Source organism: Allobosea thiooxidans (assembly GCF_900168195.1).
Taxonomy (GTDB): Bacteria; Pseudomonadota; Alphaproteobacteria; order Rhizobiales; family Beijerinckiaceae; genus Allobosea; species Allobosea thiooxidans.
The window spans coordinates 1-95,419 of the sequence record NZ_FUYX01000017.1 but is presented as its reverse complement, the minus strand read 5'-3'; the positions used below and the strand labels follow the sequence as shown (position 1 = coordinate 95,419).

General features: G+C 67.9%; 82 protein-coding genes, 1 tRNA gene and 1 pseudogene. 39 read left to right on the top strand and 45 right to left on the bottom strand.

The window, feature by feature from the left end:
- The 6 genes from tuf to B5Y19_RS22765 form a co-directional block, all read right to left on the bottom strand.
- The coding region (gene tuf, locus B5Y19_RS22790) for an elongation factor Tu (RefSeq protein WP_079592157.1) at window positions 1–1,187 on the bottom strand (1,187 nt) is incomplete at its 3' end.
- 108 nt (window positions 1,188–1,295) lie between these two features.
- Complete coding sequence (gene fhuF, locus B5Y19_RS22785) at window positions 1,296–2,024, bottom strand: siderophore-iron reductase FhuF (protein WP_055730147.1); 729 nt, start codon at window positions 2,022–2,024, stop codon at window positions 1,296–1,298.
- A complete protein-coding gene (locus tag B5Y19_RS22780; RefSeq protein ID WP_055730148.1) occupies window positions 2,021–3,259 on the bottom strand; it encodes an MFS transporter in 1,239 nt (412 codons plus the stop codon). Before B5Y19_RS22780 ends, fhuF begins: the two co-directional genes overlap by 4 nt.
- Window positions 3,256–5,250, bottom strand: a complete 1,995-nt coding sequence (locus tag B5Y19_RS22775; RefSeq protein ID WP_176168700.1) for a TonB-dependent siderophore receptor — start codon at window positions 5,248–5,250, stop codon at window positions 3,256–3,258. The genes B5Y19_RS22780 and B5Y19_RS22775 overlap by 4 nt, the downstream gene beginning before the upstream one ends.
- A gap of 302 nt (window positions 5,251–5,552) precedes the next feature.
- Entirely contained in the window at window positions 5,553–6,827 is a 1,275-nt protein-coding gene (pncB, locus tag B5Y19_RS22770) for a nicotinate phosphoribosyltransferase (RefSeq protein ID WP_055730150.1), read from the bottom strand.
- A 75-nt stretch (window positions 6,828–6,902) separates the two neighbouring features.
- Window positions 6,903–8,750, bottom strand: coding sequence for a TRAP transporter large permease (locus tag B5Y19_RS22765; protein ID WP_055730151.1), 1,848 nt, complete (start codon window positions 8,748–8,750; stop codon window positions 6,903–6,905).
- 173 nt (window positions 8,751–8,923) lie between these two features.
- Here B5Y19_RS22765 and glpD point away from each other — a divergent pair, with 173 nt between their 5' ends.
- The gene (gene glpD / locus B5Y19_RS22760) at window positions 8,924–10,459 is read left to right on the top strand and encodes a glycerol-3-phosphate dehydrogenase (protein ID WP_055730175.1); all 1,536 of its coding nucleotides are present in this window, start codon (window positions 8,924–8,926) and stop codon (window positions 10,457–10,459) included.
- A 168-nt stretch (window positions 10,460–10,627) separates the two neighbouring features.
- Here the strand turns inward: glpD and tssH are convergent, their stop codons facing one another.
- The 9 genes from tssH to B5Y19_RS22715 all read right to left on the bottom strand — a co-directional run bounded on the left by tssH (window position 10,628) and on the right by B5Y19_RS22715 (window position 22,037).
- Window positions 10,628–13,363, bottom strand: a complete 2,736-nt coding sequence (gene tssH, locus B5Y19_RS22755) for a type VI secretion system ATPase TssH (protein WP_055730152.1) — start codon at window positions 13,361–13,363, stop codon at window positions 10,628–10,630.
- Between the two features lie 11 nt (window positions 13,364–13,374).
- Window positions 13,375–14,364, bottom strand: coding sequence for a type VI secretion system baseplate subunit TssG (gene tssG / locus B5Y19_RS22750; RefSeq protein ID WP_139384524.1), 990 nt, complete (start codon window positions 14,362–14,364; stop codon window positions 13,375–13,377).
- An 89-nt stretch (window positions 14,365–14,453) separates the two neighbouring features.
- Window positions 14,454–16,415: a type VI secretion system baseplate subunit TssF gene (tssF, locus tag B5Y19_RS22745; RefSeq protein ID WP_055730153.1), complete on the bottom strand. Its 1,962-nt coding sequence runs from the start codon at window positions 16,413–16,415 to the stop codon at window positions 14,454–14,456.
- Between the two features lie 4 nt (window positions 16,416–16,419).
- Window positions 16,420–16,968 carry a type VI secretion system baseplate subunit TssE gene (locus B5Y19_RS22740; protein ID WP_244555694.1) on the bottom strand — a complete coding sequence of 183 codons (549 nt, stop codon included), beginning with the start codon at window positions 16,966–16,968 and terminating at the stop codon, window positions 16,420–16,422.
- A 58-nt stretch (window positions 16,969–17,026) separates the two neighbouring features.
- Window positions 17,027–17,512: an Hcp family type VI secretion system effector gene (locus B5Y19_RS22735; RefSeq protein ID WP_055730154.1), complete on the bottom strand. Its 486-nt coding sequence runs from the start codon at window positions 17,510–17,512 to the stop codon at window positions 17,027–17,029.
- 136 nt (window positions 17,513–17,648) lie between these two features.
- Window positions 17,649–19,154 (bottom strand): type VI secretion system contractile sheath large subunit, encoded by a 1,506-nt coding sequence (gene tssC, locus B5Y19_RS22730; protein ID WP_055730155.1) that lies wholly within the window; start codon window positions 19,152–19,154, stop codon window positions 17,649–17,651.
- Window positions 19,155–19,325: 171 nt separating this feature from the next.
- Window positions 19,326–19,853 carry a type VI secretion system contractile sheath small subunit gene (gene tssB, locus B5Y19_RS22725; protein WP_055730156.1) on the bottom strand — a complete coding sequence of 176 codons (528 nt, stop codon included), beginning with the start codon at window positions 19,851–19,853 and terminating at the stop codon, window positions 19,326–19,328.
- Between the two features lie 122 nt (window positions 19,854–19,975).
- Window positions 19,976–21,412 carry a type VI secretion system protein TssA gene (locus B5Y19_RS22720; RefSeq protein WP_055730157.1) on the bottom strand — a complete coding sequence of 479 codons (1,437 nt, stop codon included), beginning with the start codon at window positions 21,410–21,412 and terminating at the stop codon, window positions 19,976–19,978.
- Between the two features lie 67 nt (window positions 21,413–21,479).
- Complete coding sequence (locus B5Y19_RS22715) at window positions 21,480–22,037, bottom strand: OmpA family protein (RefSeq protein ID WP_055730158.1); 558 nt, start codon at window positions 22,035–22,037, stop codon at window positions 21,480–21,482.
- A 119-nt stretch (window positions 22,038–22,156) separates the two neighbouring features.
- On the opposite strand from B5Y19_RS22715, the gene B5Y19_RS22710 reads away from it, so the two are divergent.
- Genes B5Y19_RS22710 through tagH form a run of 3 tightly spaced genes read left to right on the top strand, consistent with a single transcriptional unit; the run spans window position 22,157 to window position 25,944 of the window.
- Window positions 22,157–24,016: a type VI secretion system Vgr family protein gene (locus B5Y19_RS22710; RefSeq protein ID WP_079592152.1), complete on the top strand. Its 1,860-nt coding sequence runs from the start codon at window positions 22,157–22,159 to the stop codon at window positions 24,014–24,016.
- A gap of 13 nt (window positions 24,017–24,029) precedes the next feature.
- Window positions 24,030–24,578 carry a DUF6931 family protein gene (locus B5Y19_RS22705; RefSeq protein ID WP_055730160.1) on the top strand — a complete coding sequence of 183 codons (549 nt, stop codon included), beginning with the start codon at window positions 24,030–24,032 and terminating at the stop codon, window positions 24,576–24,578.
- A 19-nt stretch (window positions 24,579–24,597) separates the two neighbouring features.
- The gene (tagH, locus tag B5Y19_RS22700) at window positions 24,598–25,944 is read left to right on the top strand and encodes a type VI secretion system-associated FHA domain protein TagH (protein WP_055730161.1); all 1,347 of its coding nucleotides are present in this window, start codon (window positions 24,598–24,600) and stop codon (window positions 25,942–25,944) included.
- Between the two features lie 128 nt (window positions 25,945–26,072).
- On the opposite strand, the gene B5Y19_RS22695 is transcribed toward tagH, so the two are convergent.
- The 3 genes from B5Y19_RS22695 to B5Y19_RS22685 all read right to left on the bottom strand — a co-directional run bounded on the left by B5Y19_RS22695 (window position 26,073) and on the right by B5Y19_RS22685 (window position 27,843).
- Window positions 26,073–26,426, bottom strand: coding sequence for a RidA family protein (locus tag B5Y19_RS22695; protein ID WP_055730162.1), 354 nt, complete (start codon window positions 26,424–26,426; stop codon window positions 26,073–26,075).
- Window positions 26,427–26,483: 57 nt separating this feature from the next.
- A complete protein-coding gene (locus tag B5Y19_RS22690; RefSeq protein ID WP_079592151.1) occupies window positions 26,484–27,275 on the bottom strand; it encodes a hypothetical protein in 792 nt (263 codons plus the stop codon).
- Window positions 27,276–27,342: 67 nt separating this feature from the next.
- The gene (locus tag B5Y19_RS22685) at window positions 27,343–27,843 is read right to left on the bottom strand and encodes a PAAR domain-containing protein (RefSeq protein ID WP_055730164.1); all 501 of its coding nucleotides are present in this window, start codon (window positions 27,841–27,843) and stop codon (window positions 27,343–27,345) included.
- Window positions 27,844–28,021: 178 nt separating this feature from the next.
- Here B5Y19_RS22685 and tssK point away from each other — a divergent pair, with 178 nt between their 5' ends.
- Genes tssK through B5Y19_RS25895 form a run of 6 tightly spaced genes read left to right on the top strand, consistent with a single transcriptional unit; the run spans window position 28,022 to window position 38,006 of the window.
- Window positions 28,022–29,359 (top strand): type VI secretion system baseplate subunit TssK, encoded by a 1,338-nt coding sequence (tssK, locus tag B5Y19_RS22680; protein WP_055730165.1) that lies wholly within the window; start codon window positions 28,022–28,024, stop codon window positions 29,357–29,359.
- The gene (gene tssL / locus B5Y19_RS22675) at window positions 29,356–30,771 is read left to right on the top strand and encodes a type VI secretion system protein TssL, long form (RefSeq protein WP_055730166.1); all 1,416 of its coding nucleotides are present in this window, start codon (window positions 29,356–29,358) and stop codon (window positions 30,769–30,771) included. The genes tssK and tssL overlap by 4 nt, the downstream gene beginning before the upstream one ends.
- Before the next feature lie 10 nt (window positions 30,772–30,781).
- The gene (gene tssM / locus B5Y19_RS22670; protein WP_055730167.1) at window positions 30,782–34,405 is read left to right on the top strand and encodes a type VI secretion system membrane subunit TssM; all 3,624 of its coding nucleotides are present in this window, start codon (window positions 30,782–30,784) and stop codon (window positions 34,403–34,405) included.
- A 3-nt stretch (window positions 34,406–34,408) separates the two neighbouring features.
- Window positions 34,409–35,134, top strand: a complete 726-nt coding sequence (gene tagF, locus B5Y19_RS22665) for a type VI secretion system-associated protein TagF (RefSeq protein ID WP_055730168.1) — start codon at window positions 34,409–34,411, stop codon at window positions 35,132–35,134.
- Window positions 35,131–35,952 (top strand): PP2C family protein-serine/threonine phosphatase, encoded by an 822-nt coding sequence (locus B5Y19_RS22660; RefSeq protein ID WP_079592150.1) that lies wholly within the window; start codon window positions 35,131–35,133, stop codon window positions 35,950–35,952. Before tagF ends, B5Y19_RS22660 begins: the two co-directional genes overlap by 4 nt.
- Window positions 35,949–38,006, top strand: coding sequence for a serine/threonine-protein kinase (locus tag B5Y19_RS25895; RefSeq protein WP_055730170.1), 2,058 nt, complete (start codon window positions 35,949–35,951; stop codon window positions 38,004–38,006). Before B5Y19_RS22660 ends, B5Y19_RS25895 begins: the two co-directional genes overlap by 4 nt.
- A gap of 39 nt (window positions 38,007–38,045) precedes the next feature.
- On the opposite strand, the gene B5Y19_RS22650 is transcribed toward B5Y19_RS25895, so the two are convergent.
- From B5Y19_RS22650 to B5Y19_RS22640, 3 genes are all read right to left on the bottom strand, one after another.
- On the bottom strand, window positions 38,046–38,324 hold the full coding sequence (locus B5Y19_RS22650; RefSeq protein ID WP_055730171.1) for a hypothetical protein: 279 nt from the start codon (window positions 38,322–38,324) through the stop codon (window positions 38,046–38,048).
- 68 nt (window positions 38,325–38,392) lie between these two features.
- Window positions 38,393–40,105, bottom strand: coding sequence for a transglycosylase SLT domain-containing protein (locus B5Y19_RS22645; RefSeq protein ID WP_055730172.1), 1,713 nt, complete (start codon window positions 40,103–40,105; stop codon window positions 38,393–38,395).
- A gap of 63 nt (window positions 40,106–40,168) precedes the next feature.
- Window positions 40,169–41,725 (bottom strand): methyltransferase regulatory domain-containing protein, encoded by a 1,557-nt coding sequence (locus B5Y19_RS22640; RefSeq protein ID WP_176168699.1) that lies wholly within the window; start codon window positions 41,723–41,725, stop codon window positions 40,169–40,171.
- A gap of 378 nt (window positions 41,726–42,103) precedes the next feature.
- Here B5Y19_RS22640 and B5Y19_RS22635 point away from each other — a divergent pair, with 378 nt between their 5' ends.
- From B5Y19_RS22635 to B5Y19_RS22625, 3 genes are all read left to right on the top strand, one after another.
- Complete coding sequence (locus B5Y19_RS22635) at window positions 42,104–44,293, top strand: caspase family protein (RefSeq protein WP_079592149.1); 2,190 nt, start codon at window positions 42,104–42,106, stop codon at window positions 44,291–44,293.
- Between the two features lie 55 nt (window positions 44,294–44,348).
- Window positions 44,349–45,377: a trans-3-hydroxy-L-proline dehydratase gene (locus B5Y19_RS22630; protein ID WP_055730378.1), complete on the top strand. Its 1,029-nt coding sequence runs from the start codon at window positions 44,349–44,351 to the stop codon at window positions 45,375–45,377.
- Between the two features lie 77 nt (window positions 45,378–45,454).
- Window positions 45,455–45,528: transfer RNA gene (locus B5Y19_RS22625), tRNA-Gly, on the top strand.
- A 12-nt stretch (window positions 45,529–45,540) separates the two neighbouring features.
- Here B5Y19_RS22625 and B5Y19_RS22620 read toward each other — a convergent pair.
- Complete coding sequence (locus B5Y19_RS22620) at window positions 45,541–47,199, bottom strand: adenylate cyclase (protein WP_139384523.1); 1,659 nt, start codon at window positions 47,197–47,199, stop codon at window positions 45,541–45,543.
- 515 nt (window positions 47,200–47,714) lie between these two features.
- Between B5Y19_RS22620 and B5Y19_RS22615 the strand changes: the two genes are divergently transcribed.
- Both B5Y19_RS22615 and B5Y19_RS22610 read left to right on the top strand, forming a co-directional pair.
- Window positions 47,715–48,137, top strand: a complete 423-nt coding sequence (locus B5Y19_RS22615) for a hypothetical protein (protein ID WP_139384522.1) — start codon at window positions 47,715–47,717, stop codon at window positions 48,135–48,137.
- 45 nt (window positions 48,138–48,182) lie between these two features.
- Window positions 48,183–48,833, top strand: coding sequence for a response regulator transcription factor (locus B5Y19_RS22610; RefSeq protein ID WP_079592148.1), 651 nt, complete (start codon window positions 48,183–48,185; stop codon window positions 48,831–48,833).
- Between the two features lie 10 nt (window positions 48,834–48,843).
- Here B5Y19_RS22610 and B5Y19_RS22605 read toward each other — a convergent pair whose 3' ends face one another.
- From B5Y19_RS22605 to B5Y19_RS25890, 9 genes are all read right to left on the bottom strand, one after another.
- Window positions 48,844–50,526, bottom strand: a complete 1,683-nt coding sequence (locus tag B5Y19_RS22605; protein WP_139384521.1) for a SulP family inorganic anion transporter — start codon at window positions 50,524–50,526, stop codon at window positions 48,844–48,846.
- A gap of 77 nt (window positions 50,527–50,603) precedes the next feature.
- Window positions 50,604–51,836, bottom strand: a complete 1,233-nt coding sequence (locus tag B5Y19_RS22600; RefSeq protein ID WP_055730373.1) for an HlyD family secretion protein — start codon at window positions 51,834–51,836, stop codon at window positions 50,604–50,606.
- Complete coding sequence (locus tag B5Y19_RS22595; RefSeq protein ID WP_055730372.1) at window positions 51,829–52,275, bottom strand: hypothetical protein; 447 nt, start codon at window positions 52,273–52,275, stop codon at window positions 51,829–51,831. The genes B5Y19_RS22600 and B5Y19_RS22595 overlap by 8 nt, the downstream gene beginning before the upstream one ends.
- 68 nt (window positions 52,276–52,343) lie before the next feature.
- Window positions 52,344–53,126 carry a polyphosphate kinase 2 gene (gene ppk2 / locus B5Y19_RS22590; protein WP_055730371.1) on the bottom strand — a complete coding sequence of 261 codons (783 nt, stop codon included), beginning with the start codon at window positions 53,124–53,126 and terminating at the stop codon, window positions 52,344–52,346.
- 15 nt (window positions 53,127–53,141) lie between these two features.
- Complete coding sequence (locus B5Y19_RS22585; protein WP_055730370.1) at window positions 53,142–53,630, bottom strand: hypothetical protein; 489 nt, start codon at window positions 53,628–53,630, stop codon at window positions 53,142–53,144.
- 38 nt (window positions 53,631–53,668) lie between these two features.
- On the bottom strand, window positions 53,669–53,938 hold the full coding sequence (locus B5Y19_RS22580) for a hypothetical protein (RefSeq protein ID WP_055730369.1): 270 nt from the start codon (window positions 53,936–53,938) through the stop codon (window positions 53,669–53,671).
- Between the two features lie 79 nt (window positions 53,939–54,017).
- Window positions 54,018–54,983: a DUF2950 domain-containing protein gene (locus tag B5Y19_RS22575; protein WP_244555692.1), complete on the bottom strand. Its 966-nt coding sequence runs from the start codon at window positions 54,981–54,983 to the stop codon at window positions 54,018–54,020.
- Window positions 54,984–55,004: 21 nt separating this feature from the next.
- Entirely contained in the window at window positions 55,005–56,582 is a 1,578-nt protein-coding gene (locus B5Y19_RS22570) for a DUF3300 domain-containing protein (protein ID WP_244555691.1), read from the bottom strand.
- A gap of 182 nt (window positions 56,583–56,764) precedes the next feature.
- Window positions 56,765–57,025, bottom strand: coding sequence for a hypothetical protein (locus tag B5Y19_RS25890; RefSeq protein WP_139384520.1), 261 nt, complete (start codon window positions 57,023–57,025; stop codon window positions 56,765–56,767).
- A 378-nt stretch (window positions 57,026–57,403) separates the two neighbouring features.
- Between B5Y19_RS25890 and B5Y19_RS22565 the strand changes: the two genes are divergently transcribed.
- A complete protein-coding gene (locus B5Y19_RS22565; protein ID WP_055726817.1) occupies window positions 57,404–58,153 on the top strand; it encodes an SDR family NAD(P)-dependent oxidoreductase in 750 nt (249 codons plus the stop codon).
- 62 nt (window positions 58,154–58,215) lie between these two features.
- Window positions 58,216–58,440 (top strand): hypothetical protein, encoded by a 225-nt coding sequence (locus tag B5Y19_RS22560; RefSeq protein ID WP_079592146.1) that lies wholly within the window; start codon window positions 58,216–58,218, stop codon window positions 58,438–58,440.
- 78 nt (window positions 58,441–58,518) lie between these two features.
- On the opposite strand, the gene B5Y19_RS22555 is transcribed toward B5Y19_RS22560, so the two are convergent.
- The gene (locus B5Y19_RS22555; RefSeq protein ID WP_079592145.1) at window positions 58,519–59,196 is read right to left on the bottom strand and encodes a protein-L-isoaspartate(D-aspartate) O-methyltransferase; all 678 of its coding nucleotides are present in this window, start codon (window positions 59,194–59,196) and stop codon (window positions 58,519–58,521) included.
- Window positions 59,197–59,491: 295 nt separating this feature from the next.
- Here B5Y19_RS22555 and B5Y19_RS22550 point away from each other — a divergent pair, with 295 nt between their 5' ends.
- From B5Y19_RS22550 to B5Y19_RS22520, 7 genes are all read left to right on the top strand, one after another.
- On the top strand, window positions 59,492–59,722 hold the full coding sequence (locus B5Y19_RS22550; protein WP_055726819.1) for a hypothetical protein: 231 nt from the start codon (window positions 59,492–59,494) through the stop codon (window positions 59,720–59,722).
- Window positions 59,719–59,964: a hypothetical protein gene (locus tag B5Y19_RS22545; protein ID WP_055726820.1), complete on the top strand. Its 246-nt coding sequence runs from the start codon at window positions 59,719–59,721 to the stop codon at window positions 59,962–59,964. The genes B5Y19_RS22550 and B5Y19_RS22545 overlap by 4 nt, the downstream gene beginning before the upstream one ends.
- Before the next feature lie 25 nt (window positions 59,965–59,989).
- The gene (locus B5Y19_RS22540; protein ID WP_055726821.1) at window positions 59,990–60,631 is read left to right on the top strand and encodes a CinA family protein; all 642 of its coding nucleotides are present in this window, start codon (window positions 59,990–59,992) and stop codon (window positions 60,629–60,631) included.
- A 336-nt stretch (window positions 60,632–60,967) separates the two neighbouring features.
- Window positions 60,968–61,879, top strand: a complete 912-nt coding sequence (gene osmF / locus B5Y19_RS22535; protein WP_055726822.1) for a glycine betaine ABC transporter substrate-binding protein OsmF — start codon at window positions 60,968–60,970, stop codon at window positions 61,877–61,879.
- 32 nt (window positions 61,880–61,911) lie between these two features.
- A complete protein-coding gene (locus B5Y19_RS22530; protein ID WP_055726823.1) occupies window positions 61,912–63,069 on the top strand; it encodes an ABC transporter permease in 1,158 nt (385 codons plus the stop codon).
- Window positions 63,066–64,004 carry an ABC transporter ATP-binding protein gene (locus tag B5Y19_RS22525; protein ID WP_055726824.1) on the top strand — a complete coding sequence of 313 codons (939 nt, stop codon included), beginning with the start codon at window positions 63,066–63,068 and terminating at the stop codon, window positions 64,002–64,004. The genes B5Y19_RS22530 and B5Y19_RS22525 overlap by 4 nt, the downstream gene beginning before the upstream one ends.
- Window positions 64,001–64,726 (top strand): ABC transporter permease, encoded by a 726-nt coding sequence (locus B5Y19_RS22520; protein WP_244555690.1) that lies wholly within the window; start codon window positions 64,001–64,003, stop codon window positions 64,724–64,726. Before B5Y19_RS22525 ends, B5Y19_RS22520 begins: the two co-directional genes overlap by 4 nt.
- Window positions 64,727–64,740: 14 nt before the next feature.
- Here the strand turns inward: B5Y19_RS22520 and B5Y19_RS22515 are convergent.
- Window positions 64,741–65,756, bottom strand: a pseudogene (locus tag B5Y19_RS22515) (DUF2891 domain-containing protein).
- Between the two features lie 321 nt (window positions 65,757–66,077).
- On the opposite strand from B5Y19_RS22515, the gene B5Y19_RS22510 reads away from it, so the two are divergent.
- From B5Y19_RS22510 to B5Y19_RS22495, 4 genes are all read left to right on the top strand, one after another.
- Window positions 66,078–66,779 carry a GntR family transcriptional regulator gene (locus tag B5Y19_RS22510; protein WP_055726851.1) on the top strand — a complete coding sequence of 234 codons (702 nt, stop codon included), beginning with the start codon at window positions 66,078–66,080 and terminating at the stop codon, window positions 66,777–66,779.
- Entirely contained in the window at window positions 66,769–67,686 is a 918-nt protein-coding gene (locus B5Y19_RS22505; protein WP_055726826.1) for a dihydrodipicolinate synthase family protein, read from the top strand. The genes B5Y19_RS22510 and B5Y19_RS22505 overlap by 11 nt, the downstream gene beginning before the upstream one ends.
- Before the next feature lie 174 nt (window positions 67,687–67,860).
- Complete coding sequence (gene araD / locus B5Y19_RS22500) at window positions 67,861–69,594, top strand: L-arabinonate dehydratase (protein ID WP_055726827.1); 1,734 nt, start codon at window positions 67,861–67,863, stop codon at window positions 69,592–69,594.
- Window positions 69,595–69,997: 403 nt separating this feature from the next.
- Entirely contained in the window at window positions 69,998–71,440 is a 1,443-nt protein-coding gene (locus tag B5Y19_RS22495; RefSeq protein WP_055726828.1) for an undecaprenyl-phosphate glucose phosphotransferase, read from the top strand.
- Between the two features lie 52 nt (window positions 71,441–71,492).
- On the opposite strand, the gene B5Y19_RS22490 is transcribed toward B5Y19_RS22495, so the two are convergent.
- The 5 genes from B5Y19_RS22490 to rfbB all read right to left on the bottom strand — a co-directional run bounded on the left by B5Y19_RS22490 (window position 71,493) and on the right by rfbB (window position 75,221).
- On the bottom strand, window positions 71,493–71,681 hold the full coding sequence (locus tag B5Y19_RS22490; protein ID WP_055726829.1) for a hypothetical protein: 189 nt from the start codon (window positions 71,679–71,681) through the stop codon (window positions 71,493–71,495).
- 112 nt (window positions 71,682–71,793) lie between these two features.
- Window positions 71,794–72,687: a glucose-1-phosphate thymidylyltransferase RfbA gene (gene rfbA / locus B5Y19_RS22485; protein ID WP_055726830.1), complete on the bottom strand. Its 894-nt coding sequence runs from the start codon at window positions 72,685–72,687 to the stop codon at window positions 71,794–71,796.
- On the bottom strand, window positions 72,684–73,583 hold the full coding sequence (gene rfbD, locus B5Y19_RS22480) for a dTDP-4-dehydrorhamnose reductase (RefSeq protein ID WP_055726831.1): 900 nt from the start codon (window positions 73,581–73,583) through the stop codon (window positions 72,684–72,686). Before rfbD ends, rfbA begins: the two co-directional genes overlap by 4 nt.
- Before the next feature lie 5 nt (window positions 73,584–73,588).
- Entirely contained in the window at window positions 73,589–74,146 is a 558-nt protein-coding gene (gene rfbC / locus B5Y19_RS22475) for a dTDP-4-dehydrorhamnose 3,5-epimerase (protein WP_055726832.1), read from the bottom strand.
- A gap of 19 nt (window positions 74,147–74,165) precedes the next feature.
- Window positions 74,166–75,221 (bottom strand): dTDP-glucose 4,6-dehydratase, encoded by a 1,056-nt coding sequence (gene rfbB / locus B5Y19_RS22470; RefSeq protein ID WP_055726833.1) that lies wholly within the window; start codon window positions 75,219–75,221, stop codon window positions 74,166–74,168.
- A gap of 213 nt (window positions 75,222–75,434) precedes the next feature.
- Here rfbB and B5Y19_RS22465 point away from each other — a divergent pair, with 213 nt between their 5' ends.
- Together B5Y19_RS22465 and B5Y19_RS22460 are read left to right on the top strand one after the other, a co-directional pair.
- Complete coding sequence (locus tag B5Y19_RS22465) at window positions 75,435–77,141, top strand: alpha/beta hydrolase (RefSeq protein WP_055726852.1); 1,707 nt, start codon at window positions 75,435–75,437, stop codon at window positions 77,139–77,141.
- 265 nt (window positions 77,142–77,406) lie between these two features.
- Window positions 77,407–77,715 carry a hypothetical protein gene (locus tag B5Y19_RS22460; protein WP_055726834.1) on the top strand — a complete coding sequence of 103 codons (309 nt, stop codon included), beginning with the start codon at window positions 77,407–77,409 and terminating at the stop codon, window positions 77,713–77,715.
- A 240-nt stretch (window positions 77,716–77,955) separates the two neighbouring features.
- Here B5Y19_RS22460 and B5Y19_RS22455 read toward each other — a convergent pair whose 3' ends face one another.
- A complete protein-coding gene (locus B5Y19_RS22455) occupies window positions 77,956–78,957 on the bottom strand; it encodes a helix-turn-helix transcriptional regulator (RefSeq protein ID WP_055726835.1) in 1,002 nt (333 codons plus the stop codon).
- A 187-nt stretch (window positions 78,958–79,144) separates the two neighbouring features.
- Between B5Y19_RS22455 and B5Y19_RS22450 the strand changes: the two genes are divergently transcribed.
- The 5 genes from B5Y19_RS22450 to B5Y19_RS22430 all read left to right on the top strand — a co-directional run bounded on the left by B5Y19_RS22450 (window position 79,145) and on the right by B5Y19_RS22430 (window position 82,808).
- A complete protein-coding gene (locus B5Y19_RS22450; protein ID WP_244555688.1) occupies window positions 79,145–79,519 on the top strand; it encodes a helix-turn-helix domain-containing protein in 375 nt (124 codons plus the stop codon).
- A gap of 235 nt (window positions 79,520–79,754) precedes the next feature.
- Window positions 79,755–81,185 carry a DUF1254 domain-containing protein gene (locus B5Y19_RS22445; RefSeq protein ID WP_055726837.1) on the top strand — a complete coding sequence of 477 codons (1,431 nt, stop codon included), beginning with the start codon at window positions 79,755–79,757 and terminating at the stop codon, window positions 81,183–81,185.
- A 74-nt stretch (window positions 81,186–81,259) separates the two neighbouring features.
- On the top strand, window positions 81,260–81,601 hold the full coding sequence (locus B5Y19_RS22440) for an HdeA/HdeB family chaperone (RefSeq protein ID WP_411914166.1): 342 nt from the start codon (window positions 81,260–81,262) through the stop codon (window positions 81,599–81,601).
- Window positions 81,602–81,684: 83 nt separating this feature from the next.
- Window positions 81,685–81,906, top strand: a complete 222-nt coding sequence (locus B5Y19_RS22435) for a hypothetical protein (RefSeq protein ID WP_055726838.1) — start codon at window positions 81,685–81,687, stop codon at window positions 81,904–81,906.
- A 125-nt stretch (window positions 81,907–82,031) separates the two neighbouring features.
- Window positions 82,032–82,808 (top strand): hypothetical protein, encoded by a 777-nt coding sequence (locus B5Y19_RS22430; protein WP_055726839.1) that lies wholly within the window; start codon window positions 82,032–82,034, stop codon window positions 82,806–82,808.
- A 21-nt stretch (window positions 82,809–82,829) separates the two neighbouring features.
- Here B5Y19_RS22430 and B5Y19_RS22425 read toward each other — a convergent pair whose 3' ends face one another.
- The 4 genes from B5Y19_RS22425 to B5Y19_RS22410 form a co-directional block, all read right to left on the bottom strand.
- Complete coding sequence (locus B5Y19_RS22425) at window positions 82,830–83,612, bottom strand: helix-turn-helix domain-containing protein (RefSeq protein WP_055726840.1); 783 nt, start codon at window positions 83,610–83,612, stop codon at window positions 82,830–82,832.
- Window positions 83,613–83,701: 89 nt separating this feature from the next.
- Entirely contained in the window at window positions 83,702–86,398 is a 2,697-nt protein-coding gene (locus tag B5Y19_RS22420; protein WP_055726841.1) for a 2-oxoglutarate dehydrogenase E1 component, read from the bottom strand.
- A 45-nt stretch (window positions 86,399–86,443) separates the two neighbouring features.
- On the bottom strand, window positions 86,444–87,349 hold the full coding sequence (locus tag B5Y19_RS22415) for an NAD(P)-dependent oxidoreductase (protein WP_055726842.1): 906 nt from the start codon (window positions 87,347–87,349) through the stop codon (window positions 86,444–86,446).
- Between the two features lie 30 nt (window positions 87,350–87,379).
- Window positions 87,380–88,807, bottom strand: coding sequence for an aldehyde dehydrogenase family protein (locus B5Y19_RS22410; RefSeq protein ID WP_055726843.1), 1,428 nt, complete (start codon window positions 88,805–88,807; stop codon window positions 87,380–87,382).
- 162 nt (window positions 88,808–88,969) lie between these two features.
- Between B5Y19_RS22410 and B5Y19_RS22405 the strand changes: the two genes are divergently transcribed.
- Window positions 88,970–90,058 carry a TRAP transporter substrate-binding protein gene (locus tag B5Y19_RS22405; protein ID WP_055726844.1) on the top strand — a complete coding sequence of 363 codons (1,089 nt, stop codon included), beginning with the start codon at window positions 88,970–88,972 and terminating at the stop codon, window positions 90,056–90,058.
- A 249-nt stretch (window positions 90,059–90,307) separates the two neighbouring features.
- Here the strand turns inward: B5Y19_RS22405 and B5Y19_RS22400 are convergent, their stop codons facing one another.
- Together B5Y19_RS22400 and B5Y19_RS22395 are read right to left on the bottom strand one after the other, a co-directional pair.
- Entirely contained in the window at window positions 90,308–91,969 is a 1,662-nt protein-coding gene (locus B5Y19_RS22400) for an acyl-CoA dehydrogenase family protein (RefSeq protein ID WP_055726845.1), read from the bottom strand.
- A gap of 8 nt (window positions 91,970–91,977) precedes the next feature.
- Window positions 91,978–93,201: a CoA transferase gene (locus tag B5Y19_RS22395; protein ID WP_055726846.1), complete on the bottom strand. Its 1,224-nt coding sequence runs from the start codon at window positions 93,199–93,201 to the stop codon at window positions 91,978–91,980.
- A gap of 233 nt (window positions 93,202–93,434) precedes the next feature.
- Here B5Y19_RS22395 and B5Y19_RS22390 point away from each other — a divergent pair, with 233 nt between their 5' ends.
- The 3 genes from B5Y19_RS22390 to B5Y19_RS22380 form a co-directional block, all read left to right on the top strand.
- Window positions 93,435–94,421, top strand: coding sequence for a LysR family transcriptional regulator (locus B5Y19_RS22390; RefSeq protein ID WP_055726847.1), 987 nt, complete (start codon window positions 93,435–93,437; stop codon window positions 94,419–94,421).
- Between the two features lie 183 nt (window positions 94,422–94,604).
- On the top strand, window positions 94,605–95,012 hold the full coding sequence (locus B5Y19_RS22385) for an FAD-binding oxidoreductase (protein ID WP_055726848.1): 408 nt from the start codon (window positions 94,605–94,607) through the stop codon (window positions 95,010–95,012).
- Window positions 95,009–95,419, top strand: a 411-nt coding sequence (locus B5Y19_RS22380) for a TRAP transporter small permease subunit (RefSeq protein WP_079592155.1), incomplete at its 3' end; no start/stop codon positions are given. The genes B5Y19_RS22385 and B5Y19_RS22380, both read left to right, overlap by 4 nt.

The window sequence follows — 95,419 nt, the reverse complement described above, 5'->3', positions numbered from 1 at the left end:
GCGATGATCGAGGCGACGACGCCGGCGCCGACGGTGCGGCCGCCTTCGCGGATGGCGAAGCGCAGCTTCTCTTCCATCGCGATCGGGGCGATCAGCGTCACCTCCATCGAGATGTTGTCGCCCGGCATCACCATCTCCGTGCCCTCGGGCAGGGTCACCACGCCGGTCACGTCCGTCGTGCGGAAGTAGAACTGCGGGCGGTAGTTGGTGAAGAACGGCGTGTGACGGCCACCCTCTTCCTTCGTCAGGATGTAGGCCTCGGCCTTGAACTTCGTGTGCGGCTTCACCGAGCCCGGCTTGCACAGCACCTGGCCGCGCTCGACGTCCTCGCGCTTCGTGCCGCGCAGCAGCGCGCCGATGTTGTCGCCAGCCTGGCCCTGGTCCAGCAGCTTGCGGAACATCTCGACGCCCGTCACCGTCGTCTTCACGGTGTCCTTCAGGCCGACGATCTCGATTTCCTCGCCGACCTTGACGATGCCGCGCTCGACGCGGCCGGTCACCACCGTGCCACGGCCCGAGATCGAGAACACGTCCTCGACCGGCATCAGGAACGGCTGGTCGATCGGGCGCTCCGGCTGCGGGATGTACTCGTCGACCGTCTTCATCAGCGCGATCACCGCGTCATGGCCGATTTCCGGCGTGACGTTGTCGAGAGCGGCCTTGGCCGAGCCCTTGGTGATCGGGATGTCGTCGCCGGGGAAGTCGTACTTCGACAGCAGCTCGCGGATCTCCATCTCGACCAGCTCGAGCAGCTCGGCGTCGTCGACGAGATCGACCTTGTTCATGAACACCACCAGCGCGGGAACGCCGACCTGGCGCGCCAGCAGGATGTGCTCGCGGGTCTGCGGCATCGGGCCGTCGGCGGCCGAAACCACCAGGATCGCGCCGTCCATCTGCGCCGCGCCCGTGATCATGTTCTTCACGTAGTCGGCGTGGCCGGGGCAGTCGACATGCGCATAGTGACGGTTCGGCGTCTCGTACTCGACGTGCGCCGTCGAGATCGTGATGCCGCGGGCCTTCTCTTCCGGCGCCTTGTCGATCTGGTCATACGCCGTGAACGACGCGCCGCCAGACTCCGCCAGAACCTTCGTGATCGCAGCCGTCAACGACGTCTTGCCATGGTCAACGTGACCAATCGTTCCAATGTTGCAGTGCGGCTTCGTCCGCGAAAACTTCTCTTTGGCCATGACACCCTTGTCCTCGAAGGCGGCCCTCCGGGGCCTTGAAACGGGGTCGCATTAGGGGTTTTTGAAGCGGGATGCAAGGTTCCCTGCTCGAGCGGCCGCAGGGGGCCGTCAACCCCGGGCACGCCGTGCCGGAGGCAGCGGGCAGAGCGAACCGCAATCGGCCACGCCGGGCAGCAGGTAGCGCAGGCAGCAGACCCGGCGCTGGCACGCTTCGATGGCGACGAGCGGAGAAGGCCGCAGCGCGTCGTGCAGCGGGTTGCGCGCCCCGGCCGGCGTCAAGGCCGTCGTCAGCAGTTCTTCCGCCTCGGCGACCCCGTCGCGATCGGCCTCGGGCCGCGCGGCGCATTGTTGCACGGCCCAGGCGAAGCGCACGGCGGCATTGGCCCAGATCAATCTTGGGGAAACCGGGAAATGGGTGGCGAGCAGCCGGATCAGGGGAACGAGGTGGCCCTGAACCAGCGTATCGAACCGGCCCCGACGGTCTGCCTGGGCGAGTTCCAGGCCAGGGCTCAGCAGGATCGCGGCGGTGCGGCCGTCGTCATGCAGTGCGAAGCGCGCCTCCGGCAACGCGACCGGCAGCTCTCGTCGGGCAAGCAGGATTGCCGCGACGGCCGGGATCACCACGGCGGCGAAATGCCATTGGCTCCACATCGAAACGAGCGCCCGGTGCTCTCCGCCCGGATACCGCTCGGCAAAGCGCAGGAGCAATCCGTCCAGCATCGCCCCGTCCAACAGCCTCGCGCCGGCAAGCCCCTCCGCTTCGTCGCAGCGTCGCACAGCCCCGGCCAGATAGGCGAAGGTGCCGGTGAAGCAGCCTTCCAGCTCCGGCGGATTCATTCCTCGCCCCGATCGGAGACGGTCAACCAGGCCGCCAGCGGCGCTGCGAGCAGGGCAAGCCCTGCCGCGCCCGCAAGATAGGGCGTGTAGCCGAAATGTTGCGCCACCCAGCCGGCGCCGAGCCCGCCAACCATGCTGACGATCGAATCCGTGCCCTGCAGCAGCGTGAAGTCGACGCCTGCCTGGCGGGGATCGGCAATCGCCATGAAGCGCGCATAGAGCGCGACGAAGCCGAGCGCCATGATCCCGGAGGAGCTCGCCAAAGCGAGGCCTGCGAGCAGCAGCGGCGAGCTCCCGCCCTGCCCGATCGCCGTGGCCAGCAGCGCGAGCGCGCCGGCCTGCAACAGCAGCGCGGCCACCATGACGGTCCGCGCGCCCCACAGCCTCACCGCGCCGCCGCCAAGCAGGGCGAAGCCGAGACCGACGGCGAGCCCGCCGAGCCCGTTGATCGCGCCGAGCGTCTCGAGGTCGAGCCCGGCATCGACCAGCATCGGCGGCAACATCCCGACGCCCCATTTCTGCGCGGCGACATAGAGTGCCGCGAGCCAGAGCCCACTCCGCAGGCGCGGCCGGGCGAAGGCAGCCTTCAGCGAAGGCTGATGCGTCCGCAGTCCCGGCGACGGCGCCGGCTTCGACACCAGGAACGGCAGCATCAACAGGCCGAACAGCCCCGCCGCTGCCAAGGTCGCGCCGGCCCAGTCGATTCGCGCAACCAGGACGAGGAAAAGCCCCGAGCCCAATGCCGAACCAAGATAGGCACCGCCGACCTGGGCCGCATTGCCCCAGCCATGATGGGCTTTGGCAAGCGTTTCGACCGCATGGCCGTCGCAGGCGATATCCGCGGTCGCGGCGGCGAAGGCGACCGCGATGAAGATCGCCAGCACCAGATGCCATCTCTCCGGCCCGGCGATCGCGACCGCAACCAGCCCCGCCAGCGTGAACAGGCCACAGGCGAAGACGATCAGGCGCGAACGCGTCGGCCCCGTCGGCGGCAGGCGGTAGCGTTCCACGGCGGCGGACCAGGCGATCTTCAGCGCCCAGGGTAGGCTGATCAGATAGATCAAGCCGATGGCGTCGAGCGGCAGCCCGCGTTCGCGCAGGACGCTCGGCAGCGCCAGGAAGGCGATGCCGCCCAGGATGCTCTGACCGGTGTAGAGACCGGCCAGCGCCGCGATGGTCAGCCAGGCGGAATTTCGCCGCGACAGAGCCGGCCGTCCGGCTGCTGCCTCGCTCACCAGCGATAGCGCAGGCTGGCGATGACCTTGCGCCCCTCGTCGAAGTAGCAGAAGCCGGCCGTGCAGGTCTGCTCGACCTTGTCGAGCAGGTTCGTCGCATTGACCTGGACGCGCATGCCCTTCAGCCGCGGATCGAGTTTCTCGAGATCGTAGCGCAGCGCGGCATCGACCAGGGTACGCGGCTTGTTGTCGAGGATCGAACGATTGAGGTTGTCGCCGAGGCTGGCTCCGACATAGCGGACGCCGCCGCCGATGCCGAGGCCATGCATCGGGCCGCCCTGGACCGCATAGTCGAGCCAGAGCGAAGCCGTGTGATAGGGAATGCTGGTCAGCCGGTTGCCTTCGGTTTCCGGCGTCAGCTTGAGGATGCGCGCGTCGTTGTACGAATAAGATGCCTGGATGCTCAGGCCATTCGCCAGCGAAGCGACGCCTTCGATCTCGAAGCCGCGCGAGCGCATGTCGAGCTGGACCTGTCGGTTGAAGCCGTTGATCACCTCGTAGACGACGGCATTGTTCTGGCGCAGCTCGTACGCGGCGGCGCGCAGCGAGGCATTTTGGCCGGGCAGGTCGTATTTGACGCCCGCCTCGACCTGCTCGCCGGTCGTCGGCACCGCGACCGCACCCGACAACACCGTGCCGGAGTTCGGCACGAAGGACGTCGCATAGCTGACATAGGGCGCAAGACCGAAGCTGGTGACGTAGCTCAGCGCGACACGGCCGGTCGAATGGGCGTCCTTCTGCTTGGTTTCGGTGGGTAAGGCCCCGGCGGCCCCGGCCTCGAAGCGGCTGGAGAACCAGTCGTGGCGGCCGCCGAGCGTCAGGCGCCAATTCTGCCAGCTGATCTGGTCCTGCGCATAGATGCCGAACAGCGTCTGGCTTTGCGCCGTGCGATAGCCGAGCGTCGCGTTGTAGCCCAGCGGCACCCCGCCGAAGCCTTCCTTTCCGCGATAGTGCAGCCAGCTGAAATCGACGCCTGCCAGCATCCGGTGCGAGACCGGGCCGGTGTCGAACTTCGCCTCTATGTTGGTATCGACCGAAAGCCCCTGCGTGCGCTCGCGCGTCAACCCAGGATCGGCGAGATAGACATATTGCTGGTTGGTCGCCAGCGCCGAGTAGCGAACCCGCTGGCGCAGCGTGAAGATCTCGCTGAAGGCGTGTTCGAATTCGTAGCCGATCCGCCCCTGCTGCTGGCGGAAATCATTGTAGCGCTTGTCGCCACCGAAGACCTTGGTCGCGCCGATCGACTTGTAGAGCAGGTTGCCGCTGCGATCGATATAGGGCCCGTATTCGTTGACATAGGCCGCAGTGCCGCCGGTCGTCGAATCCATGTACTCGGCCAGCAGCGTCAGTTTGGTCGCCTCGTTCGGCTTCCAGGTGATGGCCGGAGCGATGAAGACCCGGTCGTCCTTGATGGCGCTGATCTGGTTGTCGGCATCGCGCACCAGGCCGGTCAGCCGATAGAACAGGGTCTTCTCGGGATTGGCCGGACCGGAGAGGTCGAAATTGAACTGCTTGCGGCCGAAGGAGCCTCCCTGGATCTCGATCTCGCGGAACGGGGTTTCGGCCGGCCGCTTCGAGATCAGATCGACGATGCCGGCCGAGGTGCTTGCGCCGTAGATCGCGCTCGACGGTCCGCGCAGTACGTTGATCGCCTCCAGCCCGTAGGGCTCCAGCCGAAACAGGCCGTTCGGGCTGTTGATCTGGCGCAGGCCGTCGCGGAAGACGGCATTCTGGGTCACGTCGACGCCGCGGATGGTGAAGGCGTCGTAGCGCGGATCGAAACCGTAGGTGCCGACGCGGGCACCGGGCGTATAGGACAATGCGTCGAGCAGATTCTGTGGTTTGCGCTGTTCGAGCTGCGCCTGCGTCACCGTCGAGATCGACTGGGGAATCTCCAGGATCGGCGTATTGGTCTTGGTGCCACTGGTCGTGGCGGTGGCGACATAGCCATTGGCGGTGATCGGACCGCCGCCGCCTGCTCCCTCGACCACGATTTCATCAAGCTGGACGGAGCGAGGTGTCTCCACCTGGGCCCAAGCAGACGAAGGCAGGATCGCCAGCGCGGCGGATGCGAGCAAAGCAGATCGGCAAAACACGAAACGTCCCCAAGTCGAATGACGTCACGTGCAGTAGCAAACAACAATTCCCGAAAACAACCCGCAAGCAACAATAGACAATTACTTCAATGCAAAACTAAATTTCAGATTGCAATAAATCAAAATCACGGAGCAACTGCTGACTTAACGTCAGATTCACTCACCAGACAGAATCGGCGTCGGCAACACCGTCGCGGCTATCCCCCGAAGACCCGCCGATAACGCTCGACCGCCTTCGGATCCCCGGAGACCTTCTCGGGATTGTCGGAGAGCTTCACCGCCGGCCGGCCATTCGCCTTGGTGACCTTGCAGACCAGCGACATCGGATCGAGCGCGCGCGAGCCATCCGGCGAGCAGCCGACGAGATCGTTGGTCAGGTCCGTGCCCCAGCCGAAGGCCATGCGGACCTTGCCGTCGAAATGGCGGTAGACGCGCTCGATCGCATCGACATCCAGCCCGTCGGAGAAGACCAGCATCTTCTCGCGCGGGTCCTGCCCGCGCTCGCGCCACCACGCCATGATGGTCTCGCCGGCCGGAATCGGCGGAGCGCTGTCGGGGCGGAAGCCGGTCCAGTCGGCGACCCAGTCCGGCGCATGGCGCAGGAAGCTCTGCGAACCGAAGGCGTCCGGCAGCGCGATCAAGAGGTTGCCGCCATAGACCTGGCGCCATTCGTCGAGCACCCGGTAGGGCGCGCGCAGCAGCTCCTCATCCGAATCGGCAAGCGCCGCCAGCACCATCGGCAGCTCATGCGCATTCGTCCCGATCGCCTCGAGATCGGCATCCATGGCGAGCAGCACGTTGGAGGTGCCGGTGAAGGCCGGCCCTAAACCCTCCTTCAACGCCTCGACGCACCAGCGCTGCCAGAGATGGCCGTGGCGCCGGCGCGTGCCGAAATCGGAAAGCTTGAGATTGGGCAGCTTCTGCAGCCGCTCGACCTTGCCCCACATCTTGGCCTTGGCGCGGGCATAGAGCACGTCGAGCGAGAAGCGCTTCTGGCCGAGCATGACCCGGCGGGCGCGCAGCTCGTTGATGATGGCGAGCGCCGGCACCTCCCACATCGTCGTGTGGGTCCAGGGTCCTTCGAAATGCAGCTCGTACTGCCCGTCGACCCGGCGCAGATCGTATTCGGGCAGCTGGAAATCGGCGAGCCAGCCCATGAAATCCGGCGAGAACATCTGCGTCTTGCCGTAGAAGCTGTTGCCCGCCAGCCAGATCAGCTCGTTCTTGGTGAAGCGCAGCGAGCGGGCATGGTCGAGCTGCGCCCTGAGCTCGCCCTCGTCGACGATGTCGGCGAGGCGGATGTGCTTCGAGCGGTTGATCAGCGAGAAGGTGACCTGGACGTCCGGATGGAAGGCCCGGATCATCTGCAGCATCAGCAGCTTGTAGAAATCGGTATCGAGCAGGCTGCGGATGATCGGGTCGAGCCGCCAGCCATGGTTGTAGGTCCGCGTCGCGATGTCGGTGAAGATCATGACGGCATTCAGGTCCGGGGCAGGCTCACGACGGAGGCGACGAGACGGCGCGGGCGCCGGGCGAAGAAGCGCGCATCAGAACAGCGCCTTGAGCGCCGGCGCAAGCGCGGGCCACGCAGCCATGCCCAGCGACAGGACCATGAGGGCGGCGAGCAGCACGCCGAGCAGCGGCAGCACTGCCCGGAAAACTGCGCCCGCCGGCACGCGCATGATGCCGCTGACGACATAGACGAGGATGCCGAGCGGCGGCGTCAGCCCGTGGATCATCAGGTTGACGACGAGCACGACGCCGAACTGGATCGGATCGAGCCCCGCCGCCACCGCCACCGGCAGCAGTAGCGGCGCGAGCAGCAGGATCGCCGCGCCGATATCGAGGAAGAGTCCGGCCACCAGCAGCACGAGGTTGGCCAGCAGCATCACCGCATAGGGCCCGGCGCCGAACAGGGTGACGAGCCCGGCCATCTGCTCGGAGACCCGATCGACCGCGAGCAGGAAGGCGAAGGGCGCGGAGGCGCCGATCAGCAGGCCGATCGCCGCCGCCTCCGCTGCCGATTTGCGCAAGGCCGCCAACACGCCGCGCCCGTTCAGGCTGCGCAGCGCGAGGCAGGCAATGACGGCATAGGCGACAGCGAGCGCCGAGGCTTCCGTTACCGTCACCACGCCGAAGCGGATGCCGACGACCACGACGATGCCGAGCCCGATCGCAGGGATGGCGCCGACCAGCGCCCTGCCCCGCTCGGCCGCGCTCGCCTTCGGCGCCGCGTCGACGACGCCGCGCACGCTCAGATGGATTCCGATGGCGAGCGCCAGCGCCAGCACGCCGCCGGCGACAAAACCGCCGACCAGCAGCGAGCCGACCGAGAGATTGGTCGCGCTCGCCAGGATCAGGAAGGCGATCGAGGGCGGGATGATGTTGTCCAGCATCGAGACGCCGGCAACGATCGCCGCCGCGTTCGCCGGCGGATAGCCACGTGACACCAGGGTCGGCGCCATCACCTTGGCGCCGAACGCCGCGTTCGCGACCGAAGAGCCGGACGCGCCCGAGAACAGCACGCTGGCGACGAGCGCCGTCTGCGCCAACCCGGCCCGCCAATGCCCGACCAGCGTCGCGGCGAAGCGGATCAGCCGCTCCGCCAACCCGCCCTCCGTCAACAACTCTCCGGCGAGCAGGAAGAAGGGAATGGCCAGCAGCAGGAATTTGCCGACGCCACCGACCATGGTTTGCACGATCGCTGGTTCCGGCAGCAATCCGCCGAAGGGCCCGGTCAGCGAAACCCCGGCCAGCAACGCGAAGGGCAGCGGCGCGCCGAGCAGCAGCCCCGCTCCGGCGACCAGCGCCGCGACGAGGCTCGGCGTCGGGAAGAAATCGACGGAGAGCTGCGCCAGTCCGTAAAGGGCCGCTCCCAGTACCAGCGAGGCGCCCGCGCCGGCCCAGCCGCGTTCGCGGCCGGCGCGCAGGAGCAGCGCCAGGGCCGTCAGCCCGCCGCCGCAGGCGAAGACCGCGAAGCGCAACGCCTCGGGCAAACCGAGCACGGTCGATTGACCGCCGACGAGCAGCGCGACATTCAGGCCGCCACCGGCCAGCACGAATGCGCCATGGAACGCGATCGCGTCGGCGAGAAGCTCTGCCGCCTTCCGGAGCGGCGCGGGCAGCAGCCTGACCAGCACGTCGAGCCGCATCGCCAGCGTGCCGGTCACCGCCAGCGGCGCGCCGACGGCGATCAGCGCCAGATGCAGCCAGATCGCGAGTTCGTCCGACCAGACGAAGCCGCCGCCGAACAGGTAGCGCCGCAGCACCGCGGCCATCACCACGGCGAAGAGCAGCGACAGGATGGCGGCGCCGACCAGCTCCAGCCCGTTGCGCAAGGCGGCTTCCGCCCGTGCCACCGCCCGCCCGGCGCGGTTTTTCTCTGTCTCGGTCATCCTGCCGCTACGCTCAGCCTCGCAGCCCAGTTCCGGCTTCGGACGCCCGGCGTCAAGCGGCCGGAATTGACATCACCCATGAATTGCCGACAGGAGCGGGCTTGTGGTGCCGACGCGGCCAGTCTTGGATGGCGCCATTGCCGATCAGCGCCCAGGCTTCCCAGAAGACGAGCATGGCTTCCGAAACCACTTCGCCTACCGCCGGCTTCGGCGTGGATCCCGGTTCCGCCTACGACCTCGCCGTCATCGGCGGCGGCATCAATGGCTGCGGCATCGCCCGCGACGCCGCCGGGCGCGGTGCCTCCGTCGTCCTGTTCGAGAAGGACGACCTCGCCAGCGCCACCTCCTCGCGCTCGACCAAGCTGATCCATGGCGGGCTGCGCTATCTCGAATATTACGAGTTCCGGCTGGTGCGCGAGGCGCTGATGGAGCGCGAGCGGCTTTGGGCCATCGCACCGCACATCATCCGGCCGCTGCGCTTCGTGCTGCCGCATCACAAGGGCCTGCGCCCGGCCTGGCTGCTGCGGCTGGGCCTGTTCCTCTACGACCATATCGGCGGCCGCAAGCTGCTTCCCGCCACGCGCACGCTCGATCTGGCGCATGATGCTGCGGGCAAACCACTCAAGGACAACCAGGCCAAGGCGTTCGAATACTCCGACTGCTGGGTCGAGGACGCCCGGCTCGTCGTGCTCAACGCCATGGACGCCGCCGTGCGCGGCACCGCGATCCACACCCGCACCCGCGTCGCCGCGGCGCATCGCGAGAACGGCCTCTGGCGTCTCGAGACGGAGGGGCCGGAGGGCAGGCGCACGGTCTGGGCGAAGGCGCTGGTCAACGCTGCCGGCCCCTGGGTCGGCGAGGTGCTGAGCGGGGTGATCCACACCAATGCCCGGGCCGGCGTCCGCATGGTCCAGGGCAGCCACATCGTCGTGCCCAGGCTCTACGAGCACGACCGCTGCTACATCTTCCAGAATGCGGACGGCCGCATCGTCTTCGCCATCCCCTACGAACAGGATTTCACCCTGATCGGCACCACCGACCGCGACTATCACGGCGACCCGGCCGAGGTGGCGGCGACGCCCGAGGAGATCGCCTATCTCTGCGCCGCGGCGAGCGAATATTTCCGCCAGCCGGTGACGCCGGAATCCGTGGTCTGGACCTATTCCGGCGTGCGCCCGCTCTATGACGACGGCGCTTCGAAGGCGCAGGAGGCGACCCGCGACTACGTGCTGACGCTCGATGCGCCGGAGGGCTCGGCGCCGCTGCTCTCCGTCTTCGGCGGCAAGATCACCACCTATCGCCGCCTCGCCGAGTCCGCCCTCGCCAAGCTCGCGCCGCATGCGCCCTGGGCGGCCCGCGCCGCCTGGACGATGACCGGCGCCCTGCCCGGCGGCGATTTCCCGGTCGGTGGCTTCGACAGGCTCGTCGATGAGATCACCGCCACCTGCCCCTGGCTGGAACGCCGGGCCGCGACACGGCTCGCGCGCAGCTACGGCACACGCGCCCACGACATCCTCGCCGGGGCAAGGAGCCCCACCGATCTCGGCCGTCATTTCGGCGCCGACCTCTACGAAAGCGAGGTCCGTTACCTCATGCGCAACGAATGGGCGCGCCGGGCCGAGGATGTGCTCTGGCGGCGCAGCAAGCTCGGCCTGCGGCTGACGCCGCAGGAACGCGAGGCACTCGACGACTTCATGCAGCAGGCCTGAGCGCTACCCCGAAGAACTGCGAAGCAACAGGCTTGGGACCGGCAAGGACCCGTATGTCCGTCATCGTCGGGCTTGTCCCGGCCAGCCACGTCTTTCCCGGTGCCTGTGGCGTTCAAGCCGTGGATGCTCGCCACAAGGGCGAGCATGACGACTTGGCTGTAACGCCCCTCACGCCACCCGGTAGGCGAAGCCCCCGTCCTCGACCGAGACCTTGGCCTCGGTCAGTGGCTTCTTCTCCAGCTGCAGGTTGAGGATCGCGCGCGAGAGCGCCGGCAGCATCGAATTGGTGATGATGTTGTCGATCATGCGCCCGCCCGAATCCGGGTCGTTGCACTGGCCGACGATGTGCTCGACCACCGCGTCGTCATAGACGAAGGCGGCCTTGTGGTTCTCCGCCAACCGCTTGCCGATGCGCCCGAGCTGGAGTCGCACGATGCCGCCGAGCATGTCGGGCGAGAGCGGGTAGTAGGGAATCGTCACCAGCCGGCCGATCAGCGCGGGCGGGAAGACCTTGAGCAGCGCCGGGCGCAGCGCCACCGCCATCTTCTCCGGATCGGGCTTGGCCGCACCGTTCGCGGACATACTCATGATCTCGTCGGTGCCGACATTCGAAGTCAGGATGATCAGCGTGTTCTTGAAGTCGATGCGCCGGCCCGTGCCGTCCTCCATCTGGCCCTTGTCGAAGACCTGGAAGAACAGCTCGTGCACGTCGGGATGGGCCTTCTCGACCTCGTCGAGCAGCACCACCGAATAGGGCTTGCGCCTGACCGCCTCGGTCAGGCGCCCGCCCTCGCCATAGCCGACATAGCCGGGAGGCGCGCCCTTCAGCGTCGAGACGGTGTGCGCCTCCTGGAACTCATTCATGTTGATGGTGATGACGTTCTGCTCGCCGCCATAGAGCGCCTCCGCCAGCGCCAGTGCCGTCTCGGTCTTGCCGACGCCGGACGGGCCGCAGAGCATGAACACACCGATCGGCTTGTTCGGATTGTCGAGCCTGGCGCGGTTGGTCTCGATGCGTTTGGCGATCATGCCGATGCCGTGCCCCTGCCCGACCACGCGCTTGTTCAGCGTCTCGGCGAGGTTGAGCACCGTCTCGATCTCGTCCTTGACCATCCGGCCGACCGGGATGCCGGTCCAGTCCGAGACGACCGAAGCCACCGACTGCTCGTCGACATGGGCATAGATCATCCGGCTGGCGGGATCGATCTCGCCAAGTGCCGCGAATTTGGCGTTGAGCGCGGCGCGAGCCTCTTCGGGATCGATGCTGGGTTCGGCAGCAGGCGCGCCCGCTTCAGCCGGCGCAGGCGCGACATTCTCGTTCGCCTCCTGCTTGGCGGCTTCCTTTTTCGCCTCCCCGCCCGGCGCCTTCTCGCCGAGCTTGGCGCGCAGTGCCTTGATCTCCTCGACGATGGCGAGTTCGCCCGCCCAGGCGCTTTCGAGCGCAGCAAGCTTCTCCTGCCGCTCAGTAATCTCGGCCTCGATCTCGCCGAGACGCTTGGCGCTGTCGGTGCCGAGATCGGCATCCGCCGTCAGCGCCGCCTTCTCCTGCTCCAGCGCCGCGATCGCGACGCGCGCATCCTCGATCGCGGCCGGGATCGCGCTCTGGCTGATGGCGACGCGGGCGCAGGCCGTGTCGAGCAGGCTCACCGCCTTGTCGGGAAGCTGCCGCGCCGGGATGTAGCGATGCGAAAGCGAGACCGCCGCGACGATCGCCGCGTCCGAGATGCGGACCTTGTGGTGCTTCTCCATCGGGCCGATCAGCCCGCGCAGCATGGTGCAGCAGCGCGCGACGTCGGGCTCGTCGACCTGCACCGGCTGGAAGCGCCGGGTCAGCGCCGGGTCCTTCTCGAAATACTGCCGGTATTCCGACCATGTCGTCGCCGCGATGGTGCGTAAGGTGCCGCGTGCCAGCGCCGGCTTCAGCAGATTGGCGGCATCGCCCGTGCCGGCCTGCCCACCGGCGCCGATCAGCGTATGCGCCTCGTCGATGAACAGGATCACCGGCGTCGGCGAGGATTGCACCTCGTCGATGACAGAACGCAGCCGCTGCTCGAATTCACCCTTCATCGAGGCGCCGGCCTGCATCAGGCCGATATCGAGCGCGCAGACCCTGACACCCTTGAGCGGAGGCGGCACGTCGCCCGCCGCGACACGCTGGGCGAAGCCCTCCGCGATGGCGGTCTTGCCGACGCCGGCCTCGCCGGTGAGGATCGGGTTGTTCTGGCGCCGGCGCATCAGCACGTCGATGACCTGGCGGATCTCCTCGTCGCGACCGAGGATCGGGTCCATCGTGCCTGAGCGCGCCTTGACCGTCAGGTCCTGCGAGAAGCGGTCGAGCGCGGTCGTGCCCTTCGGCCCTTCGGCCTGCTCCGCGCCCGGCGTGCCGGTGGCGCGCAGCCCCGAGCCGTCCATCGGCCGCAGATTGTCCTCTTCCGAGCCCTGCCAGATCTTGCCGTAGCCGGCGGCGAGTTCGTCGACCGGGATCCTGACGAGCTCCTTGGACAGCCCCGCCAGCGCCCGACGCAGATCGTTCGACTTCAGCGCAGCGACCAGCAGGTGGCCGGTCCTGATCTGCGTCTCGCCGAAGAACAGCGTCGCATAGTGCCAGCCACGGTCGAGGATATCGACGATAGGGTTGGCGATGCCCGGCATCTCCGTCTCGTTCTTGCGGAAGCCCTCGACGACGCCGCCGAGATCCATCAGCAGCCTGGCCCGGTCGAGCTTGAAATAGTCGGCGGTCAGGGTCAGGTCGTTGGCGCCGCCCTGCAGGATCTGCAGGAGCCAATGGGCCAGTTCGACATTACGGTTGCCTGCCCCCTTGGCCTGCCTGAGCGCTTGAAGGAAGCTGTCGTAACCGACCCGGTTGAGCTTGCCCGTGACGGCTTCGAGGCTGATGTCGGGCATGGTCGTCCCCTTCACTGTCCGGATGCGCGCGGCCCGGCCGCCGCAGCGGCGCGGCTCCGCTTCAGGCGCAGGCTCTCGGCGGGATGGAAGCGGGCGTCGCGGCGCAGCGCGCCAGGCTCGACATTCCAGTTCGGCGCCATCCAGCTCGTCCAGCCGAGATGGCCGGACTGGCCGAGCCGGACCGGCCTGACCTCGCCGACCGGCAGCGCGAGCTCGACCTCCCATTCGAACTGCGCGCCGAGATGGAAGAATACCGCATCGGCCAGCGGCTCGCAGCGATCGCCATCCGGCAGGAAGCGCTCGAATTCGCCGAGGTCGCCAGCCACGATCTTCACCCGGAACTTGTCCTCGACGCTGTAGACGCTGGCGCCGAGCAGCGCGTCGCCGCCGAGCCTGCAATGCGCCGCCCCGAGCCGCGTCCGGTCGGCCGGATCGAAGACGAGGCGCATGCCGACGAACTGCTCGATCTCGACCTCGGCCTCGAACAACCCGGCGAGGAAGCGCCCGAGCCGCGAGGCCGATTTCGCCTGTGCACCGATCAGCCCAGCATAAGCGAGCTTCTCGGCATCGGGCACGCTGTCGCGGTCGAGATAGGGCCGGGAACCGACCCCGATCATGCTGCCGAGATAGGCGGCGAAGCGATCGCGCTCCGGCCGGTCATGCTGGACGATAGGCCGGGAATCCGCCCAGGCCCGGTAGAACAGCTGCAGGAAGCGGTGGTTGAAGATGTCGAGGAAGCGCGGAAAGGCATCGTCGCGCGCGAGCTGCCAATGGTAGCTCTCCTCGGTCGTCGCCAGCGGCAGCGCGCCTTGCGGCCCGAGCAGGCCGAGGAACTTGACGAGGAGCCTGAGACGCCCCTGCCCGTCCCGGTCCGCTGCGGCGATGGTCGATGCGGGAAAGTCGAGGAAGGCGGGTTCGCCCAGCGCGACATATTCCTCCTGCCGCGAGGCCACGTCGCCGATGCGCGGCCGCTCGGGGAAGCTACGCTCCAGCCGGCGCATCACCGCGTAGAAATCGAAGCGCCAGGGCTCGGCTTCGAGCTGCGCCTGGTAGCTCGGGGGCTTCTCCAGCGGCGTGGCGGCGTCGTCCGTCACAGGATTCGCCTCGCTCCGGCGCGCGGCGGAAAGCGCATCACCTCGCCGCGCTCCACCGTGCGGATCACGGTCTGGGTGAAATGGTTCATCGCCGCGTATTCGGCGAAGAAACGGTCGAGCACCGCTCCGAGCAGGAAGACCCCGGAGCCTTCGAACGCCTTCTCGTCGAGCAGCACGGTGATCTCCAGGCCGCGCGCAGCGCCCGTGCCGGCCCGCTGCGGAAAGCGGCGCACCACCACACGGCTGTCGACATCCTTGATGCCGCGGATGCGCCGTTCGGTGGCGCTGTCGGCGAGATCGGCGAAGAGCGAGAGCAATTCGCGCAGCGCCTCGCCGTTCCGCCCGGCTCCGCGCTGGACGAGGCCGAGCTGGTTGAGGCTCAGCAGGTTGATCAGCCGCCAGGTGACGACGCCGGTCGCGGCCGTCTCGGCCCGGAGCCTGAGCTGGGAAACGATCGGCTCGCGCGGCGGCGTCGGCCCGGCGAGGCAGGCGACGTCGAGCGAGACATTGTCGATCAGCTTGAAGTCGGCACCGCCGATCCCGGTCGGCAGATGCTCGGGCAGATGCCGGTTGGAGCAGAGCGCGCGCACGCTGAGCTCGGCCACCGACGCCGAATCCGACACGCCCGCCGGCTCGACCAGCGACAGGAACATCTCCGTGCCGGTGTAGTCTGAGGCGCGGCCCTGCCGCCGCTCCGCCGAGGAGCGCCGGCGCGGCAGCCGGCGCTGCGTGTAGTGCAGCCCCTGCACCGGCGAGGCGCCCTCGGGCGAGGAATAGAGCGGGTGCACCGGCTGCTTCTCGCGCCCGCCGACATAATGCGCATGGACGGAGAGGATGCTGTGCGGCTCGTAGTCGAGCGCGCGGCTGCGATCGGGCACGACATGGAATTCGTGCTGGTTCGTCCTCACCGGGATGCGGTCGGCGGTCTTCTCGAACAGGTTGATGGCGGGCGCCGCATAGAGCGCGAACATCTCCTTGCGCACCGCGCCCGGCAGCCGGGCATTGACCTCGTCGAAGACGAAGACGACCTCGACCGTCCTGGCGGTGAGCTTCGGCATGACCGCAGCCAGCCCCTCCAGCCGGAAGCCGAGGAACTTGCGCGGGAACCAGAACAGTTCCCGCAGCAGCTCGAAGCCGCGGAACACGCGCGGATCGGCCGGCAGCAGCGCCTCGTCCTCGTCGAAGCCGATCTGTTCCAATCGGCAGCCCTCGGCCGGCGTCACCACCGGGTCGCCGAACGCGTCGAGATGGCGGAAATGGATGCCGATGCAGTTGGCGAAGAGTTGCTCGTAGAGCGCGACCGCATCGCCCTCATTACCCAGCAGATGGACGCTCAGCTCCCGGGTGCGGCAGCCGGCGAACCAGCTCGCCGGGTTCTTGAGCGCCTCGGCCGACGAAGGTTCCTGCGCAGGATCGGCCATGACGCGATGCGTCAGAGTCAGGCGCAGGCCAGCCAGCGCGCGGCCCCCGGCCCTGATGCCGAGCGCCTGCAGCCCGCCCGGCGCCGGAATGTACTCGGCCGCCGCGATCTCGAAGGGCCAGAGCGTGATGTCGGCGCCCAGCCGATAGCGACAAGCGATGCGCCGGTCCCGCTCGAGATAGGTGGCGTCGATATAGGAGCCGCGCGGAATCCGGACGCCTTCGCGCAAGCCTGGGTCGGAGTAAGGCGGCGTCAGCCCCGCCAGCAGCGCCGACGGCGTCGGCGCGAGATAGTTCGGCAGGAGCTGCTCGAGGAGGTTGTTCGTGAATTCGGGGAACTCGTGCTTGAGCTTGAGCTGTACCCGGGCGGCGAGGAAGGCAGCGCCCTCCAGCAGGCCGCCGACCATCGGGTCCATGCGCTCGCCGACGAGCCCGCCGAGCCGTTCCGCGATGCCCGGATATTCCTCGGCGAACTCCTTGCTGTGCTCCATGAAGAGCCGGAGTTCCTGATTGTAGAGATCGAGAAACTCCTGGTTCATCGCCTCACCGCCCCCTGATCGCGATCTTGCCGGTATCGAGCTCCAGATCGGCGACGAACTGGATCGGCACGTTGAGCGGCTCGCAGTTCAGGTCCGCCCGCACGAGGAAGCGCACCTTGAGCTCGGCGGCGTCGAGCGTGTCGTCGCGCACCACCGCGATCGTGTCGCGGATCAGGCGCGGCTCGTAGCCGCTCAGCACCTCGGCCAGGTCGCTGCGGATGGCGTCGACGCGGTGCTCGTCGATCGACAGCCGCGTCATGTCCGGGAAGCCATGGTTGAGGATCGAGCGCCGGACATGCTCCATCCCGGAGAGGTCCATCGCCGAGGCGAGATTGACCGTGTTGACCAGCGCCTCGAGATCGATCGCGATCTCGCGCCTGAGCTTCGGCTCGGAGATGGCCGCGCGCGGCGCGGAGCGGCGCTGGGCGATCACCCTCTCGCCGCCCTCGTCCCTGAGGTCGAGCGCGGTCTTCGCATCCTTCTCCAGATGCGCCTCGCGGAAGGCGAACATCAAAGGCGGCCGCAACCGCTTCTTCGCGACGGGATCGACCATGGCACGGCGTCCGAAGGTAGGGCGCCCCGGCTCCATCCCGGGGCCGGGGCGCGCGGTTTCAGGCCTTCGAGGTGCCCTTGACGTCCCACTTCATCTCGACGGCCGAGTCGAGCGACTGATCGTCCTTCTGCGGCCGGTACTTGAACTCGATCTTGGCGTAGTTCAGCGAGAACTGGTCCGTCGGGATGCTGGGGCCGCCCGCCGCGTCGCCGGACTGATAGCTCGACACCAGCAGGTCCTCGAGCGTCACCGTGTAGTATTCCTGCGGCGTGTCGCCCTGCTTGCGGACGTAGAGCACCGCCTTCTTGATGTACTTGCCGCTGGCGCAGAACATCGCGAGGTTCGGCGAGGCCTTGCTCACCGGCGCGGTGAAGTGGATGTCCTGGAAGCTCGCTTTGCCCGCGCCGCCGCCGGAATTGGAGGCGTAGGAGCCGGCATTGGCGATGCCCCAGGAAAAGGAATCGACCGCGATCGTGTCCTTGTGGGTCTTGTCCTTGGTTTCGCCCTTGATCTCGTCGATCTTGAGCAGGAAGTCGTTAGCCATGTTTCCCTCCAGGGTGGGGTTGCAGGACCGCCCGCCGCAGCGCGCGGGTTGCGGGCACACGTCTCCTGTCGCGCCGGTTCGAGCGGCCGGCGTCGCGGATCCTCGTCGTCGCCGTCACCTGCGGATCAGGTGACGGTCACTGCTTGGGAGCCGGCAGTCGCGAGACCAGGCTCAGGCCGATATCCATGCCTTCGAGCTGGAAGTGCGGCCGCAGATAGAACTTGGCCGAATAGTAGCCAGGGTTCTCCTCGTCGTCGAAGACGTCGATGCGCGCATCGGAGAGCGGGCGCCGCGCCTTCGTCTCCTCGCTGGAATTGATCGGATCGCCGTCGACATATTCGGTGATCCACTCCTGCAGCCAGCGTCGCAGCGGCTCCTTTTCCTTGTAGGAACCGATCTTGTCGCGAACCATGCACTTCAGGTAGTGCGCGAAGCGCGAGACCGCGAACATGTAGGGCAGCCGGGCCGAGAGGTTGTCGGAGGCGGTCGCCGCCACGCCGTCCGGCCCGGAATAGGCCTTGGGCTTGTAGAGCGACTGCGCGCCGATGAAGGCCGCCTTGTCGGTGTTCTTGCGGTGGATCAGCGGGATCAGGCCGGATTTCGCCAGCTCCGCCTCGCGCCGGTCGCTGATCGCGATCTCGGTCGGGCATTTCAGATCGACGCCGCCATCATCGGTCGGGAAGGTATGGGTCGGCAGGTTGAGCACCTCGCCGCCCGACTGGACGCCGCGGATGCGCGTGCACCAGCCATATTCCTTGAAGGCGCGGTTGATGTTGACCGCCATCGCATAGGCGGCATTCATCCAGGCGTATTTCTCGCCCCGGTGGCCGTCCGTGTCCTCCTCGAAGGCGAATTCCTCGACCGGTTCGGACTTGGCGCCGTAGGGCACGCGCGACAGCACGCGCGGCAGGCACAGGCCGACGAAGCGGGAATCCGCGGCGTCGCGCAGGCCCTTCCAGGCGGCGTAGTCCGGCGTATCGAAGACCTTGCCGAGATCGCGCGGGTTCGACAGCTCTGTCCAGCTGTCCATGCCCATCAGCATCGGGTCCGCCCCGGTGAAGAAGGGGGCATGGGCCGCGGCCGCGACCTTCGAGAGGTCGCGCAGCAATTGCACATCCGTCGGCACATGGCTGAAGTGATAGTCGCCGACCAGGCAGCCAAAGGGCTGGCCGCCGAGCTGCCCGAACTCCTGCTCATAGACCTGCTTGAACAGCGGGCTCTGGTCCCAGCGCGCACCGGGGAAGGTCTTGAGGTTTCGGTAGAGCTCGTTCTTGGAGACGTTCATCACCTTGATCTTCAACTGCGAGTCCGTCTCGGAGTTGAAGACGAGGTAGTTGAGCCCGCGCCAAGCGCTCTCGATCTTCTGGTATTCGGGCGCGTGCAGCACCTCGTTCATCTGCTCGGAGAGCTTGGCATCGAGCCGGGCGATCATCTCCTCGATCGTGTCGATGACGTCGGTCTTGATCAGGCTCTGATCCGCCAGCGCCTGGTTGACCAGGGTCGCGACCGCATTCTCGACCTCGGTCGCCGCCCGCTCCGTCTTGGGCTTGAAGCTCTGCTTCAGGATCGCCGAGAAGTCGTCGACCTCGCGGGTCTCTACAGCCGCTGTCCCGGGCTGCTGGGTCTGTGCTTCCGCTGCCATTGCCGCCTCGCTCGCTTAACCGCCCAGCGGACCCGCGATCGCCTCGCCTTCAGCCGGAACCGCCCGAATGCGAAGAACCCGATCGTTTCGACACCGTGAGAGGCTGACTCCTGCGGGAAACCGGTTCCCGCCTTTCGCACAACGCTCTCGCGGCGGGCCCGCGCCCTGCCCTCAGTTCGCCTTGTCCCCGGACGGTTCGGCCTTGCCGAGCCTGTCCTTGAGCGCCGCCATCAGCTGCGGATCGGCGAGAAGCGCCTTGATCTGGTCGCTGGCGGCCATCTTGCCGTCCATGTAGCGCAGCAGGTTGGCGAGCTGCTCGCGCGCCTCCAGGAGCTTGGCCGTCGCCGGGATCTGGCGGGCGACGGCAGCCGGGCCGAAATCCTCGAACTTCGAGAATTTGAGCGCCACCGAGAGCTTCTCGTCGCCGTTCCCGCCCAGCTTGTTGGGCACGTTGAAGGCGACGGCGGGCTCGATCGCAGCCATGCGCTGATCGAAATTGTCCATGTCGAAATCGAGGAACTTGCGCTGGCTGATATCCGGCTTTTCGACCGCGGAGGCGTTGCCGGACAGGTCCGCCAGCACGCCCATCACGAAGGGCAGCTCGATCTTCTGCTCGGCGTTGTAGGGGTCCTCGTAGGTGATATGCACCCGAGGCGGTCGGTTGCGGCGGATGAACTTCTGTCCTGAATCCCCGGCCATGTGACGTGCCCCTCTGCATTCGTGCCACGCCGACGTAACGTGACATCCTATCCGTTTTCGTCCGTCATCGATATAGTTTCCCGGGCGTCGCGGGAGGTTCAAAGCAACGGCGAAAAATTTCCCTAGCTGTCATCCCCTGGAACCTGCGCGACATCTGGCAGGATATTGCCGAGAAGCGACATGAAATCATGCTGCGCCAGGGCGCAGGCCTTGTCCATCAGGAGCGGCGTCGGATGCGAGGGCTCTGCCAGGCGATAGAAGCTAGCGACCGCCCGCATCGCGTTCACCGCGTCGGCGCGGCTGGCGATCATCGCCCCGCCGGAGCCCGCTTCCACAGCGGATACCGCCTCGGCCTCCGCAACATCGCCGCCGCCCTCGGCGGCCTCCGTCGCACCGGCCTCGCCACTCTCTTCGTCGAGAGCCACGCCGTCATCGGCGTCGCCGGCTTCCGCCGCGTAGCTCTCGGCATCGAGGCCGTCGGGCGCCGGCAGCCGCTCGAGCGGCAGCCGGAACCGGCGGGCCTCGCCGATCTCGATGACGGCCTTGTCGACATGTTCGGGGAACATGATCTGGATCACCTCGATCAACGACTTGCCGATCAGCTGCTGCGCCTGCCCGATAAGCAGGACGGCCGGGCTCGAAGGCTCGGTTTTGCGAAAGTAGCCGAGGCAGGCAGCCAGCGTATCCTTCACTTGGAGGATGTTCGAAACGCTGCCCGGACCGAAGCTGGCGGAGCCCGCTGCCGGCGCCGGCGCACCGCTCGCCGCAGCCTGGGCTCCGGAGGCCTGATGACCCGGAACGCGCCGTGCCACCGCAGCGTCGAGGAAGGTGGCGATCTGGTCGAGCAGTGTCGCCAGGCGCGGAAAGCCGAGCGGATGATCGGCACCGACCTTCTCGCGCCAGATCGCACCCAGCCGGGCGAGCGCGTCGCGCGCCGCGTTGACATGGCCGAGCGTCGCGACCAGCTCCTCGACCTCGACCTCGCCCAGCGCCGCCTGGATCGCGCCGGCATCGGGATGCTGCTCACCCTCGACGAGCCTCGTCTCGCCGCTGGCGACGAGCTGGCTGCGGAACGCGAACGGCCCGATCCGGCGGCTGACGAAGAGCGGCGCATGCTGCAGCGGCAGCACCACCGTCGCCAGCTCATCGAGCCCCTGGAGCGCCACTTCGCGCATGACGACGTCGCCATCCGCCGCGCGCGGATGCACCTCGCCCCAGCGCTCGCCGAGGAGGTCCGCCATGGCTGAGAGGCCGGCCGCGAACCCCGGGACGTCGCGGTTGAGAATGGCCAGCTTCGCCGCGAGCACGAGGAGCCGCAGGTCGCGCGAGCGCTCGAGCAGCCCACCCAGATCGGCGAAGGCCGCCGGAAACTCGATGGTCGAGCGATCGAAGGCGACCTGCCTCCCGTCATCATCGCGGCGGAAATACGATGCCGGCAGCGCGACCTCGAGCCGCGCCGTGACGTTCATGAAGTCGTTGTCGTCCTCGAGATCCGGCCCGCAGGGCTCGGCGGCCGAAACGGGCTTCGTCAGCTCGGCGAAATTCAGGCCCGCCATCATCCACCCCGCTCACAGGACAGGCGGCCCGGGCACGGGCCGCTTCGCCGCATCGGTCAGGCCGCGCCGTTCACTCGGCGCGCAGCCGGGTCTCGACCCGGCGATTGTCGCCGGAGAGCGGATCGGGGGCGATCGGCCGGCTCTGGCCGTAGCCCTTCGCGATCAGCCGCGACGCTTCCACCCCATGCTGGCCGAGATAGCGGACCACGGCCTGGGCGCGGCGCTGCGACAGGTTGAGATTGTAGCCGGGCGCGCCAGCCGCGTCGGTATGGCCCTCGACCATGAAGGTCTGGGCCGAGAGCTGCGGCGCCTTCAGCGCCTTGGCGAACTCGTCGAGATTGAGCTTGGCCTCGGGCTCCAGCACGTCGGAATCGTATTTGAATTTCACCACGAGGTCGAAGGCGCTCGGCGGCTTGACGATCTCGACGGCATGTCCCGCCCGGGCGCATTCGGCCTCGGTGCCGACGCACAGGCCGCGCGTGACACCCGGCTTGGGCGCGGCCGCCGGCCCGAAATGCTTGACGATGTCCTCGGCCTTGTAGGTCTGCGCCGCGGCCGGCCCGGCCACAGAGAGAACCGCAGCGCCGGTCAGTGCGACAAAGGCGATGAAACCGGACCGCTTGCGCATGGGAACCCTCCCGATCACTGGCGCCTCTTCGGCGGGTCAAGACTTAAGAATTCGACGATGACTCTCACTGTTTGTTGCGTCAAGGCGAAAACAGGTTCAAGCGACGAAAGGTTTTATTGATGTCTGCCAGTCTAGGGCAAGGTCAAAGAACCGCGTCATTCACGACGCCGTCTGGCCAAGATCAATTCGCGCTCATCAAGTTCGAAGCCAGCGAAGCTTTGAGCGAATTGTTTACCTATAATATCGAAGCGGCGAGCAACACCGAGAATGCCGACCTGCAAGGGATGATGAGCGAGAAATGCTCGGTCAAGTTCACGCTCAAGAACGGGAGCGAACGCGTCCTGAACGGTACGCTGGTCGACGCGCAATGGCTCGGCAAGCAGGACGATCTCCACATCTACCGCTTCACGCTCAAGCCCTGGCTCTGGCTGCTGTCGCAGCGGGCCGACTGCCGGATCTTCAAGAACAAGACCGCCCTCGACATCATCAAGGAGATATTCCGGAAGGAGGGCTCGGCGAGCTTCGACGATCGCACCAGCGAGACGCTGCAGCCGATCGACTATTGCGTGCAGTATCGCGAGACCGATCTCGACTTCGTGCTGCGTCTGATGGAGCAATACGGGATCTACTACTATTTCAAGCACGGCGACGGCGACCACAAGCTGGTGCTCTGCGACTCCCGTTCGGCCCATGACCTCGTGACCGCCAGCGCCGAGGCCAGCTTCGCCGGCGACAGCTCGACCTTCGCCTTGGTCCCGCCGGGCAGCCGCTTCCCGCGCACCCAGGTCGAGCACCTCACCCAATGGGCGACGATCCGGCGCCTGCGCACCGGCAAGTTCGAGCTCAAGGACTATGATTTCGAGAAGTCGGAATCGGATCTCACCGCCCGCGCCGAGGAAGGCTTCGCCAAGGCCAAGTCCTACGAGGCCTATGACTATCCGGCCGCCTACGTGAAGCGCGACCAGGGCGAGCATTTCGCCCGCGTCATGGCCCAGGCCGAGCAGGCGCAGGACGACCGCCGCCATGCCGCCGGCGAGGCGCCGAGCCTCTACCCCGGCGCGCTGATGAAGGTCAGCGAGCATTCCTGCGGCGACGAGAACGCCGAATATGTCGTCGTCCGCGCGACCCACGCCTTCGGCATCCAGAGCTACCGCTCCTCCGGCCAGCCAGATGAGGGGCTCTATCACGGCTCCTACGAGCTCCAGAAGAGCGACCGGCGCTTCCGGACGCCGCTCCTGACCCCGCGCCCCATGGTCTACGGACCGCACACCGCCAAGATCGCGGGCGAACGCAACGAGGGCGAGGAAGGCGACATCGACGTCGACGAATACGGTCGCGTCTGGCTGCGCTTCCACTGGGACCGCGAGGACGGCTCGACCTCCTGCCGCACCCGCGTCGCGCAGGTCTGGGCCGGCAAGGGCTGGGGCGGCCAGGTGATCCCGCGCATCGGCCAGGAGGTGATCGTCGAGTATATCGAGGGCAATCCCGACCTGCCGATCGTGGTCGGCGCCGTCGTCAACGACCAGCACAAGCCGCCCTACGAGCTGCCGGCGAACAAGACCCAGTCCGGCCTCAAATCGGAATCGAGCGACGGCGTCGGCTTTGCCGACTGCTACAACGAGATCAAGTTCGAGGACCTGAAGGGCCGGGAGGTCCTCGGCATGCGCGCCGAAAAGGACCATGAGGTCGTGGTCAACAACATCGAGACGCGCGAGATCGGCGAGAATTTCCAGGGCGGCGGCTATTCGCGCAAGACCACGCTGAAGAAGGGCGACGACAAGCTCGATGTCGAGAACGGCAAGCTCGACGTCGAGACGCTGACCGAGATCAACCTCAAGGTCGGCGAGAGCAAGATCAGGATGACGCCCGGCAGCATCGAGATCTCCTCGCCCAGCATCACCATCAGGAGCGTCGGCCTGACCCAGGTGAGCAGCGACGGCTCCGTCGTGGTCAAGGGCAGCATCGTGACGATCAACTGAGGAGCCGACCGGCATGTCACGCCTGCGCTTCAGCACCGCCCGCGAAGTGTTCGAGAGCTTTCCCTCGGCGCATGAGGCGGTGACGATGCCGCCGACCGCCGAGCACCCGCTGGCCTTCCTCGCCCGGCTCGCCAAGGGGCCGGCCCCGGCGGAGGCCATCGGCTTCTGCGCCTTCCTGCTGCCGCGGCGCGAGGCCGTCTGGTGGGCGCTCCAGGCCGTGCGCGCGATGCAGCCGCAGGGCACGCAGGACCCCGGCCTCGCCGCCGCCGAAGCCTGGGTGCGCGAGCCCGGCGACGGCACGCGCTTCGCAGCGCTGAAGCTCGCCCAGGCCGGCGACCGCGCCAGCCCCGGCACCTGGGTCGCCTGGGCAGCCGGCTATTCCGGCGGCAGCATGGTCGAAAGCCATGCCGTGCCCTGCCCGCCGGACCTCACCGCCAAGCTGGCGCGCATCGCCGTGCTCAACGCGATCAACCGCCTGCCGTCGCGCGAGCGCGGCAACGCGTTGCGCAACTGTATCGAAGCATGCATTCGTTTGACCGAGGACGAGACCGGCAAGCGCTGAACCGGGGCTGCAAGAAGCCATGCCGCTGACGCTGACCATCGAGAACGAGACGGCGCTGCCCGATGGCGGCCCGCTCAGCGTGACGACCGCCGGTGGACGCGGACTCGACATCGGCCGCGACCAGCATCTCGACTGGGCCCTGCCCGATCCGTCCCGCGCCATTTCCGGCCGTCATTGCGAGATCCGCTTCCGCGACGGAGGCTGGTGGCTGCGCGACATCTCGACCAACGGCACCTTCGTCAATGGCGGCGAGCATCGCGTGCAATCGCCCTACCGGCTTCAGAACGGCGACAGGCTGGAGATCGGCCACTACATCATCGCCGTGACCATTGCGGAGGAGGCCGGACAAGCCGCCGCCCCACCGCCTTCGGCATCCCCGTCCCATGCCCCCGGCGCGCTGTGGGAGGCGAGCGAGGAAGCCGCGCCACCCATCCCCCGCCGCGACCTGATGCCGCCGGGCCATGCCAAACCGGTCCATGCCAGCTTCATCGACTGGGCCGCCGACATCCCCACCGCACCGGCAACGCCCGCACCGGACTCGCCTACCCCCGCGGCGCAGGGGGAGGATTTCGCCTGGGCGCCGCTGCAAAGGCCGCTGCCCTCCGCCGCAGAGCCGGCCGTACCGATCCCGACACCGCGCCGCCCGCTTGCGAACGCCCCGGCGACAAGCCCCTGGGACGAGACCGCGGCGGAGCCGGCTCCGGCCGGAACATCGCCGCAGCAGCCGCCGGTAGTCGATTTCGCGCCTGTGCCCGATACCGCACCGCTGCCGCCGCCGTCATCGATCTCTCCCGCCGATTTCATGCAGCGCTTCGCCAAAGGAGCGGGCGTCGCGCCGCAATCCCTGTCGGCGCAGGATCCGGGCGCCTTCGCCGAGCAGCTCGGCGGGCTCATGCGGCTGATCGCCGAGGAGCTGAAGGCGCTGCTCGCCGCCCGGGCCGAGACCAAGCGCATCGCCCGCAGCGCCAGCCAAACGATGATCCAGGCGCAGGATAACAACCCGCTGAAGTTCTCGCCGACCGTGGACGACGCCCTGCAGCTGATCTTCGGCCAGCCGCGCAGCGGCTATCTCGACGCCAGGCGCGCCTTCGACGAGAGCTTCCGCGACCTCAAGGCGCACCAGATCAAGACCTATTCGGCCATGCAGCACGCCTTGAAGATGCTGGTGGAGGATCTCGATCCCCAGGCGATCGCCGAGGGCACCGCGCCGGAGGGCGGCATCGGCGGGCTGATCGGCTCGCGCAAGGCGAAGATGTGGGACGCCTATGTCGCCCGCTGGGAGGCCAAGACCGCCCCTTACGAAAACGGCCTGCTCGACGCCTTCATGATCTATTTCGCCGAATGCTACGACCGCGGCGGAAAATAAGGGGCGCTTGCACCGTCATGCTCGCCCCTGTGGCGAGCATCCCTGTCTTGGACGCGCCTTTGACCCGGCAAAGACATGGATGGTCGGGACAGGCCCGACCATGATGCCGCTGGGCCGCGCGCCGGAATCTACCGCTTCGCCGCGACCGCGGTGATCTCGATGCCGTAGCCGGGCGAGGCCAGCTTCGCCTCGACCGTGGCGCGGGCCGGTGCGTGGCCCTTCGCCACCCACTTGTCCCAGACCGCGTTCATCTCGCCGATCTTGGCGATGTCGGTCAGGAAGATCTGGACGCTGAGGATGCGCTCCTTGCTGCTGCCGGCCTGCGCGAGCGTGTCCTCCAGCAGCGCCAGAACCTCCTCGGTCTGCTCGGTCAGCGAAGCGCCTTCGGTCTTCTCCGGGACATGGCCGGCGAGGAAGACGATGCCGTTGAAGATGGCGGCGTCGCAGTAGCGGGCAGCCAGCCCGATGCGTTCGATGGTCATGGCGGATCCTGTCGACTTGGGGAGGAAGCCCCCGCTTCACCCGCCCGTCGCCCCAGGTCAAGCCGGCGGCAGCGCTAGGATCTCGCGGATCGCGCGCGGCTGCAGCTGCCGTGGCTCCTTCGCCATCGCCGCCCGATAATAGCCGAGAATGCTGAGCTGCTCATGGGTCGCCCAGATCGACTCGTCGGCACAGGCCTCCTGACTCTCGTCGAAATTCAGGATCATGCCGTATTCCAGGCCCACCCCGCGGATGACCGGAGGCGGCGTCGGCTTGCTGCGCTTCTGCTCGTCCGCCGCCCGGAAGGCCGCGAGCGCGCCGGGCCGCCAGACCCGGTCATAGGCCGCGACGATGTCCGCTTCCGCCGCGCCCCGGCCGGTCAGGACCCGGCTGCAGGCATCGGCGAAGGCATCGGTGAGCCCGTTCGCCTCGGCCGCGGAATCGGCCTTGTTGTAGTCGGCGCGCAGCGGCTCGACATAGGCGAAGAGGTTTTCGAGCTTGCGCGCGGCGGGGCCCGCGAGGAACAGCCAGGGAAAGATGCCGTCGATCGAGAGCTGGCCCGGCAGCAGATGCGCCGCCTGCTCGCCGCCGTCGGCCCGGAAGAATTGGCGCACGGCGGCAGTGCAGCCGACATTCGGCACCGGCAGCATCGGCCGCCTGCGCCGGGCCGGGTCGCGGATCAGCGCCATGAAGCAGAGCGCTTCCGCCACGCGCCCGTTGCGGGCGAGCCCGTGCTCCAGCGCCCGGTCCGGGTCCGAAGAGAAGCGCTCGATGAGCTTGTGGCGGAAGCGCTCGATCCTCGCCTCGTCCCGGTCCGGCACCGTCCGACTTTGCCTGCGGCTTTTGGCCATCGCAGCTCCAGAGAAAGAAGAGATTCAGGATCAACGGCTTGCACCGCGTCCTTGAATCAATTCGGCATCAGCCACCGATCACGACCGTCGGCAAACCCATAACGATCTTGTTGGGCGGCCCGAGCGCCTCGACGATGGTGTCGCCCATCCGGCAAGCCGGCAGGTTGTTGATCAGCACGGTCTGCGAGCCGTCGACGACGACGCCGGGTCCATGCGGCTGCGGGGGCATCAGCGTCAGGCAGTTGTGGATGTCGGCACCGCCCGAGGCTCCGGCGATGGTCGAGCTCATGGCCGAGAGTGCCGCCGTCTTGGCCGCCTCCTCGGCCGCCTTGGCGCCCGGCCCGGCCGGCGTCCCGGCCGCTGCCAGCGTCGCCGCCGCAGCCGTCTGCAACGCCGTGTCCGAGGCCTGCTTGGCGGCCTGGATGCCGGCTGCCGCGGCAGCCGGCACCCCCCGCCAGGCCGGCAGGCCGCCGATCAGCACGGTCGGGCTGCCCGGACCCGGCTGCAGGATGCCCGGCAGCGGGTGCAGCACCGGGTCGAGAATGCGCGCGGCCGGCCCCTTCGGCATCGTCCCTGCTCCTGCTCGATCACGATCGCCGCCACAGGACTGCGCTGAATTTCCGGTTGCCGCATCCTTCAAGTCAATGACGGCAGCTCGCGCAGGGGGGCGCTAGCATTGCTTTAATGACGCTTGGTCAGCAGCCATGTAAGCTCGCCGAGCCTGCCTTCGAGTGAGCGAGACCCGCATGTCGTGGTACAGCAAGGTCGTCTGGTCGGAAGGGCTTTTCCTCAGGCCGCATCACTTTCAGCAGAACGATCGCTATCTCGAGAACCTGCTGGAAGCCCGCGTCAGGAGCGTCACGCCCTATCCCTGGGGCTTCTCGGTTCTGGAGATCGACCGCGACCTCGCCCAGCAGAGCCGCATCGGCCTGCGCCGCGCCGTCGGTGTGATGCCCGACGGAACGCCCTTCGCCCTGCCCGACAACAGCCCCCTGCCGGCCGCGATCGAGGTGCCGGAGAACGCCGCCGGCCAGATCGTCTGGCTATCGCTGCCGCTCGCCGCCGCCAATACCCGCGAGGTCGAGGATGCGCTGGACGGCTCTGCCAGCCGCTATGTCCCGGCGAACGAGATGCTGATCGATTCCACCGCCGCGCTGCGGACCGAGGAGGAGATCGACGTCGCCCATCCACGCCTGACGCTGGAACTGCGCAAATCGTCGAAGGCCGGCTATGTCGGCCTGGCGCTGGGCCGCATCCTCGAGGTGCGCGACCGCGCCGTGCTCTTCGACGAGAAATTCGCCCCGCCGGTACTGGTCTGCTCGGCTTATCCCGTCATCGAAGGCTGGCTCGACCGCGTCATCGGCTGGATCGACAACAAGCTGGAGGAGCTCGCCCGCTACGCCGCCGACCCCACCGCCGGCGGCGGCCTGCAGAGCGCCGACTACTTCGTGCTCCAGCTGCTCAACCGCAACATCCCCGTGCTGAAGCACATGCGCCGCTCGCGCTTCGTCCATCCCGAGCGGCTGTTCTCGACCTTCCTCGCGCTGGCCGGTGAGCTCGCCACCTTCACCACCGCCGAGCGCCGCGCCCGCGACTATCCCGCCTATGATCACGACGATCTGGAGAACTGCTTTGCGCCGGTGGTGCGCGACATCCAGGACTTCCTCTCGGCCAATCTCGGCCGCCGCGCCATCCGGCTGGAGATCGTCGAGCGGGCGCCCAACGCCTTCATGTCGACGATCCGCGACCGCAGCCTCGTGCGCAACGCGACGCTGGTGCTGGAAGTCGCGGCGCGCCGGCCGCTGACCGAGATCCAGGCGCAGTTCCCGCAGCTCTTCAAGGTCGGCCCCAACACCAAGATGAACGAGATCGTCCATGCCCATCTGCCGGGCATCAGCCTCGTCCATCTGCCGACGCCGCCGCCGCAGATCCGCGCGCTCACGGATCATGTATACTTCTACCTCGACCGCACCTCGCCGCTCTGGCCGGAGTTCAGCACGGCGAGCTCGATCGGCATGCATTTTTCCGGTGACTGGCCCGATCTCGAGCTCGAGCTCTGGGCGGTTCTGGAGGGCAGGCGATGAGCGACCAGGGTTCGTCCGATCCGTTCGGGCGTTCCGAACGGACCATCATCCGGCCGAACCCCGGCGGGCGTCGCGCAGCCCTGCCGTCCGCTCCAGCCGCGCCCGCGGCAACTCCCTCTTCCCAGCCGCAAGCGCCCTCGCCCGGCGTCCCCGGCACCGGCGACGAGTGGATGTCGAGCCCGCCGCCGGTGCCGCAGGCCTCCCCGCCCGTGGCCGACGGCGTGCCACTGCCCCGACGCGAACAGCTGCTGACGCCGAACGCCAACCCGCTGCTGCGTGCCGCCGGCCCGCTCCTGTTGCTGCTCGGCCGGATGCGCGCCGGCCTCTCCAACGCGCCCTTCGTGCAGCTTCTCGGCCAGGTCGGCGATTCCATCGAGGCTTTCGAGCATGAGGTCCGCGCCGCCGGCGTCTCGGCCGAGACTGCCCGCACGGCCAAATACGTCCTCGCCGCCACCGCCGACGACATCGTCCAGAACATTCCCGGCGACGACCGTCATGTCTGGACGCAGTACAGCATGCTTTCGCGCTTCTTCGGCGAACGCACCGGCGGCATCCGCTTCTTCGAGGAGCTGGACCGAGCCAAGGCCGACCCCTCGGTCAATTACGACCTGCTGGAATTGATGCATGCCTGTCTGGCGCTGGGCTTCCAGGGCATCCACAGGACCTCGGCCGGCGGCGCCGCCAATCTCCAGATGATCCAGCGCAACCTGTTCGAGACGCTGCGCCGGGTGAAGCAGCCCGATCCCGAGCTGTCGCCGCGCTGGCGCGGGCAGGCCATCGTCGCTGCCGTCGCCGGTTTCAAGGTGCCGGTCTGGTCGGTGGCCGCGATCGCGGCGGTTGCCCTGCTCGGTGTCTACTTCGTCTTCCGCGCCCTGCTGTCCGGCAATGCGGAGGCGGCCGCGACTGCCCTGCTCTCGGTCCATCCCAAGGGCGAGATCGGCATCATGCGCAAGGTCTTCTCGGCCCCGCCGCCACCGCCGCCTCCCCCGGCACAGCCGCCGAAAGTCTGCGCCGCCGTTCAGCCGCCGATCGTCTGCCTGGTGACGCCGAACGTCATCGTCGTCCGCCTCGTCGGCATCAACCTGTTCGAGCCGGCGCAAGCCGCGGTGCGCGCCGAGTTCCAGCCGCTGATCGAGCGCATCGCCAGCGTGCTGGAAAAGGAGGGCGGGGCCATCAAGGTCGTCGGCCATACCGACAGCGTGCCGATCCGCACCGCCCGCTTCCCGTCCAATGTCGAGCTGTCGCAGGCCCGCGCCAAGGCGGTGGGCGACGTGCTGAAGACCAGGCTGAGCCAGCCCGACCGGATCGGCACCGAGGGCAAGGGCGCCGACACGCCGATCGCGCCCAATAGCACCGCCGACGGACGCGCACAGAACCGGCGCGTCGAGATCCTGATCCAGCGTCAGAGTTAGGGAGGCAGGCATGAATCTCGCCACCTGGCTCCGCATCGCCGCCATCCTGATCGGCGCGCTCGCGCTGGCGGCGCTGATCTGGTTCGGCGGCCCCTTCCTCGCCCTCGGCGAGATCAGGCCCTTCGAATCCGCCTGGGTACGCCTGCCCGTCGTCGCGCTACTCTTGCTCGCAGCACTCGGCTGGATCGCCCTCATCGTCATCCGCCGCCGCAAGGCGACAGCGGCGCTGACCGAAGCGCTGGAAAAGGAGGAGTCGACCGGCGACGGCGCAGCCCTCTCCAGCGCGATGAAGGATGCGCTGGCGACGCTGAAGAGCGCCCGCGGCAAGGGTAGCGATTATCTCTACGACCTGCCGTGGTATGTCATTATCGGTCCGCCCGGCGCCGGCAAGACGACGGCTCTGGTCAATTCCGGCCTGAAATTTCCGCTGGCACGCGGCGCAACGCCGGCCGCCGTCGCCGGCTCCGGCGGCACCCGCTATTGCGACTGGTGGTTCGCCGAGGATGCGGTGCTGATCGACACCGCCGGCCGCTACACCACGCAGGACACCGATACCAAGGCCGAAAAGGCGAGCTGGCTTTCCTTCCTCGACCTGCTCAAGGCCAACCGGCCGCGCCAGCCGATCAACGGTGTGCTCGTCGCGATCAGCGTCGAGGATCTGCTGACCTCCTCGCCCGAGGAGATCGCCGCCCATGCCGACGCGATCCGCGCCCGCCTGCTCGAACTGCACGAGCGGCTGAAGGTCGATTTCCCGGTCTATGCCGTCTTCACCAAGGCTGACCTGATCGCCGGCTTCAACGAGTTCTTCGGATCGCTGACCGAGCCGCAGCGGCGCATGGTCTGGGGCCATACCTTCCAGACCGCCGACAAGACCCGCAACATGATCGGCGACGTGCCGCCTGAATACGATGCGCTGATCGCGCGGCTGAACGAGCGCCTGCCCGACCGGCTGCAGGACGAGCCCAATCCCACCGCACGTGCGCAGATCTTCGGCTTCCCGAGCCAGATGGCGACGCTGAAGCGTGCGATCGTCGACTTCCTGACCCGCGTCTTCGAGCCGACGCGCTATCACGCCAATGCGACGCTGCGCGGCTTCTACTTCACCTCCGGCACGCAGGAAGGCACGCCGATCGACCAACTGATCGGCGCGCTCTCGCGCAATTTCGGTTCCGATCACGCCGGGGTGGCTTCCTTCTCCGGCAAGGGCAAGAGCTATTTCCTGACCGAGCTGATCCAGAAGGTGGTGATCGGCGAATCCGGCTGGGTCTCGACCGATCTCGGCGCCGCCCGGCGCAGCACCGCGTTGCGCGTTGCCGGCTTCGCCACCGTCGCGCTCCTCACGCTCGCCGCGCTCGGGCTGTGGTGGACGAGTTTTTCGCGGAACAGCGACCTCGTCACCGCGACGAATTACGGCCTCGCCGATTATCGCAGCGCCGCCGCGCCCGTATTGCAGGAGACCACGGTTTCGGACCGCAATTTCAGCCGCATCCTGCCGCTGCTGCACAAGCTCCGGAACATGCCGGCCGGCTATGCCACCCGCGAGGAGCCGACGCCGACGCTCGCCACCTTCGGGCTGAGCCAGCGGGAGCGCCTGCAGAACGCGACCGAGATCACCTACCGGCAGGCGCTCGAGCGGATGCTGCGCTCGCGCATCATCTTCCGGCTGGAGGAGCAGCTCGAGGCCAACGCCAACAACCCCGGCTTCGTCTACGAGGCGCTCAAGGTCTACATGATGGTCGGCGGCCAGGCGAAGCTGGACCGCGACCTCGTCACCTCCTGGATGCGGCTCGACTGGGCCGAGAACCTCTTCCCCGGCCCGGCCAACGCCAAGGGCCGCGAGGCGCTGGAGGAGCATCTCACCGCCATGCTCGACCTCGACGAGGGCGACGCCGAGCCGATCGTCAAGCTCAACCAGTCGCTGATCGAGCAGAGCCAGCGCACGCTGCGCCGCCTCAGCATCGCCGAGCGAGCCTATGAGCTCCTGCGGACGCAGTCCCGCAGCGAGAGCCAGAAGGATTGGGTGGTCTCGCAGCGCGGCGGCTCGGATGTGCGCCTGGTCTTCGAGGGACTCAGCGGCGAGGATCTCGACCAGATCCGCGTGCCCTATTTCTACACCAATGACGGCTTCCAGAACGCCTTCATCGGCCGGCTCGGCGATATCGGCGACCAGATCGAGCGCGAGCGCTGGGTGCTTGGCGAGAATCTCGACCAGCAGGCGATCACCACCCAGTACGCCACGCTCTTCCCCGACCTGATGAAGCTCTACAGCCGCGACTATGTCGCGAATTGGCAGAAGGCGCTGAAGCGGCTGAAGCTCAGGCCCCTCAACGCCGACAAGCCGCGCTATGTCGCCTTGAGCGCCATCGCCGCACCGACCTCCCCCTTCAAGCAGGTGCTGGAATCGCTGCGCGACGAGACGCAGCTCACCAAGGAACGCCCGAACGCGAAGAAGGCAGCCGCGCAGGCCACCGCTCAGGCCGCTGCCGACACGCTGGCGCAGCGCGCCAGCAATGCGCTGGGACGGCTCGGCGCCAACCTTCCCCTTGCCGCCCCCGGCGTCGAACGCCTGCTCGCGGGCGGCACCGACACGACCCTCGGCGCCGATATCGAGGCGCAGTTCAAATCCTTCCACGTCCTCGTCGACGGCGATCTCGGCCGCCGGCCGGTGGACCAGCTCCTCCAGACCTTCGCGGAGATCAACCAGAACCTCGCCACGGCGGCGACGAACCCCGCGCAGTCGGCCGCGGCCAACGCAGCGCTCGTGCCGCTGATAGCGACGCTGCGCGCCAATTCCTCGCGCTATCCGGCGCCTTTCGACGGCATGGTCATCCAGGCGGTCAACGATTTCGAGGGCGACGCCACCGGCGCGACCGTCGCCCTGCTCCGGCAGGCGCTGGCCGAGCAGGTCACGCGCATCTGCACCGAGGTGATGAACAACCGCTATCCCTTCACCAAGGCGAGCGCACGCGACGTGCCGCTCGCCGATTTCGCCCGGCTCTTCGCGCCGGGCCAGATCATGGACAAGTTCTACAAGGAGCGGCTGGAACCCTTCGTCGACACCTCGAAGGCACAGTGGAGCTGGCGAGTCGACAGCCGCGTCGCCCGCGCGCTCTCGCCGACGACGCTCCGCGAATTCCAGCGCGCCGGAGAGATCAGGGACGCCTTCTTCCCGACCGGCGGCAATCTGCCCTCCTTCCAGATGGTGGTCACGCCGACCGCGCTCTCGGCCGATGCCGCCAACGCCAAGCTCGAGATCAACGGCATCACCGTGACCAGCCAGCAGGGCGTCAACACGCCGACCCCGGTGATGTGGCCGGGCGGCGGCGTCGGCAAGACCGCGATCACGCTGACGCTCGGCGGCAGCAGCGGCAATTCCGGCGGCATGTTCGGCGGCGGCTTCTTCTCCTCCGGAGCGCAGCAGCCGCAGGGCGAGGTCAAGCTCTTCGAGAAGGAGGGCACCTGGTCCTTCTTTCGCCTGCTCGATTCAGGCTCGGTGCTGAAGCAGGGCGACAATGTCGGCTTCACGCTGAATGCCGGCGGCCGCCAGGTCGGCTATTCCTTCGGCGTCGGTTCGCTGAAAAACCCGCTGATCCTGCCGGCGCTGCGGGAAATCCGCTGCCCTTCGGGGATCTGAACCTTGAACTGCGGCCTCTTCGGCAAGCTCCCCGCCAAGCGCGATTTCATCGCGCTCAACGCCCCTAGCGCCTTCCTCGCGATCTATGAGAAATGGCTGCAGGGCGGGCTGACCGCCAGCCGCCTCGAACTCGGGCCGCGCTGGCAGGGGGCTTATCTCAACGCGCCGATCTGGCGCTTCTGGCTGGGCAGCGCCCATGCTGGGCAGACGGTCGCGGGCGCCTTCATGCCCTCGGTCGACGGCGTCGGCCGCTATTTCCCGCTCACCGTCTTCGCCGCCACCGGCACCGCGATCCCGCCGCCGGAGCTAGACCCGCAGGATGGATGGTTCGAGGCGGTCGAGGCTTTCCTGCTGCGGGCGCTGGAGCCGGAAGCCAGCTTCGAAGCCGTGGCTGGGCGCCTTGCCGCCCTGCCGCTTCCCAATGACCAGCATCTCGCCGCCCCGCCTGCCGACATGGTCCGCCTTTCCGACGGCACGATCGCAAGCGCGGCGATCTCCTCCGGCTTCCCCGAACGGCTCGCCGCCCTGCGCATCGAGGATCATGCCCGCGCCTATGCCCATGCCTGCTATCTCTGGACCATCGGCGGCCCGAATTTCGAGCCGCTGGCGCTCACCGGGCAGGCCCTGCCCGATCCTTATCTGTTTGCCGGCCTGCTCACCGGCCGCTTCGATGCCCATATTCCGAACACGCCAGGACATGAGGGCGATGTCATGAGGGCGAAGCCATGAACGATGCCCCGCAGGCCGCCTGCGACTTCGAAACCGGCTGGATCAGCCATACCGGCAAGGTCCGCGCGGCGAACGAGGACAATTTCCTGCTGCGCCCCGAATTCGGCCTCTGGGCGGTAGCGGACGGCATGGGCGGGCACGAGAACGGCGCTCTCGCGAGCGCCACCGTCGTCGCGGCGCTGGAAAGCGTCGGCGCCGCAGCCTCGGCCTCGGAACTGCTCGCCATGCTCGAGACCAGCGTAATCGAGGCCAATGCGACGCTGCGCGCAGAAATCCGCCGGCGCGGCGCCACCATGGGGGCCACCCTCGTCGCTCTGCTCATCCACCGGCAGCATTTCGCCTGCCTCTGGTCCGGCGACAGCCGCGTCTATCTGGTCCGAGCCGGGCGCATCGCCCAGCTCTCGCGCGACCACACCGAAGTCCAGGACATGGTCGATAGCGGCCTGCTGAGCGCCGAGGAGGCGTGCCGCTCGCCGCGGCGCCACGTCATCACCCACGCCATCGGCGTGCATGAAAGGCCCGAGCTCGACCTCGAGAACGGCGAGATCGCCGATGGCGACGCCTTCGTCCTCTGCTCCGACGGGCTTACCGAGCATGTCGGCGACGCCGAGATCCTGCAGGCGGTCGAGGCCGGCGGCGCGCAGGCCGCCTGCGACGCGCTACTGGCCCTGACCCTGGCCCGTGGCGCGCATGACAACGTCACGGTCGTCGTGGTCCGTTGCCGCAGGGGCGCGGAAAGGACACGCTGGATGCCGAACCGGCCGGCGCGGAAGGGCGTGGCGCCGGCTGACGACACGCCTAGGAGCGCCACGTCATGAGCGACGACTCCGAACGCACCGTCTTCGCCCCGCGCAGCAATGCCCGCATCGGCACGAAGCTCAACGGCATCTACGAGATCGAGAGCCTGATCGGCGTCGGCGGCATGGGCGAGGTCTATAAGGGCCGCGCCATCCAGACCGGCGACGCCGTGGCGATCAAGATGATCCGCCCCGACATGGCGCGCGACGAGGCCGTGCTCGCCCTGTTCCGGCGCGAGGCCGCCGCCCTGCACAACCTCTACAACGAGGCCATCGTCCGCTACTACGTCTTCGCCATCGACCCGGTCACCGAGACGCCCTATCTGGCGATGGAGTTCGTCGACGGCCAGTCGCTCTCGGAACGCATCAGGGAGCGACCGCTCACGCTGGCCGAGGCCGACATCCTGCGCCAGCGCGTCGCGCCGGGGCTGCATGCCGCCCACCGGCTCGGCATCGTCCACCGCGACATCTCGCCGGACAACATCATCCTGCCGGGTGGCGATCCCGCCCGCGCCAAGATCATCGATTTCGGCATCGCCCGTTCGAGCCTGCTCGGCGAAGGCACGGTGATCGGCTCCGGCTTCGCCGGGAAGTACAACTATGTCTCGCCCGAGCAGCTTGGCCTCTATGGTGGCGAGGTCACCGGCCGCTCGGACATGTATTCCTTCGCCCTGGTGCTGGCCGAGGCGGTCACAGGCCGCCCGCTCGACATGGGCGGCACTCAGGTCGAGATCCTCGACAAGCGCCGCCGCCTGCCCGACCTCTCCGCCGTCGATGCGAGGCTGCGCCCCCTGCTCGCGCGGATGCTCGCTCCCGATCCGAAGGACCGGCCGGCGGATATGGCGGAGGTCGCCGCCTGGCAACCCGCAACCACCGGGCAGGCGGCACGCGGAACGACCGGTACGGGGCAATCGCGCCGCTCCCCCCTGCCTCTCGTCGCCGGCATCGCGGCACTGGCGCTTCTGGCGGGCGGCGGCCTCTACGCCTGGACGGCGTTCGGCCCCGACCGGAGCGGACAGAGCGCGCGCTTGTCGAAAGCCGAGGCTCCGGCCCTGTCAGAGCCACCGCCCGCCGCGCCCGCCGGCAACGCCCCTGTCCTGACGGATGCACCGGCGCAGGCCCCGGCGGCGCCCGCCGCCACTGCTCCACCGGCCCCGCCGGCTCTGTCCCAGCCTTCGGCTGCGCCGCTTCCGGCCGGCCCCCAGGCAACGCCTTCGGCCCCGGTCCCGGCATCGCCACCATCGCAGTCGCAGGCGAGCATGAGCGCCGAACGCCCCACCGAACCGGCGCCCCGCCCTCCAACGACCGAGCCGGCCCCCAAGCCTTCACCGCCCGCGAATGTCGGAGGAAGCGGCAAGTTGCCCGTTCCCGTCGCACTGCCGGCGCCCCCCGAACCGGTCAAGGCACCGGCTCCGGCACCGGGCCAGCAGGCCGCCGCGCCGGGCCCGGAGCCACGCACTCCGGCCGAGCGGGTCGAGCGCTATGTCCGGACCTATGACGGCGGTCCCTGCTTCTTCCTCTGGCCGCAGGAGATCGGTGATCGCAAGGCGACGCTGGAGGGCTTCGGCAGCGCCACCGCGCCCTTCGTCACCTTCGACAACGCCTTCAAGGCGGCGCAGGGCTTCGAGGCCCAGATCCATCTGCGCCCGGTCACCGCCGCGCAATGTCCGATGGTCGAGTTCCTGCGCCAGCCCGGCATCGCCATCGACCGCAGCCCGCGGCTGCAGATCGGCGCCTTCAACATGAAGAGCGGCGAGATCCTCAACGGTTCGGTCGAGGCCGGCGGCGGCCTCAATCTCGACGTCGTGCTGATCGGCGATGACGGCCTCGTCTACAACCTCGGCAGCTTCATGAAACGCGAGGGCGACAAGGCGATCTTCAACCTCAAGCTCGAATCGACCGGCGCCGCCGCGCGCCCGCAGACCGTGCTGGCGCTCGTCAGCCCCGAGCCGCTGCCGGCCCTCTCCGGCCCGAATCCCGCCCCTGCTGCCGAGTTCTTCGCCAATCTCAAGCTCGATCTCGCCCGGCAGAGCGGCAAGCTCGGTCTCGGCATCAAATATTTCCGGATCGAGTGATCGCGCAGGCGGCGCCGTCACGCGACGGGCGGCGCCCGCTCACATCTCGCGGTAGAGCACGCCCCATTCCTCCTGCCAGACGCCGGCCGCGTCCTCGACCACGATCGGCGCACGCAGTTCGTTGGCGAGGCGGATCGCCGTGCGGAAGGCGTCCTTCGCCGCCAGCTCATCGCTGACGAAATCATTGACCAGATGCCCGCCGGCGAGATCCGCGGGGCAGAGCACCCGGCCGAACGCCTCGCCGCCGCGCTCGCTCAGGCTGAGGGTGATCGCGTCGGCCTGTGGCTCGTCGACCTGCTCGAAACGGTTGGCCGGCATGGCTCTCTCCTTTCGCGCCCCCGAAGCGGGAGCGGTTTCCGCGGGTGGGATCGCGCGCGGCGAAACGGTCACTTCTTCGGCTGCGGGCGCGTCAGGCCCGGCCCCATGGTCGGCCTCACCGCGGCATAGCGCTCCAGCCTGAGCTTGATCATGTCGTTGAACTTCCGGTGGACCTCCGAGACCGAAAGCACCTTCGTCTCGCCTCCGGCATCGGCATAGAAGATCGGCCGATTGGCCTGGGCCGGCCGCGGCAGCAGCTCGGCCGCCTTGACGCCGGGCGTCTCCTCCATCGTCTCGATGAAGGTCTGCGCCGCGTCCGGCCCGAGGAAGTGGATGAGGTAGATCTCGCCGCCGGTGAGATGGCGCCCCATGGCGCGCTCCAGCCTCAGCGTGTCGCGCTTCAGCATCTCCGCCGCCAGCAGCGCCGAGACATAGGGTTCGCGCCGCATGTCGAGGATGCGCTGGCGCTCGCCGGCATCGCCGATGACGAACTGCCGGCCGGAACGGCCGATCAGCTTCGCCTCCGCAGCGAGCCCGTGGCGGGCCCCGAACTCGTAGATCACGCCGAGCCAGGTCTGCTCGATGAACTGGTAGAGCCCGGTGGCAGAGGAGGTCTTCGCCTTCACCCCGGTCGAGAACGAGGATTCCTTGTCCGCCACCGCCATCAGCAGCGTCGGATCGGCGCCGACGACGCGGCTCGCACGCACGATCAGGTCGACCAGATGCCGGCGGATCCGGATCGGGCCGAAGGTCAGGACCTGATCGGGATCGCCGCTGGAGATCTGCGGCGGCGGCTGCGGCGCGCCGCCCGGCGAGGCCGGGACGCCCGGCGCCCCCTGGACCTTTGGCGGCACCAGCAGGATGTTGGAAGGCAGCTGCAGCTGATTGACCGGCACCTGCTGCGCCGGCGTCTCGGCCTGCGGCTCGATCGCGGCCAGCGAGGGATCGTTGTCGAGCGCGAACTGCGCCGCCTGCCGCGCGCCCTCCAGATCCCGCTCGACCGAGGACAGGATCAGGGAAGGCCGCGCCGGCGCATCCTTCAGGGCCGGAGCCGCGCTGTCGGCGCTCGTCTCCACCAGGGCCGGTCGCGGCCGGTCCTGCTGCTGGAGCCTGGCGTAGGCAAGCCCGAGCACCGCCGCCGCAATGCCGCAGGCGACGACCGCGACCCCGACGATGGCGCCCCGGCCGCTCATCCGCCTGTTTGGCGGAGCGCTGCGGACCACTCCCACGTCTGCGCCGGTCGAGGCCGAAGGCCGTGGCGGAGTGCTGCCCCGCGCAGCCGGCCGCCCCTGCGCCTGACGGGAGCGCTTCGCCTCGGCGATCGGCACCTGGGCGGCCGAAGCTTCAGCGGGCACAGCCTTCGCGGCAGGTGTTCCGGCGCTCACGAGGCGGCGGAGCTCGACGAACCAGCCCTCGCCATGCCTATCGAGCGCTGTCAGGTCGGTGACGAGCCGTTGCGCCGCGAGCAGCGGCACGCCCGCTTCCCGCGCGATGGCGGCGCTGGCGCCCCGTCCCGGCTGCTCGGCCAGCATCCGCAGGGCGAAGAACCAGAGCTGAAGCGACGTGCGCCGGCTTTCGAAGGCCGTACCGTCCGCCGGATGGATCATGTAGCTGCAATGATTGCAGGCGAAGCCCCTGAGCTTGGGGCGCGGCTGGAAGGATGCGGCGCGCCCGCAGGCCGGGCAGGCCATGATCGTCCCGCCATGGCGCAGGCGCATCAGCGCGGCGAGGCACGCCTCCTCCGGAAACAGCGCCTGAAACTGCCGGAAGCGTTCGCTCATCCTGCCGGCCCGGCTCCATTGCCCTTCCGCAAGGGTACGCCCCGCCCGGCGGGGCTACAATCGTCAGGCCCGCAGCAGCGCGAGCCGGGCGACATCCTTGAGATGCATCGCCACCTCCGCCGCCGTCGCCCGCTCCGGCAGGTTCGGCTCGGCGATGCCGGCCGCGCGCGTCTCGGCGAGGAAGGCGTTCATCGCGTCGAGCAGCATGGCCTGGTCGCGCGAGCCGTCGAGCAGGCTGACGAATTTCCGCACGACGATGCTGTCGAGCTGGACCATGCGATGGCGCTGGTCGGTGACCTCGAAGGAGGTCGAAGCCTGCCAGCGTGCGACCGCGCTCGCGGCCGGCCGCTCGCTGACCTCGGTCGTCAGCGGCGGCGGCTCCAGCCTGATGTCGAGCAATCCCGCCTTGAAGATCGCGATCAGCGCTTCCTCCAGCCGCGCGACCTCTCGGGCCCATGCGGGCCCAGCCGCGATGCCCGCGCCCCGGCAGGACCGCTCCACCAGCTCGGGCCAACTCACGCTGGCGGGCCAGATCTCGCCGAGGACGGCAAGCGCCGCCTTGCACTGTGGCAGGTCGACCGAGAGCCCGACCCCTTCGTGGAACTCGAAGCGTTCGGCGCCGGGCCTTTCCGGCTCCGGCTGGCGCAAGGCAGGCCGGACATCGGCTGAAAGATAATAGGGCCGGAGCGCATCCGGCCGGATGCCGCGCCGCAGGGGCACCGCCTCGCGGCAGAGCAGGGTCTCGCGAAAGGCCCGGCCGATCAGCATGTCGAGCGTCTGCTCGCGCCGCGCCACCTGTTCGACCGGGATCTGCGCCAGCATCTGCCGCGCGGCCTCCTTCGCCCCGCCATGGACATTGGGGAACGAGGCTTCGGCCAGGAACTGCAGGCCGTGCCGCTCGGCCACCGCCAGCACCTCGTGCAGCGCGAAGGCCCGGGCGCCGGGGTTCAGATCGTCATGGTAGAGGACATTGTCGGGCAGTTCGTCGATCTGCTTGCAGCGCTCGCGCAACACCACGCCATGGAAGCTTTCGGGGTCGCTCGCCTCCGCCACGGCCTTCAGCGTCGCCCGGGCCACGCGGACCCGTTCCTGCGGATCGTCGATGTCGCGGACCGCATGGAGCATGACGTCGCGCGCCAGGTCGCGCAGCCGGCAGCCGGGCAGCGCATTGTAGCTGACATAGGCCACGCCCTGCGGAGCCAGCAGCATGCCGAACAGCGCGATGATCCGCTCGCGCACCGCCTCCGGCACCCAGGAATAGACGCCGTGGACGATGATGTAGTCGAAGCGGCCGAGATCGGCCTCCAGCGTCAGGATGTCCTGCTGCCGGAATGCGAGGTTCCTCAGCCCGAAGGCGGCTGCGGTCTCGCTCGCCTGCCGGATGGAATCGGCGCTGAGGTCGATGCCGAGGAAGTCGCTCTGCGGAAACTGCGCGGCCATGGGCACGAGATTGCCGCCACGGCCGCAGCCCAGCTCCAGCACCCGCATGGCCGAAGGCAGGGCCGGGCTCATCCCGTGGAAATGGGCGATGGTCGCCAGCCGCGCCGGATGGGTCTGGGCGAAGGAGTGCCCTGGATAGGCTACCGCGTCATAGGGATTGATCGCTGAAGCGCTGGTCATGGCAGCCTGCCCGGCCTGGTTGCAGCCATTCCACCCCAGCACGCGCCGCAGCGCCTCATCCATTTGAAGGAGCGCGGGCCGCGTGGGCGCTTTCAAGCCGCGAGCATCGCTGAGCGGTGCGGGCAGAGGCTGGCAGTTTGGCCACACTGGCCGAAATGCTCTTCGCCCTGAAAATCCGGAAACAACGGCAAGTGCCCGCAAGGAATCGAAAATATCCTCGCAGGCCGGCTTTCGGGACGATCCGATGCAGCTGTCGCTTTTGCGTTGCGCCGACGGCCGGGCTTCTGGGAACCTCCGTCATATGGCGGACGCCGTTTCGAGTCGCGCCCGCCAGACAGGTCCAGCGAGCGGATTCGCTCGCATCGCGGGGGAAGCGTCATGCCGACAACAGCCCGGGCCTATGCGTATCTCGCCGCCGCGCTGATCGCGGTCCTTCTCGCCGCGGGCCTGTCGGCAACGCCCGCCTTCGCCCAGAAGCGCCTCGCCTTCGTCATCGGCAACGGCGCCTATGCCAATGTCACCAAGCTGCCGAATGCGCTGAACGATGCCAATGCGACGCGCAGCATGCTGCAGGAGGCCGGCTTCGACGTCACCCCGGCGCTCGATCTTTCGCTCGCCGGGCTGCGCGGCGCGCTCGACGTCTTCGTCGAGAAGGCCCGTCAGGGCGGGCCGGACGCCACGGCGCTGGTCTATTATGCCGGCCATGCCGTGCAGCTCGACGGTGCGAACTACATCCTGCCGACCGATGTGCGCCCGCAAGGGTCGGCCAACATCCCGAACCAGTCGCTGTCGCTGAGCGAGATCCTGCGCCGCCTCGATTCCGCCGGGGTGAAGGCCAAGATCGCGATCCTCGACGCCTGTCGCGACAACCCCTTCGCCGCACAGGAGCTGTCGCGCGGGCTCGCCCTGCAGATCGTCGACGGCGCCAGCGAGGGCATCCGCAGCGAGGCCGGCCTCGCCCGCGTCGATTCCGGCAGCGGCACCTTCGTCGCCTTCGCCACCTCGCCGGGCTCGACCGCGGCCGATGGCAGCGGCCCGAACAGCCCCTTCACCACCGCCTTCCTGCGCGAGGCGCGCGAGCCCGGCCTGCCGGTCGAGCAGCTCTTCCGCCGCATCCGGTTGGCGGTCTACGACTCGACGAACGGCGTCCAGATCCCCTGGGACACCTCCTCGCTGATCAACGATTTCAGCTTCTTCCAGCGGCCGGAGGGCGTTCCCCAGGCCCAGCCACAGCCTATGGCCGGCACCATCGCGATCGCCGCCCGCCCGACCCCCGCCATGCTGCGGACACTGTCTCCGGCCGACGCCTACCGCACCGCCATCGCCTGGGACCGGCGCGATATCTATCGCAGCCTCCTCGACGCCAATCCCGACGACCAGACCGCCTTGCGCCTGCACCGTATCCTGTCGCAGCGCACCGAGGAAACCGCCTGGACCGAGACCGTGCTCGCCGGGGACGCCGAATCCTTCAAGCTCTTCGCCCGGCTCTATCCCGGCTCGCAGCATATGAACGAGGCGCTGCGCCTTGCAGCGAGCGCGCCGAGCCGCAACCGCGTCGTCCAGGTCGCGCAGACCTGCCCGGTCTGCCCGGCCGTGCCGCCCGGACCGCGCACCCGGCGCGCCGACCACACGCCGCGCGCCGTCTCGCCCGCCCATGCCGGCGCGCCGCGCCGCGCCCCGGTAACGTCGCCTCCGACGATGGCCGCCCCGGCCGAACACGCGCCGGCGCCCGTGCTGCCGGTCCTGCTGCCCGAGCGGCCGCGCTGGACCGGCTTCTATGTCGGCGGCTCGCTCGGTGGCGGCAGCCAGTCCGGGCGGACGAGCGTCGCCGGCCCGTTCGGCGGCCCGACCGTCGTGCCCACCACCGTCACGACGACCACGACCAACACCACGACGACGACAAACACGCAGACGACGCCCCTGCCCGTCACCACGACCGTCGTCACCACCACGACGGCAACGACCAGCGTCACCGGACCAGCGAGCCTCGCCGCGACGGCCATCAACCCGCTGGCCGTGCCGCGCAGCCTGACGCCGGACGGCGGCGGCATGGCCGGCGGCGCGCAGTTCGGCTTCAACTACCAGATCGGCGCCGTCGTCGTCGGCGCCGAGACCGACCTGTCCGTGACCCGCCTCGGCGGCAGCCAGACCGTTTCGCTCGATCCCGGCACCCGCTTCACCACCCGCGCCGAGAACGAGCTCTCGATGCTGGGGACGGTGCGGGCCCGGGCCGGCGTCGCGCTCGGCGATTTCCTGATCTACGGCACCGGCGGCTTCGCCTATGGGCTGCTCGACCAGAAGGGCTCGATCGCGCCCGACGACCCGCTCGCGACCTCCGGCGCCGCGGCCTCCCATTCCGGCATTGCCAGTGGCTGGGCCGTCGGCGGCGGCGTCGAGTATGCGATCCTGCCGAGCATGACGATCCGGCTCGACTATACGCATTACGATCTGGGCAGCCGGCGCCTGACCTTGCAGGATTATACCGGCCTCGCCCCCTCGCAATACGCGACGATGCGCGCCCGGACATCCGGGGATATCGTCAAGGCCGGATTCAACTTCGGCTTCTGACGCGGCGGCGCGCGGGCTAGGCTGTACCCGGTTTCCTCGTCACCGGGACGGACCGATGCGCAGCAGCAGGATCATCCATGTCGTCGGCTGCCATGCAGCCGGCGAGGTCGGCGACGTAATCGTCGGGGGCATATCGCCGCCGCCGGGCGAGACCCTCTGGGAGCAGTCGCGCTTCATCGCCGCCGACGAGACGCTACGGAACTTCGTCCTCAACGAGCCGCGCGGCGGCGTCTTCCGCCATGTGAACCTGCTCGTCCCGCCAAAGGACCCGCGCGCGCAGATGGGCTGGATCATCATGGAGCCGGCCGACACGCCGCCCATGTCCGGCTCCAATGCGATCTGCGTCGCGACCGTGCTGCTCGACACCGGCATCCTGCCGATGCGGGAGCCGCTGACCGAGATCGTGCTGGAGGCGCCGGCCGGCCTGATCGCGATCACGGCCGCCTGCCGCGCCGGCAAGGCCGAGGCGATCACGCTGCGCAACGTCCCCTCCTTCGCGACGCGGCTCGGCGCGCCGCTCGAGGTCGCCGGCCTCGGCACGCTGAGCGTCGACATCGCCTATGGCGGCGACAGCTTCGTCATCGTCGACGCGACGAGGCTAGGCTTCGCGATCAGCCCCGACGAGGCGCGCGAACTCGCCGAGACCGGCATGAAGATCACCCGCGCCGCCGATGAGCAGCTCGGCTTCGCCCATCCCGGCGGTACCGCCTGGGACCATATCTCCTTCTGCCAGCTCGCCGCGCCGGTCGAACGGGTCGACGGCGTGCTGACCGGCCGCAGCGCCGTCGCGATCCGTCCCGGCAAGATCGACCGTTCGCCGACTGGGACCGGCTGTTCCGCCCGCATGGCCGTGCTCCATGCACGCGGCCAGCTCGCCGTCGGCGAACGCTTCGTCGGGCTGTCGATCATCGGCTCGCGTTTCGACTGCGCGATCGAAAGCCTCGCCGAGATCGGCGGGACGCCGGCGATCATCCCGCGAATCACCGGCAGTGCCTGGATCACCGGCACGCATCAGCTGATGCTCGATCCGGAGGACCCCTACCCGGCGGGCTATCGCCTCTCCGATACCTGGCCGAAACTGTGAAGCAATCGCCCGCCGCCATGCGCTTGCGCGGCCGGCCCTTGACACTGGCTACCGCGATGGGGAATTTGGCGCCCGGCGCGGGTGTAGCTCAATGGTAGAGCAGCAGCCTTCCAAGCTGAATACGAGGGTTCGATTCCCTTCACCCGCTCCAGCGCCCTCTGTCTCAGCGGCTCAGCGTCCCGACAGGGAACCCTGCCCGCCTTGCGCCCTCGATCAGGACAAGCCGATCCTTCGCGTTGAAATTCCTCATCGCGAGCTCCGCATCGAAATCGTGGAAGAAAAGCGGCCGCATCTTCAGAAACGCGACGACACTGCCCCTGGCTTCCTGCTCCAGGCCCGCGCGAGAAAAAATCAGTGCGGCGACAAGGTGATAGAGCGAGAACCGCTTCTGATCAGCGCGCCTGATCGATTCGACCGCGCGCGCATCGTCCCCCAGCATGTAGTACGCTAGGGCAGCAAGACCGTGATACCCCGCCAGATTGGGGTTTCTCGCCAAGGCCTCGTCGATCATCGTCGCGCCACGCTTCCAGTCGCCCGCCTGAGCGACCCGGCTGCCCAGCTCGGCGAGGACCTCTGTGTCGTTGGGGTTGAGAGCCAGCGCTTTCTCGCCGATCTCCAAGGCAGCTTCGGGCTGCCGGCTGAAGAACAGGACCGTCATGAGCGCCTGCAAACCCCGAACATTGGACGGATCGAGCGCAACCGCACGCTCCGCGGCCTCGCGCGCACGCAGAAATCCGGATGGAGCCTGGGTTCGACGGTTCAGATCGTATCGATCCTCATCGAGATAGAGATAGGCCAACATCGCCCAGCCGGTCGAATAGCTTGGGTGCCCTTCGGTCAGTCTTTCCAGGCAATCCCGCGTCGGCCGATGCTCGTCACGATCGAGCACGCGTCGATAGTGGTAGAAGCGCAGGACACAGAGATAGGAGTCGGTATTTCCCGGTGCTTGCGCAGCGGAATCACGAGAGACCGGCGTGAATATCGCGCCATAGGGCTGTGCCACCGCGGCTGCGACCTTGGCGGCTATATCGGATTCGATCTCGAAATTTCCTGCCCCCCGCAGATCCCGTTCGTAGATCTGGCTCCAGAGGATCTCCCCGGTTCGGCCGCTGAGCAGCCTGCTGGTCACGCGCAGGCGGTGGTCGGCGGTACGGACGCTTCCGCCGAGCAAATATTGCACGCCCGATGGTTGCTGCCCTCCTTGCTCCTGCTGGATGAGCCTGGCGGTATCGCGGCCGAGGACTTTCAGTTCTCTGAAGCGCGCCAGCTGGCTGAGAAGCTCCTCGGAGATGCCGGCCGAGTAGATCTCGCCCCCCTGCCCGGACAGGTTGACGAATGGCGTGACGACCAGGGTGACTTCGGGCCCCGCGGTCTCCGTGGGCCAGCTGCGTTCGGCCAGGCCCCAACGCAAGGCGATCGCGAGAAGGAGCACAGCGCCCATAGCTATCGCAACAATTCGAAATCCGTAGTTCCAAGTCCGATCCTGCGTGTGATGGACGGCCGGCAGCTCCGGAATCGGTTCCGCCGGGACAACAGGCGTGGGCTCTGCACCGCGGTCTCGCCGCCTGATCTCGGGTGCATAACCTCCTTTTGGAATGTCGATCACGACCGGATCGGTGCGCCCGCCCGTCAGGTAGTAGCGTTCAAGGGCACGGCGTAGCCGACCCGCTTCGATGCGCACCACGGGGTCGTTCTGGACGTCGAAATCCTGGGCTCGCCCGAAGACGTGGGTGGCGATCGAATAGGCCTTGATGCGATCGCCGCGCCCGGCCAGGAACTCCTCGACCACGAACGTCAGAAAGCCGCGCAGGCGCTCCGGCACGCTGAAGTCCGGACTTGTGAGGATTCGCGCCAGCTCGCCCCGAACCTCCTGTGGCTCAGGGTGCTGCCAATGATCTCCAGGCGATCCTGTTTCCTGCATGAGGCCGCCACCAGCAGAAACCGGAAGACTAGATTCGCTTCGATCGGCGCGCGACTGGCGCCGAAAACCTCAGATGACGAAACGTTAATCCAGTAAGGAAGTTTGTCCAGCACAGGATTGACGCACACGCACGACCCGCGCAGCGCCGACGATCAGCATCGTGCGGCCCTCCCCCTCGGCCGAACCGGAGCGAAACCGCCCACGTAGCCAACCGTAACCTACTGTTCCAGAGCGCCTGGGCGGCGTTCAATCGCGACCGGGGGAAGCAAGGCAATCGGCAAGGCAGCCGCCTCATGCGGTCTTCGATGGGAGAGGCTGCCGCCAGGATCTTCCAGCGTCGATGCGCCCCGAAGGAAGCACTGCCGCGTCCGGCGCCTGACGGCCTGGTCGCCCCGCCTGGAGGCTCGATGATCGCCATGGCTGCTCGCTCGCTGTTCCTCGCCTTCGCCTTTGCCGGGCTCATTGCACAGGGCGCTTGGGCCCGGGCCGGGAGCTTTCAGGGAGCCTGGCTCGAAGAGGGGCAGGTCTGCGCCAATGTCTTCGTCGCGGCGGGGAAGACACTCGTCTTCAGGCGACCGGCGAACGCCTTTGCCGCAGCCTTCATCATAAGGGGGCAGCGACTGTCCACGCCCCTGGCGACATGCCGGGTCAGCCGCACCAGCCCGCATGGCGAACGACGGGTGCTGGATCTCAGCTGCACGACATCCATCGCGACGAACACGGCCCGCGCCGTATTCGGCCCGGCCGAGGACGGCGGTCTCCATCGCTACAGCGCGGCCGAAGGCGGCACCGCAACCAAATACAGGCTCTGCACTCCGGAAGCCCTGAAGATGCCCTGAAGCCAGAAGCCGCCCGATCGTTGCGGCGAGATCGAGGGGATGCCCATGTCAGCGCTCGTGCACATCGTCGATCGGGATGCCGCGTCCCAGGCAGGCATCGATCATCTGCTCCGCGCCTGCGGCTACCAGACCAGGGCCTATCTGAGCCCCGACGAGATCCTGAGCCAGCGGCCCGACAGCGAGAGTGCAAGCTGCATCGTCGTCGACACCGCCGCCCCGGATGAATCGATCCCCGATGTCGTGGGTCTGTTCAGCAAGGCCGGCCTGAACCTGCCCGTGATATTCCTGACCGACCGGGGCGATGCGCGGATCGGCGTCAGGGCCATCAAGGCCGGGGCCGAAGACCTTTTCACGAAGCCGGTCGAGCGCGACGAGTTCCTCGGGGCCATCGACCGCGCCATCACCCGCCAGCGCCTCGCCAATGAACAGGAAAACTGGGTTCGCCTCAGCCTCGCCCGGCTGGAGCGGCTGACCAGGCGGGAGCGAGAGGTCTTCGATCTCGTCGTCCGCGGCAAGATGAACAAGCAGGTCGCCTTTGCACTCGGCACGACCGAGCGGACGATCAAAGCCCATCGTCACAAGGTCATGGAGAAGATGCAGGCCCGCTCGGTCGTCGAACTCGTCAGCTGCGCCGAGCGGCTCGGCCTGCTCCGGTCTGCCGGCAGCGACAGCGGCGCCCGCGTCCCGGCGACATGAGCGGGACGGATCACACGGAGCTGTCGGCGCGCTTGCTGGCGAGGCTCCTGACGGCGTCCTCGAGATCCTCGAAGGCCGGGGCCGCATTCGGCCCCTCGAAGAATCCGGCCCGGTCGAGAATGTCCCGCGGCTCCTTGTGCAATTCCGCAACGGCGAATCTCTGTCCCATCGCGGCGAGGTCGGCCCGCCACTGCATGAGCATGGCGGCAGCCGTCATATCGACCTGCGCGACCGCGCTGGCATCGAGGACGAACCAGGACGTACCGGACGGGGCCGCCTTCGCCACGTCCTCCAACCGGGAACGGATATAGTCCGCATTGAAGAACAGGATGCTGCCCTGGATCATGAAGAGCACCATTCCGGGCGGGGGGGCCGCGCTGGGCATGCGGTGGATCTTGTAGAACCCCGGCCGGCCGGGGACGAGGCCGAGCAGGGCATCGCGTGGCCGCATCTCCTTCAGCAGGACGTAGAGCAGCGTGCCTGCAATGGCGATGACGACCCCGCTCAGCACACCCAGACTGATGGCGCCCCACATGCTGATCAGAGCGAAGCCGAACTCCATGCGGCTGATCCGCCAGGTTTCGCGCAGCCCCTGGAGGTCGATCAGGCTCAACGCCGCAAAGGCGAGGATCGCCCCGAGCGCAGCATGGGGCAGCACGCGCAAGGCGTCGTTCAGATAGACCAGCAGGATCGCCAATGCGGCGGCGGAGACCAGGCCCGACAGCTGCGACCGGCCGCCTGCGGCCAGGTTGATGGCCGTCCGCGAATCCGAGGTCGTGATCGGGAAGCCGCTGAACAGGCCGGAGAAGATGTTGGCAGCGCCGAACCCGACCAGCTCCCTGTCGGCATCGACCTTGAAGCCGTCCTTCGCGCCGAAGCTGCGCGCCCCGACGAGGCCCGAGCTGACGCTGACGAGCCAGATGGCTGCGCCTCCGAGCAGGAGCTCCTGGAGCGGCAGCCGGCCGATGGATGGAAGCACCGGTGTCGGCAGCCCGCCCGGCAGGCTGCCGATGATCTTCATGCCCCGCCCCTCGAAGTCGAAGAAGGCCGATGCGGCGACTGCGACGACGACCACGACCAGGGGGCCGGGAATGGGCGAACGAAGGCGCGCCAGCAGAACGAGCAGGCCGAACATGGCGGCAGCGAATGCCAGCGTCAGCCAGTGAATTTGCGACGCTTTGCGAATGATCTCGAGCAGCGGCAGCACGAGCCCTTCGGACTCGATGCGCACACCTGTCAGCCGGCCGATCTGCCCGACGAGGATGGAGATCGAAATGCCGCTGATGAAACCGATCAGGATCGGCCTGGACAGGAAGGAAGCGACGAGGCCCAGGCCGAGCCTACCAGCGACGACGCTGAAGATCCCCACGATCAACGCCAGCGCGGCCGCGGCCGCGACACGGTCCGCCGCGTTTTCCAACGGCAGGCTCGCCAGCGTTGCCGCCAGGACCGTCATGCTCGCGGCATCCGGGCCCACGATCAGCTTGCGCGAGGGCCCGAAGAGCGCATAGCCGACCAGGGAGAGGATGCTCGCATAGAAGCCGACCTCGGCCGGCAGCCCCGCAATGGCGGGATAGGCGACCGCGCTCGGAATCGCGACGGCAGCGATGGCAAGCCCGGCCGTGACGTCGAAACGCAGCCACTCCCATCTATAGGGCAGCAGCCCCTCGGCGATTGGAAGCATTCGCGTCATCGACGTCCACCGTTTCGAACTGCCCCAGTCACAGCGAAAGCAGGGACGGCCCGCCGGGTCGCTCCCTGCGCCGAGGTTCAGTGGCCGCTGAAGACCAGCGTCCTGATCGGCAACACGAGCGTCTGGATCCTCAACAGAAGAGCATGCACCAGACCCACCGCATCCACCGCATGCAGCATGATTTTCCGCCCCGTCGAGAGTTCGCCGGACGCGATCAACTCATGGTTGCTCGTATAGGCGTTTGCGATGCAGGAGCTACCCGGAACCACCCCCTCGAGACCGCCCTTGTGAAGTGGCTCGAGGAGAACCAGCAAGGTCCCTGGCCTGGTAGCCTGCTGAACGTCGACCAACTGTTCCCCGCCACGGAACTGCCCCGTCGCGATGAAATCCTGAACCGACGTCACCACCATCGGGATCACGACCCAGGGCTTCGACAGGCAGGTGGCCTCGGCCACCATGCCGACCTTCATCACCTGCCCCTCGACCTGCGAGAAGCCGGCCTGAAGAACATTGCGTCCCGCCTCCTCCGGGATCAGAACGCCCGCCGGCCGCATGATCGGCGTGACGATGTCGCCGACGCGCAGCGTGAACTGCTCGACGCGGCCGGTCACGCCGGCGCGTATGACCGTCTTGTCGAGATCGGCCTGGGCCTGCGCCAGCGCGGCCTCGGCGCTCGCCTTCTCGGCGGGCAACAAGGTCGAGATCCGCGTGTCCGCAGTGGCCTTTGCCGCCACGGCTGCGGCAACGGCCGCTTCGCGACCAGCGACAAGGTTCTCGAGCCGCTCGATTTCGCGGCGAGCGACAATGTCGTCATTCCGCCGCCTGAGCTCGACTTTCGTCTCCAACTCGTCGAGAGCCTGCTTGTGAGCACTGCGCGCTTCGTCGATCTTGCTCTCGTCGGCCAGGATCTCGGCCTTGGCAACCACGAGGGAGGCCTCGACTTCGGCAATCTTGCGCCGGGCCGTTTCGACCGCGGTTTCCTCCCTGGAGCTGTCGAGTCGGAAGATGGGGCTGCCCTTTGTGACGGGACCGCTGACTCCGAGGTAAACCTGCGCAACGCGTCCCGTGCTCTCCGAAATGATCGGAACGGTGCGGAACATCACGGTCGCGTTCGTCGTCGAGGGGTGATTGTAGAAGATCACCGTGATCAGGCTGACCGTCAGCATCAGGCAGGTGATGATGCCCCATCTCAACTCGAACCAGACCGAGTAGAAGGTGATTTCCTTGCCGAGGCGCTTTCCTTGCCGGTACCGCCGGTAGAGATAGTCCGGAACGATCGTCAGCAGGGAGCAGATCAGAAGCTCAAGCATGGCCGCCCCCTTCCGGCTTCGATGCGGGGAGATCGGCCGCGTCGGCCCCGCGGGCTTCCGCTACCGCAGCCTCCCCTTCGGCAGCCCGCCGCGGCGCGATGCCGGCGATGCGCTCGAGCGCATGCGCCATCCGGCCGAACTGGCCTGAGAAGTCCGGAACGTCGATCAGGGCCAGCAGCAGTCCAGCGACCCAGAACAGATGCACATGGGTGAACAGCGCGAGCAGGCCGAGAACCGCGACGATCTCGAACTGGATCTTCTGCGACTTGTGCGCCATGCGCTCCGGCATCGTGTGCAGGCGCAGATAGAACAGGCCGACGCCGAGCACCGCAAAAACCAGGATCGCAGCCGTGACGATCATCAGCACGTCGGTCTCGCCCGGCGCAGTAATGAATGCCGGCAGATGATCCGGAGCCAGGGGATGAACGCCAGCAGCCATGAACGCGCTCCAGTTTCAGCAAGTAACGGCGGGCATTACACGATCTGATACGCCCGGCAAGCAGGTCTTCACCCGATCCAGTTCCGCGCAAAATTGGCTTCCTCATAGCCATCGGACTTCTGCCGTTTCGGCAGCTTGATCTTCTCCCGCGGCGGCGGCTCGTAGGGCACCGAGCTGAGGATATGGGAGATGATGTCGAGCCGCGCCTGGCGCTTGTCGTCGGAGCGGACGGCATACCATGGCGCCCAGGCCGTATCGCTGGCGCGGAACATCTCGTCGCGCGCCCGCGAATAGTCGTACCAGCGGGAGTATGATTTCAGATCCATCGGCGAGAGCTTCCAGATCTTCCGCGGATCGGTGATGCGCTCTTCCATCCGGCGCGTCTGCTCGTCCTGCCCCACTTCGAGCCAGTATTTCAACAGGATGGTGCCGGAATCGACGATCGCCTTTTCGACGCCGGGGACGATCTGAAGGAAGCTCTTGGCCTGCTCCTCCGTGCAGAACCCCATGACCCGCTCGACCCCGGCCCGGTTGTACCAACTGCGGTCGAAGATCACGATCTCGCCGGCCGCGGGCAGATGCGGCACGTAGCGCTGCACATACATCTGGGAGCGCTCGCGCTCGGTGGGCGGCGGGAGCGCCACGACGCGGAAGATCCGGGGGCTCACCCGTTCCGTGATCGCCTTGATGACGCCGCCCTTGCCGGCACCGTCCCGCCCCTCGAAGACGATGCAGACCTTTCCGCCCTCGTGCTTCGCCCATTCCTGAAGCTTGACCAGCTCCGCATGGAGGTCGCGAAGCTTCCGCTCATAGGGCTTCCTTTTCAGGGGTTCGCTGACATTGCCCTTCATCCTCGGCTCCTCGGCTCAGGACCAGCTCAGGAAGAACGCGACGTCTCCGGGGAGGCCGCCCGGCCAGTCGATGATGATGGCACGAAGCTTGTACTTGGCGGGCTGGAGGTGCTCCTTCCAGAACTCATAAGCTTGCCGGGGTCGACCGGTCAGCGTGCTCGGCCAATCCGCCTCCGCGTTGTTGATGGCGCGGCCCTTGTCCGTGCAGAGCGCGCTCGGAAAGCGCATGACGAGGACCTCGGTCTCGCCACGGCCGGCGGCCGCACGCGTCTTGGTCGCGAGGTTGTGCTTGATCTCCGCGATCTTCTCCGGCGTGACCGCGATCTCCTCGCTGAGCGTGGCGACGAGCCGTCGTTGCGCTTCCTCGGCCTTGTTCATCGCGCCCAGCGCCTTGGACGCCTTGGCCATTTCGAGATCCGTCATGTAGGAGCGAAGATCGTCCGCAGACATGAAGCTCTCGTCGGCCAAAATCTCTGTCTGTCGACTTTGGTTTGCAGGCGACATCGTGGACACCTCCCTCCGCCTTCAACAATGCACGCGCACTACTCGTGCCGATCGTCTTCGGATCTTGCGCGGCGTTCCCGAATGATCTGTCTGAGCTCGGATTCCAGGCCATCGATGAGATGGCGGTACTCGGCGTATCTTGCGGCCGAACTCGGAAGCCCCGCCCTCGCATGACGCTGAAGAGCCTGCTCCGCATCCGCCAGGTCCCGGCAAAGCCCGCGAAAATCTTCATTGGTCAGCGCCAACTCCTCGACTTCCTTCTTGTGCCTGGGCAAGAGCCTGACGGCTGCGAGAACGCCCGGATCCATGGGAACACCCCTCCCCAGGAATTTGGAACTGATATCGATCCCCCTCCCGGGCGCCGGCAGCGAGCCCCCGGCGTAGCGGCTAGGGAGACTTCTCCGGTTCGACCTTCTCCCAACCACTACCCGGATCGAAGCTGTTCATGCGCGACGCGACGAGGCGCGTATTGGGCCCCAGATCCTTCTGGTAGACCGTGCCCGCGTGACTGACGATGAAGCTGGTGATCCCCGACCTGGCATAGGTCGCGGGATAGGCAAGGACGCCGAAGCCGCCGATCATGTTGCCGCCAGCGATATAGTCTGTCTTTCCGCCTGTGGCCGCCGGCCCCTGCTTCTTGAGGATCTTGAAGTAGTAGCCGTGGTAGGGCTGCCGCGTCTGGCTTGCCACATAGCCTTCGGCGGCCGCCTGCGCTGCGAATTCACCAAGCGGACTGGGCTCCTCGCCGGGGCCGGTCGGCCAATACAGCCCGTCATGCTTCTCCGGCGAGCTCACGATCCTCTGCGCATAGATGCCGGCATTCCGGCCATCGCGGCCTTTCGCGGCGTACTCGAATTGCGCATCGAGGATGGCGAGGCTTGCCTGGATCGCGTCGAGCTCGTTGCGGCCGATCCGGCGGGCCAGAAGCTCCCTGCGTCCGGCTTCGACCATGAACTTCCAGCCGCCCCGCGAAAACACCATCGGGATCGGGAAGGGAAAGGCATCCGGCCCCACCAGCAGCGTTGCCGTCCGCCCCGTCTCGACAACCGAATGGTGAGCGTCGTAAGCCGCAAGGAACCGCTGGCGATCGGTGAGATCGCGAACCTCGTCGCCGGAGAAGAGAATATCGCGCCCGGACAGGCCGAGGACCGAATACAGACGCGTCGACTGGTTCTCGCGCATCGCCGCGACCAGTGCCGCGGCAGCTGCGTCGGGCGTGCGGAACAGTTCCTGCGCGCTCGCCGCCGTCAGAGCGGCGCAGACACCTGCCGCAACCAGGCAAAGCAGGCGAGCGATCCGATGCACCGTTGGCCATGTCCTGATCATGGAACTGCATCCTCGGTGGCTGGACATGATGAAACCGACGGCCCCGCCTCAATCCCGGCCGGTACTGCCCGGGATCCGCGAACCCGAGGCCTGCCACTGGCCGAATGTTTGGAAGGGAACGCCGAGCAGGCGGTAATCGACCCGCAGATAGCCGTCCTTCGCGCGATGCACCGCCCGTGGCGCGATGGCCTGGACCTCCTGTGCGATCACGCCGACATAGGTGGTTCTGGAGCCGTTGTACTCGAAGCGATAGAAGCCGAGGCCACTCTCCATATGTCCCAGCAGCACGACGTGGTTCTTGAGCTGGATGTCGGAGCGGCGCCCGCCGCCTCCGCGCCCTCCACCGCCGCGCCCGCCGCCGCCGACTCGTCCTCCGCCGCCCCCGGCTCCGACGCGGCCGCCGCCGCCGAAACCACCGCGCCCCATATGCCCGCCGCCACCCGCCATCGCGCGGCCGCCGCCGGCCGGCATGCGGCCCATGCTGGCATGCCCGCGTTGCGACTGGAGGCTCGCGGCCCGGCCCGCCTGCATGTTGAAGGCACTGTCACGCCCCGGACCGGCGCGGCCTGCGCCCGGGCTGGGGCGCTTCGGCTGGGCCGCAGCGCGCGGCGGAGCGGAGCCGCGGGCGCGATCGGCTCCCGCACCACCGCCAGGACGGGCACGGTCCCCACCCGGCCGGTCCGGCCGGTTGCCGGCGGCAGGACGATCGCCGCCCGGGCGGTCTGGTCTGGCGCCGGCTCCAGGACGATCCCCAGGACGATCTCCCGGCCGTGCGCCGGCGCCTGCGCCCGCCCCGCCGCGACCGGCATCGGGTCGTAGTACCTGGTCGCTGCTGCGTCCCCGGAAATCCATCCGCCCTTCGCTGCCCGCGCGAATGTTGCTGTTCGAGAATTTCTGCCTGACGGCATCGTTGCGATACTGCACCCCGTGGCGATGCTGGGGGTTGTGCTCCCAATGCGTCACGCGATCGCGGTCGATATTGATGTTCCCGCCGTTCCAGTTGACGTTTCCGCCCCAGTATCCGCCCGAGGCCCAGCGCCCCAGCGCATAGGCCGTGCCGAATGCGAGACCGGTCGCGAGGACGCCGGTGGCGACATAGCCCGGCTCCGGGAAGTAGTAGGGCGGATAGGCGGGATAGGGCCAGGCGCCATAGACGACCCCCGGATCGTAATAGGGCACATAAACTGTGCCCGGGGTGGTCGGCTCGATCAGGATTGTCTGCTTGCTGCTGCCGCTGGCCGGCTGGACGGTGACCTTCTGCTGCGCGCCGGACGTCAGCTTCTTGGCATCGTAGGCCCGCGCCCGCATCCGCTGGACGCCGTCCATGACATCGGGCTGCTGAGCCAGGACCGCATCGCCGAGCTTCTGGGTCCAATCGAGATTCTTGCTCATCATCTCCAGGACGGTTGGCGTCGCGACGAGCGATTTGACGCTCGCGTCCCAGGGCTGCTTGTCGACCGCGGCCTTCAACTGGTCGCCCTTGAGCTTCTTGTTGGCTGCAACCCATCGATCCGCCTGCACCACCTCGAGCGGATAGGTCGAAGCCATCAGCACCTGCGCCAGCAAGTCGTCCGGGTAGAGCGCGATCGGCGCGACGAGCGCGTCGAGCTGGGCGTTAGAGAGCACTTGCTCGCCTTGGCCAGGCTGATTGTCCGTCGACGGCGGTGCCGGGGCCGGAGATGTCGGCGTCTGCGCGAGCGCTTGCGATGCGAGAACACTCGCGATGACGCTGGCGAGAACGATTCGAAGCTGCATGGCCTGACCTCGCAACAGCGCTGAACGCGTGTCTTCTCACCCCGCGGTGACGCTCATCGGCTTCTCGCTCGCGGTCGGCGTGCCGCTGGCGCCTGACCGGCCTCCTGCATCCGACGGAAGGCATCGATGTTCGCCTGGCCGGCGCGCATTCCTTCGGCCATGCGCCCGTCATGCATCATTTCGTAGCTTTCGGCGGTAACTTGCCGCGTGCATCCATCTATGCGGTTGCAGGCTGCGGCTTCCGCGTTGGAGAGCAGCAGCAACGCCATTCCAGCGAACCCTGGAAACACGAAATAACCAGAACTCGATTTCATCGGAAACCTCACGATCATCCCGGTCGAAAGTGAAAATACGAAAAAATAAAACCGCGAAAGCAAGTCTGTTCTTAATCGAATACCTTTCCTAGAGGCCTGCTTTTTCCGAAAAACTCGTTTCCTGACCGATTATTAGCACATCGATGAACGGCGGAACCTGTCCCTGGGGACAATACGCTGTACGTTCGGCGTCTCGCGGGCCGGCGCAGCCGGAGCCTCGACAGGATCGTCCCGACACGCCCGAGGTCACTTGCTCGCTGATCGGCGGCCACATGCTCGCCCCCGGCGATGCGATCATGCGCGCCATGCTCGCAAGTCTGAAGCCAAGCCTTCGGCCGCCGCTATAAGGGACTGCCATAATCAGAGGGAAATGCCGACATGGCCAAGGAATTCACCGGCAAGCGCGTGATCGTGATGGGCGGCAGCCGCGGCATCGGCCGCTCCATCGCGCTTGGTTTCGCGGCGGGCGGCGCATCCGTTTCGATCTGCGCCCGTGGCGCGGGGCCGCTGGAGGCGACACGTCGGGAGATCGCGGCGCTCGGCGTCACGGCCCATGCGGCCAGTGTCGACCTCGCCGATGCCGGCCAGATCGAAGCCTATGTGCCGGAGGCGGTGGAGGCGCTCGGCGGACTCGACGTTCTCGTCAACAATGCATCTGGCTTCGGCCAGAGCGATGACGAAGACGGCTGGGCCGCCTCGCTCAACGTCGACATGATGGCCGTGGTCCGCGGCAGCCATGCGGCGATCCCGCATCTGCAGCCCGGCTCGTCGATCGTGAACATCTCGTCGATCTCGGCCCTGCGCGCCTCGTCGCGTTCGGCACCCTACGGCGCCATCAAGGCGGCCGTGATGCATTACACCGCGAGCCAGGCGAAGATGCTGGCGCGGAAGGGCATCCGGGTGAACTGCGTCGCGCCCGGTTCGATCGAATTCCCGGGCGGTTCCTGGGAGAACCGGAAGACGTCCAACCCCGAGCTCTACAATGCGACGCTGGCCAACATTCCGTTCGGGCGGATGGGCAAGCCGGAAGAGGTCGCCGAGGTCGTGCTCTTCCTCGCTTCGGCCAAGGCCAGCTGGGTCACCGGCCAGAGCATCGTGGTCGACGGCGGCCAGCTCGTCGGCCCCTGATCCCGGCCCATCGGCGCCGTCCCGGAGCGGAACGCATCGGGGCTGCGGCGAGTTGGTCCTTCATGAAGAAGCGCACCATCCGCAATCAGGAGGACCTGCTCGCCGCCATCCGGCGCTCCGAAAGCCTGGCATGCTCATCTCCGGGCAGTGCGCAGGCACGCGAGCTCGGCATGATCAGAGACGCGATCAAGCTCTACGAGGATTCCATCCAGGTCATGCGGCTGGCAGCGAAGAAGGCCGCGGCCGAACCGGATGAAGGCGTCGCCGGCATTTCCGGCTCCGAATGAGCCGCGGCGCGCCCAGGTATCGCCCGAACGGATAGGGCGCGGTTCTTCGTGCCACCGCGGCTCCGGGCGCTGGCGGCTTCAACGCCGTCTTCTGGCAAGCACCTCGCTCTCGATCCAGCCCTGTTCGCCGATCAGCGGCACGAACAGCACGCCACCGAGATCCTTGCGCTCGAAGGCATCGTCGCCGCGACGAACCAGTTTCAGCAATCTCTGTTCGCGCTCGCCGGGGCCGACCGGCACGATGAGGCGGCCGCCGATGGCGAGTTGCCGCTTCAGTGCGGGCGGAGCGTCGGGACCGCCCGCGGTGACGAGGATCGCGTCGAAGGGCGCCTCCTCCGGCCAGCCGAGCGTCCCGTCACCGGTTCGTACGGCGATGTTGTCGTAGCCGAATTCGCGAAGACGGGCCTCGGCGCCCTGCGCCAGGGCCGGATATCGCTCGATGGTGAAGACCTTGGCTGCGATCCGGCTGATCACGGCCGCTGCATAGCCTGATCCGGTGCCGACCTCGAGAACGCGGTCTCTCGCCTTGATCTCTGCCGCCTCGGCCATCAGCGCCACGATGAAGGGCTGCGAGATCGTCTGGCCTTCGGCGATCGGCAGCGGTGCGTCCTCATAGGCGAGATCGGCGAGACCACTTGCGACGAAGGCTTCGCGGGGAACCTGCCGCATCGCGGCAAGGACGCGCGCATCGCGAATGCCGCGACCGACGAGCTGAAATTCGACCATGCGCCTGCGATCGGCGGAACGCTTCGTCATCGCAGCCTCTCATCGCCGCTGCGGCGCTTCCGGAAGGCCACCGACGCTCAGGGATCGCAAGAACGCCGCGCCGTTCATCCGATCCCTGAGCGATCAGATGGAACGCCTCCCCGCATCTCCGGTTCCGGCCTCCAGGAAGGCCCGCCTCGGGGCTTCGCATCTGGCCAAAATCGTGCGCGCCCGGCCACGGCCTGTCGGAACGCGCTACGCGGAACAAGATCGCTTCCCTCTTGTTCAATTCTTCGAACGCGCGAACCCGTGTCGCGACGCTACAGCTTTCAGATCGGAGGCTGCCATGGATCCCTCTGAACCGATCACCACTGGCCAGGACCTGGCGCTTCGCCTGAATGCGGCGTTTCCAGAAAGGGACTGGGTCGCGCTCCTCGCGGAGCGTTCGCACAAGAGCCGGGACTTCGTCGAATGGCATCTGCAGGAAGAGATGTCGCCGCCGGAAGCCTTGCTGCGAGCCGCTGCCGAATTGCTCGACGGCAGATTCCCAGCCGACGAAGCGGGAGCTCCGTCATGACGATTTCGAACCATGCGGAATACCGGGCGGCCGTGGAGCGGGCCTCCGCGCTGGGCGACGCGCCGCGCGGCTCTCCGCAGGCGGAGGAGTTGCAGCGGCTGACGGCGGAGATTCGCCGCTGGGACGAGGATCACAAGGGCGAGAATGCCCACGGCCCCGAGCCGGCCGACGGCCTGCTGCGCCCGGACGACCTGCCGTTCTCCGGCCTGCCGGGCAATCTCGGCAAGCTCCGGAAGGAGTGAGAAGCGTCTCATACGGACCACCGCCATGTCAGAGATCATCGGAACCAGGATTTGCGACACCCATGCCCTGCCGGACATCGACGCGCTCGCCGAACGGCTGATCGCAACAGCGCTGCGGCTGCAGATCCGGATCGTCACGGTGGAGTCCTGTACGGCCGGCCTGATGGCCCATGCCCTGTCGCAGCCGTTCGGCGCCGCTTCCGCCCTAGCTGGCGGCTTCATCACCTACACCAAGGACGCCAAGGAAAAGCTGGTGGATGTGCCGCGGAATCTGCTGGAGGAATACACCGCCGTCCATGCCGAGGTCGCCCGGGCGATGGCCGTCGGGGCGCTGAAGCGCAGCCAGGCCGATTGTGCGCTCGCGGTCACCGGCGTCACCGGCTCCGAGCCCGACGAGGACGGCAACCCCATTGGGCGAGCCTTCATCGGAACGGCGCGCGGCAGCAGGACTGCGGCGCTGCATTGCGAATTCGGCGAGCTTGCTCCCGACGCCCTCACCCATGCGACGATGCAGGCGGCGCTGTGCTTCATGCTGGCGCAGCTAGGCGACGAAGGCGCGCGGCGCTCTCTCCAGGCAGCCCAGGCGGACGAGCGGCAGACGCGGCGCCCCGGAGAAGGTTCCGGCTCGCTCGCCGCCGGCCGAACCATGGCGTCCCCGCGCTGGTGATGTCGTCGCCGGCTTCGGACCGGCCCGCATCGCGGCCGTTCATTGGCATGCCTCCCCTGTCGAAGCCACTCCGCAGAACGCCGTCGCCGCTCCGGACATGCCCTGACACCACCGGAGGCTTGGATGGGCCGTGGACCGGCGCGGACCGGCCCGGATGCTCCGGGCTGGTTTACGGGAGACCTGACGATGGCCTAGCCTCGCATCCGGCCTGCTGCACATCTGCTGGGATTCACGTTTCGGCCTGGCGCTTCGGTTGAACCTCTTACGGCCGGGCACGTTGCTGTGGCGCAGGGCGGCTTGCGACGTCGGCAAGCGGAGCCAAGGGGAGGGTCTGAGATGAAGAAGCTGATCGCGGCCGGTCTGGTTTTGTCCGGCCTGCTGGCGGCCGCCCCGGTGGCGGCCCAGACGGCCGTCAAGGTCGGTTCGAAGATCGACACCGAGGGCGCGCTCCTCGGCTCGATGATCGTCCTCGTGCTGAAGGCCAACGACATTCCGGTGGAGGACAAGGTTTCGCTGGGGCCGACCAAGATCGTCCGTACGGCGATCCTGGCGGGGGAAATCGACCTCTATCCCGAATACACCGGCAACGCCGCCTTCTTCTTCAACCAGGAGAAGGACCCGGCCTGGAAATCGGCGGATGCGGCCTATGAGAAGGCCAGGAAGCTGGACGAAGCGAACAAGCTCGTCTGGCTGCAGCGGGCGCCGGCCAACAACACCTGGGCCATCGCGGTCCGGCGCGATCTCGCGACGGGGCAGAAGCTCGCCTCGCTCGAGGATTTCGGCAAATGGGTTTCGGGCGGCGGCAAGGTCAAGCTCGCCGGCTCGGCCGAATTCGTCGAAAGCCCGGCCGCGCTGCCCGCCTTTCAGACGGCCTATGGCTTCAAGCTGAGCGGCGACCAGCTGCTCGTTCTGTCGGGCGGCGACACCGCCGCGACCGAACAGGCCGCGGCCTCCGGCACCTCCGGCGTCAATGCCGCGATGGCCTATGGCACGGATGGGCAGCTCGCCGCGCTCGGGCTGGTCGTGCTCGCCGACAGCAAGGGCGTGCAGCCGGTCTATCAGCCCTCTCCGGTCATACGACAGGAGGCGCTGGACCGGCATCCCCGCATCGCCGCGCTGCTAGCCCCGGTCTTCGAGTCGCTCACGCTGGAGACCCTGCAGCGCCTGAACGCCAGGATCGCGGTCGACGGCGTCAGCGCCAAGGCCGTCGCCGAAGCCTATCTCAAGGAAAAGGGCCTGCTGAAATAACCGCCGCACGGATCGACAGCAGGCGCGGCGCGATGTTGCGCGTGCGGAACTGGGTGCTGCCGGTCCTGACCGGCATCGCGATGCTGGCCGTCTGGAGCCTCGGCTTCCTGTCGCATGCGCCGAACCGGATCGTCCCCGGCCAGCCGCTGCCGCTATGGGCCGTCGCGAGCCCGGCGCAGGCCGTCGCGCTCGCGATCCTCGCCGTCGGCCTGCTCGCGACGGCCTTTCTGCAGTCGGGCCGGAAAACCGGCCTCGTCACCGGATCGGCCCTGTTCGCGACGCTGCTCCTGATCCTTGCGGCGGCTGCGACGGGTTCGGTCGCATTGGCGAATCCGGATGTCCCGGCCGCCCGGACCTCGCTGGGGCCGGCCTTCTGGCTGATCCTGGCCGCCCTCGCCCTCGCCTTCGTCGACCTGGCGCAGCAGGCCGGGCTTTCGACGCGGGCGCGGCTGCTGCTCGCCGTCGTCGTCTTCGCCCCTGTCGTCGGCATGGCTATGCTCGGATGGTTCGATGCGCTCTCGCTGGCGCGCGAATACCGGGCGCGCTCGGACGTGTTCGCCGCAGCCCTGCAGCGGCATGTCTTCCTGGTCGCGGCGACGGCGCTGATCGCTGCCTCGCTCGGAGTACCGCTCGGCATCTGGGCGACGCGGCATCCCCGCTTCCGGGCACGGCTCTTCGCGGTCCTCAACATCGTCCAGACCGTGCCCTCGATCGCGCTCTTCGGCCTGATGATCGGCCCGCTCTCCTCGCTGGCGGAGGCTTTTCCCTGGCTCAGGACCCTCGGCATCGCCGGCATCGGCACGGCGCCGGCCCTGATCGCGCTCGTCTGCTACGCGCTGCTGCCGCTGGTCCGCAACACGGTCACGGGCCTCGACGCCGTCCCGGCCGCGACCATCGACGCCGCTCTGGGCAGCGGCATGCGCCCCGGCCAGATCCTGCTGCAGGTGTCGCTTCCGCTCGCCTTCCCCGTCATCCTCGCCGGTCTCAGGGTCGTCATCATCCAGACCATCGGGCTTGCCGTCGTCGCGGCGCTGATCGGGGCCGGCGGGTTCGGCGCCTTCGTCTTCCAGGGGCTGGGGCAGAACGCGCTCGATCTCGTCCTGCTCGGCGTCATCCCGACGATCCTGCTCGCGCTGGCCTGCGATACGGCCTTCTCCGTCCTGGCCGCAAATGGGGAGCCGCAACGATGATCACCCTGGCCGGCGTCAGCAAGCTCTATGGCGGCAGGCGCGTCGTCGACAGGCTCGACCTCGCCCTGACCGACGGCTCCTTCAACGTCATCGTCGGGCCCTCGGGCTGCGGCAAGTCGACGACGCTGCGGATGATGAACGCGCTGATCCCGGCCGATGAGGGCCGCATCACGGTCAATGGCCGCGATGTGCGCGACGGCGATCCCGCGATCCTGCGGCGCGGCATCGGCTATGTCATCCAGGCCGGCGGGCTCTTCCCGCATTGGAGCGTCTTCGACAACATCGCGACCGTGCCCCGGCTGCTCGGCTGGCCGAAAGCCAGGGTGGCGGAGCGGGTCGCAGCCCTGCTCGCCATGGTCGGCCTGCAGGCCGACGGGCTCGCGCGCCGGCGCCCGAGCGAATTGTCCGGCGGGCAGCAGCAGCGCGTCGGCGTGGCGCGGGCGCTGGCCGCCGATCCGCCGATCCTGCTGATGGACGAGCCGTTCGGGGCGCTCGACCCGGTGACACGCCACGGCCTCCAGGACGAGCTGAAAGCGATCCACAAGGCGACGGGCAAGACAATCGTGCTCGTCACGCACGACATCGAGGAAGCGCTGAAGCTCGGTGAGCGCATCATCATGCTCGAGGAAGGCCGGATCGCGCAGGACGGCACGCCGGCGGCGATCGTCCACCGGCCCGCCAATGCCCGCGTCCGCGACTTCATCGGCGGCGAGGAAGCGATCTTGAAGCTCCTCGCCGGCGCGACCGTCGCGCAAGTGATGCGGCCCGTCGCTTCGGAAGCCGCTGGCGCCAGCATAGCCCCCGGCGCGACGCTCTCGGCCGCCCTCGCCCATATGGTCGCGAGCGGTCACCGCACGCTCGATGTCAGCGAGGCCGACGGCCGCCGGATCGGCCGGATCGGCTTCGAGGACCTCGACCCGGGACGCCCGGCATGACGCTGCGCGCGCTTCGCCCGGTCCTGCTCATGGCGGCCTTGCTCGCCGGGCTGCTCGTGCTGCTGCCACGGAGCGCGCTGCTCTTCCACGCGCTGTTTCCGAGCCTCGACCGGCCGCTCTATACGCGGGCGAGCTTCCTCGATCTCACCCTTGCCCATATCCGGCTCGTGCTCGGCGCGACCGGTGCCGCCGCCCTGGTCGGCGTGAGCGCCGGCATCTTCGTGACGCGCGAGGCCGGCCGACGGCTCCTGCCGCTGCTCTCGGCCACGGCTGCGATCGGACAGACCTTTCCGCCCGTTGCCGTGCTCGCCCTGACGGTGCCCGTCCTCGGCTATGGCTCGGGCGCGACGCTGGTCGCCCTATTCGTCTATGCGTTGCTGCCGATCATCGCCAACACCGTCACCGGCCTGGAAGGCGTGGAACGGAGCACCCTCGAGGCGGCTGACGGCATGGGCTTCACGCCGCTGCGCCGTCTGCTCCAGATCGAATTGCCGCTGGCGGCGCCGGTGATCCTCGCCGGCATCCGCACCTCCGCCATCATCAATGTCGGCACCGCCACGGTGGGTTCGACGGTGGGGGCCCTCTCGCTCGGCTCGCCGATCATCGAAGGGCTCTCAGGCTCGAACACGGCCTATGTGGTTCAGGGAGCAATCCTGGTTGCGACGCTCGCTTTGCTGATCGACCGCCTCTTTGCGCTGGGCTCGGACGGCACACCCGCCTGAGCCGCGACGGCCGCTCAGGCGCGGCCCTCGTCGATGGCGAGCACGGCGAAGGTCGCAAGCCAGTGCTCGCCCATATAGTCGCCGGCGATATGGGGCAGACCGGCTTCGAGATGCCGCCGCGCCGCGGCTTCGATGACGGTGCGCCGCGCATCCCCCACAGGCAGCGCCATGGCGAGCGCGCCCCAGCACCAGGCCCGGCTGAGATTGAGCCCGTCGAGATGCGCGATCTTGCCATCGGTCCGGTCGGTCACCGTCGCTGGCTTGAACAGGATGGCCGGTTCGCCCTGCCCGATCCGCGGCAGGAAGCGCTCGAACCAGGGCAGGAACCGCTCCAGCGGCAGCAGGCGGCGCATGCATTCCGCCTCGATCAGCGCCGATGACTGGAAATCGTCGCCGCTCGGCTCGCCCCAGGCCGGGCAATCGACATCGGCGCCGTACCAGCGCAATGCCGTTTCGCGCAGCAATGTGAGAAAGGCGCCATCCTCCGTCGCGTCAGCATAATCCGCAGCCATCCGCAGCCCGAAGGCGGTGTTGAAATGGGTGCCGACGCGGACGGGATAGGTCGCGATCGGCAGGAAATCGCGGAAGCGCTGGGCGAAGATCGCGGCGAGCGGCGCCAGCGCCCTGCCCCAGCGCCCGTCGTCGAGGTGCCCCAGCTCGGCGGCGAGCTTCAGGAGCCAGCCCCAGCCATAGGGCCGCTTGAAGCCGCGCGCCGTCGGCGGCGCCAGATAAGCGCATTCGACCGCGACCTTCTCCGGGACGAGCTGCGCGTCGAACAGCGCCGTGATGCCGGCCGCCGCCTCCATCCTCGGATAGCGCCGCAACAGCCGGGCCAGCATCCAATAGCTGTGCACGCAGGAGTGCCAGTCATAGCTGCCGTAGAACACCGGATGCAGCGCACTGGGCGTGCGCGCATCCTCAGGCCCGGCGAGCGCGTGGTCCGGCTTGTTCGGTATTCCCGGCGGACATGGCCGAGCGCGATCCCGGCGAAGCGCTGCGCGGCCTCTTCGGTCAGAACGGGCGCATCCATCGTTTCGTCTCCATCGGCACGGCGCCTCGGCATGCGGCCGGGCCCTCCCGACGGAGATTGCGTCGGCATGCGGCGGAGCGCCAGAGGTGCCGGTGTCCCGGGGCCCCGGGTCCCCTTCAGGACGCAGCTTCCGGCCATTCCTCAGAATGAAGCGCCCATCAATGGACGGTCCGCGAAAGCCCTCGATCTGCAGATGCCGGCCGCATATCTGAAATCTGAAATTTCAGATTGTCGCTGACGTCCGATTGTGCTGTTTGAAGACTCACCCGCGCGATGCGAACCCCGCTTCTGCGGCTCCGTTTCGCCGCCCTGGAAGAGCGGATGCTGCAACCTGTCGTCGAACCCGTTGCCCCAGACCTGCTGCGCTCCCTGCGCGAGCATGTCCATGAGCGCCTGCGCCGCGCCATCGTCGCCGGGCGCTTCCGCAACGGCGAGCGACTGAACGAGCGCCAGCTCGCCGAGATGCTCGGCGTCAGCACGACGCCGGTGAAGGATGCGATCCGCAAGCTGGAGAGCGAAGGGCTGGTCCGGACCGAGGCGCGCCGCGGCGTCTTCGTCGAGTTCTCGGCCCGGCAGGCGCTGGAGATGGCGCTCGGCCGCGCCGCGCTCGAAAGCGTCATGGCCCATATCGCCGCCAACCGCCTGACCGAGGCCGACGAGCACGCGCTCGCCCGGCTGATCGCCGAGATGGAACAGGCGACCGAGCATGGCGATCTCGAAGACCTCGTCGCGCTGAACGAGGCCTATCACCGCGCGATCCACCGCATCTCCGGCTGCACCTATCTGGAGCGCCGCCTCGACGGCCAGCGCATGTACGACCATGCCCAGCGCATCGCCCTGCATTCGCAAGCCGACGAACGCCGGAGAGGCTTCGAGGAACATCGTGACATCCACGAGGCGCTCCGGGCGCGCGATCCCGCGCTCGCCGAACTGAGGATGCGCCGCCACATCGTACGCTCGGGCAAGGCCCATGTGCGGCTGGTCTTCGGTGCGGACGCGGAGGGACTGGACTATGACGAATGACAAGGTGCGCAGCGCGCTGCGCGGCATTTCCGGCGTCCATGTCACCGCCTGGAGGGCGGATGGCGAGGCCGACTGGGCGCTGACCGGCCGGATCGTCCGGCGCATCGCCGAGGCGGGCATCCACAACATCGTTTCGGCCGGCAATACCGGCGAATTCTACCCGATGACGACGGCCGAGGTCGAGCGCTCCCACGCCGTCGCTGCGGAAGCCGCGGCCGGCAAGGCGCTGGTCACGGCCGGCATCGGCCGTTCGCTGCGCGAGGCGGTCGCGACAGGAAAGCTCGCCGCCAAGGCCGGCTGTGATGCCGCGATGGTGCATCACCCGCTCGACCCCTTCGCCGCGCCGCAGTCCCAGGCCGACTACATCCTCGCCATCGCCGAGGCGCTGCCGATCCCGCTCGTCGCCTATATCCGCTCGGATGCGATCGGCGTGAAGGACCTGATCCGCGTCGCGACCCACCCGAACGTCGCCGGCGTGAAATTCGCTTCGAACAACATGATGCTGCTCGCCGATTGCGTGCGCGAGACGCAAGGCTCCTCGGCCAACTGGATCTGCGGCCTCGCCGAGGGCTGGGCCGCGCCCTTCTATGCGCTCGGCGCCCGCGGCTTCACCTCCGGACTGATCAATGTCGCGCCCGAGCGCTCGCTCGCGGTCTGGCGCGCGCTGGAGGCTGGCGACTACGCCACGGCCCGCCGCGAGGTCGACGCCATCGCCGGCTTCGAGAAGCTGCGCACCAAATACGGCAACGGCGCCAACGTCACCGTGGTGAAGGAGGCGCTCGGCCTCCTCGGCACCGATGTCGGCCCGGTCCGCCTGCCCGGCCTGCCGGAGCTGAACGAAGCCGAGCGGGCGGAGCTGCGCGGCATCGTGTCGAGCTGGGCTAGCCAGCGCGCGGCAGCGGAATAACCTTTGTCATTCCGGGGCATCGCGCAGCGATGAACCCGGAACCCACGACCGGGTGAGCCCTTCACAGCAGGCGGACACCGTCTGACCCAGTCGTGGGTTCCGGGTTCGACCCTGCGGGTCGCCCCGGAATGACAAGCCATCGAGCCAACAAAGAGCATCACCGAGGAAACGCCCATGTCCGCCCGCCCCCGCAAGACGCCCGAGACCCTGCGCAGCTGGCGCTGGTTCGGGGCGAACGACCTGCGCTCCTTCGGGCATCGCTCGCGGGCGCTGCAGATGGGCTTCGGCCATGAGGAGTTCATGGGCAAGCCGGTCATCGGCATCATCAATACCTGGTCCGAGATCAACCCCTGCCACACCCACCTGCGCGACCGCGCGGAAGCCGTGAAGCGCGCGGTCTGGGCGGCCGGCGGCTTCCCGATCGAAATCCCCGTGATGTCGGTTTCCGAGCAATATCAGAAGCCTACGACGATGCTCTACCGCAACTTCCTGGCGATGGAGACCGAGGAATCGATCCGCTCCCACCCGCTCGACGGCGCGGTGCTGCTCGGCGGCTGCGACAAGTCCACGCCGGCGCTGATCATGGGCGCCTGCAGCGCCGGCCTGCCCTTCATCTTCGTGCCGGCCGGGCCGATGCTGCGCGGCAACTGGGCCGGCAAGGTGCTCGGCTCCGGCGCCGATGTCTGGAAATACTGGGCCGAGAAGGAGGCCGGCAACATCACCGAGGGCCAGTGGAAGGACATGGAGAGCGGCATCGCCCGTTCCTACGGCACCTGCATGGTGATGGGCACGGCCGCGACGATGATGAGCCACGCCGAAGTGCTCGGCCTCACCCTGCCCGGCGCTTCCGCGATCCCCGCCGCCGACGCCGCCCATCCGCGCATGGCAGCCGCCGCCGGCAAGCGCATCGTCGAGATGGTCTGGGAAGACCTGACGCCCGACCAGATCCTGACCCGGAAGAGCTTCGAGAACGCGCTGACCGTGCATATGGCCGTCGCCGGCTCGACCAATGCGATGATCCATCTCGTCGCCATGGCCGGCCGTGCCGGCGTGCCGCTGACGCCGGATGATTTCGACGCCTTCTCGCGCAACGTGCCCGTCGTGGCGAACCTGCGCCCCTCCGGCGATTTCCTGATGGAGGATTTCTTCTATGCCGGCGGTCTGCCCGCCCTGCTGAAGCAGCTCCAGAGCAAGCTCCACACCGATGCGATGACGGTGACCGGCAAGCCGATCGCCGAGACCATCGCACTTGCCCAGGTCTATGACGACAACGTCATCCGCCCGCTCGACAAGCCCGTCTCCACGGCCAATGGGTTGGCCGTGCTCAAGGGCAATCTCGCCCCCGATGGCTGCGTCATCAAGCCCTCGGCCGCCGAGCCGCGCCTGCTCAGGCATTCCGGCCCGGCGCTGGTCTTCGAGCACTATGATGCGATGATGAAAGCCGTGAACGACGAGAATCTCGACGTCACCGCCGACCACATCATGGTGCTCAAGAATTGCGGCCCGGTCGGCGGCCCCGGCATGCCGGAATGGGGCATGCTGCCGATTCCGAAGAAGCTCTTGAAACAGGGCGTGCGCGACATGCTGCGCATCTCGGACGCCCGCATGTCCGGCACCAGCTACGGCGCCTGCATCCTCCATGTCGCGCCGGAAGCCTATATCAAGGGCCCGCTCGCGGCGGTGCAGACCGGCGACATCATCAGTGTCGATGTCGAGATGCGTAGCATCTCGGTCAATCTCACCGAGGCCGAGATCGCCGCCCGCCTCGCGGTCTGGACGCCGCCGGACCGCAACTATCCGCGCGGCTGGGGCAAGATGTCGGCGGCCCATATCCGCCAGGCCGACAAGGGCTGCGACTTCGATTATCTCGAGGGGACGGCGAAGGTGCCGGAACCCGAGATCCACTGATGCGAGGCGGGGCCTCCTCTCGACCCCACCCTCGCTGACCATCGCGCGATCCTCGCCAATGGCGCCGCCCCGTGACGCGGCGCTGAAGAGCGCCGCCGCGGCCGTGCCCGCGATGCTTCGCCTGAGCCCTTCGCCCAGCCCCTTCGCCAAGTTGCGAGAAGCCGCCTGAGTGCCGTCTCCGCCGCGCTGTCCCGCAATGGGACAGCGCCCCGTTCGCCGCCGAGCCCGCATCGCTCGACGAGCTTCCGAAAACGCGAATTTTCCCTTTCCCCGCACCGATTTGGCGCGAACGGCTAAGGCACGTGCCTTGCCATTTCCAGCCCACGGCGGATCCGCGCCGGCCCGCTGTGCCTGTTTGGCGCAGCGCGCGCCGGCCGCGGCCTGTTCATGAGGCTGGGGCAGAATGAGCGTCAACGATCTGAGCGGAGCGGCACTGGCGGCATCCGATGGCCGCGCCGGAATCTGGCGGCAGTGGCTGGCGCCGCTGATGGCAGCGAGCGACGGCCTCATGGTCTTCTCGCTCGTCTATCTCGCGGCCACCGTCTACAATTTTGCCTTCTACGACACCTTCGTCGCCCGGGGACGGACGCTGGAGCTCGCGATGATGCTCGCGACGCTGTTCGTGTTCATCAATCTGATGCGCGGGCGCTACCAGATCACGAACTACCTGACACTGCGCGGCCAGATGACCTCGGCCTTCGTGGTCTGGAACATCACCATGGTGGCGTTCCTGGTGTTGCTCTTCCTCGCCAAGATCGCCGGCCACTACTCCCGCGCCGTCATTCTCGCGACCTATCTCACCGGCATCCCGGTGATCGCCTTGTCGCGCTCGCTGATCGTGCGCCTCGTCGTCAGCAGCAGCAGGACCGGCCGGATCGCCGCCGAGCGGGTCTTCCTGATCGGCCGGGAGGCCCATGTGATGGACTTCGTCGGCCGGCACAAGCCGTGGCAGGTTGGCGTCGCCATCGTCGACGTCGCCTTCCTGAAATCGGCGGGGCCAGGCAGCCAGGCGGCGCTGGCTGGAGACCTCGCCGTGGCGGTGTCGAGCTGCCGCACGAAGCGGCCCGACGCGGTCTTCATCGCCCTGCCCTGGTCCGACCGGGCGACCATCGATGCCTGCGTCGACGCCTTCACCAACCTGCCCGTCGCGATCCATCTCGCGCCAGAGCCGATCATGGAGCGCTTCGACCGGCCCCATATCGTCCATACCGGATCGCTCACCAGCCTGCGCCTGACCCGCCAGCCGTTATCGCCGGTTGAGGTCACGGCAAAGCGCGCCTTCGACATCGCCGCCGCCACCTGCGCTTTGGTGCTGACCCTGCCGCTGCTGCTCGCCATCGCAGCGCTGATCCGGCTCGACTCGCCCGGGCCGGTTCTATTCCGCCAGCGGCGCTATGGTTTCAACCAGCAGGCCTTCCGAATCTACAAGTTCCGCACCATGACCAGCACCGACGACGGTCCGGTCATCGTCCAGGCCAAGCGCGACGACCCGCGCATCACCCGGATCGGACGGGTGCTGCGCCGCTTCAACCTGGACGAGCTGCCGCAGCTGCTCAACGTGCTCTCCGGCGACATGTCGCTGGTCGGGCCGCGTCCGCACGCGCTTGCCCATGACGTCGCCTTCCAGCGCCGGATCGCCAACTACGCCCGCCGCCACAACGTCAAGCCTGGGATCACCGGCTGGGCCCAGGTCAACGGCCTGCGCGGCGAGACCGATACGGACGAGAAGATGGCCCAGCGCATCGCCTGCGATCACTGGTACATCGAGAACTGGTCGTTCTGGCTCGATATCGGGATCCTGTTGCGGACCGTTCTCAGCCCCCGCGCCTTCATGAACGCACGCTGAGCCGCCCCGCGACGCGGGAGCGCCCGCCGCATCCGCGAAGCTCGTGGCCGATCTACACCAGCAGGCTGGCGGCGAAAGCCAAGGCTGTCAGGATGGCCGCGATCACGAGGGCGCGGCGGCGGCCGGCGCCGGCCGCGCGCCCGGGGATCGCCGGCCTGTTGTCGTTCGCCGCCCGCGGGGCGCGAACCGGGCCGGTGATGCGGAGCGGCATCTGATAATGATGCCTGCGCTCGGGTCGCATGAACCTCATCCGCAAGGTTGGTGTCGCATCGCTGCGAAGACGAGATCGAATGCGATAGCGGGCGGGAGTGCAAGATGAATCTGCAGCGCGCGACGGTGTCGCGGCCGGTCCGTCAACCGGCCGCGCCTGCCTGCTCCTGCAGCTCGGCTGCGATCCGGACGAGATAGCGGCCATAATCGCTCTTGGCGAGCGTCTCGCCGAGCGCGCCGAGCGCCACGGGGCTGATCCAGCCCTGGCGGCAGGCGGTCTCCTCGGGACAGGCGATCCGCAGATCCTGGCGGCTTTCGAGGGTGCGGACGAACTCCGCGGCCTGGAGCAGGCTGTCGGGCGTGCCGGTGTCGAGCCAGGCGAAGCCGCGCCCCATTCGCTCCACCGACAATTCGCCGCGTTCGAGATAGGCCCGGTTGACGTCGGTGATCTCGAGCTCGCCGCGCGCCGAGGGCTCGAGCCCGGCCGCGATCTCGACCACCTGCGCATCGTAGAAATAGAGCCCGGTCACCGCCCAGTTCGACTTCGGCGCCTTCGGCTTCTCCTCGATCGAGAGCGCCTTGCCGTTCGCATCGAAGGAAACCACGCCGTAACGCTCGGCATCGCGGACCTGATAGGCGAAGACCGTCGCGCCGCGCTCGCGCTGGGCGGCGGCCTGCATCATCTCGGTCAGGCTGTGGCCGTAGAACAGATTGTCGCCGAGAATCAGCGCCGACGGCCCGCCGCCGACGAAATCGGCCCCGATCAGATAGGCCTGCGCCAGCCCGCCCGGATGCGGCTGCTCCGCATAGGCCAGCTTCAGGCCCCATTCCGCCCCGTCGCCGAGCAGGCGCTGGAAATGCGGCAGGTCGTGCGGGGTCGAAATGATCAGGATCTCGCGGATGCCCGCCTGCATCAGCGTGTTGAGCGGGTAATAGATCATCGGCTTGTCGTAGACCGGCAGAAGCTGCTTCGAGATCGCCAGCGTCATCGGGTGAAGCCGCGTGCCCGAGCCGCCCGCGAGGATGATGCCCTTCATGACGCCTTCTCCGTTTCTTCCGCGAGCAGCCTTCGGACACAGGCCGCTGCCGCCTGGCGCCAGTCCGGCAGCGTGACACCGTGGTGATCGCCGAGCTTGGTGCAATCCAGCCGGGAATTGCCCGGCCGGCGTGCCGGCGTCGGATAATCCGCCGTGGCGATGTGGCGGACCCGCACGGGCCGGCGCCCCAGCGCTTCGGCCTCCGTGAAGATCGTCTCGGCGAGATCGGCCCAGCTCGCCTCGCCCTGCCCCGCCATGTGGAAGATGCCGCGCAGCGAGGCCTGCTCCGGTTGTTCGCGCAGGTTGCGCGCCACGGCGAAGACCGCATCGGCGATGTCGAGCGCGCTGGTCGGGCAGCCGATCTGGTCGGCGACGACGCCGACCTCCCCGTGCGTCTCGCCCAGCTTCAGCATGGTGCGGACGAAATTCTTGCCGAAGGGGCTGTAGACCCAGGCCGTACGCAGGATCGCATGATCCGGCGTCGCCGCGGCGACCGCGCGCTCGCCCGCGAGCTTGCTCGCCCCATAGGCCGAGCCCGGCGCGACCGGATCATCCTCGCGATAGGGCCGGTCGAGCCTGCCGTCGAAGACATAGTCGGTCGAGAGCTGGATCACCGGCACGCCGAGCGACGCCGCAGCCCGCGCCACCTCGCCGGCGCCAGCGCCGTTGATCCGCATGGCGAGATCCGGCTCGCTCTCGGCCTGGTCGACGGCGGTATAGGCGGCGGCGTTGACGATGACGTCCGGCCGGCTCCCCGCCAGCGCGGCCGCGATCGTCCCCGGCTGCGCCAGGTCGAGCACCGGCCGCCCCAGGGCAATGACATCGACCCCAGCCGGCGCCCGCTCCAGCAGGGCACGCACCACCTGGCCTGTCTGTCCCGTCACCGTGATCCGCATAGGCCTCAATCGAAATAGCGCAGCATCTCGGCGAGCCGGGGATGCTTGCGGTCCTTGTCCGAGAGCGTCAGTCCCGCCAGCGGCAGGCCCCAGTCGATCCCGAGCGCGGGATCGTCGAAGGCGAGCCCATGGTCGTTCTCGGGCGAATAAGGCGCGCTCACCTTGTATTGCACCTCGGTATTGGGCTCGAGTGTGACGAAGCCATGGGCAAAACCGACCGGAACGAGCAATTGCCTCCAGTTCTCGGCCGAAAGCTCCACCGCGACATGCTTGCCGAAGGTCGGCGACGAAGCCCGGATGTCGACGGCGACGTCGAGGATCCGCCCGCGCGTCACCCTGACCAGCTTGTCCTGCGCGCAGGGCGGCGACTGGAAATGCAAGCCGCGCAGCGTGCCGACGGTGGCCGACAGCGAATGGTTGTCCTGCACGAAATCGATGTCGACGCCGATCTCGGCGAAGGCGGCGCGGCTCCAGGTCTCCGAGAAGAAGCCGCGATGATCGCCGTGCCTCGTCGGCGTGATCAGCTTCACATCCGGCACTGCGCAATCTTCGATGCTCGGCATATCCGTCTTCCCTGCCTGCTCAGCCCGCGCCCAGGCGCTCACCGCGATAGACGCCGGAGCGGATGTCGCCCCACCAGCCCGGATTGGCGAGATACCACTCCACCGTCCGGCGCAGCCCGCTCTCGAAATCATGGCGCGGGCGCCAGCCCAGCTCGTGCCCGATCTTGCCGGCGTCGATGGCGTAGCGCGCATCATGGCCCGGCCGGTCGGCGACGAAGCTGATCAGCCGCCTGCGCGGGCCGGCCGGATCCGGCCGGAGCGAGTCGAGCGTGGCGCAGATGCGCTCGACCACGTCGATATTGGCCATCTCGTTATGCCCGCCGATGGCATAGACCTCGCCGGGGCGGCCACGCTCCGCTACCGCCAGCAGCGCCTCCGCGTGGTCCTCGACATAAAGCCAGTCGCGGACGTTGCGCCCGTCACCATAGACCGGCAGCGCCTTGCCCTCGAGCGCGTTGAGGATCATCAGCGGGATCAGCTTCTCGGGGAAGTGATAGGGCCCGTAATTGTTCGAGCAGTTCGTCACCAGGGTCGGCAGCCCGTAGGTGTGGTGCCAGGCGCGGACCAGGTGGTCGGAGGCCGCCTTCGACGCCGAATAGGGCGAGTTCGGCTGATAGGCCGTGTCCTCGCGGAAATGCCCCTCCGGCCCGAGCGAGCCGAAGACCTCGTCCGTCGAGATGTGATGGAAGCGGAAGCGCACCTTCGCCTCGCCCTCCAGCTCCCGCCAGTAGCGCAGCGTCTCCTGCAGCAGGGTGAAGGTGCCGACGATATTGGTGTCGATGAAGGCCGCCGGCCCGTCGATCGAGCGGTCGACATGGCTCTCCGCGGCGAGATTCATCACGATGTCCGGGCGGAATTCGGCGAGGATCGCGCGCATCCGCTCGCCATCGCCGATATCGGCCTTCTCGAAGCGGTAGCGCTCGCTCGCCGCGATGGGCGCGAGCGAGGCCAGGTTGCCGGCATAGGTCAGCTTGTCGACCACGCAGACCTCATGCGCCGTCTCGCCGATCAGCCGGCGCACCACCGCCGAACCGATGAAACCCGCTCCACCCGTCACCAGGAACTTCAAGGACACCTCGCTGCTGCGGCCGCCGGGGACCGGTCGGCAGGGCCTAGCACAACCCCGGCCGCCCGGAAAACCTGCCGGACGGGAAAGCCTCGGCATGCGCCAACACCTCGCCGCCCCCCGCAGCGGCGGATTGCCAGCCGGGAGACGCCGCTGCTACCGTCCCCCGCTCGGACGGGGCGGCACGATGACCGACCGGTACCGTTGCGGCGGGGGATCGACGTGTTGAAGCGCTGGATTCGGGGGCAGCTGGCCTCGCTCTCGGGCGTCGGGCTGGCGCTAGGAACCCTGCTCTTCGCCGCGGCTCTGACGCCGACGCTGATCCCGCGCGGCCCGCTTCCGCAGGGTGCGCTGGCCGGAATCTGCTTCGCGATCGGCTATGGCCTCGGCGTGCTGTCGCGGCAGCTCTGGCGCTATCTCGAACTGCCCGGACCGTCCGAGCGCCTGCGCCGGCTGGCGAACGCAGCGGCGCTGCTGCTGTCGTTGCTGATTGCGCTGCTGTTCCTGTGGAAGGCGGCGGATTGGCAGAACTCGGTCCGGGCGGCCTTCGAGCTGCCGCCCCTGCCAGGATCGCATCCCCTCAAGCTGTGCGCGGTAGCCCTGGTCACCTTCGCTCTGGTGTTGCTGATCGCACGCCTGTTCAAGAGGTTGGCGAACTGGCTTGCAGGCATCGTCCGGCGCGCCGTCCCGCGCCGGCTGGCGAACGTCATCGGCATCGGCCTGGCGGCGCTGCTGTTCTGGTCGCTGGCCAGCGACGTCGTGGCGCGCGGCGTCTTCCGCCTGCTCGATTCCTCCTATCGCGAATTCGACGCCCTGATCGAGCCGGAGCGCGCCCGGCCGACCGATCCGCTCAAGACCGGCAGCGCCGCCTCCCTCGTCGGCTGGCGCGAGCTCGGCCGCGCCGGGCGCGAATTCATCGCCAGCGGGCCGAGCGCCGAGCAGATCAGCGCCCAGAGCGGCCGCCCGGCCCGGGAGCCGCTGCGCGTCTATGTCGGGTTGCGCGGTGCAGACAGCCCCGAGGCGCGGGCGAAGCTAGCCCTCGAGGAGCTCAAGCGTGTCGGCGGGTTCGCCCGCTCCACGCTCGTCATCATCACCCCGACGGGCACCGGTTGGGTCGACCCCTCGGCCATGGATGCGGTCGAGTATCTGCGCGACGGCGACATCGCCAGCGTCGCGGTGCAGTATTCCTATCTGAGCAGCCCGCTTTCGCTTCTGGCCCAGCCGGAATTCGGCTCCGACACGGCCCATGCGCTCTTCCGCGAGATCTACCGCTACTGGACGGCCCTGCCTCACGACGCGCGCCCGAAGCTCTACCTGCACGGCCTCAGCCTCGGCGCGATGAACTCCCAGAAATCCGCCGAACTGTTCGAGATGATCGGAGACCCGGTCGACGGCGCGCTGTGGAGCGGCCCGCCCTTCGAAAGCCGGCTCTGGCGATCGATCACCGAGGCCCGCAACCCCGGCTCACCGCAATGGCTCCCCGAATTCCGCGACGGCCGCATCGTGCGCTTCATGAACCAGGGCGGCCCGACCGTCCCGCCCGATCGGCCCTGGGGCCCCATGCGGCTGGTCTATCTGCAATATGCGAGCGACCCGATCGTCTTCTTCGACTACCGGGACGCCTATCGCCGGCCGTCCTGGATGGACGCGCCGCGCGGGCCGGACGTCTCGGCAGAACTGCGCTGGTATCCGATCGTCACCATGCTGCAGCTGGCGCTCGACATGGCCGTGGCGGCCGGGACGCCGATCGGCCACGGGCACGTCTATGCCCCCGAGCACTACATCGAGGCCTGGACCGCGGTGCTCGGCGCCGGGCAATGGCCGGCGGAGCAGCTTTCGGCGCTGAAACGGCATCTGGCGGCGCGAGCCAGGGCGCCGGCGGCCAGCGAGCCCGCAGCCGAGGGCGCCTACAGCAACCGGGGCGGCTAGGCATAGGCGCGCGGGCCGGACCGCAATTTGGGACGGGGCGCCCATGATTGGCACGGGCGATCAAGGCGGCCGCCGGCTCGCGCCGCTATCCTGACGCGGTGGCTCTCGTCACAAGGCGCTGTCGCTGCCCGGCCGCGCGCGGCGGTCTTTGGCCGCCGCCGGCCCAGGAGCAATCCCTGCCTCGCGGCGGCAGTGGCCGGGGCGGCGAACTCCGATCGGGGGTTCGGCCGCGTCCTGCTTTGAACGGCAAGGAAAGGACCTGCCTATGCAGCGTCGGTCATTCATTCTCGGCATCTTCGCGGCGGCGGCGGCGGGCGGCCGCACCTTGAGCGTGACCGAAGCGGTGGCAGCTCCGCCATCGCTTCCGGCATCGGAAACGGAAGCGACCGCCGGCACGTCACTGGACGCGCTGCCGCTCGAATATGCGCAGAGCCCCGGCACGTCGCCGCACTGGCACCACCGGGACAGCCGCTATCGCCATCATCGCCGCTATGTCCGGCGCCGCCGCGTCTGTCGGATGGAACGGGACCGGCGCGGCCGGCGCGTCCAGCGCTGCCGCTGGGTCTGGATCTGAACCTCCGTCGGCACGTCACCTCGCCGACGCGCGATATCGGGTCACCGGTAACGGCGATTTAATCCCGCCGTAATCGCTGCGTCGGCCTACTCCCGCTAACGCTCGTTGGCTCGTTTTCGGAATGGGCCAGCGCAACATGGCACTCGCGACGGGCGCGGGCATCCGGATGCCTGCGGAGAGGGAGCGTGCCGTTGGGAGGCGGTACCGCTCCCTCTCCAACCACCCCGCAAGGCGGCAAGCTCATCGCGGCCGCGCTTCATGGCGAAACCGACGCGGCGTCGTGCCGGACATGCGGCGAAAGGCGCGGGTGAAATGCGCCGGGTCGGCATAACCCGCCGCAAACGCGACCTCGATGACTTTCGCATCCGTCGTGCGCAGCAACTTGGCGGCCTTTTCGAACCGCGCCGCCTCCAGCAATTCCGAGTAGGTCAGGCCGGCGAGCGAGAGGCGGCGCTGAAGACTCCTGACGCTGGTCCCCGCCATCTCCGCGATTTCGGCGACGCTCGGAATTCCCTCGTCCAGATAGGACGGCAGCATCAGCCTGAGCGACCGGATCACGTCATCTCCGGCGGAGGTGGCCTCGTCATCGAGACAATCGGGCGACAGCTCGCCGATGGCGTTGGTCAATGCCATGAACGAGCGCGGCACCTCGATCCAGGAGGCGAACTGCCCGGAGAGGAAGCGCGTATTGGGCCAGCAGGACCGGGTTTCCAGGCTCGGAACGTAGCGCGCTTCGAAAGCGATGGTCGCAGGCTCCCAACCCGGCCCGGCGAACTGCCGCACGATGTGGATCGGGAAGATGTTCTGCAGCCACTGCGAATGCTCGAGATGGGCAAGGCCGGAGGTGCCGATGAGCTTGCTACATATCTTCACATGGTCGTCGCTGTGCTCAAGCCACATATTGAGGACGTTGTCTTCGAGCGTCGCCAATTTGCAGACCTGCTGCAGGGCGGTGAACAGCGTCGGCGAATATCCGACGACCGTCCTGAGCCTCGCACTGAGGTGACAGAATTCAAGCCGCTTCGCGGCCTGAAAGCCGAAATCGACGATGCCCTGTGATTGCTGCCCTCTTTCGGCGAAGTCCACCGCGCGCAGCAGCGGCACGAAATCGTCCGCTTTCTCCATAAGCGAGGTCGGCAGGCGAAACTTCTCCAACAGCGACGCGGTAGGTGCGCCGATCTCATCGTAGATATCCGCGAACGGGATGAGGAACTGGCAACGCGTTATGGGAATCCTGCTCATGATGCTCGCCTCCCCCAAGGCTGCAAAACAGAACGACCTTGTACATCAGCGTCAGGCGGCGCACGGGTCGTCGCCCAAAGAGATTTCGTACCCAAGAGAATTCATACCCACGCGGTTTCGCGCCCATCCGATTTTGGCGGATGATGGCCAGACGCGCGGTCAGGGCGATCGGTAAATGACGGACTGAGTGAACGGAGACGCGAAGGTTTCGCCCTTTCGCGACGAGACGATGAAACTCGGGCATGTCCCTTCCCAACACGCCGTGCGAGAAGCAGTCGCCGCGTCGTTGCAGAGTGGCGCTTCACTTCAACATATTGCAAGCCGGCTAGGGTTCAGCGCCCGCTCGCTTCAGCGGCATCTTGCGGCCAGCGGAACGAGCCATAGCGAAATCGTCGCCGAGGTCCGGCTTGTCACCGCTTGCCGCCTGCTGGCCGAAACCGACGAGAAGATCTCGCGGATCGCCCTGCTCCTCGGCTATACCGGCCCGACCAGTTTCTCTCGCAGTTTCAGGCGCCTGATGAAGATCCAGCCTGCGAACTACAGGCGCCAGCAGCGGAAGTGACAGGGCTGCAGCAAGGGAAGCGCGCACCCTGGGTCGGCCTTCTCGTGCTCGCTTTTGGCGCGAAATGGCAAGATTCCGCTCCGGCGCAGGCGCCAAATAACCAAGCGTAAATCACCGTTGCCGAGCAAGCCCGCTTCGGAGCTCGGAGACGCCCGGTTTCGCGAGCGGTGACCGGGCATGCGGCGGCGAAAGCTCACCCGGCGCGCTTCAATTTGGCGCAAGGCGGAGAAGTGCGATGAAGATCACACGGCGGACTGCGGCTTTCGGCGGCGCAGGAATGCTCGCCAGCACGATGATGGGACACTCGGCGCTCGCCGAGCAGGGAGCCTTCCTCGGCATTGGCGAAGGCCTGGAGGATTTCTGGCTGGCCACCGACGCCTACATCTTTGGTTACCCGCTGGTCACCATGGAGATGACCCGGCGGGTCTTCACCAACGTGGCCGAGCCCGTGGGAACGCGCGCGCCCATGGGGCATATCATCAAGCTGCGCAACTATCCCGACGCGTCCTTCAGGGACGTCACCGCGCCCAACGCGGACACGCTCTACACCACCTCGTTCCTCGATGTCGGCAAGGAACCCTGGGTTCTCAGCGTTCCCGACATGAAGGGGCGATACTTCCTGCTGCCGATGCTCGACGGCTGGACGACCGTCTTCCAGGTGCCGGGCAAACGCACGACCGGCACCGGGCCCCAGACCTACGCCATCACCGGCCCCGGCTGGAATGGCACGCTGCCGGAGGGCGTCAAGGAATACAAATCCTCCACGAACATCGTCTGGCTGCTCGGCCGCATCTATTGCACCGGCACGCCCGAGGACTACGCCGCGGTTCACAAGCTGCAGGACGAGTTCAAGCTCGTCCCGCTCAGCGCCTACGGCAAGGCCTACACGCCGCACCCCGGCAAGGTCGATCCCTCGATCGACATGAAGTCCCCGGTGCGGGACCAGGTCAACCGCATGGATGCGGTGTCCTATTTCAAGCTGCTCTGCGAGTTGATGAAGAGCAATCCGCCGTCAGCGGCCGACGCTCCCCAGCTGGCGCGGTTCGCACGGATCGGCATCGTTCCGGGGCAGGACTTCGACGAGAGCAAGTTCAATGTCGACCTGGCGAAACGCGTCCCCGAAGTCGCCTTCGACAGGATCATGCTGCAGTTCAAGATCAACAAGGCCGTCAAGGACGAGAACGGCTGGGCCTTCACGACGAGGACCGGCATCTACGGCACCGACTACCTGATGCGGGCGCTGGTCACCGCCATCGGCCTCGGCGCCAACCGCCCGCAGGACGCGGTCTATCCGACCTCGCAGCGGGATGCCGTCGGCCGCAAGTACAGCGGGAAGAACAAATACGTCATGCGCTTCCCCAAAGGCCACTTGCCGCCGGCTGACGGCTTCTGGTCGCTGACCATGTATGACGACAAGTATTTCTTCGTGAACAACCCGCTGAACCGTTACTCGATCAGCGCCCGCCAGAGCCTGCAGTCCAATCCGGACGGTTCCACGGACCTGTACATCCAGCATGAATCACCGGGAAAGGACAAGGAATCGAATTGGCTTCCCGCACCTGCGGATGGCTTCATCCTGATGCTCCGCATGTACTGGCCGAGCGAAACCGATCCCTCGATCATCAACGGCACCTGGACGATCCCCGCCGCCGAAAAGCAGGGCTGAACCGGCACCTGTGAAGTTCCTTCTCGATGATTGTCGGCACGATTTTGCGAGGCAAAGAAATGATCCGGAAAGCAATGGCTGCAGCGTTCCTCGGAACGATGCTTGCGTCCCCCGCCGTCGCGCAGACCGCCCTGGGCGCCTATGCGGACGACAAGGGTTACATCGACGTGCAGAAACTAACCTGTGCACAGCTGGCGGGAACGTTTCAGGAAGACGCAGACATGCTGACGACCTGGTATAGCGGCTGGTACAACGGCCTTGCGCGGAAGCACATGCTCAACGTCAAGCGTGGAAAAGAGGCCGAGCACGAGGTCATCCAGTACTGCAAGGCCAATCAGAACAAGCGCGTGATCGAAGCCATCGCCGTGGTGTTCAAGGACATGCGCGCCGAGCAGGGCATCAAGATGAAGCCCTGACCAGAAGGCGCGGCCCTTCCAATGGATATCCGGGCCGGATTCTCGGCCCGGCTTTTCGCCCGAACTCGAAAAGGAGCGATCAAATGACATCGATTCGATTGATTGGCTCGGCCTTTTTGGCAAGCGCCGTTCTCAGCGGCTGTCAGACCTCGCAATCGCGGCAGGAGCAACTCGCAGCCATCTGCGCGAACCCGGTCAACAGGCAGCCCCAGAACTTCTATTTTTCGGAATGCCAGGCTCTCTATGCTTCTTCTGACAAGGCCTTACAGAAGGACTACCAGTTCGGTTCACCCGCCGGCGATTGAGGACCGTTGAATTGAGACGCATCGTCAGACATTGCCGGCTTGCCCTCCTTGCCGCCCTGGCGTTGGGCGGCGCGAGAGCGGAGGCAGCCGATCCACTGCCCGCGGCGACGCCCACGCCCCCCGTCATGACATCGGGGTGGGCGTTTCGCTTCACCCCCTATGGCTGGCTCACCTCGATCGACGGCAAGCAGACCGTGAAGGGAAGAAGCGCCAAGGTCTCCGCGAGCTTCATCGACATCGTCGATGCCACGGCGGGCGATGGCGGCACGCTGATCGGCCTGATGGGAGAGCTGGAAGCCCGCAAGGGCCCGCTTTCCTTCTATGGCAACTTCCTCTGGTCGAAGCTTGGCATCGACCGCAGCGGCGTCAGGTCGCGCAGCATGGCGCCGGGCGTGACGGGCACGATAGGGGCCGCAGCCGACATGACGATCTCGATGGCGACGCTCGAGATCGGCTCCGCATACGAGGTCGCACGCTTCGGATCGGTCGGCTTCGATGTCCTGGGTGGCGCGCGCTACTGGTATCAGCGCGCCCATCTGTCGTTCGAGCGCGCCGCGACGCTCGACGTCGGCGATCTCAGCTTGACGAACGACAGGGCCATCGCCCGCTCCGGTGCCGTCGACTGGCTCGACGGCTTCGTCGGTGCGCGGGTGCGTTTCGCCGTGGCGCCGGGGCAGGAACTGCTTCTGCGCGGCGATATCGGCGGCGGCGGCAGCAGGTTCTCGTGGCAGGCGATCGCGGCCTATAGCTTCGATTTCGCCGAGAAGAACGGCGTCACCTATTCCGGCGTCGTCGGCTACCGCGCGCTTTCCGTCGACTATGAGCAGGGCAGCGGTCGCCGCCTCTACGCGTTCGACATGCTTCAGCACGGACCCATCCTGGCGCTGAGCCTTCGGTTCTAGGCCGACCGGACCGGGCGCAGCTCAGGTTTCGGCGGCGAGCTGAGAACCGATCGTCGCCGATGTCCGGCGCAAGGCCGGCAGGATGCTGTCGAGCAGCCGCTGCCGCGGCCCGGCACCGCGCAGGACGAGGCTGCTCAGCGCGGCCACCGTCCTCCCATCGACGATGATGGGCACCGCCACCGCCCAGATCTGGGACTGATAGACGGCGTCGAGATAGCGCTCATGCGCGAAGGCGTAGCCGTTCTGCCGTGCCGTCGCGAGCCGCTCGTCGAGCCCCTCCCAGAGTTCGGGCGAAGCGTCCCAGAGCTCCTTCGACTGCCGGAGGCGTTCGAGCTGGTCCTGCAGCGCATCGGGCGGAAGCCCCGCGAGCTGCATGATGCCGACGCCCGTCGCGAGCAGCGGGATGCGTGCGCCGAGCCGGCCCGGGATGGAAAGGCCCTTGGCGTTGCGGTTGGTGTAGACGATGACCATCGCATCGTCCTCCAGCGTCGCCAGATTGGAGGGCCACCCGATCTCGGCCCGCAGCGTCTCGATCAGCGGCTCGGCCAGCTGGACGAGGCGGGAGGTGGCGTCGTAGCCGCTGCTCAGCACCTTGGTCCGCGCAGTGACGCCGAAAGTCACCCCGTCCGAGCGACGATAGACGTAGCCCGCCTCGATCAGCGTCTCCAGGATCCGCACCACCGTCGGCTGCGGCAGCTTGGCGGCCCGCGCCAGATCGGTCGCGGTGATCGGGCTCTGCTCGCTGACGAGGCGCAGGACCGTCAGGCCGCGGGTGATGGCGCGAACGGGTTCAAAGGAGGGCATGGATGCGTCGTCGGGCCATGTGATGCGCCGGGATGGTCTCCGGCCGCCGGCGGAAAAGGAAACGGGGAAGCAAGGGCGGTGCGCCCACTTCAGGCATCGCCCCCCGTCAGGTCAAGCGCCCGCCCGATCAAGGCGGCCTGCTCGCTCTCGTGGCGCTCGATCGAGCCGCCGGCCGCGACCGGCAACGGCGGGCGGGCGACGACCGCCAGGGCGCGGCCGGCGAAGCGGGGATCCTGCCGGAGCTGGTGCTGGACGAAGGCGAGCGCCCCCTGGTTCTCCGGCTCCTCCTGGCACCAGAGCCACTCGGCGTCGCCGTGCCGGGCCAATGCCGTGGCGAGATCGTCGGCAGGGAACGGATAGAGCTGGTCCAGCCGGATGATCGCGACCTCGTCCTCGAGCCCGCACCCGGCGCGGGCGGCGGCGAGCTCGTAACCGATCTTGCCCGAGCACAGCACGACGCGACGCGCCGGCTTCGCAGCGTCCTCGGCGACGATCGGGCGGAACGCGGTGCCGGCCGCCATCTCGTCGAGCACGGAAACGCACGCCTTCTGCCGCAGCAGCGCCTTCGGCGCGATGACGAAGAGCGGCTTGCGCCAGGGCGCCCTCACCTGCCGCCGCAGGAGATGGAACAGATTGGCGGGCGTCGAGGGATTGGCGACGATCATGTTCCCGCCGGCACAGAGCTGCAGCAGCCGTTCGACCCGGGCGGAGGAGTGGTCGGGCCCCTGCCCCTCCAGCCCATGCGGCAGCAGGATGGCGAGGCCTGACATCAGCTCCCACTTCGCCTCCGCCGAGACGATGAACTGGTCGACCATGATCTGGGCGCCGTTGAGGAAGTCGCCGAACTGCGCCTCCCACACCGCCAGCCGGTTCGGATCGGCGAGGCTGTAGCCATACTCGAAGCCGAGCACGCCATATTCGGAGAGCGGGCTGTTCACGGCCTCGAATGCGGCGCCCTCCTCGGCGACGCTCGCCACCGGCATGAGGTGGCCGCCCGTCTCGACGTCGTGCACGGCGAGATGGCGTTGGGTGAAGGTGCCGCGGACGCAATCCTGCCCAGAGAGCCGCACCGGCACGCCTTCCGCCAGCAGCGACGCGAAGGCCAGCGCTTCCGCCGTCGCGAAATTGATGTCGCTGCCTGCCTCGATCGTCTCGAGGCGTGCCTTGTAGAACTGCGCGACCTTGGCGTGGGGCTTGAGCTCGGGCGGGATCCGGCAGATGGCGCGGCCGATCTCGCGCAGGCGCTCGGCCGGAACGCCCGTCTCGACACGGGCGAGCACGTCCCGGGCGCCTGCCCGCTGGATACCGGTCCAGCTTTCGGCCCGGGCCGGGGCAGCGTTCGGGCGGAGACTCTCGATGGCGGCGTAGCCGTCCTGCATCTCGGCCTTGAACGCTTCCGCCAGGACCGCGACCCGGTCCGGCGCCGCGGCGTCGAGCCGGGCGACGGCCGCCGTGAAGCTCTCGCGCAGCGACGGCCGGGCATCGATCGCGGCCCAGACCTTCGGCTGGGTGAAGCGCGGCTCGTCGAGCTCGTTATGGCCGTTGCGGCGATAGCAGACGAGGTCGATCAGCACGTCGCGACGGTAGCGCCGGCGCCAGGCCAGCGCGAGCGCGGCGACACGGGCGACGGCGACCGGGTCGTCACCGTTCACATGCAGCACCGGCGCACCGACCATCTTGCCGATATCGGTGCAGTAGCGCGACGAGCGGCCCTCGGAGGCGTTGGTGGTGAACCCGATCTGATTGTTGACGACGAGATGGACGGTGCCGCCGACCTCGTAGCCGGCGAGCCCCCCCAACTGCAGGACTTCTCCGACCAGCCCCTGCCCGGAGAAGGCAGCGTCGGTATGGAGAAGCAGGCACAGCACATCATCGCCGGCATTCCCGCGCTTGCCGCGGGCCAGCCCGGTGACGACCGGCGCGACCGTCATCAGATGGGACGGATGCGGCGAGATCGACAGCTTCATCTGCCGCCCGCCATGGCTGACCTCGCCGGCATAGCCGAGATGGTAGGGTACGTCTCCGGTGAAGTCGGGGCCGCCATCGGTCAGGTCCCGGCCCTTGATTTCGGCCAGCAGCGTGCCGACCGGCTTGCCGAGGACGGTCGCAAGTGTGGCGAGGCGGCCGCGATGCATGCCGCCGATCACCGTCTCGCCAAAGCCGGAGAGGCAGGCTTCGCGCAGCAATTCGCGCAGGAAGACGATCGCGCCCTCCGCCCCCTCGACGCCGAACCGCTTCTTCGAGGGGAACTTGACCTTGATGAACGTCTCGAAGCTGTCCGCCAGCACGATGGCGTAGAGCGCCCGGTTCGCCAGGTCGGCCGGCGCATCGGCCGCGAACATCGCTTCGAAGGCGGCGTGCAGCCAGTCGCGGGCCTCATCGTCCTCGACCTGCTGCGCCTCGAGCCCGACCGGCCCGGCATAGAGCCGATGGAGCTCCGCGGCGAGCGCAGCGAGCGTCGTCTCGCGCGGCTCGCCCGCCAGGGTGATGCGGCTCGCCAGGCCAGGCTGCGCGGCCACCTCGGCGCGCAGGCGCTCCAGGGCGATCGCCGCAGGCCGCTGCGCAAGGTCGAGCGGATCGAGCGCCGCCTCGCGATGGCCGAAGCGGCGATAGGCATCGACCAGCCGCAGGCCGAGCGCCTCGCCGCTTCCGCGCGGGGCCGCCCTTTCCGGTTCCATCTCCTCGAAATGGACGCGCCAGTCCGCCGGGACAGAAAGCGGGTCGCGCCGATAGCGCGCGTAGATATCGAGAAGGTACGCGCTTTCGGTCGCGACGGGCACGGTCATGGCGGCAGCTTTCAGGAAGCGGTGTCGGCGTCGGCAATCGGGAGGTCAGGTCTTGGACGGCAGGCGCGGCGCCTCGACGCCGGCGAGATCGCACCAGGCGTCGAGCAGCGCCGAGAAGTCCTTGCCGCCGAAGCCGCGCGAACGGGCTAGCTGCAGGCATTCGCGCGCCGCCGCCCCCATCGCGAGCGGCACCTTCATCGAAGAGGCCGAGGTCAGCGCCAGGCCGAGATCCTTGTGGGCGAGGTCGATCTGGAAACCGGGCTCGATATCGCCGGCCAGCACCTTGACCGGGAAATTGGTCTTCAGATGGCCGTTATTGGCGGTGGTGCCGTTGAGAATGTCGATGGTGCGCTCGACGTCGAGGCCGAAGCGGGCGGCCAGTGTCAGCGTCTCGGCGTTGAGCTGGCAGGCCGCGATCGCCAGATAGTTGTTCACCACCTTCATGCGGATGCCGGCGCCGGCCGGGCCGCAATGATGGATCGTCGTGCCCATCGCCTCGAGCATCGGCTTGACCCGCTCGAAATTCTCCGGCGAGGCGCCGACCATGAAGAGGCACTCGCCGCGGTCCGCATGGGTTGCGAGCCGCCCGACCGGCGCGTCGACGAAGCCGAGGCCGGCAGCTTCCACCGCCGCTGCGACCTCGTCCGTCGCCAGCGGGTCGATCGTGCTCATGTCGACCACGAGCGTGCCGGGCCTGGCATGCGGCACGATGCCGTCGAGCACGACGGCGCGCACCTCGGGATGGGCCGGCAGCATCGTGAAGACGATGTCGGATTCGCGCGCCACCTCGGCGATCGAGCCGGCGGCGCGGCCGCCGAGTGCGACGAGAGCGGCGATGCCCTGCGGATTCACGTCGTAGGAGAGCGTCGCGAAGCCATTGCGCTGCAGGTTGGACGCCATCGGGCGTCCCATGCGGCCGAGGCCGATGAAACCGATCTTGGGTGTGGTCATGGGCGTTTCCTCTGGATTTTATGGTGTCGTTCAGGCCAGCAGGTAGCTGGTCTTGATCTGGGTGTAGAACTCGACGGCGTAGCGGCCCTGCTCGCGCGGCCCGTAGCTCGACGCCTTCCGGCCGCCGAACGGCGTGTGGTAGTCGACGCCGGCCGTCGGCAGGTTGAGCATGGTCATGCCCGCCTCGACATTGCGCTGGAAATGCCGGGCATGCTTCATCGAGGTGGTGCAGACGCCGGCCGACAGCCCGTACTCGGTGTCGTTGGCGACGGCGAGCGCCTCCTCGTAATCGGCGACGCGGATCACCGTCGCGACCGGGCCGAACACCTCCTCGCGGTTGATGCGCATGGCGTTCGTGGTGTCGGCGAACAGGGTCGGGGCGAGGTAGTAGCCCTTGGTCTCGAGCTCCAGGGCCTCGCCACCGGTCGCGAGGCGCGCATTCTCGCCCTTGGCGATGTCGATATAGCCGAGGTTCTTGCGGAACTGCGTGTCGTCGATCACCGGACCGATCTGGGTGTCGGCCTTGAGCGCGTGGCCGACGCGGAGCTTGGCGATTCGCTCGGCGCAGGCCTTCACGAAGGCATCATGGATGCCGTTCGTCACGATCAGGCGGCTCGACGCGGTGCAGCGCTGGCCCTGCTGGAAGAAGGCGCCGTTGACGGCGATGTCGGCGGCGAGCTCGAGATCGGCATCGTCCAGCACGACGAGCGGGTTCTTGCCGCCCATCTCCATCTGGCAGCGGATCAGCCGCTCGGCGCAGGCAACGGCGATGCGCCGGCCGGTGGTCGAGGAGCCGGTGAACGAGATCGCGTCGGCATTGGCGATGACCGCGGCGCCGACATCCGGCCCGGCCCCGATCAGGAGATTGAAGACCCCCGCCGGAATGCTGGAAGCCGCCACGATTTCGGCGATCGCGACCGAGATGCCGGGCGTCTTCTCGGACGGCTTCCAGACCACGCCGTTGCCGAAGGCGAGCGCCGGCGCGATCTTCCACATCGGGGTCGCGACCGGGAAGTTCCAGGGCGTGATCAAGCCGACGATGCCGACCGGATCGCGCGTGATCTCGACATCGACGTTCGGCCGTACGGAACCGAGCTTCTCGCCCGGCATGCGCAGGGCCTCACCGGCGAAGAAGCGCGCGATATGGCCGGCGCGCATGACCTCGCCGAGCGCGTCCGGAACGGTCTTGCCGCCCTCGCGGGCGAGGATCTGCGCGAGCCTGTCCTTGTTGTCGAAGATGCCGCGGGCGATCGCCTCAAGCACCAGAGAACGCTGCTCCAGCGTCGCGCGGCCCCAAGCCGGCTGCGCCTTGCGGGCGGCGGCGAAAGCGGCCTCGACCTCGCCCTTCCCGGCGAGTCCATAGGTCGCGATCACGTCGCTGAGGTCGGACGGGTTGCGGATTTCGAGAGCCTGCGCGCCGCCGACCCAGTTTCCGCCAATCAGATTCTTCTCGAGCATCGAAGAGCACTCCGTCGATCGTTTCACCATCCGCCCGCGCCTCGGCGCAGCCGGGAATGAAATTCGACTAGCACCATCTCGGGCGCCATGCTAGATTTGAATTACAAATTCATACAATGAATTAAAACCATCTCGGCCATCGAGAGGCATCCGGAGGAAGCAATGAGGAAACGCGATTTTCTGAAGACGGCGGCGGCCGGGGCGATAGGCAGCGCCGCCATCGCGGCGCCCGCCATCGCGCAGAGCGAGCCCACCATCCGCTGGCGGCTGGTTTCCAGCTTCCCGAAGAACATCGACGTTCTCTACGGCTGCGCCGAAGTCATGGCGAAGAACCTCGCCGAGGCGACGGACGGGAAGTTCCAGATCCAGGTCTTCGCTGCCGGCGAGGTCGTCCCCGCCCTCCAGGCCATGGACGCCGTCTCGAACAACACCGTCGAGATCTGCCACACCGCCGCCTACTACTATGTCGGCAAGGACCCGACCTTCGCGCTGGGCACCCATGTGCCGTTCGGGCTCAACACCCGCCAGCAGAACGCCTGGGTCTACCACGGCGAAGGCAAGAAGCTGCTCGATGACTTCTTCCGCAAGTTCAACATCGTCGCGCTTCCCGGCGGCAATACGGGCTGCCAGATGGGCGGCTGGTTCCGCAAGGAGATCAACGACGTCGCCGACCTCAAGGGCCTGAAGTTCCGCATTTCCGGGCTGGGCGGCAGCATCCTCGCCAAGCTCGGCGCGGTGCCGCAGCAGGTCGGCGGCGGCGACATCTACCCGGCGCTCGAGCGCGGCACGATCGACGCCGCCGAGTTCAATGGCCCCTATGACGACGAGCGCCTCGGCCTCTATCGCGTCGCGCCCTACTACTACTATCCGGGCTTCTGGGACGGCACGTCGATGGAGCATTTCTTCATCAACGCGTCCCAGTGGGAGAAGCTGCCCAAGCACTATCAGGCGGCCCTGACCTCCGCAGCGGCGCTCGCCAACATCGACGCCGTCGCGCGCTACGACAACCTCAACCCGCCGGCGCTGCGCCGCGTGGTGGCGAGCGGCGCCAAGCTGCGCCCCTTCCCCGCCCCGATCATCGACGCGGCCTACAAGGCCTCGCAGGAACTCTATGAGGAGCTCTGCGCCAGCAACGCCGAGTTCAAGAAGATCTACGAGAGCGCGCGACGCTTCCAGCAGGAGTCCGCGACCTGGAACCAGGTCTCCGAGTACTCCTATGACAGCATCGTCCTGAGGGCGCTCCGCCGCTGATCGCTCGGCGAGCCCGGCCTGCGCGGGGCGGGCTCGCACAACACTCGAACGCAGGAAGGGCCGAAAGCGGAATCCGCTTTCGGCCCTTCCCTTTTGCGCGAGACGGCAAGTTGCCGTGTCCCGTTTCGGACATGCGGCGGACTCGGCTGATGGCCGGGATCGATCGGCTTCGACGGAGCCGCGGTCATCCCGAATCCCAGCTTTGGCTCCGTCCGGGATGACCGTGTTTCCGTCAAAAAGCGCCCCGCGCTAGTTCGAGCGGCCGAGCAGGCCGCGCGCGATGACCTGGGCCTGGATCTCGGCCGCGCCCTCGAAGATCGAGAGGATCCGCGCGTCGCAGAGCACGCGGCTGATCGGGTATTCGAGCGCGTAGCCGTTGCCGCCATGGATCTGCAGCGCGCAATCGGCATTGCTGAAGGCGACGCGCGCGGCGAGCAGCTTGGCCATGCCCGCCTCGATGTCGCAGCGCCGGTCGTCATCCTTCTGCCGCGCCGCGAAATAGGAGAGCTGCCGCGCCATCATCGTCTCCGTCGCCATGAAGGCGAGCTTGGCATGGACGCGCGGGAAGGCCAGGATCGCCTTGCCGAACTGGGCGCGGCTCTGGGCATAGGAGAGGCCGAGCTCGAGCGCGTTCTGGGCGACGCCGAGCGCGCGGGCGGCTGTCTGGATCCGGGCGCTCTCGAAGGTCTCCATCAACTGCTTGAAGCCCTGCCCCTCGACGCCGCCGAGCAGGCCGGAGACCGGCACTTCGAAGCCGTCGAACGAGATCTCGTATTCCTTCATGCCGCGATAGCCGAGCACGGGGATCTCGGTCCCGCTCATGCCCGGGGCCGGGAACGGATCGGCATCGCTGCCGCGCGGCTTTTCCGCCAGCAGCATCGACAACCCGCGATAGCCTTCGGCCTGCGGGTCGGTGCGCACCAGCAGCGTCATCAGGTCGGAGCGGGCTCCATGCGTGATCCAGGTCTTGGCGCCATGGACGCGGTAGACGTCGCCGTCGCGTACCGCCCGCGTCCGCAGGCTTCCGAGATCGGAACCGGTGTTCGGCTCGGTGAACACCGCCGTCGGCAGGATTTCGCCCGAAGCCAGGCGCGGCAGCCAGCGCTCCTTCTGCTCCTCCGTGCCGCCAAGGCGGATCAGCTCGCCCGCGATCTCGGAACGGGTGCCGAGCGAGCCGACGCCGATATAGCCACCGCTCAGCGCCTCCGAGACCAGGCACATCGCGACCTTGCCGAGGCCGGTCCCACCATATTCCTCCGGAATCGTCAGGCCGAACACGCCCATATCGGCGAGCTTCTGCACGAGTTGCAGCGGGATCAGCTCGTCGCGGGCATGCCAGCCCGGCGCATGGGGAGCGACTTCGCTCGCCGCGAAGCGCAGGAACTGCTCACGCGTCGCCTCCAGGATGTCGTCATCGAGAGCGAGCGTGCCGAAGCGGCCCTCGGCCAGCTCGCCGGCGAGCACCCGCCGCGCAGTCTCGAGAGCCGGGAGTTGCGAGAGCCGGGCGAGCGCCGGCTCGGCGGCGAAGGCCGCGACGACATCCGCCGCCACGCCCATATCGGATGGACGCACCGTTTCGGTCTGGCTCATCGCGATGCCGCCGGCGAGCTGCGCGCCATATTCGGCGAAGCCCAGCTGCAGCATGGCGGCTTCCGCCGCGCCCAGCCGGCCACTGGCAGCAAGGCGACCGGCCCAGGAGAGCGTCTGCCGCAGCGCTTCGACATAAGTCGCCTGCCAGGCGAAGCCATGCGCCGCGAACTGATGCGCCTCGACGCGTTCGGCATCGACCCGCCCGTCGGGCGCCAGCATCTGCGCGACGGCGGCGCGTGTCGCGGCGTGCAGCGCCTCGGCAGCGGAAAGCAGGGAAGCGCAGCTCGCGAGCAGGGCGTCGTGGTCGGTCGTGATCGGCATGAGCGGTCTCAGAATGCGACGGACTGGGGACCGGCGACGATGCCGGCCTGGAAGAGCTTGCCGATGGCCGCGGTCGAGAGGCCGAGCTTGTCGGCGAGCACGGCCTCAGTGTCCTGGCCGAGCAGCGGCGCAGGAAGCGGCGGGCGGCGCGCGCCGCCCGAGAAGGCCAGCGGCGAGCCCGGCGCCAGGACGGGTCCTGCCCCGGGCTGGTCGATCGTCCCGAACATCGGGTTCGCCACCGAGCAGCGCTCGTCCTCGCGCACGAGCTGTCCGAAATCGCGATAGGGCCCCCACAGCACTCCGGAGCCGTCGAAGGCGGCTTCGATCTCGGCGAGGCTGCGCGCGGCGCACCAGCGTTCGAGCACGGCGAAGATCGCCGCACGCGCGGTGAAGCGGCCTCCCTCCGTATCGAGGTCGACATCCATCAGCGGGCCGATCATCGCGAGCTTCTCAGTGAGGCCGGTCGCGCGGCCGATGGCGCGCCATTGCCGGTTGGAGATCGCCACGATCATGACATGCCGCCCGTCGGCGGTGGCGAAGTCGCGTCCCAGCGCGCCGTAGAGGTCGTTGCCGAGCGGCGGGCGCACGGCGCCGTTGACCTGGACATCGGCGATGTAGCCGAGATTGCCGACGCTCGCGAGCATCACGTCCGACAGCGCCAGCGAGACCTGCCGGCCCTTGCCGTCGAGCCGGCGCGCCCGCTCGGCCGCCAGCAGCCCGGTGGCGAGATAGAGTCCCGCCGCGATGTCCCAGGCCGGCAGCACATGGTTGACCGGTTCCGGGCCGACGCCCGTCGCCAGCGGGAATCCCGACGCGCAGTTCACCGTGTAATCGACGGCGCCGCTGCCGTCATGGTTGCCCGTCAGCCGCAGCGTGATCAGGTCGTCCCGGCGCTGCGACAGGGCTTCGTGGCTCATCCAGCCGCTGGCGGGCAGGTTGGTCAGGAGGATGCCGGCATCCTCGCCGGCCTGCGCGATCAGCGCGCCCGCGAGCTCCTGCCCTTCCGGCTTGTCGAGGGCGATCGCGACCGAGCGCTTGCCCTTGTTGAGGCTGGCCCAATAGAGGCTGGCGCCGGACGGTGCGAGCGGCCAGCGGCGATAGTCGATATTGCCGCCCATCGGATCGATGCGGATCACCTCGGCGCCGAGCTGCGCCAGCGTCATGCCACCGAGAGGAGCCGCAATGAAGGCGGAAACCTCGACGACGCGAAGCCCGTTCAGGATCGTGCTCATGCGTGGGAGAACCGGCAAGGAACAGGGTGGCTCACGGCCTCTCGCGAGGCGCAAGCTGGCAGGCGGGGCGACATCCCTGATCTTCCTTCTCGTTCGCCGCTCCCCGCAGGTTCTTCTCGCGCGGGCGCGGTCGCTCTGGCCCGCACCCTAGCGATCCTGGCCGGCTGGGCCATGCAGTCCGGTAGATAAGAGCTATAACCGCTGCTACAGAGGCGGCACGAAGCGAGCGCGCCATGGACCTGCAGCAAATCCGCTATTTCCTCGAAACGGTCGCTGCGGGCAGCCTGTCGCGAGCGGCCGTCCGCCTCGGCATCAGCCAGCCGGCGCTCAGCCGCCAGATCGGCAATCTCGAGGCTTCTCTGCAGCAGAACCTGCTCTATCGCCACGGCCGCGGCGTCTCGCTGACGGAGGCCGGGCGCCGCTTCGAGGAGGTGGCGCAGGACGTCATGCGGCAGCTCTCCGATGTCCGCACCGAGCTCGCGGCCGGCGCCATCGACAACACCGGCAGCGTCACCCTCGGCATGCCGCCCTCCCTCTCCGCCAGCATGGGGGCCGACCTCGCCCTGCGCTTCGCCGCCGAGTTTCCGCGCGCGCGATTGCGCCTGCGCGAGGCGTTCAGCGCGGTGCTCCTCGAATGGACGGAGGCCGCGCGCGTCGACATCGCCGTGCTCTACGACGCGCGCAGCAGCCGCAGCCTGATCGCGACGCCGCTCCTGCTCGAGGACCTGTTCATGGTCGAGCCGCCCTCCTCGCGCGCCGATGCCGCGATAGAGCCGGTCTCGCTGCCGGAGCTGGCGAGCCGGGCCTGCGTCCTGCCCGGACCGGAGAACGGCCTGCGCCGGGTCGTCGATGCCGCCTGCGCGGCCGAGGGCGTGCGGCCGCGCGTGCTGACGGAGGTGGATTGCGTCGCCGCGCTGAAGCAACTGGTCGAGCGCGGCGTCGGCCCGACCGTGCTGCCCTTCGGGGCGGTGCATCGCGAAGTCCGCGACGGAAGGCTGCGCGTGCGCCCGTTCCGCTCCTCCTCGATGCGCGCGCTTCTGGTGCTCGCGACGCCGGCGAACAAGCCGATCACGCCTTTGACACGGGCCGTGATGCGGATCGTGCAGGACGAGGTCGCCCGTCTCGTGCCGCTCGACATCCTGCGCGGCGTCACCCGCAATCTCGAAAGCCCCAGATTGCGTCCACGCACCGAACGGGATGCGCCCGAGGCGGTCGGCTGAACGCGGCACCCCTGCCGGTTTCCTTATAGCTGCTATTCGCCGATCTCGGCTGGCCCGAGAGCGACGACCGCGCCCAGATGGAGAAAACCTGGGTTCGTGGCCGCGCGGCGCTCGTCGTCGCGGTCTCGCAGCAACCCCGAAAAGCCGGGAACCGCCCCAAACGGCGGAAGGAAGGAAACGCCGATGCGTCTGAAGGATCGCGTCGCGCTCGTGACGGGCGCGGCATCGAGCTTGAGCCCGGCCGTGGCAGAGCGCTTCCCCGGCATCCGCTCCTTCGCCTTCGGCCATCTCGGCGACGGCGATATCCACGACAACCCGATCCAGGCTGAGGATAAGCCTGCCGAGGCGTGGCATGGCCGGCTGCCGGAGGTGAACCGCATCGTCCACGCCATCGTCTCGGCGCCCGGAGGCTCCATCACCGCGGAGCGTGGCGTCGGGCGCCTGCGGATCACGGAACTGCAGCACGGCAAGAGCCCGGTCGAGCTGGAGATGATGGCGCGGCTCAAGCGCTGCTTCGCCTCACTGAACCTGATGAACCCGCGGAAAGCGCTGGGGCGCGATCTCCTCGACAACCTGCCGGACACGCCATGAGACGCCTCCTCGCAGTCAGCCGTGTCATTGACGCGGTGAATGGCCAGATCGGCAGGAAGGTCGCCTGGCTGATCTTCGTGGCGGTGATCATCGCGGCCGGCAACGCGGTCATCCGCAAGATCTTCAACTGGTCGTCGAACTCGCTGCTCGAGCTGCAGTGGATGCTGTTCGGAGCGGTGTTCCTGATGTGCGCGTCCTGGACGCTGCAGGTGAAGGAGCATATCCGCATCGACATCGTGAACAGCATGCTGCCGCGGCGGGTGCGGCAATGGATCGAGCTGCTCGGGCACATCTTCTTCCTGATGCCGTTCGCGCTGCTGATCGTCTACCATTCGGTGCCGTTCTTCCTGCGCTCCTATGCGATCGACGAGCAGTCGCTCTCGGCCGGCGGCCTGGCCCAGTGGCCG

What these genes read in the sequence shown, in the direction of transcription:
- B5Y19_RS22635 (WP_079592149.1), top strand. Translation starts at nt 42,104, where the DNA reads ATGCCGACAACAGCCCGGGCCTATGCGTATCTCGCCGCCGCGCTGATC.
- B5Y19_RS22720 (WP_055730157.1), bottom strand. Translation starts at nt 21,412, where the DNA reads ATGATGGCGGGCCTGAATTTCGCCGAGCTGACGAAGCCCGTTTCGGCC.
- B5Y19_RS22460 (WP_055726834.1), top strand. Translation starts at nt 77,407, where the DNA reads ATGCAGCGTCGGTCATTCATTCTCGGCATCTTCGCGGCGGCGGCGGCG.
- B5Y19_RS22575 (WP_244555692.1), bottom strand. Translation starts at nt 54,983, where the DNA reads ATGTCCAGCCACCGAGGATGCAGTTCCATGATCAGGACATGGCCAACG.
- tssH (WP_055730152.1), bottom strand. Translation starts at nt 13,363, where the DNA reads ATGCCCGACATCAGCCTCGAAGCCGTCACGGGCAAGCTCAACCGGGTC.
- rfbC (WP_055726832.1), bottom strand. Translation starts at nt 74,146, where the DNA reads ATGCCGAGCATCGAAGATTGCGCAGTGCCGGATGTGAAGCTGATCACG.
- B5Y19_RS22580 (WP_055730369.1), bottom strand. Translation starts at nt 53,938, where the DNA reads ATGGATCCGGGCGTTCTCGCAGCCGTCAGGCTCTTGCCCAGGCACAAG.
- B5Y19_RS22405 (WP_055726844.1), top strand. Translation starts at nt 88,970, where the DNA reads ATGAGGAAACGCGATTTTCTGAAGACGGCGGCGGCCGGGGCGATAGGC.
- rfbD (WP_055726831.1), bottom strand. Translation starts at nt 73,583, where the DNA reads ATGCGGATCACGGTGACGGGACAGACAGGCCAGGTGGTGCGTGCCCTG.
- B5Y19_RS22455 (WP_055726835.1), bottom strand. Translation starts at nt 78,957, where the DNA reads ATGAGCAGGATTCCCATAACGCGTTGCCAGTTCCTCATCCCGTTCGCG.
- tagH (WP_055730161.1), top strand. Translation starts at nt 24,598, where the DNA reads ATGCCGCTGACGCTGACCATCGAGAACGAGACGGCGCTGCCCGATGGC.
- B5Y19_RS22555 (WP_079592145.1), bottom strand. Translation starts at nt 59,196, where the DNA reads ATGACGAAGCGTTCCGCCGATCGCAGGCGCATGGTCGAATTTCAGCTC.
- osmF (WP_055726822.1), top strand. Translation starts at nt 60,968, where the DNA reads ATGAAGAAGCTGATCGCGGCCGGTCTGGTTTTGTCCGGCCTGCTGGCG.
- B5Y19_RS22600 (WP_055730373.1), bottom strand. Translation starts at nt 51,836, where the DNA reads ATGCTTGAGCTTCTGATCTGCTCCCTGCTGACGATCGTTCCGGACTAT.
- B5Y19_RS22650 (WP_055730171.1), bottom strand. Translation starts at nt 38,324, where the DNA reads ATGCCGGCCAACCGTTTCGAGCAGGTCGACGAGCCACAGGCCGACGCG.
- glpD (WP_055730175.1), top strand. Translation starts at nt 8,924, where the DNA reads ATGGCTTCCGAAACCACTTCGCCTACCGCCGGCTTCGGCGTGGATCCC.
- B5Y19_RS22695 (WP_055730162.1), bottom strand. Translation starts at nt 26,426, where the DNA reads ATGACCATCGAACGCATCGGGCTGGCTGCCCGCTACTGCGACGCCGCC.
- B5Y19_RS22545 (WP_055726820.1), top strand. Translation starts at nt 59,719, where the DNA reads ATGACGATTTCGAACCATGCGGAATACCGGGCGGCCGTGGAGCGGGCC.
- B5Y19_RS22705 (WP_055730160.1), top strand. Translation starts at nt 24,030, where the DNA reads ATGTCACGCCTGCGCTTCAGCACCGCCCGCGAAGTGTTCGAGAGCTTT.
- B5Y19_RS22685 (WP_055730164.1), bottom strand. Translation starts at nt 27,843, where the DNA reads ATGCCGAAGGGGCCGGCCGCGCGCATTCTCGACCCGGTGCTGCACCCG.
- B5Y19_RS22395 (WP_055726846.1), bottom strand. Translation starts at nt 93,201, where the DNA reads ATGAGCACGATCCTGAACGGGCTTCGCGTCGTCGAGGTTTCCGCCTTC.
- B5Y19_RS22495 (WP_055726828.1), top strand. Translation starts at nt 69,998, where the DNA reads ATGAGCGTCAACGATCTGAGCGGAGCGGCACTGGCGGCATCCGATGGC.
- B5Y19_RS25890 (WP_139384520.1), bottom strand. Translation starts at nt 57,025, where the DNA reads ATGAAATCGAGTTCTGGTTATTTCGTGTTTCCAGGGTTCGCTGGAATG.
- ppk2 (WP_055730371.1), bottom strand. Translation starts at nt 53,126, where the DNA reads ATGAAGGGCAATGTCAGCGAACCCCTGAAAAGGAAGCCCTATGAGCGG.
- B5Y19_RS22440 (WP_411914166.1), top strand. Translation starts at nt 81,260, where the DNA reads ATGGCTGCAGCGTTCCTCGGAACGATGCTTGCGTCCCCCGCCGTCGCG.
- tssM (WP_055730167.1), top strand. Translation starts at nt 30,782, where the DNA reads ATGAATCTCGCCACCTGGCTCCGCATCGCCGCCATCCTGATCGGCGCG.
- B5Y19_RS22505 (WP_055726826.1), top strand. Translation starts at nt 66,769, where the DNA reads ATGACGAATGACAAGGTGCGCAGCGCGCTGCGCGGCATTTCCGGCGTC.
- B5Y19_RS22640 (WP_176168699.1), bottom strand. Translation starts at nt 41,725, where the DNA reads ATGACCAGCGCTTCAGCGATCAATCCCTATGACGCGGTAGCCTATCCA.
- B5Y19_RS22410 (WP_055726843.1), bottom strand. Translation starts at nt 88,807, where the DNA reads ATGCTCGAGAAGAATCTGATTGGCGGAAACTGGGTCGGCGGCGCGCAG.
- B5Y19_RS22595 (WP_055730372.1), bottom strand. Translation starts at nt 52,275, where the DNA reads ATGGCTGCTGGCGTTCATCCCCTGGCTCCGGATCATCTGCCGGCATTC.
- B5Y19_RS22530 (WP_055726823.1), top strand. Translation starts at nt 61,912, where the DNA reads ATGTTGCGCGTGCGGAACTGGGTGCTGCCGGTCCTGACCGGCATCGCG.
- tssK (WP_055730165.1), top strand. Translation starts at nt 28,022, where the DNA reads ATGTCGTGGTACAGCAAGGTCGTCTGGTCGGAAGGGCTTTTCCTCAGG.
- B5Y19_RS22385 (WP_055726848.1), top strand. Translation starts at nt 94,605, where the DNA reads ATGCGTCTGAAGGATCGCGTCGCGCTCGTGACGGGCGCGGCATCGAGC.
- B5Y19_RS22510 (WP_055726851.1), top strand. Translation starts at nt 66,078, where the DNA reads ATGCTGCAACCTGTCGTCGAACCCGTTGCCCCAGACCTGCTGCGCTCC.
- B5Y19_RS22610 (WP_079592148.1), top strand. Translation starts at nt 48,183, where the DNA reads ATGTCAGCGCTCGTGCACATCGTCGATCGGGATGCCGCGTCCCAGGCA.
- tssL (WP_055730166.1), top strand. Translation starts at nt 29,356, where the DNA reads ATGAGCGACCAGGGTTCGTCCGATCCGTTCGGGCGTTCCGAACGGACC.
- B5Y19_RS22420 (WP_055726841.1), bottom strand. Translation starts at nt 86,398, where the DNA reads ATGACCGTGCCCGTCGCGACCGAAAGCGCGTACCTTCTCGATATCTAC.
- tssC (WP_055730155.1), bottom strand. Translation starts at nt 19,154, where the DNA reads ATGGCAGCGGAAGCACAGACCCAGCAGCCCGGGACAGCGGCTGTAGAG.
- B5Y19_RS25895 (WP_055730170.1), top strand. Translation starts at nt 35,949, where the DNA reads ATGAGCGACGACTCCGAACGCACCGTCTTCGCCCCGCGCAGCAATGCC.
- B5Y19_RS22630 (WP_055730378.1), top strand. Translation starts at nt 44,349, where the DNA reads ATGCGCAGCAGCAGGATCATCCATGTCGTCGGCTGCCATGCAGCCGGC.
- fhuF (WP_055730147.1), bottom strand. Translation starts at nt 2,024, where the DNA reads ATGAATCCGCCGGAGCTGGAAGGCTGCTTCACCGGCACCTTCGCCTAT.
- rfbA (WP_055726830.1), bottom strand. Translation starts at nt 72,687, where the DNA reads ATGAAGGGCATCATCCTCGCGGGCGGCTCGGGCACGCGGCTTCACCCG.
- araD (WP_055726827.1), top strand. Translation starts at nt 67,861, where the DNA reads ATGTCCGCCCGCCCCCGCAAGACGCCCGAGACCCTGCGCAGCTGGCGC.
- B5Y19_RS22490 (WP_055726829.1), bottom strand. Translation starts at nt 71,681, where the DNA reads ATGCGACCCGAGCGCAGGCATCATTATCAGATGCCGCTCCGCATCACC.
- B5Y19_RS22660 (WP_079592150.1), top strand. Translation starts at nt 35,131, where the DNA reads ATGAACGATGCCCCGCAGGCCGCCTGCGACTTCGAAACCGGCTGGATC.
- B5Y19_RS22550 (WP_055726819.1), top strand. Translation starts at nt 59,492, where the DNA reads ATGGATCCCTCTGAACCGATCACCACTGGCCAGGACCTGGCGCTTCGC.
- B5Y19_RS22615 (WP_139384522.1), top strand. Translation starts at nt 47,715, where the DNA reads ATGGCTGCTCGCTCGCTGTTCCTCGCCTTCGCCTTTGCCGGGCTCATT.
- tssF (WP_055730153.1), bottom strand. Translation starts at nt 16,415, where the DNA reads ATGAACCAGGAGTTTCTCGATCTCTACAATCAGGAACTCCGGCTCTTC.
- pncB (WP_055730150.1), bottom strand. Translation starts at nt 6,827, where the DNA reads ATGATCTTCACCGACATCGCGACGCGGACCTACAACCATGGCTGGCGG.
- B5Y19_RS22690 (WP_079592151.1), bottom strand. Translation starts at nt 27,275, where the DNA reads ATGGCCAAAAGCCGCAGGCAAAGTCGGACGGTGCCGGACCGGGACGAG.
- B5Y19_RS22390 (WP_055726847.1), top strand. Translation starts at nt 93,435, where the DNA reads ATGGACCTGCAGCAAATCCGCTATTTCCTCGAAACGGTCGCTGCGGGC.
- B5Y19_RS22435 (WP_055726838.1), top strand. Translation starts at nt 81,685, where the DNA reads ATGACATCGATTCGATTGATTGGCTCGGCCTTTTTGGCAAGCGCCGTT.
- B5Y19_RS22425 (WP_055726840.1), bottom strand. Translation starts at nt 83,612, where the DNA reads ATGCCCTCCTTTGAACCCGTTCGCGCCATCACCCGCGGCCTGACGGTC.
- B5Y19_RS22540 (WP_055726821.1), top strand. Translation starts at nt 59,990, where the DNA reads ATGTCAGAGATCATCGGAACCAGGATTTGCGACACCCATGCCCTGCCG.
- B5Y19_RS22710 (WP_079592152.1), top strand. Translation starts at nt 22,157, where the DNA reads ATGTCTGCCAGTCTAGGGCAAGGTCAAAGAACCGCGTCATTCACGACG.
- B5Y19_RS22560 (WP_079592146.1), top strand. Translation starts at nt 58,216, where the DNA reads ATGAAGAAGCGCACCATCCGCAATCAGGAGGACCTGCTCGCCGCCATC.
- B5Y19_RS22520 (WP_244555690.1), top strand. Translation starts at nt 64,001, where the DNA reads ATGACGCTGCGCGCGCTTCGCCCGGTCCTGCTCATGGCGGCCTTGCTC.
- B5Y19_RS22400 (WP_055726845.1), bottom strand. Translation starts at nt 91,969, where the DNA reads ATGCCGATCACGACCGACCACGACGCCCTGCTCGCGAGCTGCGCTTCC.
- B5Y19_RS22735 (WP_055730154.1), bottom strand. Translation starts at nt 17,512, where the DNA reads ATGGCTAACGACTTCCTGCTCAAGATCGACGAGATCAAGGGCGAAACC.
- B5Y19_RS22525 (WP_055726824.1), top strand. Translation starts at nt 63,066, where the DNA reads ATGATCACCCTGGCCGGCGTCAGCAAGCTCTATGGCGGCAGGCGCGTC.
- B5Y19_RS22740 (WP_244555694.1), bottom strand. Translation starts at nt 16,968, where the DNA reads ATGGTCGATCCCGTCGCGAAGAAGCGGTTGCGGCCGCCTTTGATGTTC.
- B5Y19_RS22765 (WP_055730151.1), bottom strand. Translation starts at nt 8,750, where the DNA reads ATGACCGAGACAGAGAAAAACCGCGCCGGGCGGGCGGTGGCACGGGCG.
- tssB (WP_055730156.1), bottom strand. Translation starts at nt 19,853, where the DNA reads ATGGCCGGGGATTCAGGACAGAAGTTCATCCGCCGCAACCGACCGCCT.
- B5Y19_RS22565 (WP_055726817.1), top strand. Translation starts at nt 57,404, where the DNA reads ATGGCCAAGGAATTCACCGGCAAGCGCGTGATCGTGATGGGCGGCAGC.
- B5Y19_RS22715 (WP_055730158.1), bottom strand. Translation starts at nt 22,037, where the DNA reads ATGCGCAAGCGGTCCGGTTTCATCGCCTTTGTCGCACTGACCGGCGCT.
- B5Y19_RS22585 (WP_055730370.1), bottom strand. Translation starts at nt 53,630, where the DNA reads ATGTCGCCTGCAAACCAAAGTCGACAGACAGAGATTTTGGCCGACGAG.
- B5Y19_RS22430 (WP_055726839.1), top strand. Translation starts at nt 82,032, where the DNA reads ATGACATCGGGGTGGGCGTTTCGCTTCACCCCCTATGGCTGGCTCACC.
- tssG (WP_139384524.1), bottom strand. Translation starts at nt 14,364, where the DNA reads ATGCGCCGGCTGGAGCGTAGCTTCCCCGAGCGGCCGCGCATCGGCGAC.
- B5Y19_RS22605 (WP_139384521.1), bottom strand. Translation starts at nt 50,526, where the DNA reads ATGACGCGAATGCTTCCAATCGCCGAGGGGCTGCTGCCCTATAGATGG.
- B5Y19_RS22445 (WP_055726837.1), top strand. Translation starts at nt 79,755, where the DNA reads ATGAAGATCACACGGCGGACTGCGGCTTTCGGCGGCGCAGGAATGCTC.
- B5Y19_RS22645 (WP_055730172.1), bottom strand. Translation starts at nt 40,105, where the DNA reads ATGAGCGAACGCTTCCGGCAGTTTCAGGCGCTGTTTCCGGAGGAGGCG.
- B5Y19_RS22415 (WP_055726842.1), bottom strand. Translation starts at nt 87,349, where the DNA reads ATGACCACACCCAAGATCGGTTTCATCGGCCTCGGCCGCATGGGACGC.